The organism is Nitratidesulfovibrio sp. D1 (assembly GCF_051133415.1).
Taxonomy (GTDB): domain Bacteria; phylum Desulfobacterota; class Desulfovibrionia; order Desulfovibrionales; family Desulfovibrionaceae; genus Cupidesulfovibrio.
Window position 1 is genome coordinate 1 of sequence record NZ_JBPGNZ010000009.1, and the last position, 84244, is coordinate 84244.

General features: G+C 68.3%; 70 protein-coding genes, 2 tRNA genes and 2 pseudogenes. 44 read left to right on the plus strand and 30 right to left on the minus strand.

Annotated features, from left to right (window positions below; genetic code table 11):
* Positions 1 to 462 precede the first annotated feature (462 nt).
* From cimA to ACR4XJ_RS15575, 7 genes are all read right to left on the minus strand, one after another.
* A complete protein-coding gene (cimA, locus tag ACR4XJ_RS15545; RefSeq protein ID WP_434756065.1) occupies positions 463 to 2085 on the minus strand; it encodes a citramalate synthase in 1623 nt (540 codons plus the stop codon).
* Positions 2086 to 2095: 10 nt separating this feature from the next.
* The gene (locus ACR4XJ_RS15550; RefSeq protein ID WP_434756066.1) at positions 2096 to 3325 is read right to left on the minus strand and encodes an aspartate kinase; all 1230 of its coding nucleotides are present in this window, start codon (positions 3323 to 3325) and stop codon (positions 2096 to 2098) included.
* Positions 3326 to 3407: 82 nt separating this feature from the next.
* A complete protein-coding gene (gene tsaE, locus ACR4XJ_RS15555) occupies positions 3408 to 3980 on the minus strand; it encodes a tRNA (adenosine(37)-N6)-threonylcarbamoyltransferase complex ATPase subunit type 1 TsaE (protein WP_434756125.1) in 573 nt (190 codons plus the stop codon).
* A gap of 83 nt (positions 3981 to 4063) precedes the next feature.
* Positions 4064 to 4516 carry a CBS domain-containing protein gene (locus ACR4XJ_RS15560; protein ID WP_434756067.1) on the minus strand — a complete coding sequence of 151 codons (453 nt, stop codon included), beginning with the start codon at positions 4514 to 4516 and terminating at the stop codon, positions 4064 to 4066.
* The gene (locus ACR4XJ_RS15565; RefSeq protein WP_434756068.1) at positions 4507 to 6174 is read right to left on the minus strand and encodes an NAD(P)H-hydrate dehydratase; all 1668 of its coding nucleotides are present in this window, start codon (positions 6172 to 6174) and stop codon (positions 4507 to 4509) included. Before ACR4XJ_RS15565 ends, ACR4XJ_RS15560 begins: the two co-directional genes overlap by 10 nt.
* Positions 6175 to 6234: 60 nt before the next feature.
* On the minus strand, positions 6235 to 6606 hold the full coding sequence (locus tag ACR4XJ_RS15570) for a holo-[acyl-carrier-protein] synthase (RefSeq protein WP_434756069.1): 372 nt from the start codon (positions 6604 to 6606) through the stop codon (positions 6235 to 6237).
* Positions 6607 to 6645: 39 nt separating this feature from the next.
* Positions 6646 to 7380: a pyridoxine 5'-phosphate synthase gene (locus ACR4XJ_RS15575; RefSeq protein ID WP_434756070.1), complete on the minus strand. Its 735-nt coding sequence runs from the start codon at positions 7378 to 7380 to the stop codon at positions 6646 to 6648.
* 283 nt (positions 7381 to 7663) lie between these two features.
* Here ACR4XJ_RS15575 and ACR4XJ_RS15580 point away from each other — a divergent pair, with 283 nt between their 5' ends.
* Positions 7664 to 9001: a UDP-glucose dehydrogenase family protein gene (locus ACR4XJ_RS15580; RefSeq protein WP_434756071.1), complete on the plus strand. Its 1338-nt coding sequence runs from the start codon at positions 7664 to 7666 to the stop codon at positions 8999 to 9001.
* Positions 9002 to 9215: 214 nt separating this feature from the next.
* Here the strand turns inward: ACR4XJ_RS15580 and ACR4XJ_RS15585 are convergent, their stop codons facing one another.
* Positions 9216 to 9440 carry a hypothetical protein gene (locus ACR4XJ_RS15585; RefSeq protein WP_012611434.1) on the minus strand — a complete coding sequence of 75 codons (225 nt, stop codon included), beginning with the start codon at positions 9438 to 9440 and terminating at the stop codon, positions 9216 to 9218.
* A gap of 414 nt (positions 9441 to 9854) precedes the next feature.
* Here ACR4XJ_RS15585 and ACR4XJ_RS15590 point away from each other — a divergent pair, with 414 nt between their 5' ends.
* The 10 genes and pseudogenes from ACR4XJ_RS15590 (at position 9855) to rpsT (ending at position 22762) form a co-directional block, all read left to right on the plus strand.
* Complete coding sequence (locus ACR4XJ_RS15590) at positions 9855 to 10331, plus strand: chemotaxis protein CheW (RefSeq protein ID WP_012611435.1); 477 nt, start codon at positions 9855 to 9857, stop codon at positions 10329 to 10331.
* 336 nt (positions 10332 to 10667) lie between these two features.
* The gene (gene mfd / locus ACR4XJ_RS15595) at positions 10668 to 14255 is read left to right on the plus strand and encodes a transcription-repair coupling factor (protein ID WP_434756072.1); all 3588 of its coding nucleotides are present in this window, start codon (positions 10668 to 10670) and stop codon (positions 14253 to 14255) included.
* A 74-nt stretch (positions 14256 to 14329) separates the two neighbouring features.
* A complete protein-coding gene (locus ACR4XJ_RS15600) occupies positions 14330 to 15601 on the plus strand; it encodes a peptidylprolyl isomerase (RefSeq protein WP_434756073.1) in 1272 nt (423 codons plus the stop codon).
* A 235-nt stretch (positions 15602 to 15836) separates the two neighbouring features.
* The gene (locus ACR4XJ_RS15605; protein ID WP_434756074.1) at positions 15837 to 16781 is read left to right on the plus strand and encodes a peptidyl-prolyl cis-trans isomerase; all 945 of its coding nucleotides are present in this window, start codon (positions 15837 to 15839) and stop codon (positions 16779 to 16781) included.
* Positions 16782 to 16859: 78 nt separating this feature from the next.
* Positions 16860 to 17864 carry a RodZ domain-containing protein gene (locus ACR4XJ_RS15610; protein WP_434756075.1) on the plus strand — a complete coding sequence of 335 codons (1005 nt, stop codon included), beginning with the start codon at positions 16860 to 16862 and terminating at the stop codon, positions 17862 to 17864.
* Positions 17865 to 17963: 99 nt separating this feature from the next.
* Positions 17964 to 18596, plus strand: a pseudogene (gene recO / locus ACR4XJ_RS15615) (DNA repair protein RecO); the annotation flags it as partial.
* A gap of 513 nt (positions 18597 to 19109) precedes the next feature.
* A pseudogene (locus tag ACR4XJ_RS15620) lies at positions 19110 to 19196 on the plus strand (DNA repair protein RecO); the annotation flags it as partial.
* Between the two features lie 78 nt (positions 19197 to 19274).
* Positions 19275 to 20147: a glycine--tRNA ligase subunit alpha gene (glyQ, locus tag ACR4XJ_RS15625; protein ID WP_434756076.1), complete on the plus strand. Its 873-nt coding sequence runs from the start codon at positions 19275 to 19277 to the stop codon at positions 20145 to 20147.
* A 16-nt stretch (positions 20148 to 20163) separates the two neighbouring features.
* Positions 20164 to 22278: a glycine--tRNA ligase subunit beta gene (glyS, locus tag ACR4XJ_RS15630; RefSeq protein WP_434756077.1), complete on the plus strand. Its 2115-nt coding sequence runs from the start codon at positions 20164 to 20166 to the stop codon at positions 22276 to 22278.
* Positions 22279 to 22498: 220 nt separating this feature from the next.
* Positions 22499 to 22762, plus strand: coding sequence for a 30S ribosomal protein S20 (rpsT, locus tag ACR4XJ_RS15635; protein ID WP_035064368.1), 264 nt, complete (start codon positions 22499 to 22501; stop codon positions 22760 to 22762).
* A 148-nt stretch (positions 22763 to 22910) separates the two neighbouring features.
* Here rpsT and ACR4XJ_RS15640 read toward each other — a convergent pair whose 3' ends face one another.
* The 6 genes from ACR4XJ_RS15640 to ACR4XJ_RS15665 form a co-directional block, all read right to left on the minus strand.
* Positions 22911 to 23582 (minus strand): adenylate kinase, encoded by a 672-nt coding sequence (locus tag ACR4XJ_RS15640; RefSeq protein WP_434756078.1) that lies wholly within the window; start codon positions 23580 to 23582, stop codon positions 22911 to 22913.
* Positions 23583 to 23770: 188 nt separating this feature from the next.
* The gene (tilS, locus tag ACR4XJ_RS15645) at positions 23771 to 25045 is read right to left on the minus strand and encodes a tRNA lysidine(34) synthetase TilS (RefSeq protein WP_434756079.1); all 1275 of its coding nucleotides are present in this window, start codon (positions 25043 to 25045) and stop codon (positions 23771 to 23773) included.
* Between the two features lie 143 nt (positions 25046 to 25188).
* Positions 25189 to 25524, minus strand: a complete 336-nt coding sequence (locus ACR4XJ_RS15650) for a hypothetical protein (protein ID WP_434756080.1) — start codon at positions 25522 to 25524, stop codon at positions 25189 to 25191.
* 8 nt (positions 25525 to 25532) lie between these two features.
* Positions 25533 to 26846, minus strand: a complete 1314-nt coding sequence (hemA, locus tag ACR4XJ_RS15655; protein WP_434756081.1) for a glutamyl-tRNA reductase — start codon at positions 26844 to 26846, stop codon at positions 25533 to 25535.
* Between the two features lie 102 nt (positions 26847 to 26948).
* The gene (locus tag ACR4XJ_RS15660; protein ID WP_434756082.1) at positions 26949 to 27776 is read right to left on the minus strand and encodes a cytochrome C assembly family protein; all 828 of its coding nucleotides are present in this window, start codon (positions 27774 to 27776) and stop codon (positions 26949 to 26951) included.
* Positions 27763 to 28449, minus strand: a complete 687-nt coding sequence (locus ACR4XJ_RS15665) for a precorrin-2 dehydrogenase/sirohydrochlorin ferrochelatase family protein (RefSeq protein ID WP_434756083.1) — start codon at positions 28447 to 28449, stop codon at positions 27763 to 27765. Before ACR4XJ_RS15665 ends, ACR4XJ_RS15660 begins: the two co-directional genes overlap by 14 nt.
* 144 nt (positions 28450 to 28593) lie before the next feature.
* On the opposite strand from ACR4XJ_RS15665, the gene ACR4XJ_RS15670 reads away from it, so the two are divergent.
* The 3 genes from ACR4XJ_RS15670 to ACR4XJ_RS15680 all read left to right on the plus strand — a co-directional run bounded on the left by ACR4XJ_RS15670 (position 28594) and on the right by ACR4XJ_RS15680 (position 32188).
* A complete protein-coding gene (locus ACR4XJ_RS15670; protein WP_434756084.1) occupies positions 28594 to 29883 on the plus strand; it encodes a glycosyltransferase family 9 protein in 1290 nt (429 codons plus the stop codon).
* Between the two features lie 164 nt (positions 29884 to 30047).
* Positions 30048 to 31310, plus strand: coding sequence for a CgeB family protein (locus ACR4XJ_RS15675; protein ID WP_434756126.1), 1263 nt, complete (start codon positions 30048 to 30050; stop codon positions 31308 to 31310).
* Positions 31311 to 31360: 50 nt separating this feature from the next.
* A complete protein-coding gene (locus ACR4XJ_RS15680; protein WP_434756085.1) occupies positions 31361 to 32188 on the plus strand; it encodes a substrate-binding periplasmic protein in 828 nt (275 codons plus the stop codon).
* A 152-nt stretch (positions 32189 to 32340) separates the two neighbouring features.
* On the opposite strand, the gene ACR4XJ_RS15685 is transcribed toward ACR4XJ_RS15680, so the two are convergent.
* The 5 genes from ACR4XJ_RS15685 to ACR4XJ_RS15705 form a co-directional block, all read right to left on the minus strand.
* Positions 32341 to 33189 (minus strand): split-Soret cytochrome c, encoded by an 849-nt coding sequence (locus ACR4XJ_RS15685; RefSeq protein WP_434756086.1) that lies wholly within the window; start codon positions 33187 to 33189, stop codon positions 32341 to 32343.
* A gap of 345 nt (positions 33190 to 33534) precedes the next feature.
* Positions 33535 to 34500 (minus strand): acetylglutamate kinase, encoded by a 966-nt coding sequence (argB, locus tag ACR4XJ_RS15690; RefSeq protein WP_434756087.1) that lies wholly within the window; start codon positions 34498 to 34500, stop codon positions 33535 to 33537.
* A 50-nt stretch (positions 34501 to 34550) separates the two neighbouring features.
* Positions 34551 to 35999, minus strand: coding sequence for an ATP-dependent protease ATPase subunit HslU (gene hslU, locus ACR4XJ_RS15695; RefSeq protein ID WP_434756088.1), 1449 nt, complete (start codon positions 35997 to 35999; stop codon positions 34551 to 34553).
* Positions 36000 to 36095: 96 nt separating this feature from the next.
* A complete protein-coding gene (locus tag ACR4XJ_RS15700; RefSeq protein ID WP_434756089.1) occupies positions 36096 to 37541 on the minus strand; it encodes a DegQ family serine endoprotease in 1446 nt (481 codons plus the stop codon).
* A gap of 226 nt (positions 37542 to 37767) precedes the next feature.
* Positions 37768 to 39465: a 30S ribosomal protein S1 gene (locus ACR4XJ_RS15705; RefSeq protein WP_434756090.1), complete on the minus strand. Its 1698-nt coding sequence runs from the start codon at positions 39463 to 39465 to the stop codon at positions 37768 to 37770.
* A 152-nt stretch (positions 39466 to 39617) separates the two neighbouring features.
* Between ACR4XJ_RS15705 and ACR4XJ_RS15710 the strand changes: the two genes are divergently transcribed.
* The 6 genes from ACR4XJ_RS15710 to ACR4XJ_RS15735 all read left to right on the plus strand — a co-directional run bounded on the left by ACR4XJ_RS15710 (position 39618) and on the right by ACR4XJ_RS15735 (position 46166).
* On the plus strand, positions 39618 to 39902 hold the full coding sequence (locus ACR4XJ_RS15710; protein ID WP_434756091.1) for a peptidylprolyl isomerase: 285 nt from the start codon (positions 39618 to 39620) through the stop codon (positions 39900 to 39902).
* Between the two features lie 199 nt (positions 39903 to 40101).
* Positions 40102 to 40530, plus strand: coding sequence for an Hsp20/alpha crystallin family protein (locus ACR4XJ_RS15715; protein WP_434756092.1), 429 nt, complete (start codon positions 40102 to 40104; stop codon positions 40528 to 40530).
* A gap of 16 nt (positions 40531 to 40546) precedes the next feature.
* Positions 40547 to 43144 (plus strand): Lon protease family protein, encoded by a 2598-nt coding sequence (locus tag ACR4XJ_RS15720; protein ID WP_434756093.1) that lies wholly within the window; start codon positions 40547 to 40549, stop codon positions 43142 to 43144.
* 444 nt (positions 43145 to 43588) lie between these two features.
* Entirely contained in the window at positions 43589 to 43828 is a 240-nt protein-coding gene (locus ACR4XJ_RS15725) for a hypothetical protein (RefSeq protein ID WP_434756094.1), read from the plus strand.
* A 489-nt stretch (positions 43829 to 44317) separates the two neighbouring features.
* Positions 44318 to 44617 (plus strand): DUF485 domain-containing protein, encoded by a 300-nt coding sequence (locus ACR4XJ_RS15730; protein ID WP_434756127.1) that lies wholly within the window; start codon positions 44318 to 44320, stop codon positions 44615 to 44617.
* On the plus strand, positions 44610 to 46166 hold the full coding sequence (locus ACR4XJ_RS15735; protein WP_434756095.1) for a sodium:solute symporter family transporter: 1557 nt from the start codon (positions 44610 to 44612) through the stop codon (positions 46164 to 46166). Before ACR4XJ_RS15730 ends, ACR4XJ_RS15735 begins: the two co-directional genes overlap by 8 nt.
* Before the next feature lie 75 nt (positions 46167 to 46241).
* On the opposite strand, the gene ACR4XJ_RS15740 is transcribed toward ACR4XJ_RS15735, so the two are convergent.
* Positions 46242 to 47225 carry a GlxA family transcriptional regulator gene (locus ACR4XJ_RS15740; protein ID WP_434756096.1) on the minus strand — a complete coding sequence of 328 codons (984 nt, stop codon included), beginning with the start codon at positions 47223 to 47225 and terminating at the stop codon, positions 46242 to 46244.
* Between the two features lie 259 nt (positions 47226 to 47484).
* Here ACR4XJ_RS15740 and ACR4XJ_RS15745 point away from each other — a divergent pair, with 259 nt between their 5' ends.
* The gene (locus ACR4XJ_RS15745; protein WP_434756097.1) at positions 47485 to 48324 is read left to right on the plus strand and encodes a DJ-1/PfpI family protein; all 840 of its coding nucleotides are present in this window, start codon (positions 47485 to 47487) and stop codon (positions 48322 to 48324) included.
* A gap of 83 nt (positions 48325 to 48407) precedes the next feature.
* Here the strand turns inward: ACR4XJ_RS15745 and ACR4XJ_RS15750 are convergent, their stop codons facing one another.
* Together ACR4XJ_RS15750 and ACR4XJ_RS15755 are read right to left on the minus strand one after the other, a co-directional pair.
* On the minus strand, positions 48408 to 48917 hold the full coding sequence (locus ACR4XJ_RS15750; RefSeq protein ID WP_434756098.1) for a 4Fe-4S dicluster domain-containing protein: 510 nt from the start codon (positions 48915 to 48917) through the stop codon (positions 48408 to 48410).
* Between the two features lie 10 nt (positions 48918 to 48927).
* Entirely contained in the window at positions 48928 to 51075 is a 2148-nt protein-coding gene (locus ACR4XJ_RS15755; RefSeq protein ID WP_434756099.1) for a molybdopterin-dependent oxidoreductase, read from the minus strand.
* Positions 51076 to 51555: 480 nt separating this feature from the next.
* Between ACR4XJ_RS15755 and ACR4XJ_RS15760 the strand changes: the two genes are divergently transcribed.
* The 16 genes from ACR4XJ_RS15760 to ACR4XJ_RS15835 all read left to right on the plus strand — a co-directional run bounded on the left by ACR4XJ_RS15760 (position 51556) and on the right by ACR4XJ_RS15835 (position 69263).
* Positions 51556 to 52737 (plus strand): iron-containing alcohol dehydrogenase, encoded by a 1182-nt coding sequence (locus tag ACR4XJ_RS15760; RefSeq protein WP_434756100.1) that lies wholly within the window; start codon positions 51556 to 51558, stop codon positions 52735 to 52737.
* 273 nt (positions 52738 to 53010) lie between these two features.
* Positions 53011 to 53571 carry a 4Fe-4S dicluster domain-containing protein gene (locus ACR4XJ_RS15765; RefSeq protein WP_434756101.1) on the plus strand — a complete coding sequence of 187 codons (561 nt, stop codon included), beginning with the start codon at positions 53011 to 53013 and terminating at the stop codon, positions 53569 to 53571.
* On the plus strand, positions 53568 to 54557 hold the full coding sequence (locus ACR4XJ_RS15770) for a CoB--CoM heterodisulfide reductase iron-sulfur subunit B family protein (RefSeq protein ID WP_434756102.1): 990 nt from the start codon (positions 53568 to 53570) through the stop codon (positions 54555 to 54557). The genes ACR4XJ_RS15765 and ACR4XJ_RS15770 overlap by 4 nt, the downstream gene beginning before the upstream one ends.
* Positions 54554 to 56512, plus strand: coding sequence for a CoB--CoM heterodisulfide reductase iron-sulfur subunit A family protein (locus tag ACR4XJ_RS15775; RefSeq protein ID WP_333506549.1), 1959 nt, complete (start codon positions 54554 to 54556; stop codon positions 56510 to 56512). The genes ACR4XJ_RS15770 and ACR4XJ_RS15775 overlap by 4 nt, the downstream gene beginning before the upstream one ends.
* Complete coding sequence (locus ACR4XJ_RS15780) at positions 56500 to 57984, plus strand: hydrogenase iron-sulfur subunit (protein WP_434756103.1); 1485 nt, start codon at positions 56500 to 56502, stop codon at positions 57982 to 57984. Before ACR4XJ_RS15775 ends, ACR4XJ_RS15780 begins: the two co-directional genes overlap by 13 nt.
* Positions 57984 to 59078 carry a 4Fe-4S dicluster domain-containing protein gene (locus ACR4XJ_RS15785; protein WP_434756104.1) on the plus strand — a complete coding sequence of 365 codons (1095 nt, stop codon included), beginning with the start codon at positions 57984 to 57986 and terminating at the stop codon, positions 59076 to 59078. Before ACR4XJ_RS15780 ends, ACR4XJ_RS15785 begins: the two co-directional genes overlap by 1 nt.
* Positions 59071 to 59958, plus strand: coding sequence for an FAD/NAD(P)-binding protein (locus ACR4XJ_RS15790; protein ID WP_333506546.1), 888 nt, complete (start codon positions 59071 to 59073; stop codon positions 59956 to 59958). The genes ACR4XJ_RS15785 and ACR4XJ_RS15790 overlap by 8 nt, the downstream gene beginning before the upstream one ends.
* Positions 59959 to 60198: 240 nt before the next feature.
* On the plus strand, positions 60199 to 60687 hold the full coding sequence (locus ACR4XJ_RS15795; protein WP_434756105.1) for a ferritin-like domain-containing protein: 489 nt from the start codon (positions 60199 to 60201) through the stop codon (positions 60685 to 60687).
* Between the two features lie 312 nt (positions 60688 to 60999).
* A complete protein-coding gene (locus tag ACR4XJ_RS15800; protein ID WP_434756106.1) occupies positions 61000 to 61902 on the plus strand; it encodes a hypothetical protein in 903 nt (300 codons plus the stop codon).
* 195 nt (positions 61903 to 62097) lie between these two features.
* Entirely contained in the window at positions 62098 to 63240 is a 1143-nt protein-coding gene (locus tag ACR4XJ_RS15805) for an iron-containing alcohol dehydrogenase (protein WP_434756107.1), read from the plus strand.
* Position 63241: 1 nt separating this feature from the next.
* Complete coding sequence (locus tag ACR4XJ_RS15810; protein ID WP_434756108.1) at positions 63242 to 64456, plus strand: ATP-binding protein; 1215 nt, start codon at positions 63242 to 63244, stop codon at positions 64454 to 64456.
* Between the two features lie 5 nt (positions 64457 to 64461).
* Entirely contained in the window at positions 64462 to 65874 is a 1413-nt protein-coding gene (locus ACR4XJ_RS15815) for a sigma-54-dependent transcriptional regulator (protein ID WP_434756109.1), read from the plus strand.
* 245 nt (positions 65875 to 66119) lie between these two features.
* Positions 66120 to 67187 (plus strand): ADP-ribosylglycohydrolase family protein, encoded by a 1068-nt coding sequence (locus tag ACR4XJ_RS15820; RefSeq protein WP_434756128.1) that lies wholly within the window; start codon positions 66120 to 66122, stop codon positions 67185 to 67187.
* Between the two features lie 47 nt (positions 67188 to 67234).
* Positions 67235 to 67311: transfer RNA gene (locus ACR4XJ_RS15825), tRNA-Arg, on the plus strand.
* A gap of 339 nt (positions 67312 to 67650) precedes the next feature.
* Complete coding sequence (gene gluQRS / locus ACR4XJ_RS15830) at positions 67651 to 68682, plus strand: tRNA glutamyl-Q(34) synthetase GluQRS (protein WP_434756129.1); 1032 nt, start codon at positions 67651 to 67653, stop codon at positions 68680 to 68682.
* A 188-nt stretch (positions 68683 to 68870) separates the two neighbouring features.
* Positions 68871 to 69263: a pancreas/duodenum homeobox protein 1 gene (locus ACR4XJ_RS15835; RefSeq protein ID WP_434756110.1), complete on the plus strand. Its 393-nt coding sequence runs from the start codon at positions 68871 to 68873 to the stop codon at positions 69261 to 69263.
* A gap of 156 nt (positions 69264 to 69419) precedes the next feature.
* Here ACR4XJ_RS15835 and ACR4XJ_RS15840 read toward each other — a convergent pair whose 3' ends face one another.
* From ACR4XJ_RS15840 to ACR4XJ_RS15870, 7 genes are all read right to left on the minus strand, one after another.
* Positions 69420 to 69995, minus strand: a complete 576-nt coding sequence (locus ACR4XJ_RS15840; protein WP_434756111.1) for a TetR/AcrR family transcriptional regulator — start codon at positions 69993 to 69995, stop codon at positions 69420 to 69422.
* A gap of 812 nt (positions 69996 to 70807) precedes the next feature.
* A complete protein-coding gene (locus ACR4XJ_RS15845) occupies positions 70808 to 71635 on the minus strand; it encodes a lysophospholipid acyltransferase family protein (protein WP_434756112.1) in 828 nt (275 codons plus the stop codon).
* Positions 71636 to 71793: 158 nt separating this feature from the next.
* Positions 71794 to 72465: a glycosyl transferase family 2 gene (locus tag ACR4XJ_RS15850; RefSeq protein ID WP_434756113.1), complete on the minus strand. Its 672-nt coding sequence runs from the start codon at positions 72463 to 72465 to the stop codon at positions 71794 to 71796.
* A 53-nt stretch (positions 72466 to 72518) separates the two neighbouring features.
* Complete coding sequence (locus tag ACR4XJ_RS15855) at positions 72519 to 73745, minus strand: replication-associated recombination protein A (protein ID WP_434756114.1); 1227 nt, start codon at positions 73743 to 73745, stop codon at positions 72519 to 72521.
* Positions 73746 to 73906: 161 nt separating this feature from the next.
* Positions 73907 to 74626 (minus strand): 16S rRNA (uracil(1498)-N(3))-methyltransferase, encoded by a 720-nt coding sequence (locus tag ACR4XJ_RS15860; protein WP_434756115.1) that lies wholly within the window; start codon positions 74624 to 74626, stop codon positions 73907 to 73909.
* A gap of 177 nt (positions 74627 to 74803) precedes the next feature.
* Positions 74804 to 75934, minus strand: a complete 1131-nt coding sequence (gcvT, locus tag ACR4XJ_RS15865) for a glycine cleavage system aminomethyltransferase GcvT (protein WP_434756116.1) — start codon at positions 75932 to 75934, stop codon at positions 74804 to 74806.
* Between the two features lie 154 nt (positions 75935 to 76088).
* Positions 76089 to 77807, minus strand: coding sequence for a hypothetical protein (locus tag ACR4XJ_RS15870; protein ID WP_434756117.1), 1719 nt, complete (start codon positions 77805 to 77807; stop codon positions 76089 to 76091).
* 457 nt (positions 77808 to 78264) lie between these two features.
* Between ACR4XJ_RS15870 and ACR4XJ_RS15875 the strand changes: the two genes are divergently transcribed.
* The 3 genes from ACR4XJ_RS15875 to ACR4XJ_RS15885 all read left to right on the plus strand — a co-directional run bounded on the left by ACR4XJ_RS15875 (position 78265) and on the right by ACR4XJ_RS15885 (position 81396).
* On the plus strand, positions 78265 to 79368 hold the full coding sequence (locus ACR4XJ_RS15875) for a GAF domain-containing protein (RefSeq protein WP_434756118.1): 1104 nt from the start codon (positions 78265 to 78267) through the stop codon (positions 79366 to 79368).
* A gap of 50 nt (positions 79369 to 79418) precedes the next feature.
* Complete coding sequence (locus ACR4XJ_RS15880; RefSeq protein ID WP_434756119.1) at positions 79419 to 80441, plus strand: rod shape-determining protein; 1023 nt, start codon at positions 79419 to 79421, stop codon at positions 80439 to 80441.
* Between the two features lie 118 nt (positions 80442 to 80559).
* Positions 80560 to 81396: an inositol monophosphatase family protein gene (locus ACR4XJ_RS15885; RefSeq protein WP_434756120.1), complete on the plus strand. Its 837-nt coding sequence runs from the start codon at positions 80560 to 80562 to the stop codon at positions 81394 to 81396.
* Between the two features lie 5 nt (positions 81397 to 81401).
* Here the strand turns inward: ACR4XJ_RS15885 and ACR4XJ_RS15890 are convergent, their stop codons facing one another.
* Complete coding sequence (locus ACR4XJ_RS15890; RefSeq protein ID WP_434756121.1) at positions 81402 to 82145, minus strand: NUDIX hydrolase; 744 nt, start codon at positions 82143 to 82145, stop codon at positions 81402 to 81404.
* Between ACR4XJ_RS15890 and rimI the strand changes: the two genes are divergently transcribed.
* The 4 genes from rimI (at position 82144) to ACR4XJ_RS15910 (ending at position 84107) form a co-directional block, all read left to right on the plus strand.
* The gene (rimI, locus tag ACR4XJ_RS15895; protein ID WP_434756122.1) at positions 82144 to 82683 is read left to right on the plus strand and encodes a ribosomal protein S18-alanine N-acetyltransferase; all 540 of its coding nucleotides are present in this window, start codon (positions 82144 to 82146) and stop codon (positions 82681 to 82683) included. The two genes, ACR4XJ_RS15890 and rimI, sit on opposite strands and share 2 nt — an antisense overlap.
* A 162-nt stretch (positions 82684 to 82845) precedes the next feature.
* Entirely contained in the window at positions 82846 to 83601 is a 756-nt protein-coding gene (gene tpiA / locus ACR4XJ_RS15900) for a triose-phosphate isomerase (RefSeq protein ID WP_434756123.1), read from the plus strand.
* Positions 83602 to 83639: 38 nt separating this feature from the next.
* Complete coding sequence (gene secG / locus ACR4XJ_RS15905; protein WP_434756124.1) at positions 83640 to 83984, plus strand: preprotein translocase subunit SecG; 345 nt, start codon at positions 83640 to 83642, stop codon at positions 83982 to 83984.
* Positions 83985 to 84020: 36 nt separating this feature from the next.
* Positions 84021 to 84107 (plus strand) — tRNA-Leu (locus tag ACR4XJ_RS15910).
* Positions 84108 to 84244 lie beyond the last annotated feature (137 nt).

Below are 84244 nucleotides of genomic sequence, written 5' to 3' on the forward strand. Positions count from 1 at the left end.
GGTCTTCCATAACAAATCAAAAGGAGTTTTTCTTACACCACCATAGCTGTAAGCATACGAGAACCCCGCGCATAGCGCGGGGTTTTCTACATACAAAAACGCCCCGGCCATGTGGCCGGGGCGTTGCTGGTCGTTGACAACGTCTGTTTTTGGACGCCTCCGGCGGCCAAGGACGGCAGCCGTTATGCGAGTCTTCGAGCATTACGGATGGCGATCGCAGAGCGGCTGTGGCCCCTTGGAACCCCGTGTTTTGCATTCTCATAATGCACGGAGAACACAAATAAGAGTTTTGGGGGGAGGGGGGCCGGGGGAGGAGACCCTTTTCCAAAAGGGTCCCTCCCCCGGAAGAATTTGGGTTTGTCAGCAGTCTGCAACGCCCCGGCCACATGGCCGGGGCGTTGCTGGTCGTGATGCAGCCGGGAGGACGGCGGCGGGGAGGGGCTCCTGCGGGCGTGTTCGACTCTATTCGCCGTCCGTCCCCGCCCTGCGGGCGTGCTCGTCCTTGTACAGCTTGTAGGTGACGGAATCGGCCAGGGCCTGCCAGCTTGCCTCTATGATGTTGAACGAGACGCCCACGGTCACCCAGCGGCTGTCGGAATCGCCCGACTCGATGAGCACCCGTACGGTGGAGGCCGTGCCCCCGCCCGTTTCCGCGCCGGTCAGCACGCGCACCTTGAAGTCGAGCAGGCGCATCTCGCTCAGGCGCGGGTAGAAGCCCATCAGGGCCTTGCGCAGGGCGTTGTCCAGCGCGTTCACCGGGCCGCGCCCGGTGGCGGCGGTGTGTTCGGTCACGCCCTCCACGTCCACCATCACCGAGACTTCGGAAACCGGATCCCCCTCGCTGTCGTGCTTGGTTTCCAGCACCCGGAACTGCAACAGCCGGAAGAACTCGCGCACGCCGCGCCGGGCCAGCTTGCGCAGGATCAGCAGCTCCACCGATGCCTCGGCGGCGGCATAGTCGTAGCCCAGGCTGGCCTTCTTCTTCAGTTCGGTCAGCAGGCCCTTGACCACCGGCTCGTCCTTGTCCAGGTGGAAGCCGAAGCGCCGCGCCAGCGAGACGATGTTGCTGCGTCCGGCCAGTTCGGTGATCAGGATGCGCTGGCGGTTGCCCACCACGTCGGGGCTGATGTGCTCGTACAGCGACGACTTGCGGTTCACCGCGCTGACGTGCACCCCGCCCTTGTGGGCGAAGGCCGAGCGGCCCACGTACGGCTGGCGGCTGAACGGCGGGATGTTGGCCACCTCCGAGACGTAGGCGGCCACCGCCGTGAGCTGTTGCAGCCTCCCCTGGGGCAGGCAGGTGTAGTCGCCGCCGAACTTCAGTTCCAGCGTGGGGATGATGGAGCACAGGTTGGCGTTGCCGCAGCGTTCGCCCACCCCGTTGATGGTGCCCTGGATCTGCGAGGCCCCGGCCTGCACCGCCGCGACGGAGTTGGCCACGGCCAGTTCGCAGTCGTTGTGGGCGTGGATGCCCACGGCCGCGCCGGGCAGCGCTTCGCGCACCTCGGCCACGATGCGCGCCACCTCGTGCGGCAGGGTGCCGCCGTTGGTGTCGCACAGCACCAGCACGTCGGCGCCCGCCTCGTGGGCGCGGCGCAGCGCGCTGAGCGCGTAGGCGGCGTTGTGCTTGTACCCGTCGAAGAAGTGCTCCGCGTCGAAGTACACCTCGGCCAGCTTCCCCTTCAGGAAGGCCACCGAGTCGCCGATGATCTCCAGGTTGCGCGCGGCGTCCAGGCGCAGGGCCTCGGCCGCGTGCACCTCGCACGACTTGCCGAAGATGGAGGCCACCCGCGCCCCGGATTCCGCGATGGCGCGCAGGTTGGGGTCGCTGTCCGCCGTGAAGTTGGGATGATGCGTGCTGCCGAAGGCGCTGATCATCGCATGCTTCAGGTGGTAGTTCGCTATCTCCTTGAAGAAGGCCACGTCCACCGGGTTCGACCCCGGCCACCCGCCCTCGATGCGGTCGATGCCGAGTTCGTCCAGCTTGAGGGCGATCTTCAGCTTGTCGGCCGCGGTGAGGTTGATGTCCTCGGACTGCGAGCCATCGCGCAGGGTGGTGTCGTACAGTTGTATGCGCCGGGTCATGACGGTGGCCCTATGCGTCGCCGAGATCGCGATTCAGGCCGAAGGCGTCGTGCAGGGTGCGCACGGCGAGTTCGGTGTACTTTTCCTCGATGAGGCAGGTAATCTTGATTTCCGACGTGCTGATCATCAGGATGTTGATGTTTTCCGCGTGCAGCGCGGCGAACGCCTTGGCCGCCACGCCGGAATGGTTGCGCATGCCCACGCCGATGGCCGAAACCTTGGCCACCTGGGTGTCGTGCAGCACTTCCTGCGCGCCGGTGCGGCTGCGGATTTCCTCCATCAGCGCCAGGGTCTTCTTCAGGTCCTTGCGGGGCACGGTGAAGGTCATGTCCGTCACGCCGTCGCGGCTGGGGTTCTGGACGATCATGTCCACCAGGATGCCCTGCTGCGACAGCGGGCCGAAGATGGCGGCGGAAACGCCCGGCCTGTCGGGCACGCTGCGCAGGGTCACCCGCGCCTGATCCTTGTCATATGCTATGCCGGAAACGAGTACGGCTTCCATCTCGCAATCCTCCTGGGTGACCATGGTTCCCGGGGTGTCGGTGAAGGTTGAGCGCACGTGGACGGGCACCTTGTACTTCTTGGCGAACTCCACGGACCGGATTTGCAGCACCTTGGCGCCCATGCTGGCCATTTCCAGCATCTCGTCGTACGAGACGCGGTCCAGCTTGCGGGCGGTGGAGCACAGGTTGGGGTCGGTGGTGTAGACGCCGTCCACGTCGGTGTAGATTTCGCATTCCACGGAGCCCAGGGCGGCGGCCAGCGCCACGGCGCTGGTGTCGGACCCGCCGCGCCCCAGGGTGGTGATGCGTCCTTCGGGCGTCACGCCCTGGAACCCGGCCACCACGATGGCGTCGTGGGTTTCCAGTTCCTTGCGCAGGCGCGTGGCGTCGATGTCCATGATCCGCGCCCGCCCGAAGGCGTCGCTGGTGGTGATGGGCACCTGGAACCCGGCCATGGAGCGGGCCTTGATCCCGGAATCCTTGAGCAGCATGGAGAAGAGCGCCACCGAGACCTGTTCGCCGGTGGCGATGAGGGCGTCCACCTCGGCCGGGTCGGGGTCGGCGGACCATTCGTCGGCCAGGGCCAGCAGGCGGTTGGTTTCGCCCGAGCGGGCGGAAAGCACCACCACCGGCTTGTAGCCGTCGCGCAGCGCCCGCCTGACCTTCTCGCGCACCTGCTTCATGCATTCGAGGTTGGCGACGGACGTGCCGCCGAACTTCTGCACCAGAATACGCATACCGCTTCCTTATCGTGCGTTGTGTCGAGCGTTGTGCCCAGCGTTGTGGGGTCGTGCTCCGGGCCGGAGCCCGGTCGCGTCGCTACGTGTTCTCCCGGTCTTTCCGGGCGGCGGCCTGAGTGGCGGGGGCCGCCGCCGTTTCCGGCGCCACGAGGTCCGCGACCTCGCGCGCCGTCGCATCCAGTACGCGGCGTGCCGCCTCTCCCCGGGCAATGGCCGTGATGAGCCTGCCGTGCGCGGCTGGCAGCCAGGTAAGCTCCAGCCTGTCGGGGGGCAGCGCGTCGGCCGGAAGGCGTTCGGCCCATTCGACGATGACCAGCGCCCGGCGGGGGCCTTCCGTCTCCAGAAGGTCCAGCAGGGCGTCGTCCGCCACCGGCAGGGCGGCGCCGGGCGCCTGCTCCAGCCGGTAGAGGTCGTAATGGGCCGTTTCCGGCCGCGTGGGGTACATGTTGCAAATATTGAAGCTGGGGCTGCTGACCTCGGCGTCTTCGCCGCCGGGCAGCGCCTCCACCAGGCCGCGCACCAGGGTGGTCTTGCCCGCGCCGAGCCCGCCCGACAACAGCAGGGTGCGCGCGCCGGGCCGGGCCGCAAGGGCCAGCGCCAGGGCGCGCCCCAGGCGCAGGGTGTCGCCGGGGCCCGGCAGCCGCAGGGTCAGGACCGTGTCATCACGGACGGGCCGAATGGGTCGGTCGGGCCTAACGGGCCGGACGGGATTCGCTGGGGCCATGCGCCCGACGGCTACGCCCCCGCAAGGGTGCGCAGCACGTCCTCCTTGCCGATGACGCCCACCAGCCTGCCCGCGTCCACCACGGGCAGGGTGTGGTACTTGGAGTCCACCATCAGGCTGGCCACTTCGTCGATGGGCGTTTGCGGCCCCACGGTGACCGGGTCCGGCGTCATGGCCTGCCCCACGTTGGTGGCGGAGATCTTGCGCATCTCCTCGTCAAGGTCGCTCATGGAGCGCAGGGGGATGAAGCCGTCGAGCACGGTGAACAGCGTGGGCAGGTTCAGCTTCTTGTGCTGGGCGATGAGGTCGCTCTGGCAGATGACGCCGACGAGGGTTCCCTTTCCGTCCACCACGGGCAGGCCGTTGAACTTGCGCTGGATCATGAGGCGGGCCGCTTCGGCGATGCCGGTTTCCGGGGTGACGGTGACGGGGGCGGCGGTCATGATGTCCTTGGCTAGCAGCATGGGGAGTGCTCCTTTCGCGCGCGGGGGATGGCGTCGGCGATTTCGCGCGGGGTGTTGCCCCGCGCGGGGTAGTCGTGCAGCAGCAGTTGACCGGCCTTGGCGTGCAGGTACACGGCAAGGCAGGCGGCCACCTCGGACGGCGCGCCCTGCGCCAGCAGGGCTCCGGCAAGACCGGAGAGCACGTCGCCCGAACCGGCGACGGCAAGCGTGGGTGCGGCAAGGGGAATGAGGGTGATGGGCCGGTCGCGCCGGGTGACGAGGCTGCCCGCGCCCTTGAGCACGAGCACCCCCGCGCAGTGCGCCGCGAAGGCCCGTGCCGTGGCCGCCCTGCCGCGTTGCACGTCCGCCGTGGTAAGGCCCGCGAGGCGGGCCATTTCGCCGGGGTGGGGGGTAACAATATCCATTTCACGCACCAAATCAAGCGAAACAAGCCCTTCCGCCAGCGGGAACAGGCCGTCGGCGTCGATGACCGCCGGGGGGCGGCCGGGCAGGGCCAGCAGGGCGGAGAGCACCTCGGCCGCCTCGGGCGAGCGGCCCATGCCGGGACCCACCACCAGCGCGTTGCAGCGCCCGGTCTGTGAGGCCAGCGCCAGCAGGCCGGGCAGGGCGGCGGGGTCCCAGGCGCGGCGTTCGCCCAGGGGCAGGGTCATCACGTCGGGGGTGGCGGCCTTGACCTCTGCGGCGAGGCCGCCGGGGCAGGCCACGGTGACCAGCCCCGCGCCGCCGCGCAGCGCGCCAAGCCCCGCCAGCAGCGGCGCGCCGGTGAGCCCTTCCGACCCGCCCACCACCAGCACGTGCCCGGCGGTGCCCTTGTGCATGCAGGGCGCGGGCGCGGGCAGGGCGGCGAGGCAGGCGTCGTCCAGCATGCGGTACGAGGCGGGATGCAGCGCGCGCACCGCCTTCGGGATGCCGATGGGCCGCACGTGCAGGCGGCCCGTGAAGGGGGCGGCCTCGGGCAGGACCAGACCGGGCTTGGCCGCCTCGAAGGTGACGGTGGCGTGGGCGCGCACGGCGTCGGGCCGGGGGCGGCCGGTCAGGCCGCCGAGGCCGGAGGGGATGTCCAGCGCCAGCACCAGGGCCCGGTCGGAAAGCTCGTTGATGGCGGCCACCAGCCCCGCTTCCCGTTCCCGGAGGGTCCCGGTGAAGCCGGTGCCCAGCAGGCCGTCCACGACCACGTGCGGCGTGAGCCAGCGCGGGTCGGGCAGGCTGCGCGGCCATGCTCCGGCCGGGCGGAAGGGCACGCCGCAGCGTTTGGCGAGGCGGGCGTGATAGCCCGCAGCGCCGCGATACCCGCCCAGGGGACGGGTGTGCAGCACCAGCACTTCGGCCCCGGCGTCCAGCAGGTGGCGGGCCAGGGCGGCCGCGTCGCCGCCGTTGTTGCCGCCGCCCATGAACAGCAGCACCCGCAGGCCGGAAAGGGAGAAGGGGGCGGCAGGGGAGGGGGGGGCTGGCGCGCCGGTCTGGCCTGCACGGCCCGCCCTGTCGGCCAGTTCCGCGCGCAACGCGTGCAGCGCCTCGCGGCTGGCGTTTTCCATCAGCAGTTCTTCGCGCAGACCGAAGTCGGCCATGGCGGCGCGGTCCCACCCGGCCATCTCTTCCGGGGCGGGCAGGTCCACGTACTCCAGGCGCCAGCGGTCAGGTCTGTCGTTCGGGGTCATGGAAGGCTCCTGTGCAGCATGGATGGATACCGTCAGCCCCTTGAAGCTGACCGAGCAGGGCTACCGCTCCAGCACCACCACGGCGGCGGCGGTGTCGCGGCCGTGGGTCAGCGAGACGTGGGCGGTGGTGGCGCCCAGCGCGGCGAAGCGGTCGGCGGCCCTGCCGTGCAGCACCAGCCGGGGTTGCCCGGTGGGCAGGGGGCGCACCTCGATGTCGCGCGGGCCGATGCCCTGCGAAAAGCCGGTGCCCAGCGCCTTGACGGCGGCCTCCTTGGCGGCGAAGCGCGCGGCCAGGAACGCCACGGGCGCGGCGGGCAGGCAGGCCAGTTCGGCCGGGTGCAGCACGCGCGCGGCAAAGCGGCGGCCGTGGCGTTCCCAGGCCCTGGCGATGCGGGAAAGCTCCGCGACGTCGATGCCGAGGCCCACGATCATGCGGCGTCCTCCGGTCCCTGCAACATGAAGATACGCCCGTCAGGCCGGAAACCGGGCAATGATGGCGGCCATGTCGGCCACGGCCCGCTCGAACCCGGTCAGCACCGCGCGCGCGACGATGGAATGGCCGATGGAGAACTCGCTGATGCCCGGCACTTCCGCGAAATCGTAGATGTTGTCGTAGTTCAGGCCGTGCCCCAGGTTGACGGAAAGGCCCAGCGACCGGGCAAGGCCGATGGCCCGCATGATCTTGTCCCGCTCGGCCCGTTGGGCGGCGCGGGTGGGGGCGTCGGCGAAGTGGCCGGTGTGCAGTTCGACGTACGGGCAGCCGATGGCGGCGGCGGCGCGCACCTGGGCCTCGTCCGCCTCGATGAACAGGCTGGACAGGATGCCCGCTGCGTGGATGGGGGCGAGGTAGTCCTTCAGGAACGCCTCGCGCCCGGCCACGGCAAGGCCGCCCTCGGTGGTCAACTCCTCGCGCTTTTCGGGCACCAGGCAGACCATGTGCGGCCGGCGGGTCTCGCAGGACAGGGCGATGGACCGCATCTCTTCGGTGGCGGCCATTTCCAGGTGCAGGCGGGTCTTCAGGGTGCGGGCCATCAGTTCCACGTCGTGGTCCTGGATGTGGCGGCGGTCTTCGCGCAGGTGCACGATGATGCCGCGCGCGCCCGCCAGTTCCGCCATGTGGGCGGCGGTGAGCGGGTCCGGCTCCTTGCCGAGGCGTTGCTGGCGCAGGGTGGCGACGTGGTCCACGTTGACGACGAGAACGGGCATGGCGGCTCCTTGGGGTGAACATACCGAATGTGCGGGATTTTCACACCCCTGCGGGCGCGAAGTCAAGGGCGCGCTGTTTGGGGCACGTTGTTCGGGGTCTGCTGGCCGGGGCGCGCAGGGGGATGAGGCCGGGCAGGGAGCGTCACCGGCCTCTCCGTTGACGAACGGCGGGCCACCGATGTAGGGCAGGGTGCGTATATAAGATGACCGCTCGAACAGCGCGCGGCCGCTTCGCCATTTCCCGAACATCCGCATATCCCGCACGAAACATAACGAGGATCGCATGAACGTCTGCATCGTCGGCACCGGCTACGTCGGCCTGGTCAGCGCCGCCTGCTTTGCCGAAATGGGCAACAACGTCTGCTGCGTGGACGTGAACCCCGCCGTGGTGGAAACCCTGACCGCCGGAAAGGTGCACATCTACGAGCCCGGCCTCGAAGACCTGGTGCGCCGCAACCACGCGGAAGGCCGCCTTGTCTTCACCACCAGCCTGGAACAGGGCCTTGCGCGCGCCCAGTTCGTGTTCATCACCGTGGGCACCCCCTCGCGCGACGACGGCTCGTGCGACCTGTCCTACGTGGACCAGGTGGCCCGCGAGATCGGCCGCCTGATGCACCGTCCGCTCATCGTGGTGGACAAGTCCACCGTGCCGGTGGGCACCGCCGACCGGGTGCGCGGGCTGATCCGCGAGGAATTGGCCGCGCGCGGCGCGGACATCGCCTTCGACGTGGTGTCTAACCCCGAATTCCTCAAGGAAGGCGACGCGGTGAACGACTTCATGAAGCCGGACCGCGTGGTCGTCGGCACGGAAGACGAGCGCTCGGCCGAATACCTGCGCCAGTTGTACGCGCCCTTCGCCCGCAGCCGCGACAAACTCATCGTCATGGGCACCCGCAGCGCGGAAATGACCAAGTACGCCGCCAACTGCATGCTGGCCACCAAGATTTCGTTCATCAACGAGATTGCGGGCATCTGCGAAAAGGTGGGGGCCGACGTGCGCGAGGTGCGCATCGGCATCGGCTCGGACCAGCGCATCGGCTACCATTTCATCTACCCCGGCGTGGGCTACGGCGGCTCGTGCTTCCCCAAGGACGTCAAGGCGCTGATCCACACCGCGCGCGAAGCCGGGGCCTTGCCCCAACTGCTGGACGCCGTGGAGGACGTGAACGCCCGCCAGAAGGTCTCCATGGCCCGGCGCATCCGCGATTACTTCGCGCCGCAGGGCGGGGTGGCGGGCAAGACGCTGGCCCTGTGGGGCCTGGCCTTCAAGGCCAACACCGACGACATGCGCGAGGCGGCGGCCCTGTCCATCATCGCCGACCTGACCGCCCACGGCATGCGCGTGCGGGCCTTCGACCCGGTGGCGTCGGAAAACGCGGCCAGGCTCATCGGCGACAACCCGCTGGTGGAGATCGTGCCCGAACAGTACGAAGCCTGCCGGGGCGCGCAGGCGCTGCTGGTGGTCACCGAGTGGAACCAGTTCCGCAACCCCGATTTCGAGCGGGTAAAGGACCTGCTGACCGCGCCGGTGCTGTTCGACGGCCGCAACCTGTACTCGCCCGCGTTTATGGGCGAGCAGGGCTTCGCCTACTTCTGCGTGGGGCGGGCCGCCAGCCTGTAACCCCGCTGCCCGAATGCACCCGGCCCCCCTCCGGAACTTCCGGCGGGGGGCCTTTGCATGCGGTGTGGCGCACCATCGCGGTGTCTGGCGCATGGTGCGCCGCTTGCGGCCACGCGGGCCGCACCATGTGGAAAGGGCCGCACCCTGCGTTGGGGTGCGGCCCTTTCCACGCAGCCGCCGGGGGCGGTGCCGGGCAGCTTCGGCCGTTGCCCGCCTAGGGGCGCCGGTCGAGGCTGCGTCTACAGGAACGCAGTTGCAGTTCCTGCAGGATCAGCCGTTCGTACTCCACGGAGTGCTGCGGCTGCACGTTGAAGTCTTCTTCCAGAAATTTTTCGAGGAACTGGGTCTCCTCCCAGAAGTCGAGCAACTCCTCGTCTCCGAGAGCCTTGATTTGCAGGGCGAGGGGCAGGTCGTCGGGGAAGGGGAACATATGCGCCATGGGCCGCATTCCTCCGCGTCGGTGGACGTTGTGGTGCCGGGGCGGTCGCCGGGCCGGCCGCCTGCCTCTCTCGGGCGTTTCTGGCCAGCGGTGCGGGCGCCCGTGCGGTGCGTTCCTGCCGGGGGGCGTGCGCCAAGGCGCACGGCCACCGCGCGGGTCAACATGACGGTTCACGATGACTGTTCACGCGCCGGTTCACGGGCAGACGGACTGGCATTGGGCTGTGCAGCCACCTTTTACGCCACGGCGTCGTGATTATCAAGCCCCATGGCGGGAATGCGGGCTGCGCGAAGGAATATACCAGCGGCGCGTCACTTGCCTTGACGGGTGATTCCGCATAGAATCATGCGTGCGGTCGCGGCGTTCGTCGCCCGGACTGCCGCAACTGTAGCTACCCGCACCAAGGAGCTGATCATGGATGCAACGCAGAAGAAGCAGGACGATGAACTGCTGCAACTCGTCACGTTCAGCATCGGCGACGAGGAATTCGGGGTGGACATCCTGAAGGTGCAGGAAATCATCCGCACCATGGAGATCACCAAGGTTCCCCGCGCGCCGGAGTTCGTCGAGGGCGTCATCAACCTGCGCGGCAAGGTCATTCCCATCATCGACCTGCGTCGCAGATTCGGTCTCGACTCCAAGAGCCACGACAAGCATACCCGCATCATCGTCATCGAGATCAACAACATGATCGTCGGGTTCGTGGTGGATTCCGTTTCGGAAGTGCTGCGCATTCCCGCGAGCACGGTCGAGCCGCCGCCACCGGTGGTCGCGGGGCTGGAGTCGGAGTACATCAGCGGCGTGGGCAAGCTGCAGGATCGTCTGCTGATTCTGCTGGACCTCGACAAGCTGCTGTCCAACGACGACATGAGCGTCCTCGGCCACATCTAGGCATTTCCCCCGTTTTCGCACGCGCCCCGGCGGCCCAGGCCCCGGGGCGTTGCGCATTGGGGCCTCCGGCATGCCGGGTCCGGGCAATGCGTGCCGGGACCGGACCGGCGCGGGGACATTGCACCGCAAGGCCGAACCGGGTAAGGTCCCGCCCTGCGCGCGGCATGCGCCGCACGCGCCACAACGAAAACATGCCGTCTTCCCCCGCGCCCGCGTCGGCAAAAGGGGCGGAGCGGCCTTTTGCCGTTCACCTGCGCACCCGCGCCCTTGCCGCGCCCGCCTGCCGGGCGTGTCGGGGCGTGCCGGGCACTGGCCGCGCGGGAGCACGGAGGCACCGTGAATTTCGAGCAATTGACATCCCGCCTGGCCGCGTCCGGCCTTGCCGTGCCTGCGTCCGCCGCGAGCCATGCCGGTGGAGCCCACGCCCTTGCGGCGGCCGGGGCCCTGCGGATAGAGGTGGCCCGCAGCGGCATGGGCGGGGCCGCCCGCCTGGCCCTGGCCCTGATGCGCGCCGGGCGCGACGTGGTCATGGTGGTGCGCGACGCCGCCGAACTGGCCGAGGCCCGCGCCCTGACCACCCTGTTCTCGCCCGAGCTTTCCGGCGCGGACCCGTCCGTGACCCAGGCCCGCTGGGACGCGCAGTGGATCGTCTTTCCGCAGCACCCTGCGGGCACGCGCGGCCGCGCGGCCTGGGCCGCGCGCATGGCCAGCCTGTACGCCCTGAGCCGCCGCGAGCACCCGCGCGGGATCATCGTCTCGGTGGACAACCTGCTGCCCAAGCTGCCGCCGGTGGACATCTTCGAGCACCACGAACTGCGCCTGGCCCGTGGCGAAGACATGTCGCCCGAACTGGTGCTGGACCAGGCCATCGACTGGGGCTTCGAGCGCGCCCAGATGGTCAGCCGCCCCGGCGAGGCGGCCCGGCGCGGCGACATCCTGGACATCTTCCCCCCCGGCTACGAAAAGCCGCTGCGCCTGGAATTCTTCGGCGACACGCTGGAGGACATCCGGCTGTTCGACGCCACCAGCCAGCGCTCGCTGGCCAGCCTGGAGGAGTTCCGCCTGCTGCCCGTGGCCCCGGTGGTGGGCAGCCGCGAATACCGCGAAGCCGCCGCCCGCCGCTGGAAGCAGTTGCGCAAGGAGGGCGTCATCGACGGCGAGCAGGCCGCCGCCCTGGCCCGCATGGCCGAGGGCGAGGTCACCGGGCTTCTGCCCGGCGCCTGGTACGAGAACGCCACCTGGATGGAGGACTGGCTGCCCCGCGACGCCGTGTGGCTGCTGCCCGACCGGGCCGACCTGTCCACGGCGCTGGAGGCCGCCCGCACCAACTGGGACGCCTTCCTGGACCGGCAGTACGACGAGCACCGCCTGCGCCAGCCGCGCGCCCTGGTGCTGCGCGACGCCGACGAGGCCGAGACGGCCTGGCGCGGCCGGTCCGTGGCCCATTTCGAGCGGCTGGTCATGGGCGTGGAGCGCACCGGCGTGGACCTGCCGGAACGGCGGCTGCACGCCTTCCGCGACCTGTTTTCCGCGGCTCCCGCGGTGCCTGTGGATGAAGACAGGCCCTGGCAGCGGCTGGTGACCGCCCTGCGCCAGTGGACCTCCGAGCGGCGGCAGGTGGTGCTCAGCTTCGCCAACGACCGCAGCCGCCGCAAGTTCCTGAAGCTGGCCGAGCAGGACGGGGTGCGCCCGGCCCTGCGCTATTCCCCGGCCGACCGGGGCCTGTACGCGCTGGTGGCCCCGTTCCGCGCGGGCATCGACCTGGCGTGGGACAACGTGCTGGTCATCGGCGAGGACGTGCTGCAACCCAAGGCCGACCGCCAGCCCCGCGTGCCCACCGGGGCCTTCCTGGGGCTGGACCGCTACGACGACCTTTCGCCCGGCGACCTGCTGGTGCATCGCGACTACGGCGTGGGGCGCTTTGGCGGGCTGCACCGCATGGATCTTGGCGGGGTGGCCAACGACTTCCTGCTGCTGGAATACGCGGGTGAAGACCGCCTCTACCTTCCCGTGGACCGGCTTTCGCTCATCCAGCGTTTCAAGGGAAGCGGGGGCGCCGACGATTCCGCGCCCGCGCTGGACAAGCTGGGCGGCTCCGGCTGGCGGGCCAGCAAGGACAAGGCCCGCAAGGCCATCGAGAAGATCGCCGCCGACCTCGTGGAGATGTACGCCTACCGCAAGGTGGCCAAGGGCTACCGCTACGGCCCGCTGGGCGAGCTGTACCGCGAGTTCGAGGCGTCCTTCGGCTTCGAGGAGACCCCCGACCAGGCCCGCGCCATCCAGGATGTGCTGGACGACATGGAAAAGCCGGAGCCCATGGACCGGCTGGTGTGCGGCGACGTGGGCTTCGGCAAGACCGAGGTGGCCCTGCGCGCCGCCTTCCGCGCCGCCGCCGAGGGCCGCCAGGTGGCCCTGCTGTGTCCCACCACGGTGCTGGCCGAGCAGCACTACCAGACCTTCCGCAGCCGCCTGGCCGGGTTCCCGGTCAACGTGGGCATGCTGAGCCGCTTCGTGCCGCGCCAGAAGCAGAAGGACGTGCTGACCGCCGCCGCGCGTGGGCAGATCGACATCCTCATCGGCACCCACCGCCTGCTGTCCGACGATGTGCAACTGCCCAACCTGGGCCTGCTGGTGCTGGACGAGGAGCAGCGTTTCGGCGTGCGCCACAAGGAAAAGCTGAAGAAGTTCCGCAAGAACGTGGACGCCCTGACCCTGACCGCCACGCCCATTCCGCGCACCCTGCAACTGTCCATGTCGGGCATCCGCGAACTGTCGGTCATCGAGACCGCGCCGCCGGAACGCAAGCCCGTGGCCACCGCGCTCATCGAGCGCGACCAGAACGCCCTGCGCCAGATACTGGAGCGCGAGATCGCCCGTCAGGGGCAGGTGTTCTGGGTGCACAACCGGGTGCAGGGGCTGGAACGGGTGGCGGAGTTCGTGCGGGGGCTGGCGCCCGAGGCCCGCGTGGGCATGGCCCACGGCCAGATGGGCGAGCGCGAGCTTGAAGACACCATGCACAAGTTCTGGCACGGCGAGTTGGACGTGCTGGTCTGCACGGCCATCGTGGAATCGGGGCTGGACTTTCCGCGCGCCAACACGCTCATCGTGGACCAGGCCCAGATGTTCGGGCTGGGGCAGCTGTACCAGTTGCGCGGCCGGGTGGGTCGCTCCGACCGGCAGGCCTACGCGGTGTTCGTGGTGTCCGACGCCGACCGCCTGCCCGAGCAGGCCCGCCAGCGCATGCGCATCATCCTTGAACTGGACTACCTGGGCGCGGGATTCCAGGTGGCCATGGAAGACCTGCGGTTGCGCGGCGCGGGGAACATCCTGGGCGAGGTGCAGTCCGGCCACATGACCCGCCTGGGCCTCGACCTGTATCTGGAAATGCTGGAAGAGGAAGTGGCCCGCCTGAAGGGCGATCCCCCGCGCGAGGCGGTGGAGCCGGAACTGAACATCGGGCTTGCCGCGCACATCCCCGAAACGTACATTGGCGACGCCCGCGAACGGCTGAAGTTCTACAAGGCCCTGTCGTCCGCGCCGGACGCCGCCACGTTGCAGGACGTGGAAATGGAACTCCGCGACCGCTTCGGCCCCTGCCCGCCGGAATTGCGCAACTTCCTGGCCGTGCTGGTGCTGAAGCGCTTCCTGGCCTCGTTGCAGGTGGTGCGGGCCGACATCCACCCCGAACGGCTGCGGCTGGTCTGGGACGAGCGCCAAACCGCCATCGCGCCGGACCGGCTGGTGGCATGGGTGGCGGCCCGGCAGGGCAGGGCGCGGCTGGTGCCCCCGGCCACGCTGGAGGTGCGCCTGGAGACCGCGCCCGGTTCCGCCGCCGAGGCCCAGGGCGATCTGGGCGCGCGGCTGGACAGGGTGCGCACCGAACTGGCCGCGCTGGCCGCCGCGGCCCCGTCCGCGCAGGCATAGCGCCAGCCGACAGGGCGCGGCCCGGCCGATTTCCGTTCCGGCCCATGCACCGCAACCGGAGAGCACTTCCGCACATGGTCCCTTGCCCGCTCATGCCCTTTCGTGCCCGGTCCGGCCATTCCGTGCAGCCCCGCCACCGCCGTGCGCGGGGCGTGCTGTCGCTGCTGTGCGCGGCGCTGCTGTCTCTGCTGCTGTCCGGCTGCGGCCAGGACCCCCTGCCCGAGGGCGTGGTGGCCACGGTCAACGACCGGCCCATCATGCTGCGCACGCTGGAGGCGGTGCACGACATGAGCAGCATGAGCTGGTCCGGCCACGCCCCCTCGGTGGAGCAGTTGCAGGCCCAGTACGGCAACGTGCTGTCCGACCTCATCGTGCAGGAACTGGTGGCGCAGGCGCTGGCGCGCGAGAACATCGTGGTCACCGACGCCGAAGTGGCCGAGGCCGAGGCCGAGGTGCGCGCCGACTACCCGGCGGGGGAATTCGAAAAATCGCTGGTCGAGGAATACATCGACCTGGAGTTGTGGCGTTCGCGCCTGCGGGCGCGCATCGCCATGCAGAAGTTCATGCGCCAGATCCTGCGCCCCGCCATCAGCATCCCGCTGGAAGAGGTGGAGGGCTACTATGCCGCGCACCGGCAGGACTACCGCCTGCCGCGCCGGGTGCAGTTCCTGGTGGTGGCCGGGCCGGACAAGGCCGCCGTGGACAAGGCCAGGGCCATGGCCGTCAACGGAGCCCGGCCCGCCGACGTGGAAGCCGCCCAGCCCACGGTGACCGTGCGCGAGGTGAAGATGCGCCGCGACCGCCTGCCCGCCCTGTGGAGCAAGGAACTGGCCGGGCTTGCGCCCCGGCAGGCCTCCGCCGTGAAGCAGGGGGAATGGGGGTACCAGTCGTTCCTGCTGGTGGGCGAGATACCCGAGAAGCAACTGGAGCTTTCCCACGCCTATCCGCTGGTGGAACGGGTGCTGCTGGAACGCAAGATGGACGAGGCGTACGCCCGCTGGATAGACGCGGAACTGCGCACCGCGCGGATCAGGGTGTCCACGCACCTGCTGCCCGAGGCGCGCGGCGCCGCAAGGGACTCCGCATCCGCCGACGGCGGCAACGCCACCGGAGCGGCCGGTGCGCCGGGCATGTCTGGGCAGGGCATGCAGCCCCCAGACGGTCCCCCAGACGGCCTCCAGGACGGCCCCGTGGACAGCCCCATGGACAGTCTGGACGAGGCCGGGCCCGGCGATGGCGCGGCCGCCGGAGCCCGGATGGACGCGCCGACCGCCGCCCCCGAGGACGGCAAGGACGCGCGCACGGCCCCGGCAAACGGCAGGCAACCCACGGCAAAGACGAAATAATACGTAGTGTTGCGGCTGATTGCATAAACGGGAAAAAGGTATTACATGCCGGGTTTGCCGAGGCGGTACCAGCCCGGCGTCCCCGTCCGGTCAAGCCCGTTGGGCCGTGCCTGCGCGCCCCGGCACCACGCGTCCCCCGTGGACTCTCGAACCGGAGTGCACCGGCCTTTAGGTACGCAACGCTTCCCGGCGCCGATTCCGGGCCGGTCCCCCAACCACCAAACAGGAGTGCCCCTTGCGTCCGCTGCTCCGCACCCTCTGCCTTGCCGCCCCCGTCCTTTTTGTCTGCCTTGCCGCCGTGGCGGTCCGGGCCGAACAGATCAACAAGATCGCAGCCGTGGTCAACGGCGAAATGATAACGTTCTTCGACGTGCAGGCCCAGGCCACCCCCGACCTGATGCGCCTCGGCCTCGACCGCAACAACCCCGCCCACCAGGAGGCGGTGCGCAAGGTGCACCTGCAGGTGCTCGATTCCATGATCACCGACATCCTGATGAACCAGGAGGCGGAGCGCTGGAAGATCACCGTGCAGGACAGCGAAGTGGACAACGAACTGCGCAAGTTCGTGCAGCGCAGCCAGCTTTCGCAGCAGGAATTCGAGCGCCAGCTGGTGCAGCAGGGCCTGTCCATGGACGTCATGCGCGACCGCGTGCGCAAGGGCATCCTGCGCCACCGCCTGCTCACCCTGATGATCGCCCGCAAGATCGTGATCACCCAGGAAGAGGTCAAGAAATACTACGAGACGCACAAGTCGCAGTTCGTCACCGACCGCACCGTGCGCCTGGGCCTGGTCATCTTCGCCCCCACCGCCGACGCCGAAGGGCTGGCCGACAAGGTACGCACCGGCCAGATGACTTTCGAACAGCTGGCCGCCGCCGAGTCCATCGGCCCCAACCCCGGCGCTGGCGGCAACATCGGCACCCTGAAGTGGACCGACCTCGCCCCTGCCTGGAAGGAGGCCCTGGACGGCCTGAAGGCAGGCGAGGTGAGCAAGGTCATGCTGGTGGAAGGCCGCAAGGCGATGCTCAAGCTGGTGGAGGTTTCGGCTGGCCGTTCCCAGTCGGTGGAGGAAGCCACCCCCGAGATCGAAAACCTGCTGCGCGAGCCCAAGCTGCAGGAGCGCTTCACGGAATACACCAAGCAGTTGCGCGACAAGGCCGTCATCGACATTCGCATCTAGGTTCCGCAACGCTCCCGGCCGGTGCGTGCGGCCCGGCCGGGATGCGTTGCCGCCGGTTGTCCCAGACAAGGAGAGGAGATGGCACTCAAGGAACTCGGCATCGCCCTGCGCGAGGCGCGCGAGGCGAAAGGCCTCGATATCGACGACGTGGCGGTCCGGATCAAGGTTTCCGCCCGCGTTCTGCGCGCCATAGAGGAAGGGGAGCAGGACGAACTGCCGCACGCGGTGTACGCGCGGGGGTTCATCAAGTCCTATGCGTCTCTGCTGGGCGTGGATAACGACCTGGTCATGCGCGCCGTGGACGAGGCCTATCCCTACGAGGTGCCCGAAGACCCGCTGCCGGAAACCGTGGCGGTGCAGCCTCAGGCGCGCGGGCGCAGGGGGATGGCGCCCGTGGTGCTGGCGCTGGCCGTGCTGGTTCTGCTGGCCACCCTGGGCGGCGGCTGGTACTACCGCCAGCAGGCCGCGCGCGAGGCGGACATGCCCAAGGTGGCCCAGCCCGCGCAGCCTGCCGTGCCGCCGGTTTCGCAGCCGCAGCCCGCCGATGCCCAGCCAGCCGATGTCCAGTCCGGCCCGGCGCAGGACGCGGCTCCCGCTCCCGATGGAGTCCCGGCGGCCAATGCCACTGTTCCCGCCGCAAACGGCACGCTTCCGGCGGCCAACGCCACCGTTCCCGCAACGCAGCCCGCCCGCAACGGCACGGCCCCGGCAGCCGCGCCGTCCGCCAGCCCCGCTCCGGCGCCAACTGCCGTGCAGGTCGCTCCGCAGGACGGCGTGTTCGACAGCGAGGCCGCCGCCACGGGCGGGGCCGACACCGAGGGCTCCGTGCTGGCGGGCGGCACGCACCGCATCGTGGTCATCGCCCTTGCCGACTGCTGGGTGCATTCCAGCGCCGACGATTCCGACGTGCGGCAGTTCTCGCTGCACAAAGGGCAGACCTTTGCGCTGACCTTTTCCAAGCGCCTCACGCTCAAGCTCGGCAACGCGGGCGGCGTGCGCATCCGCTACAACGGGCAGGAACAGCCCGCGGCCGGCGAACCGGGCCAGGTGCGCACGCTGGTGTTTCCGCCGCAGGCGCAGTAGCGGCCTTGGTTCCGGCCACGGCGCGGATCCGTGGACCGGGCGGCAGGCCGCATCGCCGCCGTCACGCCGTGGCAACCACGCCCCTCTGGGCAGGACAGCATGGAGTTTTCGGAACAGGTGCTGATCGTCCGCACCGGACGGTTCAGGGAGGCGGACCTTTGGGTCCGCTTCCTGTCTCCGACGCGCGGCCTGCTCACCGCCTTCGCCTTTGGCGGCTGCCGCAGCCGCAAGCGGTTCTGCGGCTGCCTCGACCTGTTCAACCGTGCGCTGTTGCGGGTCAAGTCCACGCGCGGCGGGCAGTACCTGTCCATCCAGGAGGGCACCCTGCTGCGCGGGCCGGACCGGCTGCGCCGCGACTGGCCGCGCTTCGGCGCGGCGGTGAACTGCCTGAAATTTCTCGAAGCCCTGGGCTGCGGCCCGGAAGGCGCGGCGGCCACGCACCAACTGGTCGAGGACGTGCTGGACCTGCTGGAAGGCGGCGGTCCCGTGCCCGACATGCTGCCGGTGCTGTTCCGGCTGCGCCTGGCGGCGGAGCAGGGCTACGCCCCGCGCATGGACAGTTGCGCCACCTGCGGCGCGGACCTGACCCACGCCCCCGGCGCGGCCTTTCTGGTGCAGGAGGGCGCGGCCCAGTGCGACGCCTGCGCGCCCCTGCCCGGGCCGCGCGTGCGGGTGGAGCGCGAAGCGCTTGACGTGTTGCGCTTTGTGCAGGAGAATTCGCCGCTTCTGTGGCCGGGCGTACTGCCCCCGGCGCCGGGGCAGGACGGAGCGACGCCGGACCTGAGCCCCCGCGCCGATTCCACGCGCAACGGTTTCGCGGGCGAGGCGTCTCCACGCTTTCTGGACGGGCGTTTTCCGGGCAGCCTGTCGGGCCTTGCCTTTGGCGACGGCGGACACGGTTCGCTGGACGATTGCCTGTGCCGCCTGCCGGACAGCGCGCTGGCGGAGGATGCCGCGACGCAGGCCGGACCGGCGCAGCCGGGCCGGGGCGACGACTTCGCACCCGCGTCCGCAACGCCTCCAGATCAGCAGCGCCGTCCCCTATGGAACGGCAGCGCGGTGTTCGAGAGCGACCCGTTCGGCCCGGTGTCCGGCAGCGAGGACATGGACAGCGAAGACATGGTTCCGCCCGCGCCACCCGTGGCCCCCGCCGCGCAGACAGCGCAGGCCATACCGGCCGCGCCGGGTCCGTCCGACAGGATCGACACGACCGGCATGTCCGGCGCACGGGGCAGGGCCGCCATGCGGCGGCAGTGCACCCGCGCGGTGGACGGCTTCATACAGTTTCACATCGGCCTTGCGTGGGACAACGGGCGGTTCCGCCGCCTGTAGCGCGGGGCCGCCATTCGGGACCGGCGGCCCGGCCCGCAAGGGAACGACAGGCCAAGCCAGGACAATCAGGGGTACAGCATGCATTTTCAGGACGTCATCCTCACCTTGCAGAATTTCTGGGCCAAGCGCGGCTGCGTGATCATGCAGCCCATCGACGTGGAATGCGGGGCCGGTACCTTCAACCCCTCGACCTTCCTGCGCGTCATCGGGCCGGAACCGTGGAACGTGGCCTACGTGGAGCCCTCGCGCCGCCCCACCGACGGCCGCTACGGCGAAAATCCCAACCGGCTCCAGCACTACTTTCAGTTCCAGGTCATCCTGAAGCCCTCGCCCGACAACGTGCAGGATATCTATCTGGACAGCCTGCGCGCGCTGGGCATCGACCCGGCCGCCCACGACATCCGCTTCGTGGAGGACGACTGGGAATCGCCCACCCTCGGCGCGTGGGGTCTGGGCTGGGAAGTGTGGCTGAACGGCATGGAAGTGACCCAGTTCACCTACTTCCAGCAGGTGGGCGGCATCGACCTTGCCCCCACCAGCGTGGAAATCACCTACGGGCTCGAACGGCTGTGCATGTACCTGCAAGGCAAGGAATCGGTCTACGACCTGTCGTGGAACGACCGGGTGACCTACGGGAACATCTACCACCAGAACGAGGTGGAACAGTCGAAGTACAACTTCGAGGCCAGCAACCCGCAGATGCTGCTGGACTTCTTCAACGCCTGCGAAGCCGAGTGCAGGCGGCTGTGCGACGAAGGGCTGCTGTGGCCCGCCTACGACTATTGCCTGAAGTGCTCGCACACCTTCAACCTGCTTGACGCGCGCGGGGCCATCTCCATCACCGAACGCACCGGCTACATCGGCCGCGTGCGTGCCCTGGCCTCCGCCGTGGCGCGGCTGTACGCCGCCCAGCGCGAGGAACTCGGCTATCCCATGCTGGCCGCCAGCTAAGAAGAGGGACGTGAGCATGTCGCAATTCGTGCTTGAAATCGGCTTCGAGGAATTTCCTTCCCGCTTCCTGCCCGGCCTGGAGCGGGAACTGGCGGAACGCTTCGCCCGCGCGCTGGACGACGACGGGGTGGAGCATGAGTCCATCCGGGTGCTGACCACCCCCCGCCGCGCCGCCGTGCTCATCGAGGGCATCAACCCCGTGCAGCGCGAGGCGGAAGAGGTGGTGCCCGGCCCGCCCGTGCGCGTGGCCTACGACGCGGACGGCAAGCCCACCAAGGCGGCCGAGGGCTTCGCCCGCACCCAGGGCGTGGACATGGCCGACATCTTTACCCTGACCACGGACAAGGGCGAGTACATCGCCGTGCGCAAGCGCACCGGCGGAGCCAGATCAGCGGACCTCATCGCCGCCGCCTGTCCGGCCATCGTGGCCGCGCTGCCGTTCCCCAAGCGCATGCGCTGGGGCAGCGGCGACTTCACCTTCGGCCGCCCGCTGCGTTGGCTGCTGGCCCTGTTCGACGACGGGGTGGTGCCCTTCGAGGTGGGCGGCGTGATCTCCGGCGGGGTCACCTGGGGCCATCGCATCCATGGGGCCGGTCCGCTGGTGGTGAAGGACGCCGAGGACTACCTGAACGTGGTCACCGAGAAGGGCGGCGTCACGCCCGACCCGGCCGAGCGCCGCGCCATGATCCTGGCGGGCGGCAACGCCGCCGCCGAGGCCGTGGGCGGGCGCATCCTGTGGAAGGAAAGCCTGCTGGACGAAGTGCAGGGCCTGGTGGAGCACCCGGTGCCGCTCATGGGCGACATCGACCCCTCGTTCCTGGAACTGCCGCGTCAAGTGCTGCTGACCAGCATGGAAAGCCACCAGAAGAGCTTCGGCGTGGAAGGGCCGGACGGCGCGCTGCTGCCGCACTTCCTCACCGTGCTGAACCTCACCCCGCAGGACGCCGCGCTGGTCAAGAAGGGCTGGGAGCGCGTGCTGCGCGCTCGCCTGGAGGACGGCCGCTTCTTCTGGAAGACCGACCTCGCCTCCAGTTTCGACGCCTGGCTGGCCGAATTGGACAACGTGATCTTCCTGGGGCCGCTGGGGTCCATGGGCGACAAGACCCGCCGCCTGGAAGCGCTGTGCGCCTGGCTGGCGAAAGCCTCGGGCACGCCCGATGGGGTGGACGAGGCGTCCTGCGCCCGCGCCGGGCGTCTGTCCAAGGCCGACCTGGTGTCCGAGATGGTGGGCGAGTTCGACACGTTGCAGGGCATCATGGGGTCCATCTACGCCCGCCGCATGGGTGAGACGGAAACCGTGGCCGCCGCCCTGGCCGAGCAGTACCTGCCCGCCGGGCCGGACAGCCCGGTGCCCGCCACCCTGGCCGGTGCGCTGCTGTCCATCGCCGACAAGGCGGACACCATGGCCGGGTGCTTCGGCCTGGGCATGATTCCCACCGGCGCGGCCGACCCGTACGCCCTGCGCCGTTGCGCCCTGGGCATCGCCCGCATCGTGCTGGAGCACGGCCTGCGCATCGACGTGCGCGAACTGTTCCGCACGGCGCTCGCCCTGTACGGCGAGCGCGCCTGGAAGCTGGCCCCGGCGGACGCGCAGGCGAAGCTGGAAGAGTTCTTCATGGCCCGGCTCAAGAACCACTTCATGGCCGCCGGGTACGAAACGCTGCTGGTGGAGGCGGCCCTGGCCGCCGACACGCCCGAGGGCGCGGGCATCGACGTGCGCGCCGCCGGGGCGCGCCTTGCGGCGCTGGCCGATTTCAGCCGCCGCGAGGACTTCGGCGGCGCGGTGCTGACCTTCAAGCGCGCGGCCAACATCATTCGCAAGCAGGGACAGGAAGGGGGCGCGGTGCTCGACGGCGCGTACAGCCATGCCCTGCTGGCCGAGGACGCGGAAAAGGCCCTGGCCGCCCGGTTGGAAGAGGTGGCCCCCCGCTTCGACGCCCTGTGGGCGGCGGACGATTTCGCCAGCCTGTTCGGCCTGCTGGGCGAACTGCGCCCGGCGGTGGACGCCTTCTTCGACGGGGTGATGGTCATGTGCGACGACGCCCCGCTGCGCGCCAACCGGCTGAACCTGCTGAAGGCGCTGGTGCTGCGGCTGGGCCGCCTGGCCGACTTCGGCGCGTTGCAGATGTAGTTTGCCCCGGAACGGGGGCAGGGGACATGGGGCAGCCGCCCCGGTCCCCGGCGACGGTGCCGTGCCGGGTGGCGAAATCCCGCGGGATTGCGCGACATCGGCGCGGAATGCGGCGGCGCGGGCTTGACAAGCCCCTGCCATGCGGGTATTGACTGGTTCCCCGTGTTCCAGCCCAGAATTCAATTGACCATATATTGCGAAGCCATTCGGAGGAGTTACCTTGGCTAACCACAAGTCTGCCATCAAGCGGCACAAGCAGAGCCTGAAGCGCGCCGCGCGCAACCGCGCCGCCAAGACCAGAATCAAGAACGTGGTGAAGGCCGTGCGCGCCGCCGTCCTGCAGAAGGACAAGGACACCGCCGCCCAGGCCCTGACCGCGGCCATGTCGGTGCTCGACAAGGCCGCCGGCAAGGGCGTCATCCACTGGAAGAAGGCGGCCCGCAAGATTTCCCGCCTGACCAAGGCCGTGGGCTCCGTCGAGTAGTCCCACCTTTACCGTTTGCGCGTCGGCCCGCCGGATTCGTCCGGCGGGCTTTTCGCGTTTGCGCGCGCGATGGCGGCCACTGCTGCAACGAAAAGCGCCCCGGCCATGCGGCCGGGGCGCTGTGCGTCCGGACTGGGAGGAATCCCGCCTAGGCCAGTTGGGCCAGCAGGGTTTCCTTGATGGAGTCGATGGAGCCTTCGCCGTCGAGCTCGATGTACTTGGTCACGCCCTTGGCGGCGAGATCCTTGTAGAAGTAGGCGGCGGCCAGGGTGCCGTCCTCGGTGTTGTAGTAGATGTCGTGGCGCTTGCCGATGGCGCCTTCATCCTGGTCGTCGGCACGGGCGGACAGGCTGCCGCCACACACCCGGCACACGTCGCCGTTGGGCTTGATGGCGTCGATGAAGATGTTGTTCGGGTGGTTGTTGTCGTTCTTGCAGAGGCGGCGGCCCATGATGCGATTCTTGGCCACTTCGCGGGGCAGCAGGATTTCGATGACGTAATCCAGCTTCAGACCTTCGGCCTTCAGCGCGTCCCACAGCTTCTGGGCCTGCACCATGTTGCGCGGGAAGCCGTCGAGCAGCCAGCCGTTGGGGCCGGCGCCCTTCAGGGTTTCCAGCACCATGGGGATGGTGATGTCGTCGGGCACCAGGTCGCCGCGGTCGATGAATTCCTTGGCCTTCTTGCCGAGTTCGGTGCCGCCGCCGATGTGCTGGCGGAAGATGGCGCCCGATTCGATGTGGGCAAGATCGTACTTCTTCTTGACGAGCGCCCCCTGGGTGCCCTTGCCGCTACCGTTGGGACCGAAGATGAGGATATTCACCCCGAACCTCCTTGTAATAATTTTCACGAGGGCATACCGCGAAGGCAGCCCCCTGTCAATCGAAGACCCCGCAAGCTCGTGAGAAATGCGCGAAATGCGGGGGCATTGCGCGGGGCGGGAATGGACGGCGGAAGATCGCTCGTGGCCCTTGTGAAAAAAGACGGAATGGCGAGGAAGGATGGTCCGGGCTATTCCGGTTCCGGCAAAGACACGGGGCTGGCGGGCGCGCGGAATTCGATGCCCCCGGCCCCGTCAGCGCCATTGCCGTCCGTGGCGGATGCGGATATGGGCACCACCAAGGGCACCACCCGCGCCGTCTTGCCGCCCGGAAACTGCACGCAGGCCCCGCCATGCCCGGCGCGCCACGCCGTATCCAGGGCCATCAGCCCGGTGGCCAGCGGCTGGCCGGGACCAAGCCTGTCCAGCAGGCGCTTGTACAGGCGCAGGCGCGCCGCGCGGTGCAGGCCGCGCAGGGTGCGGGCGGGCAGGACGATGCATTGGGGCGGGGCGGTGCCCGCCGTGGGGGGCGAATCTTCAGGTACCGCTTCAGGTGCCGTTTCGGGGTCCAGCCCGCCGAGTCGGCGCGTCCAGTAGTCCGCATCGCAGCGGGCCAGTTCCCACAGCGAGCGCAGCGCATCGCCCAGGGCCGGGTTTTCCGCGCGCAGCAGGGGCAGCACCTGATGGCGCAGCCGGTTGCGGCGATAGGCCGGGTCGGCGTTGGAGGGGTCGCGTACGGGCTGCACACCAAGGTCCGCCAGAAAGGCGTCGATGTCGGTGCGTTCGGTCATCAGCAGCGGGCGCAGGATGCACCGGGCAGGGTCCAGGGCGGACATGCCCCCCAGGCCGGGCCAGCCGGTGCCGCGCACCAGCCGCAGCAGCATGTCCTCGCACAGGTCGTCCGCTTGGTGGGCGGTGCAGATCCAGTCCGCGTTCGTGCGTTGCCGTTCCGCCTCGAAGAAGGCATAGCGGGCGCGACGCCCGGCGTCTTCCAGGCCGCACCGCTGGCACGCCGCCAGCGCGTCCACGTCGGCCCGCTCCACGCGGCAGGGTACGCCCAGACGGCGGCACAGCGCGGCCACGGCGCGGCCTTCCGCCGCAGATTCCGGACGCAATCCGTGGTCCAGCACGGCGGCGTGCAGGCGCAGCCTCAGCCGGGGAGCCAGCCAGCGCAGGGCCAGCAGCAGGGCCAGCGAGTCGGCCCCGCCAGAGACGCCCACCAGCAGCGTTGTGCCGCTTGGGGCGTCCGGCTCGGGGACCGTGGCGCCGCCGGGAGGAGAAGTGGGGGATGGTTCCCCGCCCGACGCCGCGAAACGCCGGAACTCCGCCGTCAGAAAGTCCGCCACGCGCAGGCAGAACCGCGCCGCGCGCGGCGGCAGATCCTGCAAGCGCAGGGGTAGCCGTTCGGGCAGCCGGGGATGCGCCGTGAGGGCAGGGGGGGCTTGCAAGGCGGAGAAATGGGGCATGGCTGGCCTGCGGACGGGAGGGGCGCGCCCGGCCGAAAGGCCGGGAACGGCAAGGCAGGACGGTGCAGGGAAACAGCGGAGGCCAACGGAACGGGCAACGGGGACAACGCCCCTCGCGTCACGGCGCGGTTCGCCACGGGACGCTACACGGCTATGCCAAGGTCCGCCAGCAGGCCGTCCAGATAGTCGATCATGTGCGCCCGCAGTTCGGGCGAGGCGTAGGCGATGCATTCGCAGCGCAGCATGCCGCGCGCCCGCACCAGCAGTTCCATGCGCAGGGCGTCCTCGTCGGCTTCCAGGGCCAGGCAGAACGGGCCGCAGCTGTCGCTGTGGGCCACCTGCACGGGGTTGAGCATGTGCTGGGGCACGGGCAGCCAGTACAGGCCATCCATGCCCGCGCCAAGGTCCATGTCGTGCAGCCGCGCGCGCACGGCGGCGATGTCGGCGGAGGTCAGGTCGTCGATGCGGTAGGTGCGCATGGGATCTCTTATGCGTGGTGCTTGCGGTCGCTGTGGGCGTCTTCGGGCACGTCGTCACAGTCCAGGTTGAACATGCGGCGGGTGATGTCGATGTACCGGGTGCCGGCCTCTTCCTCGTGGAAGCGGCGTTTCAGGAAGGTGATGGGCTCGTGGTTCACCTTCTTGACGATGGCGCACAGCATGGCCTGCAACGCCTCGCGGGTGGCGTCGTCCACCGGGCCGATGCGTTTCATGGTGCGGGCCAGTTCGTCCTGGGCAATGCGTTCGCTGCGCCGCAGCAGATCCACGATGGTGGGTTGCAGGTCGAGCGATTTCAGCCACCTGGCGAAGGTCTCGGCCTCCTCCTCCACGATGGCGCGGGCCTTGGCCGCCTCTTCGCGGCGCTGGGCCATGTTTTCCTCGACCACCTCTTTCAGGTCGTCGATGTCGTACAGATAGACGTTGTCCAGGTTGTTGACGTCGGGGTCGATGTCGCGCGGCACGGCGATGTCGATGAAGAACATGGGCCGGTTCTTGCGGCGCTTCAGCACGTCCTTGATGTCGCGCGCCCGGATGATGGGCTCGTGCGCGCCGGTGGAACTGATGATGATGTCCGCCTCGGCCAGCCGCACGAACAGATCCTGGAACAGCACCGCCTCGCCCTTGAACTGCCGGGCCAGTTGCAGGCCGCGCTCGAAGGTGCGGTTGGCCACCATGATCTCGCGGATGCCGGAGTTCAACAGGTGGGTGGCCGCCAGTTCCGCCATTTCGCCCGCGCCGACGAGCATGGCCTTGTACTGCGACATCTCGCCGAAGATGCGCTTGGCCAGTTCCACCGCCGCGTAGCTGATGGACACGGCGCTGGAGGCCACGGCGGTTTCGGTGCGCACCCGCTTGGCCACGGAAAATGCCTTGTGCAGCAGGCGGTTCAGCACCACGCGGGTGGCGTTGCGGCCCACGGCCTTGCGGTAGGCGTCCTTGAGCTGGCCGAGGATTTGCGGTTCGCCCACCACCATGGAATCGAGGCTGGAGGCCACGCTGAACAGGTGGCGCACCGCGTCGATGCCCTTGTGCACGTAGACGAAGGGTTCCAGGTCGCGGTGCTTCTGGCCGCGCGCGGCGGCCCAGCAGTCCAGCACGCGCGCGGGCACGCCGGGGCCGTTGCCCACAGCCATGATTTCCACGCGGTTGCAGGTGGACAGGATGACCACTTCGGAAATGCCGTCGCCGGTGGGCACCACCCCTTGTTCAAGGACGGTACAGTCGGTGAGGGCGAACCGTTCGCGCACTTCGACGCTGGCGGTGCGGTGGTTGAGGCCGATGAGATAGATTTCCTGGTCCATGTGAACTCTGTGCTTCGCGGGGTGCGTCTTGTGGTCCGCTGGGCGGGCGGCGCGCGGCGCCTGTTCCGGGTTGCGGGTCATGGTTCCTGCGGGGCGCGGCCGTTATTGCGGGTTGAAGCTGTGGTGCGTGGTCATCAGGAAGTTGACCCCCAGCAGCGAGAACACGCACACCGCGAAGATCCAGATGGCCATGACGGCGGTCTTGCGGCCCCGCCAGCCCAGCGCCAGGCGCTGGTGGAACAGCACGGCGAACATGCACCACACCACCAGCGAGATGATTTCCTTGGGATCCCACGACAGCACCTTGCCCCAGGCGATGCGCGCCCACACGAAGCCGGAGACCATGCCCAGCGTGAACAGCGGAAAGCCCGCCATCACAGCGAGATGGTTCACCTTGTCGAAGGCGGAGAGCGCGGGCAGGTCGCGGTCGAAGCCGGAAAGGCGCGTCTTGTGCTTCAGCTTGCGGTCCATGTACAGGAACAGCATCCCGGCCCCGCAGGCCATGGTCATCAGGCTGAAGCTGAGGAACAGCGTGCCGATGTGCAGCCCGAAGAACAGGCCGGACATGGCGGGCGGCAGCTTGCTCTGCACGTCGGCCAGCATGAACGACGAGACGTAGAACACCAGGGCCACCGGCGAGGCGGTAAGCCCCAGGAATTCCAGCCGCAGCCGCCACCAGACGAAAAAGTAAATCAGCAGCAGGCTCCACGAGAGCATGCGGAAATAGTAGGCTTTTTCCAGAATCTGCCAGGTCTGCCCCTGCATGGACAGGCCCAGCATGACGGTGTGCAGGGCGAAACCTGCCAGGGTCAGCCACTGCGAAAGGCGCTTCAGCCTGTCGCGCCGGGCCAGCAGCCCCACGGCGATGCACACCGTGCCGAGCACGTAGAGCATGATGATGGCGATGGAAAGCAGCTCAAGCGAGCTCATGCAGCAACTCCACGATGCGCGGATGCAGTTCCGCGGGCAGCAGTTCGGTCAGGATGCGTTCGGCCCCGGCGCGGTCGCGCGCGGCCAGTGCGTCGATGAGCGGCGATTCCACGATGGCGCGGAATAGCGCTGTATTCTGCCCTGTCTCGTGCCCAAGCGCAAGGACGAGCGGCCGCAGGCGGCCCAGCAGCACGGTGATGCCGTCGTACCGCGCGCCGAACCACTGTTGCAGGTCCATGCGGATGCGCCGGGCAAGGGCGGGGCTGTGCCCCCCGGTGGACAGGGCCACCGTCAGGTCGCCGCAGGCGAAGTGGGCGGGCACGATGAACGCGCCCTCGTCCGGGGCGTCGGCCACGTTGCAGGGCACGTTGCGCTGGCGGCAGGCATCGGCCACGGCGGCGTTGACGGCGCGGCTGCCCGTGGCCGCGAAGACCAGGGCGCAGCCCTCCGCGTCGGCCGGGACGAAGGGACGCGCCGCGAAGCGCACGGCCGGGTGGTCCAGCAGGGGGGCCAGTTCCGGGTCGGCCGGGGCCTCGGGGTTGGCGTCCAGCACCAGCACGCGGGCCGGATCGCAGGCCAGCAGCGCGGCCAGCTTGCGGCGTCCCACGCCCCCCGCGCCCACCACCAGGCAGGCGCGGCCGTGCAGGTCGAGCAGCAGGGGATAGTAACGCATTGGGGTCGTATACACGAGGGGCGGGCAAAGTAAAACCGGCCCGCCTTGCCGCCGCGCCGCACTTGGGCTAGTCTGCCCAAAACGGCCCAAATCCCCTAACGACGCCAACCCCTTGCGCCATCCCATCATCCGGCAGGCACCCGCATGGCCAAACACCTCGTCATCCAACTGGCCCGTTTCGGCGACCTCGTGCAGACCAAGCGCCTGATACTGTCCCTACTGGATGGCGACGGGCAAGGGGAACGCGCGGAGGAAGTTCATCTGGCGGTGGACGCCTCGCTGGCGGAACTGGCCCGGCTGGTCCATCCCGGCGTCACCGTGCATGCGGTGCGCGCCCATGGCGGGGTGCCGCAAGCCGACGTGCTGGCGCACAACGCCCGCGCCTTCGCGGCGCTGGCGGCGGAACGCTTCGACACGGTCTACAACCTGAACAATTCCGGGTTGAACACGGCCCTTGCCGCGCTGTTCCCCCCCGATGCGGTGCGCGGCTACCGCACCCTGAACGGCCAGCCCCTGCGCGACCGCTGGATGCGTATGGCCTTTCGCTGGGTGGCCCACCGCCGTCTGTCGCCGGTGAATCTGGTGGACTTCTGGGCGGCGCTGGCCCCCCGGCCCGTGGCCCCGGCGCGGGTGAACCCCATCGCCCTGCGCGGCGGGCGGGGCATCGGGGTGGTGCTGGCCGGGCGCATGTCGCGCCGTTCGCTGCCGCCGGACGTGCTGGCTGCCTGTCTGCGCGCCGTATTCGAGGGGATGGGCGGTCCGCGTGTGACCTTTTTCGGGACCAAGGCGGAACGGCCGCTGCTGCGCAAGGTGCTGGACCACCTGCCCGCGTCCGTGGCCGGAAACTACGACGACCTCGTGGGCCGCACCGGCTGGACCGACCTTGCGGATGCGCTCACCGGCCTGGATACGCTGCTCACGCCCGATACCGGCACCATGCACCTTGCCGCGCACCTGGGCGTGCCGGTGCAGGGCTTTTTCCTGTCTTCGGCATGGTGTCACGAGACCGGTCCCTACGGCCCCGGCCACCGGGTATGGCAGGCCACCTTGGACTGCCTGCCCTGCCTGGAAGCACGGCCGTGCCCCATCGACGTGAAATGCCTCGACGCCTTCCGGTCGCGCGAGTTTTTGTCCTTTCTGGCCGGACGCCCCGGCGACCGCCACCCCCCGGACATACTGGGCATGGTCTCCACCCTCGACGACGTGGGCTCCACCTGGCTCACCGTGTTCGGGGAGGACCCGTCCGCGCCGCGCCGGGTGGAACTGCGGGCGCTGGTGGGCGAGTACCTTGGCCTGTTCGCGGGCGAGGAATTGGCCGACCACGAACTGGCCCGCCTGCTGTACCACGAGGCGGACTGGATGCTGCCCGGCCCGGAGGGCGCGGCGTTCGCCGCGTTCGACCCCTTTGCCGACGAGCCGCCGCGTCGTGCATGAAGAGGGGTGCAGGTTGAAGGTTGATGTTCAACTTTAAGGTTTCCGTCTCCACGCCCGCCGGTTCACCGGTATGAGGTTCACGCATGACCCAGTCCATCGACACCGCTCCGGCCTCCCGCACCGTTGACTCTCCCGCGCCCGGCGCCAGCCCCGCCGCCTCCGGCATGCCCCGCCTGCGCGTGCTGGTGGTGCTGCCCATGTACGGCGGCTCGCTGCCCATCGGGCGCTACTGCGTGGATGCCCTGCGCGACCTGGGCCACGCGGTGGAAACCTTCGAGGCTCCGTCGTTCCTCGGCGCGTTCACGGCGCTGAAGGAACTGAAGGTCACGGCGGACCGGCTGGAGTACCTGGAGAACTCGTTTCTTCAAGTTGTCTCGCAGGCGGTGCTGGCCAAGGTGGAAACCTTCGGGCCGGACCTGGTGCTGTGTCTGGCGCAGGCCCCGCTGAACCACCAGGCCCTCAAGCGTCTGCGGCGCGACAACGTGGCCACGGCCATGTGGTTCGTGGAGGACCACCGGGTATTCACCTACTGGCGGGCCTTCGCGCCGTTCTACGACGTGTTCGCGGTGATCCAGCGCCAGCCGTTGCTGGACGAACTGGCCGCCATCGGCGTGCGCGACGCGCTGTACCTGCCCATGGCCGCGCTGCCGTCCTTTCACAAACCACTTGAACTTTCGCCGGTGGACCAGCGCCGCTACGGGGCCGACGTGGCCTTCCTGGGCGCGGGCTACCCCAACCGGCGCGTGGCCTTCCGGCAACTGGTGCATCTGGACTTCAGGATATGGGGCACGGAATGGGACGGCGAACCCCTGCTGGCGCGCCACGTGCAGCAGGGCGGGGCGCGGGTGTCCGCCGAGGATTCGGTGAAGATCTACAACGCCAGCCGCATCAACCTGAACCTGCATTCCAGCATCCAGTCCCGCACCTTGGTCAGCGGCGGCGACTTCGTGAACCCGCGCACCTTCGAATTGGCCAGCATCGGAGCCTTCCAACTGGTGGACCGGCGCACCCTGATGGACGAACTGTTCGCCGAGGATGAACTGGCCACCTTCGATTCCATGGACGGGCTGACCACGGCCATCGCCCACTACCTGGCCCACCCCGGGGAACGGCAGGCCATGGCGGCCCGCGCTCGCGCCCGGGTGCTGGCCGAGCATACCTACCAGCACCGCATGCGCACGCTGCTGGAGTTCATCGCGCAGCGCCGCTCCGGCTGGCCCGCCCCGCGCCTGGCCGATGCCGGGCTGCCCGCCGACCTGCCTGATGACATGCGCCGCGACCTTGCCGCGCTGCTGGACCGGCTGGGCCTGCCCGCCGACGCCGCCTTCGCCGACGTGATCACGGCCCTTCGCCAGCGCAGCGGGCAATTGACCCCGCTGGAAACGTCGCTGCTGTTCCTGGACGAGTGGCGCAGGCAGTACGCCTGATAAGCATGTGTCACTTGCCAACGCTTACGGGATGGGCTATGCGCCGGGGCATGATCGTTCGCACAACCTACCTGATCCGGCCCGCCATGCGTGCCGTGTGCGCCATGGCGGCGTGCGCGGCGGTCCTGGCGCTTGCGGTCCGTCCTGCGTTGGCGGGCGGTCCGTCCCCGCAGACACTGGTGGCCGTTTCCGACGAGTGGGCGCCGCGCATCATGGCCGGGCCGGACGGTTCCGCCGAGGGCATCTGCCCCATGGTGCTGCGCCAGGTGGCCGAAGACCTGGGTCTGGGGGTGGAGTTCGGCTTCATGCCCAAGCCGCGCCGCCAGATGGCCTTTCGCCGGGGCGAGATCAACGTGGTGCCGTGCGTTTCCCCCCTGTGGGAAGAGACACTTTCCGACGTGGCCGTGCATTCCGAGCCGTTCATGATGTCCACGGAGATGGTGCTGATGCCCGCCGGGGCCAAGGGCGTGTTCCGTTCCGTACGCGATTTCGCCGGGCTGCGCGTGGGCACCATCGGCGGGTACGTCTACCACGACGGCTTCGACGAGGCCTTCGAGACGGGGCTGCTGCGCCGCGAGGACGCCTACACCGTGCCCCAGAACCTGCAGAAGCTGCGGGCCGGGCGCATCGATGCCATGATCGTGGACGACTACGAGGCCGCCTACTGGATGCACGAGGCCGGGTGGTCCGAGGGCGACGTTCGCGTGGCCTACGTGTTCGCCGACCCGGCGCCCATCACGGTGATGCTGCATGCCTCGTTGCGCGAGTTTTTGCCCAAGGTCAACGCCTCGCTGGCGCGCATGCGGAGCAACGGCACCCTGCGCGCCCTGTTCGCGGAATACGGGCCGCGGAAACTGGCCGCGCACCTGACCCGCTGACGCCGGCCGCCGTTCAGGTTTCCATCGCCCGTCAGCCGCCCATCAGTCAATGATGCGCCGCGCCGTCCACCGGAGAGGAATCCGGCGGGGGCGCGGCGCCATGGCGAGGGGGGCAGGGCGGGGCCGGGGTGGTCCTGTGTGGCCCGGCGTGGTTAGGGGTGGTTCTTGAACTTGTCCGCCGTGTGCGGGCTGCCGGAATGGCAGGGGGTACAGTCCATCTTGCCCTTGAGCAGGGGCGACTCCTTGCCGGGGCCGTGACATTTGCCACAGTAGGTGACCGAGGCCGGGTCGCCGTGGGCCACGGCAAAGGTGCCCGCCTGCTTGGCGTTCATGATGGCGATGGCCTTCACGGCCACGTCGGCGGTGATGCGCGCGCAACGCTCGCCGCGTTCCTTGCTCTTTTCCGCAAAGCCCGATGCCTGGCACCACCGGCCCACGGACACGTGACACAGGGGCGAATTGCTCACGCTGGTGGGCAGCGCCCCCGGCACCCCCCTGGCGTCCGTGCCCGGATCGTACACGGGGAAGGGGGTCTGCTCGTACCAGCGGAACAGTTCCGTCACCATGGGGTCACGGTCCTTGCGGCCCCAGAACAGCGCGAAGGCGCTGGCCGCGCCCAGCAGCGCGCCGCAGATGGTGCCCCAGTCGGAAATGCCGCTCTTGCCCACCTCCAGCATCGTGAAGGGGAACTGGTTGTACGGGGCGCCGTGCTGTTCGCCCATCACGCCCACGATGGCGTAGAAGACACCGTAGCCGCAGCCGTAGCCCTGGTGCCAGTAGCCGTCATAGGCCACCGGGGCGGAGACCTTGGCGTCCAGCACGTGCGGCTTCCACGAGAAGGGGGCGTCCTTCTGGGCAAATCGCCCGGCCGTGACGGCCATGGCCGTTTCCGGCCCGGAGAACGGAGCCGCGCCCGCCATCAGGCCCCCGGCAAGGCAGCCCGTCGCGCATCCCAGAAAACCCATGGTCTTCAATGCCGATCTTCTGCTTATCCGTTCCATGCCGTACCTCCGGTGAAATGGGAGCGACCACTCGCGCTCGATAGTAACGGCGCATCAGCAAGAGATGTTCCATGCTTGTTCTGTTTTGAAACAGCAGGGAACTGCGGCATGTTGCGTTGAACGGTAGGTGGAGAAAGGTGCAAAGCGGGCTTTCCGCCTGCCAACCGTGCGTGCCCTGCTGCCAACCGGACATTGCAGAGGCGTGCGGAGAGGAAGTCGCGGAACGGAAACGGCCGGAAGGGGTACCTTCCGACCGTTCATGGGGGCAATTTCAGATGGCGGTCCACTGCCCGGGAATGGCCCGGCGCGACGGCACACCGACAGGATTCGCCGGGGCGGAATCCGCTAGCGGCGGCAGCCGCAGCTGGCGGCGGCGCGCATGCCGCGCTCGCCCACGATTTCGGTGCTGATGCCCTTGTCGGTGAACAGTTCCAGCAGGATGCAGTTCTCCACCCGGCCGTCCACGATCATGGCCTTTTCCACGCCTTCCTCCAGCGCTTCCAGGCAGCACTTCACCTTGGGGATCATGCCGCCGGTGAGCGTGCCGTCGGTGAACAGTTCCACGGCCTCGCGGGTGGTCAGCGAGCGGATCAGTTCCTTCTGCTTGTCCAGGATGCCCGCCACGTCGGTGAGCAGCAGCAGGCGCTTGGCGCGCAGCGCCCCGGCCACGGCCCCGGCCACTGCGTCGGCGTTGATGTTGTACGTCTCGCCGTTTTCGTCCACGCCCACGGGCGCGATGACCGGCACGAAGTTGTCGCGTTCCAGCGAGCGCAGCAGGGCGGTTTCCACCCCCATCACCTCGCCCACCTTGCCGAGGTCGATGATCTCGGGCGCGTGAGTGGCGCTGTTGACCACCATCTCCATCCTGCGGGCGCGGATGAGCTGGCCGTCCTTGCCGGACAGACCCACGGCCTTGAGCCCGCTGAGGTTCAGCAGGTTCACGATCTCCTTGTTGACCTTGCCCACCAGCACCATTTCCACCACGTCCATGGTGGCGTCGTCGGTGACGCGCAACCCTTCGCGGAACTGCGACTGGATGTGCAGTTGCTCCAGCATGCGGCCGATCTGCGGCCCGCCGCCGTGCACCACCACCGGGTTGATGCCCACCTGCTTGAGCAGGGCGATGTTCAGGGCGAAGGCGCGTTTCAGCGCTTCGTCCTTCATGGCGTGGCCGCCGTACTTGATGACCACGGTCTGCCCGTGGAACTGGCGCATGTAGGGCAGGCACTCGATGAGCACCTTGGACTGGAGCTTGGCGTAGGCGACGGGGTCTGCGCAGCAGGACGCGGCCTCGTGTTCGGTCTGGCTCATGGCACTCTCTGCGGGCGGTGCGCTGCGCGGGGCAGCGGCTGGGGTTCCTGCTACAGTATGTAGCGGCTCAGATCCTTGTTGGCGCGCACGTCGGCCAGGTGCGCGCGCACGTAGTCGCTGTCCACGGTCACCCGGTCGCCGGAGCGGTCCGGGGCCTCGAACGAAAGGTCGGCCAGGATTTTTTCGAGAATGGTGTACAGCCGCCGCGCGCCGATGTTCTCGGTCTGGGCGTTGGTTTCCTCCGCAAAGGCGGCGATTTCGCGCAGGGCGTCGCCGGTGAATTCGATGTGCACGCCCTCTGTTTCCAGCAGGGCGGTGTACTGCCGGGTGAGCGCGTTGTGCGGCTCGGTGAGGATGCGCAGGAAGTCGTCCTTTCCCAGCGCGGACAACTCCGCCCGCAGGGGAAAGCGGCCCTGCAACTCGGGAATCAGGTCCGATGGCTTGCTGAAATGGAACGCCCCGGCCGCGATGAACAGGATGTGGTCGGTGCGCACCATGCCGTACTTGGTGTTGACCACGCTGCCTTCCACGATGGGCAGCAGGTCGCGCTGCACGCCCTCGCGCGAGACGTCGGAGCTTTTCTGGGCGGCGCCGCTGGCGATCTTGTCGATTTCGTCGATGAAGATGATGCCGGTCTGCTCCACGCGCTCGCGGGCAAGGTCGGACACGCGGTCGTGGTCGATGAGCCGGTCGGCCTCTTCCTGCGTCAGCAGGTTGAAGGCGTCGCGCACCTTCATGCGGCGGCGCTTGCGGCGCGAGGGAAAGACCTTGCTGAACATGTCGCGCACCTGCGAGCCCACGTCCTCCAGCCCCGGCATGGACAGCATGCCCACCTGCGGCCCGCCGGATTCCTCCACCTCCATGTCCACCTCGCGCTCGTCCAGATGGCCGCCGTGCCACAGGGTGCGCAGCTTTTCGCGCGTGGAGGAACGGCTGTCCGAAGCCGGGGCGGAGCCCGTGGTGTAGGACGCATCGCCCCGTGCCGGGGGCTGGGGAATGGCCTGGCCGCCGGAAAGGTCGAAGGTCAGGCCGCCCATGCCCTGCCCGGACTGGGGAGCGGATTGGGGCGCGGGCTGCGGTGAGCCGCCGGGCAGCAGCAGGTCCAGCAGGCGTTCTTCGGCGCGGGCCTCGGCCTTCACGCGCACCTTCTCGTTCTCCTCGGCGCGCACCAGGGCGATGCCGATTTCCATCAGGTCGCGCACCATGGATTCCACGTCGCGGCCCACGTAGCCCACCTCGGTGAACTTGGTGGCCTCCACCTTGATGAACGGCGAGGCGGAAAGCCTGGCCAGCCGCCGGGCGATTTCGGTCTTGCCGACGCCGGTGGGGCCCATCATGATGATGTTCTTGGGGGCTATCTCGTCGCGCAGGGCCGGGTCCAGCTGCTGGCGGCGCCAGCGGTTGCGCATGGCCACCGCCACCATGCGCTTGGCGGCGTTCTGGCCCACGATGTACTTGTCCAGTTCTGAAACGATTTCACGGGGGGTGAGGTTGCTCATGTCCGGTATGCGCGAAGGCGGGTTGTTCGTGCGGAAGGGGAGGGGGCGCGTGCGCGCCTCCTCCCCGGTCTTGTGGTCACGATGCGCGCGGGCGCGTTATTCCAGGGGCACGGTGCGGAAGAAGGTCTGGCCGCGCCGCATCAGTTGCAGCATCACCGCGCCGCGCTTCTTGCCGTCCTGCTCGATGACCTTGGTGAGGTCGGCGGCGGTGTTCACCGGCTTGAGGTTGGCCAGCAGGATGATGTCCCCGGCGCGGATGTCCGCCTCGGCCGCGGGCTTGCCGCCCTCGACGGCGACCACCAGCAGGCCGCGCGCCTCTTCTAGCTTAAGGTTGCGGGCGTCTTCGGCGCTCACCGGGCGCACGCTCATGCCAAGGCTGGCCGCGGCCTGTTCCTTGCCGCTCTTTTCCGGGCCCGGTTCGCCGCGCTGGGCGGTAAGGTGTTCCGCCGTGCGTTCGCCCAGGGTAAGGTTGACGGTCTTGGTCTGGCCGCTGCGCCACAGGATCAGTTTGGTGGTGTCGCCGGGTTTCAGCGCGGCGATGCGGCGCAGCAGCTGGCTGGAATCGGCCACGTCGTCGCCGTCCACCTTCAGCACGATGTCGCCGGGCTTCAGGCCCGCCTTGTCGGCCGGTTCGCCGGGCATGACCGAGCCCACCAGCGCGCCGCGCGGTTCGCCAAGGCCCAGGGCGCGGGCCGTGGCCTCGTCCACGTCCTGGATGGTCACGCCGATCCAGCCGCGCCGCACCTTGCCCTCGGCGCGCAGCTGGGCGATGACCCGCTCGGCCATGGTGCTGGGAATGGCGAAGCCGATGCCCTGGCCGGAGGCGATGATGGCGGTGTTGATGCCGATGACCTGGCCGTCCATGTTCAGCAGCGGGCCGCCGCTGTTGCCGGGGTTGATGGAGGCGTCGGTCTGCAGGAAGTTGTCGAACGGGCCGGAGCGGATGTCGCGCCCCTTGGCGCTCAGGATGCCCGCGGTCACCGAATGGTCGAGGCCGAAGGGGTTGCCGATGGCCAGCAGCCATTCGCCCACTTCCAGCTTGTCGGAATCGCCGAAGCGCAGCACCGGCAGCGAGTTGCCCGCGTTGATCTTGAGCAGGGCGAGGTCGGTCTCCTCGTCGGTGCCGATGACGTTGGCCACGTACGAGTTGGACTTGCCGCTGGCGCCTTGCAGGTTCACGCGGATCACGTCCGCCTCGGCCACCACGTGGTTGTTGGTGACGATGTAGCCGTCGGTGGAGATGATGAAGCCGGACCCCAGCGAACGCTGCTTCTGCGGGCGCTGCTGGCGGCCGTGGAATTTTTCGAACTGGTCGAAGAACTTGTCGAAGGGGGTGCCGGGCGGCATGTTGCGGAACAGTTCGTTGAACGGATTTTCCGCGGCCTGCACGGTTTTTTCGGTGCTGATGTTGACCACGGCATTGCCCGACTGCTTCGCCAGTTCGCGAAAGTCCGGCAGCATGGGCGCGGCCTGCGCGGCGGCTGCAAGCACAAGGCACAGCGCCAGCGCGGCGGCGAGGGTGCGGGAAAGTGAACGTGCCATGTAGGGCTCCTTGGCAGGGGCGGTTTGCGGGCGGCGACGTGCCCGCGGCCACGGCCCCCCGTGATCGCGGGGCCGGCTGGGTGAGATAATAGGGCATACCGGTACGATGTAAACACCGTAACGTCATTTTTTGTCCGTGCGGCGCACGGGCACGGCCGGGCGCGGGCACGAAAAAAACGGGGGAACGCGCATGCGCCCCCCCGTCCGGTTGGTATCTGCCGTACGGCTACTTCTTGCGCTTTTCCAGGGCGGCCTGCAAGGCGCTGCCCAGGCTGCCGAAGCCGCCGGAATCGCCCGACACCACGGTGGCCGGGGCGGAAGAGCGCGAACCGCGCCCGCCGTCACGCCCGCCTTCGCGGCCGCCCGGGCGTCCTTCGTGATGCTCGCGCTTCTGGGGCTGGGCGTACTTGCGCCATTCGCCGTCGTCCTCGCCGGTGGCGTCGGCCGGGGCCAGCGAGATGCGGCGGGCCTTCACGTCCAGGTCGCGCACCACCAGCGAGACTTCCGCGCCGGGGTTCAGCCCGGCGTAGGTCCTGGACTGGGGCGAGGTGGCGGCCACGGCGTTGGGCAGCAGCCCGGTGACGCCGGGGGCCAGGTTCACGAACAGCCCGAAGGGCGCGCGCTTCTCCACGGTGCCGGTGACGGTGGACCCGGCGGGGAAGCGTTCCTCCACCGTGGACCACGGGTCGCCCTCGGCGTCGCGCAGGCTCAGCGACAGCCGCTTGCGGGCGGGGTCCAGTTCCTTGATCTTCACGGACACGGTCTCGCCGGGGGTCACGGCCTCTTCGGGCTTGTTGATGCGGCGGGTCCAGGACATTTCGGAAAGATGCACCAGACCTTCCACGCCGGGCAGCACTTCGATGAAGGCGCCGAACGGGGCGAGGCGGGTGACCTTGCCGGTGATGATCTGGTCGGGGTCGAGCCGTTCGGCCACGTCCTGCCACGGGTCGCCGGACACCTGGCGGATGGACAGCGAGATGCGCGGGCCCTTGCGGGACTCCCTGCCGCCCTTGCCTTCTTCCGCACCGGCGATGGACAGCACCTTCACGCGCACCTTGTCGCCCACGCTCACGGCCTCGTCGGCCTGCTGCACGCGCGACCACGACAGCTCGGAAACGTGCACCATGCCTTCCAGGCCGGGCGCTATTTCCACGAAGGCGCCGAACGGGGCAAGGCGGGCCACGGTGCCTTCCAGCACGTCGCCTTCCTTCACGTTTTCCATGAGGGCGCTCAGCGATTCGGCCTGCTCGCGTTCCAGCAGCATGCGGCGCGAAACCACGATGTTGCGGCCGTTCTGCTCCAGGCGGGTGATCAGGAACTGGAAGGTCTGGCCGGTGAACGATTCCGGCTCGGCGCCGGGGCGCAGGTCCATCTGGCTGGCCGGGCAGAAGGCGCGGCGCTTCATGACCTCGACGTTGAAGCCGCCCTTGCAGGGGCCCGTGACGCGGCCTTCCACGGGGATGCCGGCCTCGCGGGCGTCCTCCAGCTGGGCCAGGCCCACCTGGCCGCCCATGGCGCGCGACAGCTTGATTTCGTTGGCGTTGGCCGAAACCACGTACAGTTCCAGCACGTCGCCCACGGCCACGGGCAGGTTGCCTTCGGCGTCCTCCAGCTCCTTGCGGTCCACAAGACCGTCCACCTTGGCCCCGGTGGCGACGAAGACGGTGTCCTCGCCGATGGCCACCACGGTGGCCTTCACCCGTTCGCCGGTGCGCACGGTTTCCGCCGTGCCGGAATGCGCCTCCAGCAGGTCCGCGAAGCTGGCGTTCTCGTCGAATGCGTCTTCTTCGCTCATTTCGACGGGGGCCGCCTCCTGCGGGGCAGGGGCAACGGTGGCTTCGGGGGCGGTGGCTTCCGCCTGTCCGGTTTCGGTGGCGGCCTCCGGGGTTTCCAGCCCGGTGGCTTCGGTGCGTTCACCAGTCATCAGTCCGATCTCCTTGAAAAGTGGCGTGCGCCGCGTGGCGTTCACCCGCAATATCAGCGCCGAAGGTCAAGGGCAAGTGCGACGGCGTGGTTGCGTCGCCGTCCACGGCATGCGATAATGGGGTGAAATCGCCATTTCCGTAAGGAGGTTTCATGCTCAAAGCCAAGGCACGCCACATTCTCGTCGATACCGAGGATGCCTGCAACGAATTGAAGGCCCGCATCCAGGCGGGCGAAGACTTCGCCGAGGTGGCGCGCGCCCACTCCAAGTGCCCGTCGGGCCGCCGTGGCGGCGACCTGGGGGAATTCCCCCGTGGCGCCATGGTGCCCGAATTCGACGAAGCCGTGTTCACCGGCGAAGTGGGAACCGTGCTCGGCCCGGTGCGCACCCAGTTCGGCCATCATCTGATCGAAGTCACGTCGCGCTCCGGCGACTAGGCCAACCTCCGCAAGGGAAACGCCTTTTCGCCTCCGTCCACTGGACGGGGCAGCGCCGCCGCCTTATTCCGATATGCAGAGAACCGCAACCCGGCCGGGGCGGCTGCCCCGCAAGGCACCGCCCCGGCCGTCCGTTTTTCCGCCGGTCGTCGTCCGGCCACCGTTCGCACCTTGTGCCCCATTTCCGGAGGTCACCCGCATGGCCAACTTCAAATTGTGGAAAAGCGAGGAGTTGCAGCGCCTGAGAAGCGAAAGCGACCGGATGTTCGACCGGTTGTGCTCGGAACTGGGCCTGCCCTCGGTCTGCCAGCCGTTGATGGAACCGGCGCTGCGCATGATCGACACCCCCGATGCGGTGGTGGTCGAGGCGCAGTTGCCGGGCGTCACCGCCGAAGACCTCGACATCGTCATCACCGGCAGCGTGCTCATCGTGCGCTGCGCCCAAAGCGCCAGCTGCGCCATCGGCGAATCCAGCAGCCGGTACGAAAGCCGCTTCATGCTGCCGTGCAAGATCCGCACGGAAGACGTGGAGGCGGAACTGGACGAGGGCGTCCTGCGCATCACCATGCCCAAGTGCCGCAGGCCCGAGGCGCGCCGCGTTCCCGTCAGGACCGGCCGGGCCGGTTGAGAAACAAGGAGGCACCATGACCACCACCAAGAAGGCGACCAAACGCACCGCTGCCTCTTCGGCGTCCCCGTCCCTGCCCGCATCCCCGCCCGCGCCCTCATCCGTGCCGGGCGGCGGGGGGCTTCCCGCTCCGCTCGCGCCCGAACAGCTGCGCTGGACGCTCGACCCCGCAACGCTGTCCTTCGCCCACACCGGCGAAGTGGAGGAACAGGCCGACATCATCGGCCAGCGGCGGGGGGTGGATGCCTTTCGTTTCGGCATGGGCATGCAGGGCAAGGGCTATAACATCTTCGTCACCGGGGCCGTGGGCATCGGCAAGCTGTCCATGGTCAAGCGGCTGCTGGGCAACGGCGCGCGCGGCGAGGCCACGCCCGACGACCTGTGCTTCGTGAACAACTTCAAGACGCCCGAGGAGCCCATCCTGCTGCGCTTTCCGGCGGGCAAGGGGCGCGCCTTCAAGGCCGACGTGCAGGCGTTCCTGGATACGGTGAAGCGCGACATTCCCCAGCTGTTCGAAAGCCAGGAATACATCGCCAGCAAGAACGAGATCATCGAGGCGCACGACAGGAAGACCCGCGAGTTCTTCAAGAACCTGGAAACCAAGGTGCGCGATTCCGGCTTCGTGCTGGTGAACATGCAGATGGGCCAGATCCAGCGGCCGGACATCGTGCCCATCGTGGACGGCGAGCCGGTGCACCTGCTGAAGCTGGAGGAAATGGCCGCCAAGGGGCGCTTTCCGCGCGAGGAACTGGAAAAGCTTCAGGAAACCTACAAGACGCTGAAGGAAGAAATCGACGCGATTTTCCTCGACGTGCGTGAACTGCAAAAGGAAGTGAAGCGCAAGACCGAAGAGGTGGACCGGCTCATGTTCATGAGTTCGGCGCGCGACCTCGCCCGGCCGCTGCTGGAAGGGTACGAGGACCCCAAGGTGCAGAAGCACATCGAGGCGGTGCTGGCCGACATGGCCGAAAACCTCGACGGGCTCAAGGTCATGGGCCAGCAGGTGCAGGGGCCCATGGGCATGTTCGTGCCCGCCCCGGCGGAAGCGGTGCTGCATCCCTACCAGGTCAACCTGCTGGTGGACAACGCGGAACTGGAAGGCCCGCCGGTGATCGTGGAATCGTTCCCCAACTACCGCAACGTGTTCGGCTCCATCGAGCGGGTCATGGACCGGTCCGGCCTGTGGCGCACCGACTTCACCAAGATCAACGCCGGGTCGTTCGTCAAGGCCAACGGCGGCTACCTGGTGCTGAACCTGATGGACGCCATCATGGAGCCGGGGGTGTGGCAGACCCTGAAGCGCGCCCTGAAGACCTCGGAAATGGAGATCCAGACCTTCGACCCCTACTACTTCATCACGGCCACGGGCATAAAGCCCGAGTCCATCAGGATGGAGGTCAAGGTAGTGGTCATGGCCACGCCCCAGCTGTACCACATGCTGCGTCACTACGACCCGGACGTGCAGAAGATCTTCAAGGTGTGGGCCGACTTCGATTCGTCCATGCCGCTGGACGAGGTGTGCGTCACCGACGTGGCCAAGCTGATGAAGACCTTCGTGGCGGCGCGCAGCCTGCGCCAGTTCGACGCCACGGCCGTGGCCGCCCTGCTGGAGCACGGCGTGCGCATGACCGGACGGCGCGAAAAGCTGACCACCTCGTTCCCGGTGTTGCGCGACATCATGGAAGAGGCCGACTACCTCGCCCGCGAGGCCGGGGCGGACATGGTGTCCGCCGCGCACGTGACGCAGGCGGTGGAAGGGCGGCAGTACCGCGCCGGGCTCATCGAGGAGAAGGTGCAGGAGATGATCGACCGGGGCAGCGTGTTCATCGATACCGACGGCGAGGTCGTCGGGCAGGTGAACGGGCTGGCCGTGTACGCCATGGGCGACCACATGTTCGGCAAGCCCTCGCGCATCACCGCCACCACCTCCATGGGGCGCGAGGGCATCATCAACATCGAGCGCGAATCGGACCTGTCCGGGGCCATCCACAACAAGGGCATGCTCATTCTTTCCGGCTACCTGCGCCGCGCCTTCGCCCAGGACAAGCCGCTGACCCTGGCGGCCTCCATCGCCTTCGAGCAGTCCTACGGCGGGGTGGACGGCGACTCGGCCTCGTCTACCGAACTGTACGCGCTGCTCTCCAGCCTGTCGGGCGTGCCCATCAGGCAGGGCATCGCGGTCACCGGCTCGGTCAACCAGAAGGGCGAGGTGCAGCCCATCGGCGGCGTGAACGAGAAGATCGAAGGCTTCCACGAAGTGTGCAAGCGCAAGGGGCTGACCGGCGGGCAGGGCGTGCTGATTCCCGCCGCCAACATCAACGACCTGATGCTGAAGCCCGAGGTGCTGGATTCCGTCCGCACGGGCGCCTTCCGCATCTGGGCCGTGCGCACCGTGGACGAGGGCATCGAACTGCTCACCGGCGTGCCCGCCGGGGTGCGCGGACCGGACGGGGCCTACCCCGAGGGCACCGTGTACGCCAAGGTGGACGCGCGGCTGCGCGAACTGGCCGAAGGGCTGCGCAACTTCGGCGAGAAGAAGGACGAGAACGGCAACGGAAAAAGCAAGGGCAAGCGCGCCAAGAGCCCCAAGGAGCCGGGGGACAAGACGGAGTAGCCCCGCCCTGCCGGGTGGGAACCCGGTCACGGCCGTCGCACGCCATGCCGGAATGACCGGCCGGAACGAGACGGCCAACGAGCACACCGGGCGGCCCCCTCCTGCGGGAAGGGGCCGCCCTTTGCGCGCGGCCCGAAATGCAACGCGCGGGAGAAAGGGACGCCGCCACGGCCGTGGCCGATGCACTGGCCGGGATCGCAGCGGTGGCTGATTGTTCAACCACTGCGCACGTCAGTAATTATTTATTTCACAATGACGCCGTCTTTGCGCGCCATGCGCGTGCATCACGGAAAAAAGACAATGAGGTGTCACGTAGTGTGGCGAAGAAACAGCTAGTCCCGCAAATGCACAATGTCCGTCCGTTCCGCGCGCCGCATCTTGAAAGGGGGAGACCATGTGATAAGAGGTGGTGACCTCTCTCCCGTAACGGCCAAAGGAGGACGCATGGACCGCGAAGAATATCCGTACGATCTGGTGCAGGTCGTGCTTGTGACACGCGACGGCAAACGAACGGAAATAGAGGCGCGGGTGGGGTCGCTGCTGTTCGTGGACGTGGAGCGGGACAACTGTTGCGTCAATTGCGATGCGCAGTGGTGGGACGAGGTGCCGGGCATGCGCCGCCGTGCCGTCCGCACCCTGATGGACGCGCTGCACGAGACGGTGCCGCTGCTGGCCGGGCGCTGAAGTCCGGCGCAGGCCGTGAGTGTCGCCCTCCGGTGGTTCCGGACGGGTGTTGCAGGGGATGTCGCCTGACGCGGCATCCCTTTTCCGTTGCCGCGCTCCGGCGCCAGCGGCACGGGGCTTGCGGCGTGCGGTATCCCATGGCCGGTGAACGGTCCGCGGCGGCGTTGCGCGCCGCGCCGTTCCGTGAACGGCGAACGGCGGCGCGAGCGGCGGAGGGCCGGGCATTTTCCCGCCCTGTCCTGTTCGCGGCCACGGAAGGGCCATTCACCGAAAGTGACGTGGCGCTCTCTTCGGGGGGCTGTACAAGGGGCCATGGACATCGGCGGCCCCGTGACGGCACGGGAGCCCGCCGGGGGAAACAGGCCGTCACGCGGGTGAAGCCCGCATGACAGGCCACACGCAAGGAGGCACGACATGGCCACGATCACCGAGACGGCGGAACACCTGGACATGACCATGGACGTCCTTCCGGAAGCGCCGCATTCCTTCATGGACGACGACGAGCGGTTCACGGAACTGGTCCGCTCGCACCGGGGCGTCTCGCTTGCCCTTACGGCCGCCATGCTGGCCGTCTATTTCGGGTTCATCATGGTGTTGGCCTTCCGGCGCGACCTGCTGCACGCGGCGGCGGGCGGCATGCCGCTGGGCATTCCCGTGGGGTTCGGCATCATCATGGCCGCCACCACCCTGACCGGCGTGTACGTGTGGTGGGCCAACCGGCGCTACGACGGCGCGGTGCGCCGCATCGTGGCCACGCTGAAACCGCAGGGGAGGGGCCGTCATGCCTGAGTTCACCTCCACCATCGGGCAGCCCAACGCGCTGTCCATCGGCTTCTTCTTCCTGTTCGTGGCGTTCACGCTGGGCGTCACGTGGTGGGCGGCCCGGCGCAGCCGGTCGGCGGCGGAATTCTACGCGGCCGGGCGCAGCGTCACCGGGTTCCAGAACGGGCTGGCCCTGGCGGGCGACTACATGAGCGCGGCCTCGTTCCTGGGCATCGCCGGGCTGGTGGCCCTGACGGGGTATGACGGGCTCATCTATTCCATCGGGTTCCTGGTGGGCTGGCCGGTGATGATGTTCCTCGTGGCCGAACCGCTGCGCAACCTCGGCAAGTACACCTTCGCCGACGTGGTGGCCTATCGTCTGCGGCAGCGGCCCGTCCGCGTGGCGGCCTCGTGCGGGTCGCTGATGACCGTGGCGTTCTACCTCATCGCGCAGATGGTGGGCTCCGGATCGCTGGTGCACCTGATGTTCGGCCTGCCGTACGAAACGGCGGTGCTGGTGGTGGGCGTGGTGATGATCGCCTATGTGCTCTTCGGCGGCATGCTGGCCACCACCTGGGTGCAGATCATCAAGGCCGTGCTGCTGCTGGGCGGTGCCAGCGTGATGGTGTTCCTGGTGTTGCAGCGCTTCGGCTTCAGCCCGGCGGAACTCTTCCGCGCCTCGGCCGAACGGTACGGCGACAAGGTGCTGTCCCCCGGCGGGCTGGTCTCCAACCCGTGGGACGCCCTGTCCCTGGGCATGGCGCTGATGTTCGGCACGGCCGGGCTGCCGCACATCCTGATGCGCTTCTACACCGTGCCCGACGCCAAGGCCGCCCGCAGTTCGGTGTTCTACGCCACCGGCTTCATCTCGTACTTCTACGTGCTCACCTTCATCATCGGCTTCGGGGCCATGGCGCTGGTGGGGCAGGACGTCATCGCCCGGTTCGACAGGGGCGGCAACATGGCCGCGCCCCTGCTGGCGGAAGTGACCGGCGGCACCATGTTCCTGGGCTTCATCGCCGCCGTGGCCTTCGCCACCATCCTGGCCGTGGTGGCCGGGCTGACCCTGGCCGGGGCCACCACCTACGCGCACGACCTCTACGCCAACGTGTTCCGGCGCGGCCGGTCCACCGAGGAGGACGAGGTGCGCATGGCCAAGCGGGCCACCGTGGCGCTGGGCGTGCTGGCCGTGGGCCTCGGCATCGCCTTCAAGGGGCAGAACGTGGCCTTCATGGTGGGGCTGGCCTTCGCCATCGCCGCCAGCGCCAACTTCCCCGCGCTGCTGATGTCCATCTTGTGGAAGCGCTTCTCCACCTTCGGGGCGGTGTGCGCCATCGCCACCGGGGCCACGATGGCCGTGGGGTGCATCGTGCTCAGCCCCACCGTGTGGGTGGACGTGCTGCATTCGCCGTGGGGCATGGCCGCGCCGTTCGCGCTCAAGAATCCGGCCCTGTTTTCCATGCCCGCCGCCTTCGCGGCCGGGTGGCTGGGCTCTGTGCTGCGCCCCGAACCCGACGCCGAGGCGCGCTTCGCCGCCCAGAAGGTCCGCAACTACCTTGGGGTGGGCGCGGAATAGCCCCGCAGGATACGGCCACAAAGGACGCAACGACCGGGACCGCTCCGCAAGGGGCGGTCCCTTGCGCTGTCGGTGTTACCGGCTGCCCCCGTAGGTCTTGCGCCATGCGGCGGGGCTCATGCCCGTGACGCGCCGGAAGCTCTCGCGCAGGGCGGCGGCGGTGCCCAGCCCCGTCAGTTCCGCTATGCGCTCCACCGAAAGGCCGCCCGATTCCAGCAGCGACTGGGCGCGCAGCACGCGGGCCCTCGCCAGCCATGCCATGGGGGGCATGCCCGTCTGCTGCTGGAACTTCCGGTTCAGGGTGCGCGCGCTCATGCAGGCATGCCCGGCCATGTCGGCCAGCGAAAGGCGGCCGTGCAGGTTTTCCAGCAGCCACGCCTGCAAGGCGGCAATGTTGTCCCTGTCCTGCGGGGGCACCCGCCGGATGACCTGCCGGTGGCTGCCGTCGCGCTCCACCGGCACCACGAACAGCTTGGCCGTGGCGTCGGCGGCCAGCGCGCCGTGGTCCTTCCTGATCATGTGCAGGCACAGGTCCATGCCCGCGGCAAGCCCGGCGGAGGTGAGTATGTGGCCGTTGTCGCAGTAGAGCACCTCGCGCTCCACGCGGATCATGGGGTGGTCTGCGGCAAGCCTGTCCACCAGCGCCCAGTGGGTGGTGGCCGTCAGCCCGTCCAGCAGGCCGCAGGCGGCCAGTACGCACGCCCCGGAACATATGGACGCCAGCCGCACGCCGCACCGCGCCGCCTCGCGCAGCGCCGCGAACACCTGTTCGTCGCGGTAGCCGAAGGGGGTGACGAGGCCGGGGACGACGATGGTGTGCATGTCCGGCATGGCCTGCGGCGGCAGGCACCCCGTGATGTGAATGTGGCCGCTGCGGGCCGTTTCCGCTGGCCCGATGAAGCACACGTCGTAGGGGGCCTGCCCGTCCGGCAGGGTGACGCCGGTGAATATCTCGTGGGGGACGCACAGGTCGTACGGCACGAAGCCGTCGAGCGCCAGAATGGCAAGCCTGTGGCGGGGTGCGGGCAGGGCAGGGGGGAGGGTGCCGGGTTCTTGCATGTGGGGTTGTTGCATGGGGGCGTGGGGGCAAGGGGTTCTGCCGGGGCGCTGGCGCGGCGGGGCGTGCATGTGCCTGCACCCTACGTCAAAAGGGATGCCGTGGGGGAAAGGGTTGGCGAAAACGCGCCGAATGGCAAGATTCTTTCGCCCCATGGCAAGCTTGCCGGTTTCGCGGTTCCGGCAGGGTGATACCTGTGGGATGGATACGGAACCATCCCAACCGGGTGTCCCACGGCGGGCGCCCACCAAAGGATATCGCATGAACCGCAGGGAATTCACGCTGTCGTGCCTTGGAGCACTGGCCGTTGCGGGCGCGTCGGGCGCGGGGCTGCTGCCGGACAGTGCCGCCGCGCAGCAAGCGCAACCGCAGCCCGCGCCCGCACGCACGGGCGAAACGCCGCACATCGCCTTTCTGCTGTTCGACGGCATGACCGCGCTGGACATGATCGGCCCGGCCACCGTGCTGGCCAATTCGGGCTTCACGGTGGACTACGTGTGGCGCAACGCGGATCCGGTGTATGCGGAAACCACGTCGGACAAGCGGCTGGGGCTGCTGCCCACGGCAACCTTCGGCGATGTGGGCGCGGCGGACATCCTGTGCGTGCCGGGCACCAGCAACCCGTACGCGCAGATCGTGCAGCCGGACATCATCGAATGGGTGGCCCACGTGGGGCAGCGCGCGACATGGGTCACCAGCGTCTGCACCGGGTCGTTCCTGTTGGGGGCGGCGGGGCTGCTGAAAGGCTACCGCGCCACGGCCCACTGGACCATGGTGGACGAGCTTGCCTACTTCGGGGCCACGCCCGTGCGCGAACGGGTGGTGCGCGACCGCAACCGGGTCATCGGGGCGGGCGTCAGTTCGGGCATCGACTTCGGGCTGGTGCTGCTTGCGCTCATCCACGGCGAGCAGACGGCCCGGATGTGGCAGCTGATCATGGAATACGACCCGCACCCCCCGTTCGACAGCGGTTCGCCGCACACGGCGGACCCGCAACTGGTGGAGGCGGTGCGGTCCAACAGCACCGGCAACAGGGTGCCTTACGCCCGCAAGAGCCTTGAGGACGCGGCAAAGCGCCTTGGCGTGACGGTGGCGGGATAGCCGGGCAGGGACGGACAACGTGAAGCCCCCCGGAAGGACATGCGTGTCCTTCCGGGGGGCGCGTATTTGGCGATACGGCTATCTTATCTCTCCGCCACCGGTCGCTGCGGGGCGCGCTGGCGCTGTTCGGCGTAGCGCGGGTCGTCCTGGCCCACCAGCGAGAGCGCATGGGTGGTGCAGCCGGTGACGCAGGCGGGCTTCAGCCCGGCGTCGATGCGGTCCATGCACAGGTCGCACTTCACGGCCTTGTCGCCGTCCTCGTTCCATTGGGGGATGTGCCAGGGGCAGGCTTCCAGACACGCGCCGCAGCCGATGCAGTCGTCGGCCTCCACGTACACGATGCCGTCGGCCTCGCGCTTGGTCATGGCCCCGGTGGGACACACGTCCACGCATTCCGGCTCCTCGCAGTGGAAGCAGGGCATGTACAGGGTGCGGTAGGCGGGCGCGCCTCCGGGACCGGCCACGGGGCCTTCGGTGAAGTGCACGCCCAGCTTGATGCCCACGGGCATGGCGTTCTTGACCTTGCAATGTACTTCACACGCCTTGCAACTGATGCAGCGGCGCTCGTCGGTGACGATGCAGTAGGTGCTCATGTGCTGTCCCCTATGCCCTGGCCGCGGCCTTGCGCACGGCCACGAAGTGTTCCTGCATGGATATGCCGCCCCCGGCCCGGTCGTAGCGCTCCAGCCCGCCGGGCATCAGGTCCTGGTCGGCCACGCCCTTGCCCCGCGCCCGCGATTCCACCGGCAGCCGGTGGCCGAACCCGTGCACCATGAACAGCGCCTCGGGGTGCACGAAGTCGGTGACGAAGGCGCGCAGCCGCCCGGCGGCGGCGCCCCGTGCGTCCAGCACTTCCAGCAGGTCGCCGTCGGCGATGCCCAGTTCGGCGGCCCGGCCGGTGTTGATCCAGGCCACGTTGGTGGGCATCTGCTCGGCCAGCAGGGGGTTGTTCACGGTATGCCCCTGGGTGTGCAGGGCCGTGCGCCCGAAGGCGATGCGGAACATGCCCTGCGGCGGCGCGGGCGGCGCGGCGTAGGCGCGCAGGCTGGGTTCCCCGGCCTTGGTCCACTTGGGGCTGATCATTTCCAGCCTGCCGGACGAGGTGGGGAACTTCAGTTCGGCGTCATCGCGGTACTTGGGCGCGTCGCACAGTTCCACGAAGCCCTTGGCGTCGAAGTCGGCCATGGTCACGCCCGTGGGCTGCAACTGGTATTCCCAGATGTCCTCGATGCGCTCGAAGGCCAGCTTGTCCATGCCGAGGCGCTTGGCCAGCCCGCACAGGATTTCCCAGTCGGCCCTGGTGTCCAGCGTGGACTGCATGGCCCGCTTGCGCACGAAGAACTGCGGCTTCAGCCCGCCCTTGGAGGCGATGATGCTCTCGCGCGAAAGGTAGGTGGACAGGGGCAGCACCACGTCGGAATGCCACGCCGTGTCCGACCACGAGAAGGTCACGCTGACCAGCAGGTCCAGCCCTTCCCACTTGCGCTTCATGGCGTCGGCGTCGGGCATGGCCATCAGCGGGTCGTGCCGGTAGCAGATGTACGCCTTGACCGGGTACGGATCACCGGTGACGATGGCGTCGTAGGCCAGGTTGATCAGGCCGGGGCCGCCGTCGAACTGGGTGTGCCGCCAGCCCACGCCGTCGGCGCGCTTCTCTTCGGGGGCGGGGTACAGGTCCACCAGCTTCTTCAGGCCCTTGCGGCCCACGTCGCCGGGCTTGTTGGCGATGGGCAGGCCGCCCTTGGCCCCGATGGAGCCGAGCAGGGCGTTGATGATGTACGCGGTGCGACAGACGTGGAACGAATCGTCGTAGCGGGCCACCATCCAGCCGGGATGCCAGATGACGTGGGGCGCGGCCTCGGCCAGTTGGCGGGCCAGCGCGGTGATGGCGGCGGCGGGCACGCCGGTCTCGCCTTCGGCCCACTGCGGGGTGCACGCGGCCACGTGCTCGGCCAGCGCGTCGAAGTCCTGCACGTGCGCTTCCACATAGGGCTTGTTGTACAACCCCTCGTTGATCAGCACATGGATCACGGCCATGTTGAAGGCCAGGTCGCTGCCGGGGCGAACCATGTAGAAATTGTCGGCCTTGCCCGCGGTGTAGGTGGCGCGGATGTCCACCACGCTGAGCTTGCAGCCCTTTTCCATGCCGTCGAGCACGGCGTTGGCCTCGGCCACGTTGATGGCTTCAAGGATGTTGCGGGTTTGCAGCACCAGATGCTTGCAGTTGCGGTAGTCGTAGACCACTTCCTTGCGGCCGATGCCCATCACCGACTTGGCGGCGTGCTGCACGTTGCGCGCGCAGGCGCTGTCGTGGTTGCAGTAGTTGGGCGACCCGATGCCGCGCATGAACGCCTGGTGCAGGTCCACGAAGGGGCCGCCCCGGTCGGAGAACAGCACGCTGCGCCCGCCGTGGGCGGCGGTGATGTCCTTCAGCCGTGCGGCCACATGGTCCAGCGCCTCGTCCCACGAGGCTTCGCGCCATTTGCCCTCGCCGCGTTCACCCACGCGGATCAGGGGGCGCTGCGGACGCTCCGTGTCCATTTCCAGCGCGATGCCCGCCGCGCCCCTGGGACACAGCGCACCCTTCAGGGGCGACTTGGGGTTGCCCTCGATGCGGACGGCCTTGCCGTCCTCCACTTCCACCACGATGGGACAGCGCACGCTGCACATGCCGCACACGCTGTACACCTGTTGCCTGCCTGCCATGGCTGCCTCCGGTGTTTGCCTGCCGTTGGATATGTCGTTGAGCATGACCCGCCTACCAGCGCCCGTCCGCACCGCGCAAGCAAAGCCGTGCATGTGTCGTTTGTAACAGGGACACGCATTCCGTTACACGCGTGACCCGGAAAAATCGAGAGTGTTTCGTGAAAACAATCACGATTTCCATCTATGGCGTGCTTATTGTGCTTTTTCTAGCACATGTAGCGTTTCGACCCAATCGGCATCGCCAGGTGGCCCATTCTGTCCCCCGGCCCGCCAGCCCGCGCCCCGCCTTGCCTTGCGGGACCCCACAGACACGAAAAGAGGATGTACCGTGCCCGGCGGGCGGGCATGGCCGCGCCTGTCCGGGCCAGTTGTCGCCAGCCGTGCAGGCGGGGAATCATGCAGTATAACGGAATATAAGGAAAAGAGACTTTGGCCCCGTCCTTGCTGAATGGGGGCAGGAGTGTTCGCGGAGATTACGGGCTCCGCAATGACGTCGCTAACCCCAACTCAGCGAGGTAGGCAGACATGGCAGTGCAGGAACAGGTCTACGGATTCTTCATTCCCAGCGTTACCCTGATCGGCATCGGCGCATCCAGGGCCATTCCCGAAAAGATCAAGGCGCTCGGCGGGTCCAAGCCGCTCATCGTCACCGACATGGGCATAGTCAAGGCGGGCATCCTGAAGCAGATCACCGATCTGCTGGACGCCGCCAAGATGGCCTACTTTGTGTACGACGAGACCATCCCCAACCCCACCGACGACAACGTCCACAAGGGCGTGGAAGTCTACAAGAAGAACAAGTGCGACAGCCTGATCACCCTGGGCGGCGGCAGCTCGCACGACTGCGGCAAGGGCATCGGCCTGGTCATCGCCAACGGCGGCAAGATCCATGACTTCGAGGGCGTGGACAAGTCCACCAAGCCCATGCCGCCCTACGTGGCCGTGAACACCACGGCGGGCACGGCCTCGGAAATGACCCGCTTCTGCATCATCACCGACACCAGCCGCAAGGTGAAGATGGCCATCGTGGACTGGCGCGTGACCCCCAGCATCGCCCTGGACGACCCGCTGCTGATGATGGGCATGCCCCCGGCGCTGACCGCCGCCACCGGCATGGACGCCCTGACCCACGCCGTGGAAGCCTACGTTTCCACCATCGCCACCCCCATGACCGACGCCTGCGCCGAACAGGCCATCACGCTCATCGCCACCTTCCTGCGCCGCGCCGTGGCCAACGGGCGCGACATCGAGGCCCGCGAGCGCATGTGCTTCGCCCAGTACCTGGCGGGCATGGCCTTCAACAACGCCAGCCTCGGCCACGTGCACGCCATGGCCCACCAGCTGGGCGGCTTCTACGACCTGCCGCACGGCGAATGCAACGCCATCCTGCTGCCGCACGTCTCGCAGTTCAACCTCATCGCCAAGCTGGACCGCTTTGCCCGCATCGCCGAACTGATGGGCGAGAACATCAGCGGCCTTTCGGTGCGCGACGCGGCGGAAAAGGCCATCTGCGCCATCAAGCGCCTGTCGGCCGACGTGGGCATCCCCGCCGGTCTGGTGGCCCTTGGCAAGCGCTACGGCAAGGACGTGAAGCCCAAGGACATCGCCATCATGACCAAGAACGCCCAGAAGGACGCCTGCGGCCTGACCAATCCGCGCTGTCCCACCGATGCCGATGTCGCGGCCATTTACGAAGCGGCCATGTAAGGGGTACAGACAAAGCCGGGCGTGGTCCTTTTCAGGGTGACGGCGGGCAACCCCACCTGCAGACGGCCCGCGCGGAGGATGCACCAACATCCTCGCGCGGGCGCGTGAAGGGCCCCCAAAGATGGTCCCTCCCTTCCCGGAGCGGACCGGATAGGCCCCGACCGGTTTTGGCAATGTCCCCACTTGCGCTTTCGGCCGCCGCGGGAAGGCGGGCTCCTTCCCTTCCCGCGGCGGCATCCGCGAGCGCGCAACCGCAACGTGCCGGGAAACGACATGGACGTGACCAACCTTGAATCTGTCCGCGACGAAGACTTCATCCATGCGGTCATGGAGGAGAGCGGGCAGGATCTTACGCACTGTTACCAGTGCGGCAACTGTACGGCGGGGTGTCCGTGCGGGTTCGCCTACGACATCCAGGTCAGCCAGATCATGCGCAACCTGCAGGCGGGCCGGAAGGACAAGATACTGAACAGCCGGTCCATCTGGCTGTGCCTGTCCTGCTCCAGTTGCACCACCCGCTGCCCCAACAACATCGACGTGGCGCGGGTGATGGACGTGCTGCGCCACATCGCCCGGCGAGAGGGCCGGGTGGCCGAGAAGGGCGTGACCACCTTCTGGGACGCCTTTCTGGCGTCGGTGCGCAAGCACGGCCGGGTCTACGAACTGGGCGTGGTGGCCAACTACGTGGCCCGCACCGGCAGGGTGTGGACGGACATCGACCTGCTGCCGCGCATAGCGCCCAAGGGCAAACTTTCCCCCATGCCGCACGGCATCCGGGGCCGGGACGAAATCGCCCGCATCTTCCAGCGCTACGAGGAGGAAAGGACGCGATGAATCTCGCCTACTACCCCGGCTGTTCGGGGCTCGGCACCTCGCGCGAGTACGAACGCTCCACCCGGGCCGCCTGCGCGGCGCTGGGCGTGAAGCTGACGGACATTCCGGACTGGAGCTGTTGCGGCTCCACCCCGGCCCACGCGCTGGAACACGCGCTGTCGGGCGCGCTTTCGGCCCGCAATCTGGTGGGCGCGGCCCGCGCGGGCTGCGACGCCGTGGCCACCCCCTGTCCGAGCTGCCTTTCCAACCTCAAGACCGCCCGCCACCGCATGACCGACACGGCGTTCCGCGCCAAGGTCGGCCGTCTGCTGGACCAGCCCGCCGATGAACTGGCCGCGCTGCCCGACGTCCAGTCGGTGCTGGAAACGCTGGTGACCCGCGTGGGGCTGGACGCCATCCGCGCCAGGGTGCGCCAGCCTCTGGCCGGACTGCGCGTGGCCCCCTATTACGGCTGCATCATGACCCGCCCGGCGGATGTCATGCGCTTCGACGATCCGGAAAACCCCACCTCCATGGACGACCTGCTCACGGCGCTGGGCGCCGAGGTGGTTCCCTTCCCCTACAAGGTGGAATGCTGCGGGGCCTCGTACGGCGTCACGCGGCGGGACATCGTGGCCCGGCTTTCCGGGCGGCTGCTGGGCGCGGCGCGCGACGCCGGGGCCCACGCGGTGGTGGTGGCCTGTCCGCTGTGCCAGATGAACCTGGACCTGCGCCAGTCGCAGGTGGAATGGCCCGGCGGCAAGGCCGTGGACATGCCGGTGTTCTACTTCACCCAGTTGCTGGGGCGCGCCCTGGGCGTGCCCGACGCGGAACTGGGGCTGGAACAGCTGTGCGTTGACCCGGCCATCGCCTTCCGCCGCGCGGCGCAGGTTGTCGCGGCACGGCAGGCCGAAGAGGCCGCGCAGGCCGCCAAGGCCGCCGCCCAGGCCGCCAAGGCGGCGCAGGCCAAGCAGGCCGCCGCAGCGAATGAAGGGGGCAGGGCATGAGAATAGGTGTTTTCGTCTGCCACTGCGGCAGCAACATCGGCGGCACCGTGGACGTGCCCAGCGTGGCGGAAACGGCCCGCGCCTATCCCGACGTGGTCTTTTCCTCCGACACCATGTACGCGTGCTCCGAGCCGGGGCAGGCGGCCATCGTGGACGCCATCAGGGAACATGCGCTGGACGGCGTGGTGGTTGCCTCGTGCACCCCGCGCATGCACGAGCCCACCTTCCGCCGCACGGTGGAGCGGGCCGGGCTGAACCGCTACATGTTCGAAATGGCCAACATCCGTGAACATGTTTCATGGATCGGCAAGGACCGCGAGGCCAACAGCAACAAGGCGGCGGAACTGGTCCGCATGGCCGTGGAAAAGCTGCGCCTGAACGCGCCGCTGTACCCCAAGTCGTTCGACGTGACCAAGCGCGTGCTGGTCATCGGCGGCGGGGTGGCGGGCATCCAGGCCGCGCTGGACTGCGCCGACGGCGGCATCGAAGTGGTGCTGGTGGAGCGCGAATCGACCATCGGCGGCAAGATGGCCAAGCTGGACAAGACCTTCCCCACCGTTGACTGTTCAAGCTGCATCCTGGGGCCCAAAATGGTGGACGTGTCCCAGCACCCCAACATCCGCCTGTACGCCCATGCCGAGGTCGAGAAGATCGGCGGCTACGTGGGCAACTTCAAGGTGGACGTGCGGCGCAGGGCCACCTACGTGGACTGGGAACTGTGCACCGGCTGCGGCCTGTGCATGGAAAAGTGCCCCAGCAAGAAGTCGCCCGACGCGTTCAACGAGCACGTGGGCGTCACCACCTCCATCAACATCCCGTTCCCGCAGGCCATCCCCAAGAAGGCCATCATCGACCCGACCTCGTGCCGCCAGTTCGTCAAGGGCAAGTGCGGCGTGTGCGCCAAGGTGTGCCCCACCGGGGCCATCCGCTACGACATGGAAGACGAGGTGGTCACCGAGGAAGTGGGGGCCATCATCGCGGCCACGGGCTACGACCTGTTCGACTACACACGGTACACGGAATACGGCGGCGGGCGCTACCCGGACGTGATCACCTCGCTCCAGTACGAACGGCTGCTGTCGGCCTCCGGCCCCACGGGCGGGCACGTCAAGCGCCCGTCCGACGGCAAGGAGCCCAAGACGGTGGTGTTCATCCAGTGCGTGGGCTCGCGCGACCGTTCCGTGGACCGGCCGTACTGCAGCGGCTTCTGCTGCATGTACACCGCCAAGCAGGCGGTGCTGACCAAGGACCACATCCCCGATTCGCGCAGCTACGTGTTCTACATGGACATCCGCGCCAACGGGAAGATGTACGAGGAGTTCACCCGCCGGGCCATGGAGGAATACGGCGTGCAGTACGTGCGCGGCCGGGTGTCCATGATCGTCCCGCAGGGCGACACCTACCTCGTGCGCGGGGTGGACACCCTGCTCGGCGAACAGGTGGAGGTGGCCGCAGACCTGGTGGTGCTGGCCGTGGGGGCGGAATCCTCGCGCGGGGCTCCGCAACTGGCGGAAAAACTGCGCATTTCCTACGACAACTACGGCTTCTTCATGGAAAGCCACTGCAAGCTGCGTCCGGTGGAAACCAATACCGCGGGGGTCTACCTTGCCGGTGCGTGCCAGGGTCCCAAGGACATCCCGTCCTCGGTGGGGCAGGGCAGCGCGGCGGCGGCCAAGGTGCTGGGCCTCTTCTCGCGCGGCAGGCTGGAAAGCGACCCGCAGATCTCGCAGGTGGACGTGCGCCGCTGCGTGGGCTGCGGCAAGTGCATCACCACCTGCCCCTACGGGGCCATCGAATGGATGGAACTGCGCGGCGAGATGAAGGCCCGCGTCATTGAAACGGTGTGCCAGGGCTGCGGCATCTGCACGGTCACCTGCCCGCAGGGGGCCATCCAGTTGCAGCACTTCACCGACAATCAGATCCTCGCGGAGGTCAACGCACTATGCCTGTCCTGAAGGGGAAGGAACTCCGCGTCGTAGGGTTCCTGTGCAACTGGTGCTCGTACGGCGGTGCCGACACCGCCGGGGTCGGGCGTTTCTCGCAGCCCACGGACCTGCGCATCATCCGCGTGCCCTGTTCGGGCCGCGTGGACCCCATGTTCGTGGTGAAAGCGCTGCTCAGCGGCGCGGACGGGGTGCTGGTCTCCGGCTGCCACCCGCGCGACTGTCACTACAGCCAGGGCAACTTCTATGCCCGGCGACGGCTTGAAACCCTGAAGGAATTCCTGCCCGCCCTGGGCATCGACCCGGACCGCTTCCAGTACACCTGGGTTTCGGCGTCGGAAGGGCAGCGCTGGAAGACCGTCGTATCGTCCTTCGTCGAGAAGGTGCACCAGTTGGGGCACGCCCCGCGCATCGAGGAAGCCGCACCCTACCTGCCGCTGGTGGAAAAGGGCGACACCCCGCGCGCGCCGCTACGTCCGCTGGCGTATCCTGCGGCGGGCACGCTGGCCGCCTCGCTGGAGCAGTTGCGCGAGAAGATCCGCGCGGCCCTGCCGGAACTGGACTGCGTCATCGGCTGGCAGCAGGGCTTCGACGCGCTGCACGCCACGCCGCTGTTCATGCGCAAGCCCGAGGACGTGGACAAGCTGACCTGGGGACCGCTGAACGTGCACAACCTGGCCACCTACCTGCCGCAGTTCAAGAACCGCAAGGTGGGCGTGGTGGTGAAGGGATGCGACAGCCGTTCGGTCATCGAACTGTTGCAGGAACAGCTCATCGAGCCCGACAACGTGCGGGTGTTCGGCATGGCCTGCGAGGGCGTGGTGGACGTGACCCGCGTGCAGAAGGCGCTGGACGGCGCGGGTGACGCGGCCTGCACCGACACGGCTCCCGCAGCGGTGGGCGTTGACGGCGACGGCCTGTCCATTGAAGGCGAAGTCCCGGCCCGCCTCAGGCTGGCGGACGTGGTGGCCGAAAAGTGCCGCACCTGCGACACTCCCGTGCCCCTGCTGGGCGACGTGGTGGAGGGCAACGCCTCCGCCCCGGCTGGTCCCGCGCCCGACGCGCCACCCAGTCTCGAAGCCCTGGACGCCATGACCCCGGAACAGCGGCGTGGCTTCTGGCGCGCCCAGATGGACCGCTGCTTGCGCTGCTACGCCTGCCGCAACGCCTGTCCCATGTGCGTGTGCCGCGACCATTGCATCGCCGAAACCCGCGACCCGCACTGGACCACCCAGGAAGGCAACATCCGCGAGAAGTTGCAGTTCCAGGTCATCCACGCCCTGCACCTGGCCGGGCGCTGCACCGAATGCGGCGAATGCCAGCGGGCCTGCCCGGTGAACATCCCGGTGCTGGCCCTCAAGCAGTGGATGAACCGCTCGGTGCGCACCCTGTTCGACTACCGCGCCGGGGTGGACGTGAACGCGGTGCCGCCGCTGCTGTGCTTTGCCGTGGAAGAAAAGAACATTAAGGAGCATGGGCTGTGATGAGCTTCGCACGATACATCGCGCGCGGCGAGCTTGCCCGCGCCCTCGACCTCATGGCGCGGGGCCGCGTGACGTACGCGCCCCGCAGGGAAGGCGACGCCGTGGTCTTCCGCCCCCGCGCGGAAGGCGAGGAACCGCTGCTGGCCCGCGCCACGGTGCCGCCCAAGGGCGTCATCTTTCCGCAGAGCGAGCGGCTGTTCGCCTTCATCCGCGAAAAGGACCCCAACGACCCCGGCCGCACCACCGTGCGCCTGGATTCCACCGTGGACATCGAACCGGCGCTGATCTTCGGCGGCCGTCCGTGCGACGCGCGCGGCTTCCACATCTTCGACCGGGTGTACCTGAACGGCCCCCACCGCGACCCGTACTACGCGGCGCGGCGCGAGGCCACCGTGGTGGTCACCCTGGCCTGCACGAAGGCCGGGTCCACCTGCTTCTGTCACTGGACCGGCTGCGGCCCGGCGGACACCACCGGCTCGGACATCCTGCTGACGCCCGTCGGCAGTGGCGATGCCAGCGGCTTCGTGGCCGTGGCCGTCACCGAACGCGGCGGGGCCGTGCTGGAGCAGGCCGGCCTGCCCGAGGCCGACGCCGCCCGCTCGGATGCGGCCCAGGCCGCGCACGCCGCCACCCTGGCGGCCCTGAACGCGCAGAGCCCGGCCCCGGACCTGTCCACCACCCCGGACCGCCTGCTGGAATGCTTCGGCGACGCGGACTTCTGGCGCGACATGTCCGACAAGTGCCTGTCCTGCGGGGCCTGCACCTACCTGTGCCCCACCTGCTACTGCTTCAACATCACCGACGAGAACGACGGCGGCGACGGCATGCGCGGCAGGCGGCTGCGCAGCTGGGACAACTGCATGTCCTCGCTGTTCACCCGCGAGGCCAGCGGCCACAACCCGCGCATGGGCAAGGCCCTGCGCCTGCGCAACCGCGTGGGCCACAAGTTCTCGTACTACCCCCGGCTGCACGAGGGCGTGGTGTCGTGCAACGGCTGCGGCCGCTGCATCACCGGCTGCCCGGTGTCCGTGGACATCCGCGAGATGGTGGTGCGCGCCACCGAACCCGACGCGAAGGAGACCCCCAATGCCTGACGCCATCACTCCGCAAGCGGGCGCGCACGCCACTACCCTGGGCACGGGGTTCACCGACAACCCCTACCTGCCCGACGTGGCCACCGTGCTGGAAACCGTGCAGGAAACCCCGGCCATCAAGACCCTGCGCGTGCGCATCGACGATCCGGCGCGCATGGAAGCCTTCCGCTTCAATCCCGGCCAGGTGGGCCAGCTTTCGCTGTTCGGCGTGGGCGAATCCACCTTTGTCATCAACTCGCCGCCCACCCGCATGGACTACCTGCAATTCAGCATCATGCGCGCGGGCGAGGTGACCGCCGCCCTGCACGGCCTGAAGCCCGGCGACAAGGTGGGCGTGCGCGCCCCGCTGGGCAACTGGTTCCCGTTCGAGGCCATGCGCGGCAAGGACATCGTGTTCGTGGGCGGGGGCATCGGCATGGCCCCGCTGCGCACTCTGTTGCTGTACATGCTGGACAACCGCGCCGACTACGGCAACATCACGCTGCTGTACGGCGCGCGCACCCCCAACGACATGGCCTTCCGCGACGACGTGCAGGACTGGCTGGCCCGCACCGACATGAATACCACCCTGACGGTGGACCAGGCCCCCGAGGACTGGCCGCACCGCGCCGGGCTGATTCCCCACGTGCTGCTGGACCTGGCCCCGCCCAACGCCAACAGCGTGGCCGTGCTGTGCGGCCCGCCTATCATGATCAAGTTCACGGTGGAGGCGTTGAAGAAACTGCACTTCGCCGACGAGCAGATCATTACCACGCTGGAACGGCGCATGAAGTGCGGCATCGGCATCTGCGGGCGCTGCAACATCGGCACCAAGTACGTCTGCGTGGACGGGCCGGTGTTCACGTATGCCGAGCTGCGCGATTTGCCCAACGAACTCTAGCCGCAAGTTGGCTTTTGCCCGCTGGCTGCGTCAACCGGCGCCCGCCATGCGGTCGAATACGAGAAGAGTATGCTCCCGCCTGGCGGGCTTGGTTTCCTTGCCAGCGAACAAAATCCTGCCTTGAGGGCGGGAGCGTTGGCGGAGGGGATAACCGTTCTCCGCCAGCCCCGAGAATACGTTCGTAAAGTCCACAAGCCCCCGGCGCGGGACCGTCGCGCCGGGGGGACACAGGGAGAACATATGGCCGAGTTCTTCAACGCCGCCGACGTCACCGCCGCCGCCATCCGCATCGAGCAGCGCGGCCAGGACGTGTACAGCCAGGCCGTGGCCATGGCCACCAAGCCCGAGGTCAAGGCGCTGTTCGAGCACCTTGCCGCCGAAGAGGCCAGGCACGAGGCGATCTTCCGCGCCATGGCCGACCGCGTCGGCCCCGTGGAACTGCCCGCGTGGAGCATCGCCTCCGAATACGTGGAATATCTGCACGCGCTGCTCGATTCGCACGCGCTGTTCACCCAGTCCGGCACCCTGACCTCGCTCAAGGGGGCCGCCGACGACCACGCCACCGCCCTGCGCATGGCCATCCAGTTCGAGAAGGACACCCTGCTGTTCTTCACCGAAATGCGCGAACTGGTGCCCGCCCGTGAAAAGGCGGCCGTGGATGCCTGCATCGCGGAAGAACGCGCCCACCTGCGCGCCCTTACCGCCATGCTGGCGCAAGTGCACGCCTAGCCCTTTGCGCACCGGCGGCCGCCGGTGCGTGCACGTTCCGCGCGCGACGACTGACGCAACGGCGCGCGCGGAGCCGGTCCGCACCGGGTGCGGTCCGGCGCAATGGAGGGGCGGACGGCCGGAAAGAGGCACCCGGCCGTCCGTCATCTCCAGGGTCCGGCGTCCCATGCCCGTCCCGCGCAGCCTCCCGCGGGGCGAAGGACACAGGCAGGCCGCCAGCGGCGGGCACGCAACGCCCGTGCCGCAGGCCGGTCCGCCGACAGCCGATCCGCCGGGTGCGCGCCGCGTCCCCGGTCGGCACGGGAGGCGTTCGTGTTTCTTCCATCCCCCTTCGAATCTTCTCCCCTTGGCGATCCGGACGCCGCCCTTCTGGCGTCCGTCGGCCGTCCCGTCGCATCCGTCGGCGTGCCCGCCTGGAGCATCGCCGACGAGCGCGCCTTTCTCGGCCACATCCCCTCCCTGTTCCTGGCTTCGGACCTGTTCGCCGCCACCTATCTGCGCGCCGGGCGGCATTGCCTGCGCCCGGTGACGCCGCTGGTCCTGTCTGCCGTGGTCACCTGCGAAGGGCCATGGCTGGACCAGGGAGACCTGGACGTCTATCTGGCCTGCGCGCTGCTGGCCTTGCGCCAGGGCGGACGCGTGCCCCGGCTGCGCTGCCCGGCCGACGAGCCCGCCCGCCTGGCCGGGGTGACGGGCAGGGCAGGGGCGGCGCGCTTCGCCGCGCGGCTGCACCGCCTGCACGAGGCGCGCATGACCTGCGGCGATGGCCGGTTTACGGCGCGGATGCAACTGCTGTCCGCCGTGGTGCGCGACGAGGCGTCCGGCTCCCTGCGCATAGAGTTCGGGCCGGAGCCGTTCGAGGCGCTGCGCGACGCGCCGGGCACGGCCCGCTTCATCGCCGACCGGGCCGCGCTGGGCCGCGACGGACTTGGCAAATGGCTGCTGGGGGTGGCCTGGACCCTGCGCGAAACCTGCCTGATCGACCCGCAACGCCTGCGGGCCATGGCTCCCAGGGGAAAGGACCGGGATATCCTGCCGCTGTTGCAGGAATTCGTCCGGCGTGGTTATATCCGCGATATGGTCACCCGTTCCGACGGGCTCGTGATTGTTCATCCGGTCCACGGGTCCAGCGGCGCGCATGCCGCCGGTGCGGGCCTCGCCCTGCACGGTCAGGGCGGCTCGGACGCCGCGCCGGTGTGCAGGCTGCTGACGTAGCCTGCCGGACGCGGCGATGTTGCCGTGCCGCCCTTGTGGGAGGGCGCACGGAAACCCCGCGTGGCGTTGTGGGACGCCGCGCGGAGGGATGCGGGCGGGCCGCCGTTCCGGTCGGCCGGGCCGCCCGGCAGGGCACGACACACAGGGCAGGCGCCGCTCCGTGGCACGGTGCGGCGCTTCGGGAGCAGGGACATCATGCGGATCACCAAGTTCGCCATCCCGGAGATCATCTTCGGGCATGGCAGCCTTGACCACCTCGCGCCGTGCGCCCGCAGGCTGGGCGCTTCCCGCGTGCTGCTGGTCAGCGACAAGGGGCTGGAATCCAGCGGCTGGGTGGAGCGGGTCATGGACATCCTGGGAGGCAACGGCCTCGAATGGGTGTACTTTTCCGATTGCAACTCCAACCCGCGCGACCATCAGGTGCACCACGGCGCGCAGATCTACCGCGACGAGCGGACCGACGTGGTCATCGCCCTGGGCGGCGGCAGCCCCATGGACACGGCCAAGGGCATCGGCACCATCGTGGGCAACGGCGGGCGCATCAGCGACTACGAGGGGGCCAACAAGATCATGCGGCCTCTGCCGCCCATGATCTTTCTGCCCACCACGGCGGGCAGCGGGTCGGACATCTCGCAGTTCTGCATCATCACCGACGTGGAGCGCCGCCTGAAGATGTCCATCATCAGCCGGTCGCTGATTCCCAACGTGTCGATCATCGACCCGCAGGTGCTGCTGACCAAGAGCGAGGAATTGATCATCGCCTCGGCCATCGACGCCTTCGCGCACGCCGTGGAATCGTACCTTTCGCTGCTGGCCTCGCCGTTCACCGACCACCAGGCGCTGCGCGCCATGGAACTGATCATGGCCAACCTGATGCCCGCCGTGGAACGGCGCGATCCGGAGGCGCTGGAACAGCTCAGCATCGCCAGCACGGCGGCGGGCATGTCGTTCAGCAACGCGGGGCTCGGCATCGGCCATTCGCTGGCCCATTCGCTGGGCGGCATGTTCGACGTGCTGCACGGGCTGGTGCACCCGGTGCTGCTGCCGCACGTGATGCGCTACAACCTGCCGGTGAGCGTGGACCGGCTGGCGGCCATCGGGCGCATCGTGGTGGGGCCGCGCGTGGCCAGCGCGGAAAGCATCGCCCGCGCGGGCATAGAACGGCTGCACGAATTCTTCGCCGGGCTGGGCGTGCCGGTGCGGCTGGGGCAGTTGCTGCCCGACCGGTCCGCGCTGGAAACCATCGCCCGCACGGCGGTCAACGACGCCTGCACCCTGACCAACCCGCGCTCGGTCACCTGGCAGGACCTGCTGGCCATCTGCGAAGAGGCGTGGTGACATGCCCCAATCCACCAGCCTCGACGACCTCATCGGCATAGAGCACAGCAAGCTGGGCTTCTTTCAGGAACTGCGCCAGACCATCGTGCAACTGAAGGCCGCCCACCGCGAATCGGAGCGCAGCCGCCTGGAGATAGAGGCCATCCTGGACGGCATCACCGACCTGATGATGGTGCTTTCCAAGGACCTGCGCATCATCGCCGTGAACCACGTGTTCTACGATATCCTGGGGGTGCGCGCGCCGGAGGGCCGCTACTGCTACGAAATCTTCCGTCAGCAGGACCACCCCTGTCCGGAATGTCCGGCGCACCGTTCGTTCGTCACCGACGAGGTGTGCCGCGAAACGTCCATCTTCCGCATCAACGGCCGCAAGTTGCAGTTCGAGATGGTGGCCTCGCCCATCAAGGACCCGGCCACCCAGGACCGCCAGATTCTTATCTTCAAGCGCGACGTGACCCTGGAAAAGGAGTTCCAGGCCAAGTTCCACCAGGCCGAGAAGATGGCCACCGTGGGCATGCTGGCCGCCGGGGTGGCGCACGAGGTGAACAACCCGCTCACGGCCATCCACGGCTTCGCGGAGGGCATCCTGCGCCGGGTGGAGCGGTTGCGCGGCGCGGTGGACCCGGAAATGCACGCCGACCTCGCGGACTACGCGGGGACCATCCTTGGCGAATGCCGCCGCTGCCAGGAGATCGTGCATTCGCTGCTCACCTTCAGCAGGCCGCATTCCTCGGAGTTCTCGCCCGTGAATCTCAACGGCGTGGTGGGCGACACCCTGAAGCTGCTGCACAACCACCTGAAGCAGCCCAAGTACCACCACGTGCGCATCGACGCCCGGCCGTGTCCCACGGCCCCGGTGGTGCTGGGGTGCGAGGCGCAGCTGAAGCAGGTGATGCTGAACCTGCTGGTGAACGCGCTGGATGCGTTTGACGCGCTGGGCGGGCAGGGCGGCGCGGCGGTCATCACCGTCACCCCGTTCCGCCAGGGGCGCCACGCGGGATTTTCCGTGCGCGACACGGGCAGCGGCATCCCGCCGGAGCATCTCGACTCGCTGTTCGAGCCGTTCTTCACCACCAAGCCGGTGGGCCGGGGCATCGGCATCGGACTGTCCACCTGCTACACCATCGTCACGGAACACGGCGGCGACATCCGCGTGGAAAGCCGGGTCGGCGAGGGCTCCACGTTCACCGTCACGCTGCCGCTTCCGCCGGAGTAACCGACGTGCGCACCGCCTACACCGTGCTGGCCGTGGACGACGAGCCGTCCATCGGCAAGCTGCTGGAAAAGGAGCTTTCCACCCCCATCCGGGCCGTGCACGTGGCCACCAGCGCCCGCCAGGCGCGCGAACGGCTGCGCCGGGCCACCTACGAGGTGGTGGTGCTGGACATCCGCCTGCCGGATGCCGACGGCATTGAGTTCATGGTGGAACTGCGCCAGCGCTACCCGGATACCGAAGTCATCCTGATCACCGGGCACGGCAACATCGACAACGCCGTGGAGGCCATGAAGCTGGGCGCCTACGACTACATCACCAAGCCGTTCAACCTGACCGAACTGGAAGTGGTGGTGGAGCGGGCCTACCAGCGGGCCTTTCTGCGCAACGAGAACCGCGCCCTGCGCCACGCGCGCGACGGGGCGCGCCCGGCGGTGACCCTGATCGGCAATTCGCAGAGCATCAAGGAGGTGCGCTACCTGATCGAAAAGGTGGCCCCCACCGACGTGCCCGTGTTGATCACCGGCGAGAGCGGGGCGGGCAAGGAGGTGGCCGCCCACGCCATCCAGTCGCTGGGCAGCCGGGCGGACAAGCCGTTCATCATCAAGAACTGCGCCACGTTGCAGAAGGAACTGGCCCGCAGCGAACTGTTCGGCCACGTGCGCGGATCGTTCACCGGCGCGCTAGAAAGCCGCGACGGGCTGATGGCCTTCGCCAACAAGGGCACGCTGTTCCTGGACGAGATAGGCGAACTGCCGGTGGAGGTGCAGGCATCGCTGCTGCGCGTGCTGGAGAACAAGACCTACCGCCGGGTGGGGGAGAAGGACCACCGCAGCTGCGACATCCGGCTCATCTTCGCCACCAACCGGGCGCTGGCCGGAGAGGTGGAGGCCGGGCGCTTTCACGAGGCGTTGTACCACCGCATCAACGTGTTCAACATCGAAATGCCCCCCCTGCGCGAACGCAAGGAGGACATTCCCCTGCTGGCCGAATTCTTTCTGGCCCGCCTCGGCAACGGGCGCGACGACCTGCGCATCTCGGACCGGGCCATGGCCTGCCTGATGCAGTACGCCTGGCCGGGCAACGTGCGCGAACTGCGCAACGTGCTGGAACGCAGCATCATCCTGGCGGAAAACAACCTGATCACCGAACATGCCTTGCCGCGCGAACTGGCCGGGCTGGCGGGCGGGACGGGCGGCGCGGGAGGCGGGCAGGCAGGTGGGATGGCCGGGGGCGGCGCGCCGGGGCAGCACGGCGCAACAGGGGAGTCGCAAGGCCCGCTGACGCTGGAGGCCATGGAGCGCGAGCACATCGCCAGGATTCTGGAATTCTACGACAACAACCGCTCGCTGGCCGCCACCGCGCTGGGCATCAGCCGCAAGACGCTCTACAGGAAAATGCGGGAGTACGACATCGGGTAGGGGAGAGGGGCGGCGGCGTCATTGGCAGGTGCCCCAAGTGGTTGCGCGCGGCTGCGGTATATCCGTGGCCGCCTTGTCGTTCGGGCTGCATTGCCGCGTGCGGGGTGTCGCTTGTTCCGGAACGTGGTATGTTCGGGCAGATTCAAGCAATGGTTGAAGGTGGGACGCCTTGAGTGCGCGTGCCGCAACCTCCCTTGTTCTTTCATCCGTGCAGGAGTGCAGCCATGACGACAACACCTGATTCCATGCTCGACCGCGCCGCCGGGGCGCTCATGGGCGCGTGGATAGGCGACGGGCTGGGCCTCGGCCCGCACTGGTACTACGACCTTGCCGAACTGCGGCGCGACTACGGCGAGTGGATCAGCGGGTACACCGATCCGAAACCGGGCCGCTACCACGACGGCATGAAGGCCGGACAGCTTTCGCAGGCGGGGTTCATCCTGAAACTGACGGTACGCTCGCTGGTGGAGCGCGGGGACTACGACCAGGCCGACTTCTGCCGCCGCATGGACGAGGACTTGTTCCCGCTGCTCAACGGGCAGCCGGTGAGCGGGCCGGGCAACTACACCAGCCAGTCCATCCGCGAGGCGTGGCGGCGCAGGGTGGAGCAGGGGCTGGAGTGGGGGCAGGTCGCCGGGCATGCGGACACCACCGAGGCCATCGAGCGTACCCTGGCCATCGCGGTGCGCTACGCCACGCAGCCCGCGCGACTGGCCGCCGCCGTCAGCGCCAACGCGGCGCTCACCCAGGCGGACGATGTGGTGCTGTCGCTCACCGTGGCCTACGGCGCGGTGCTGGCCATGCTGGTGCAGGGCCATCGGCTGGATCCGGCCATTTCCGGAAAACTGATGCAACTGGTGAAGGACGGCGCGCTGCCGTTTCATGCCGTGACGCGCGACGGATTGCAGGCCCCGCGCCCCGGCGACCCGGACCCGCCGCGCGCGGGCCGCTTCGCCTCGCCGGATGCGCTGCTGTCGCCCGGCTACATGGCGGCGGCAGCGGCGGACCCGGGCATCCGCATCGAACCGGCGTGGAAGGTCTCGCTGGTGTACGGCATGCCCTGCGCCATCTACCACATGCTTCCGGCGGCCTACTATCTTGCGGCGCGCTTTTGCGACGACTTCGAGTCCGCCGTGCTGCACGCGGTGAACGGCGGCGGGCAGAACCAGGTGCGGGCCATCCTCACCGGGGCGCTGGTGGGGGCGCAGGTGGGATTGTCCGGCATTCCGCAACGGTTCATCGACGGCCTTGAAGAGGGCAGGGAACTGCGCGCCCTGGCCGTGCGGCTGGCCGGGCAGGTGACGGAGGGATAGTGACCTTGACAATGCGTAGCGGCATCGTCTAGACACCATCGATTCCTGCGCCCGTAGCTCAGTCGGATAGAGCGATAGCCTCCTAAGCTGTAGGCCACAGGTTCGATTCCTGTCGGGCGCACCAGAGAGCAAGAGGATACGAGATGACGTCTCGTATCCTCTTTGTCGTTCTGGTGACCGTGGAGAAATGTTGTCTGTTTGTCGTTTGTTTGTTGTTGTATGCATAATTATTTGAAAATATGTGATTACTTGGTGTGCTCGTCAATGCGGACGGTCGCGTCCCGTTTCTTGTTCAGCCCCGTCCTTGACATTCCGAGCGGAAGGTGATGCCGGTACGGGCATGCCGTTTCAGGATTCTCCCATCATCACGCGGGGGACGGGCGCACCGTCTGCGCACGCCGCTCCCCGTTCCGGTTCCCAGGCCGACGCACCGGCGGACCGCCAGCGCCCCGTTCGCGGGCGGCTGGCCCCCAGCCCTACGGGGCACATCCACCTCGGCAATGCCGGAGCCTTCCTGATGGCGTGGCTGTGCGCCCGTGCCGCCGGGGGGCAGGTGGTGCTGCGCATGGAGGACATCGACCCGGACCGTTCGCGCCCGGAATTCGTGGCGGGCATGGCCCGCGATCTGCTGTGGCTGGGGCTGGACTGGGACGAGGGGCCGGAATTTCCGGATTTGCCCGACCTGCGGTCCGATCTGCCGGCTGTCCCGGCCGATGTACCCGGCCCCGCTCGCATGCCCGCGCGCGGCGGCCCCTGTGGCCCGTATTCCCAGAGCGAACGCCTTGCCCTTTACGCCGATGCGCTGGCCCGATTGGAACGGGAAGGGCACGTCTATCCCTGTTTCTGCACCCGCAAGGAACTGCGCTCGCTGGCCTCCGCCCCGCACGCCGGAGAATGCGGCCCCGCCTACCCCGGCACCTGCCGCGCTCTGGGCCCGGACGACCGCGCCCGGCGCCTGGCCCAAGGGCGACGTCCGGCCATGCGGGTACGTTGCGGCGAGACGACGGTCACCTTCATCGACCGCATTGCCGGGCCGCAGCGCATGTCGCTGGCCGACTGCGGCGGTGACTTCGCGGTGCGCCGCTCCGACGGGGTGTTCGCCTACCAGTTGGCGGTAGTGGTGGACGACATCGCCATGGGCATCACCCAGGTGGTGCGCGGTGACGACATCCTGTCCAGCACGCCGCGCCAGATATGGTTGTACCGCCTGCTGGGCGCGCCGGTGCCGGACTACGTGCACGTGCCGTTGCTGCTGGACCACGAGGGCGAACGGCTGGCCAAGCGGCACGGCTCGCTGACCGTGGCCGCCCTGCGCGAGGCGGGCGTGTCGCCCAGGGCGATCACGGGCTATCTTGCCTGGCGGCTTGGGCTGCGCGATGCGCCGGGGCCTGCCGTGCCGCGCGAACTGGGGGCCGGGTTCGACCTTGCCCGCGTGGTGCGCCAGCCGGTGATCCTGCCCGCCGACGTGGCCGACGTGCTGCGCCGCATGGGCTAGGACGCAGGGCGGAGCACCGGGGGGCGCATCCGGTTTCCGCCCTGTAAGGGGGTTGCCTCGCCGCCCCGCGCGTGCTAGCCAGATTTTCCGCGAACTCCGGCAATGGCAAGGGGTTTCGCCGCTCCGGCCCTCCGTGCCGATCCGCTTCCCACCGCCGCCAGCCACTGCCGCGAAAAGGGAGATCACCGATGCCCACCACCAGCAGCGAAAGCATCTTCACCCCGCAACGGCTTGCCGCCATGTTTCCGTCCGACCGCGCCGACGCCTTCTTCGACGCCCTGTACGGTGACGCGGAAGACGGCGCCTACGATATCGCCCTGGCCTTCGAGGGCGAGGGCGAGAACGGCATGGAGTTCTCGTTCCGGCTCACCCAGCGGCCCGGGCACTGTCTGGCCTGCAACCTCACCTACGGCCTGCCGCAGGTCTTCGAACGGCACCCGGTCATCGACCTGCCCGGCGTGGTGGCAAAGATCGCCAGCGCCATGGACCGGGCCGAAGGTTCGCTGCGCTGGCGTCTGCTGCCTACCCGCGAGATGTCGCGCACGCTGCACGTCATTCCGCTGCTGGTGACCTTCGCCTGAACCGCTCCCGCTGATCCCCCCAGCCCCGCCTGCATCCCGCAACACGCCACGGGCCGAAACCGTACAGGTTCCGGCCCGTTTTCGCGCACAAAAGAAAACCGCCCCCTGAGAGGCGGTTGTGAGGGGCGGTTGCTGTTCCGATCCGCGTGCGGCGCCCTATGGGGCGATGCTGCGCGAGATGAAGCGGATGGCTTCCTCGTACAGGTTCGGCGGGGCATACGGGGTCAGCAGGCGGGTACGGTTGGCGCCGACCATCATGGAAATGATGACCTGGGACGTTTCGTGCACCGGCAACTGGCGGATGGAGCCGTCCTCGATGCCCCGGCGCAACTGGGCTTCCAGTTCGCGCGGGACCTGGTTGAACTTTTCGTACATCAGGTCGCGGTCGGTTTTGGTCTTCATGTCGCTGTACGGCGAGCACCGCACCAGCACCAGCCAGTTGGAGGTCTTGTCGATGGAGAAGTCGAGGTAGGCGGTGCAGAAGTTGATGACCGACTCGTACCCGTTCTTGCCCTTGGCGGAGGCGTCGCGCAACACGCCAAGGAACTGTTCGAGCACGTCGATGCCCGCGGCAAGGAACAGCTTTTCCTTGTTGCCGTAATGGTGCGTGAGCAGCCCAAGGGCCACTCCGGCACGTTCGGAAATCTTCTTGAAGGTGGTGTCGGCATAGCCGTATTCACCAAAAAGCTCTTTTGCCGCCTGAAGCAACGCTTCCTTCTTCGAGATGCTCATGTCAACGGCCCGTGGTAGTGCTTGAGGTGTATATACAGGGGCTCCGCATCCGGCTGGCCGGATGCTCGTCGTGGAGCCGCAGAAGAACCGTCGGACCCGCACCCGACGGAACACCGGGAACACTTGTGCCTTCGCTGTCGGCCCGGCGAGGGGTTGCGAAGGGCTGCATCTGTGTAGCTTAACATGCATGTGGCAGTCAACGCCGCCTGTGCGCACAGTGAAAAGGTTGGCGCGGGTTTTGTCAACTAGATTCCTCGGAAATGTTGTATTGGCGGTACGCATGCGAAAGACATGTTGCTGAATGGTTGACCAATCCAATGTGAATTATTCACTCCGGCTACCGGATGCTGCAAAAACGAAGACGGCCCCACAATGGGGCCGTCTCGTGAGGAGTGTTCCGTTGCTCACCTTGCGCACCGAGGGAACCGACGTACCTGTCCAGGAAAGCGTGAAGGAGGCAGGCGGAGTGCGTCGGGCCGGTTTGTTTGGCCAAGCAAACAAAAACTAGCATCGCGGGTGCGGCGCGTCAAGGGCGGTGGGGTATGCCGCCAGGCGACTGGCGTGGTACCATGACAGGGGGCAGCAGTGCTTGTACGGTGAGCCGGCCGCTTTTAGGCTGGCTCATCAAACAAGACGGCTCCCGTAAAAGGGAGCCGCCTCGGAGAGGAGTGTACTGATGCCAGGAGAGCTTGACCGGTAGGTGCATACCGGAGGGTGGATGGTGCAGATCACGCCCTAAGCTGACTGGGTAATCAATCAGTGCAAGGAGACAATAGTACCACCCCGGCCAGGTGTCAACACTTCAATCCCTGTCAGGACGAAATGGCGCGAATTTCGTTCCGCCACTCGGCAAGGCACCCTTCTATGAAGGCGTACACGGCCGCCTGTTGGTCCTTGCCGCTGCCGGTGACGGCAAGCGGGGCGGCAAAGCGGAAGTGCACCGTGCGCTGGGGGCGGATGGGGCCGAAGTCCTTGATGGGCCAGCCGGTGCCCCAGGCATCGGTTTTCAGGGCCAGCGGCACCACCGGCACGCCAGCGCGGCGCGCCAGCTTGACGCCGATGGAGTTGAAGGTCTTGGGATCCAGGGCGTCGCTGCGGGTGGCCTGCGGAAAGATGATGATGGAGATGCCCCGCCTCAGCCGTTCCTCGCCGCCTTCCAGCACGGCGGCAAGGTCGTCGCGCGGGTTCACGCGGCCCACGGTGATGGGGTCGCGCGTGCGCAGCACGTGCTTGAAGACGGGGTAGTCGGCCAGGCTCTGCTTGACCACGAAGGTCACGTCCTTGTGCGGCTGGATGATGGAGGGCAGCACGAAGGTTTCCAGCGTGCTCATGTGGTTGCCCACGAACACGCACGGCCCCTCCAGCCGCGTGAAGTGGTCCATGCCTTCGATGCGCAGGCGCACGCCGGTGCGTTCCAGCGCCCGGACCACCTCCAGGCTGCTGCCCACCCATGCCGCCGGGGGATAGTCGCCCCGCAGCGCCGAAGCCGCCGCGCGGCGTACGATGCCCGCCATCACGGGGTAATAGGCCAGCGTCGGGAACAGCCGGGCTATGGGGCCCGCCGCGTCGGCCGGGGTGGTATATGCGTCGCCGGTGAACGGCACGGGCATGTCGGGCGCGGGAACGATGGCGTCGGTCATGTGGCGTATCCCTTGCGGTCTTGCTGGTCGTGTGGTGCGTGCGCGGTGCCCGGCGGAGCGGGCGTGCGCTGCAACGCCGTATATCCCGGCGGTAAAGAAAGGGAAATACCTTTGTGCAGGCTGCGCGGGCGGCGGGAGCGGGCAGGGCCCGTCCGCCGTCAGGAGGCGGCGTTCTCCTGTTCCTTCTTCACCTGCCGGAAGTTCAGGCCGCCCTCGTCCAGACCCCGTCCGGAATCGTAGATGCCCACGGTGCGGTCGGTGAACTGCACGCTGCGGGCGCGGCGGTAGTAACGCAGCATGTTGCGGTAGTCCGCCTCGTAGCTGCGGCCCTGCCAGCCGTCGCAGCGCACCACCGCCAGTTCGCGGGTCAGGCACAGGCACAGCGGGTCGATGTTGCTCTGCCACACCGGGTCGCGGCCTTCCTCGATAACCGGCAGGTAGGGAGCCTTGTGCGCCCGGCTCACGTCAATGCGGGCGATGAGCAGGTCCGCGTCCGGGTATGCTTCGTATATGAGGAAGGCGTCCGGCGTCAGCGAGTTGTCGTCGTCCAGGAACAGGATGCGGCGGCCGCGCGCGGCGCGCATCAGGCCGTTGCGGATGGCGTTGCCGTAGTCCTTGTCGGGCCGGAAGTCGTACCAGCGCACGAAGGCGTCCGGCCGCACCCGTTCGCCCTTCACGCCGTCGAAGCCCACCAGCATTTCCACGTCGGCCGGGGACAGCCCGGCCTGTTCCATGGCCGTGCGCACGCTGTCGATGGCAAGGCCCAGGGCTACCGGGCGGTCGCCCCGGCTGGGGGTGACGATGGAGTAGCATGGCATGGTTTCGGGCATGGGTGGTTCCGGTGGTTCGTGTTGCCGCAGCCTTGGCGGCAGGCGTGGCGGTGCTATTCCGGACGCGGCTTGCGCTGGCGGGCCAGCCTGCGCCACCAGTTGGTCAACCGCTGCTCGTCCCCGTGTTCCCTGGGCTGGTAGAAACGGCGCTCCGTCAGGCCGTCGGGCAGGTAGTCCTGTTCGATCCAGCCGTCGGGGTAGTTGTGGGGGTACTTGTAGCCCTTGCCGTAGCCCCAGTCCTTTTGCAGCTTGGTGGCGGCGTTGCGCAGGTGCATGGGCACCGGCTGCGGGCCGTTCAACTTCACCTCGCGCAGGGCGTTGATATAGGCGGCGTAGCTGGAATTGCTCTTGCGGGCCAGGGCCAGGTACACCACGGTTTCCGCCATGGGGATGAACCCTTCCGGCATGCCCGTGAACTCCACGGCCTGCTGGCAGGCCACGGCCAGCGGCAGGGCCTGCGGGTCGGCCAGGCCCACGTCCTCGGACGCGGAAAGGATGAGCCTGCGGCAGACGAAGCGCGGGTCCTCGCCGCCTTCCAGCAGGCAGGCCAGGTAGTACAGCGCCGCGTCCGGGTCGCTGCCGCGAATGGACTTGATGAGCGCCGAGGCAAGTTCGTAGTGGCTGTCGCCGTCCTTGTCGTGGCGGCTGACGATCTCGGGCATGGCCGCGCGCACGGCGTCGAGGCCCCGGTTGTCGGCGGGCAGCCCGGCCACATACTCCACCAGGTTCAGCATGGCGCGGGCGTCGCCGTGGGCCATGCCGGACAGGAAGTCCAGCACGTCCTCGTCCAGCGGAGCTTCTTGCGCCGCGCCGCCGCGCCGCCCCAGTTCCATCAGTTCTTCGCGGCCCAGCGGGCGCAGGCGCATGACGTGCAGCCGCGAGAGCAGCTGGCGGGTCACGCTGAACGACGGATTCTCGGTGGTGGTGGCGATCATGGTGATTTCGCCGCTTTCCAGGATGGGCAGGAAAAAGTCCTGCTGAGCCTTGGAAAACCGGTGCAACTCGTCCAGCACCAGCACATCCACCCCGGACAGCGAGCGGCGCAACTGCTGCAACCCGGCCTCGGGCGCGCTGAGGCGCAGCACCTTGGTGCCGTGGGCGTTGGCCAGCAGCAGGGCCAGCGTGGACTTGCCGCACCCCGGCGGACCGAACAGCAGCAGGCTGGGCAGCCGTTCGGCGCGCAGCAATGCGGCAATGCGCGGCGTAAGGTGGGTCTGGCCCACGAAGCCGTCGAGGGTGCTGGGCCGGATGCGTTCCGGCAGGGGCTGCTTCAGGGTCACGTCATGGTCTCCGGAAATGTGGCCGGGCAAGAAGACGAAAGGATGAGCCTGCGGCTGGAGTCCTGTGTATCAGGCCCGCCGCGTGAGGAAAAGGCGGGTGCGCGGCTCGGGACAGGGGTGTGCAGGCTGTCGTCCGGGCCCGCCGGAAAGAAACGCCGGGCCTATCGCCCCTGCCGGGCCCACCAGTGCAGCCCCAGGCAGAGCATGGCCGCCGTTTCCCAGCGCAGCACGCGGTCGCCAAGGCTGACCGCCTGCATGCCGGATTCCAGCAGGGTGGCCACCTCGCGGTCGGAAAAGCCGCCCTCCGGCCCCACCACGAACAGGGTGCGCCCCGGCTGGCCGAGGTCTTCGGGGCCCAGCAGCACGCCGCCGGTGTCGCCTTCCCACAGGATGAACCGTTTGGCGAAATCGCGGCTGGCTTCGGCCAGTTCGGCCACGCCGCCGGGCAGGGTGCGCAGTTCCGGCAGCCACGGGTTGCGGCTCTGCTTGGCCCCGGCCTCCATCTGGGCGCGCCACGATTCGCGGGTTTCCCCGGGCACGCGCGACTGGCTGCGCTCGGCCTGCCACAGCCAGACGCCGCCCGCCTCCAGTTCCACCGCCTTTTCCATCAGCCAGCCGCGCCGCACCTCCTTGCCCCAGCCCATGGCCAGCACCGCCTGCGATGCCGGGGCCGGATGCTCGGTGACGGACAGCGGTTCAAGACGCACCAGGGCCTTTTCCGTGGCCGTGATCCGGAATTCGCCCTCGCGTCCCCGGCCGTCCAGCAGGCGCACCGTGTCGCCCTCGCGCACCCGCACCACCTTGACCAGATGGCGGGCCTCCTGCCCGTCGAGCAGGTACGGTTCGGCCCAGCGTTCGGGCGGCAGGAAAAAGGTGCGCATGGTGTGGCTCCGGGGAAGTGGGAAGGATTGGCGAGGTTCCGGCACAACGTGGCGCGCGGCAGGATTTTTTCTGCTGGCAAGGAAAACGCGCCTGCCAGAAGGGAGCGTACTTTTTGCGTACGTGACCGAACTGGCAGGCAGCGTTTGACGAAGCCAGCAGGAAAAAGACGCCGCGCGCTAGATCAGCTTCGCGCGCGCAGTTCCCTGCGTATAGAACGGCAGCCCCGCGCGGGTGGCTTCCAGTTCCACCCTGGCGGCCTTGACCACGAAGGCCGGGGCCTCGGCATGGGCGGCGGCCACGCGGGCCAGGGCCACGGCATAGCCCAGCGACGGCGCGAACGACCCGCTGGTCACCACGCCCACCTCGGTGCCGTCGGGCAGGGCCACCACGTCGCCGTGGCGGGCGCTGCGGCGGCCGGGAATGGACAGCGCCACCAACGGCTCGCGCACGTCGCGGTCCGCGCCCTTGCCCACGTAGTCGGCGGGGTTGGTCAGCATGGCGGCGTAGCCCGCTTCCGCCGGGGTGTGGGTGTCGTCCAGGTCGTGGCCGTACAGGGGCAGCCCCACTTCCAGGCGCAGGGTGTCGCGCGCGCCGAGACCCGCGGGCTTCACGCGCTCGTCGGCCAGCAGGGCGGTCCACAGGGCTTCGGCCTTGTCCCAGGGCAGGTACAGTTCCACGCCCAGTTCGCCGGTGTAGCCGGTGCGGCTGACCAGCAGCGGCGCGCCGCCGAAGGTCACGGAGCGGAAGCCGAAGTAGGGCAGGTCGCGGAAGCTTTCGCCCAGCACCGCTTCCAGCACGTCGAACGATTTCGGCCCTTGCAGGTCGAGCTTGGCGGTGCGGGCGGAAATGTCCTCGAAGACCAGCGCGTCGGGCAGGCGGGAGCGCAGGGCGGCGAAGTCGCCTTCCGTGCAGGCGCCGTTGACCACCAGCATATAGTCGTCCTCCGCCAGGCAGTAGACGATGAGGTCGTCCAGGATGCCGCCCTTGTCGTTCAGCAGGAAGCCGTAGCGGCAGCGGCCGGGCTTCAGCGTTTCCAGGTTGTGGCTGACGGCGCGGGACAGCGCCTCGCGCGCGCCGGGGCCGCGCAAGGTGAATTCACCCATGTGGCAGATGTCGAACAGGGCGGCGGATTCACGCGTCTGCACGTGCTCGGCGATGATGCCGGTGGGGTACTGGATGGGCATGTCCCACCCGGCGAAGGGGGCCATCTTGGCCCCGGCGGCCCGGTGCCACGCGGAAAGCGGGGTTTGCAGCAGGTCCGGCAAGGTGTGCTCCTTCGTGTCTCCGTTGGGGGTTGGCGCGGTCATGTGGTATGGAGGCGCGCTGCGCCGGGGCAAGGCGGTCTTGCGTCCGGGGCGGAAATTCGGGTGCGCCGTGCGGCGCGCGACAGGAATAGCGCGAGAAGGGATTTGCGGCAACCGGCTGGCGCCATGGCGGGGAGGGCAGTCGCGCGGCGGCGCGCTACGCGGCGGTCTTGCGGGTGCGCTGGATGGCCCGGAACTCGTCCACCAGCGCCACCAGCTTGCCGTAGTTGCGCTTGATCTCCAGGCCCCCGGGGGTCAGTTCGTCGTCGCGCTTTTCGATGTAGGTGCGCAGCAGGTAGCGGTCGTTCAGCATGTTTTCGCCGATGGCGATGACGCTGGAAACCAGCGTGTCGAAATAGCTGACGATCTCGAACTTCAGCCCGTGCAGCAACTGCACCGCCTCGGCCAGCATGCGCCGGTAGCCGATGCGCTCGCCCCGGTACTCGCGGTCCTGGATGTCCTCGAGGTAGCGCACCTTGCGGGCCTGCTGGATGTAGCTGTATTTGGCCCAGACCTCCTGGTAGAGGTCGTGCAGGTGCCCGAAGGCCTCGTAGTTGTCCGGCGAGAGCAGGTAGTTGTCCAGCACCTTGATGACGTTGGCGAAGAATTCGTCGCTGTAGCCGATGATGCGGCGCTGGTGCTTGGACAGCCAGGCGTACAGGAACTTCAGGCGCTTCTCGTCCGTATCGGTGTTTTCGACGATCTCGTTGCGCTTGTAGATGATCCTGCCCGTGTATTCGCCCCGGGTTATGTCGTTCAGGCGCAGGAACATGTTGGTGGCGTCCTTGATGATGTTCAGGTCGCCCAGCACCTGCCCTGTTACCGGATGGATCACTTCCTGCGATTCCACGGACAAGGCGCGGTCCTGCCGCACGTTGTCGGGGTTGAACTTGTGCTGCCGGTAGGTCACCCGCAGGATGACCACCCGCCGCTCGCGGTCCAGGAAATAGCCCGCCTCGTCGATGGCGCGCAGGGCTTCTTCCTGGTCGGCGTCCACGCGCACCAGGGCCAGCTTTTCCACGCGGGGGTAGGGGCGCGAATCGCCCTCGCCCATCATGGTGGTGATGGTGCGGTCCGACTGGCCCAGCACGCGGATCATGAACCGCTCGCCCATCTTGTGCAGCCGCCGCGCGAACAGCGCGCCGGAGGTGCGCCGCTCGGACACGATGGGAAAGCCGTACAGTTCCATCAGATACTGGTACACAAACAGGCGGTTGCGCTCGTACATCTCGTTGTCGCCCACCTCGAACTTGCCGATGCGCATGCCGAAGCGCTTGATCTCGCTGTCGAGGTCGGACGGGAACGAGGCGTACACCCCGCCCAGGTGGAAATGGCCGAAGCTGTCCAGCGCGAAGACCTGCGCCCGGTCCATGGCCAGCAGAAAGGGCATCAGCGCCGGGTAGTAGTCGAGCACCGAGGTGTCGAACCGTCCGAAGCGCTGGCGGAAGGATTCCTGGAACGCCTTGGGCAGGCGGGTCTGCATGGCCTGCACGTTGCGGGCGATGACCTGCGATTCCAGCGGGCACGAGGCGCCGTCGGCCACGCTGGCCGTATCCAGCACCGGGTGCAGGATGTCGAACTGGAAGACTTCCTGGAAGTAGTTGACCGGCCGCTCGAAGGCCACGATGCTGAAGCCGGGCAACTGCTTGTATTCCCACAGGTCCGCCTCGAACGAGGGCAGCAGCTCGCGCGATTCCACCAGCGGGTAGTCGGCCTGCTCGAAAAAGGGGCGCAACAGGCACTGCTTGACGTGCACCACGTCGAGAAAGCGCTTCAGCCGGGCAAGCGACGTAAGCTCCACCGGTTCGGACAGCAGCCCGTCCTCGCGGTAGACGAATTCGCCCTTGCTGAAGGCGTTTTTCAGGGTGATCTTCATGCGCTGTCCCGATGCACGCGGCGTTCCGCCATTCCCCTCCGGTATGGCGGGACGGATTGCAGTTGCCCCTTTGCGATACCCGAGCCTATTTTTTTTTCTAAAAAAATTCTACCATAATGTGACGGGCAAGGGCTCGCGCACAAGGGTTTTGCGGTGTCCGCGCACCCCGGACGCCGCGCCACGCGGGGCTGTGGCGGGCGTGCGGCTGTTGCGGGAACCTGCCAGGCTTTGTTAAGGCACCGGTTGAAACGGGCAACCGGGCCGCAATGCCGTACTGCGGTACGCCGCCGCACGCTGGTGCATGACCGTCCGCCCCCTTGCGGGCGGCACCGTGCGGGGATAGGCTGACACCCGCCCCCGCTTCGCCCAACGCATGCGCCCCCGCCGGATTCCGGCCGGGCCGCACGCCATACGCCATGAACTCCGGCCGCCGCACGGGGCCGGAGAGGAACCGGATATGAACAGCCAACGTTGCCACGAACGCATCCTTGCCATCATTTGCAGCGTGTTCGACGCGTATTCCGCCGTGCTCTTCCTGCCCGACGCCGGAGGCGCCGAAGGCGCGGACGACCTTTCAGCCGGCGCCGCCACGGCGGCGGCCGCCGCCGCGCTGGACCGCGACAACCAGTTGCACCGCCTTGCCGCCAGCTTCAGCCTGGGCGACATGGTGGACACGGGCACGTCCATTGCGCCGGGGCGCGGCCTGGTGGGCTGGATCATCCGCAACCGCGAACCGCTGCTGGTCAACAACTTCGACCAGCGCCAGAGCCACCTCGGCTACTACCGCAGCAACGAGGAGGCTACCATCAAGGCCTTCATGGGCTGCCCGGTGCCGGGCGGCGGCGCGCTGTGCATCGACAGCAAGCGGCAGTACTCCTTTTCCGACAAGGACCAGAAGATCCTGCAACTGTTCGCCGAACTCATCTCCGGCGTCGAGGGCGTGGTCTGCCGGGGGGCCGGCCAGGCCAGCCTGACCCGCTACTACGCGGCGTTGCAGGTGATCAGCGAACTGCGCGGCCGCATCAGCCGCTGGCCGCAGTTCCTGGCCGAATTCCTGCGCCTGATGGCCGAGGCCACCGGCTTCGACCACGCGCTGTTCGCCGCCCGCGACGGCGACGGGCAGAACTACATCCTGGAAGGCGAAAGCCACCCGCTGCTGCTGGGCAAGGGCGACGCGCCCATGTACCCCATCGGCAACGGCATCGTGGGCTGGGTGTTCCGCAACGACGCCCCGGTGTTCACCGAAGGCACCGACGGCGCGCCCATGGCCCCGCTGTTCGGCAAGGGGGCGCACATGCCCGCCTTCAGTTCGGTGATGTGCCTGCCGCTGATGATCAACAAGGTCACGCGCGGGGTGCTGTGCCTGGGCCACGGCGAGCCGCGCGTCATCCCCGACGACCTGCGCGCCTTCACCCGCATGTCGGTGGACCACCTGGCCCTGTTCCTGGAAAACCTGTACCTGAAGAGCAGGCTGCGCGAACTGCTGCCCAAGGCCCGGCTGGAACGCCGCGTGCCCGCGCCCGTCCCGCACGACCGCCCCGAATCGGACACCGACGACTGATCCGGACGACGGGCATCGACGACCGACACCGCAACCGCGAGAGCGACCAGATGCTGCGCAGACTGTTCGGCTTCCTGGGCAAGGACCTGGCCATGGACCTGGGTACGGCCAACACGCTGCTGTACACCCGGGCCGAAGGCATCGTGCTGAACGAACCTTCGGTGGTCGCCCTGGAAACCGACCGCAACACCGTGCTCGCGGTGGGGCGCGAGGCCAAGGAATTCCTGGGCCGCACGCCCAAGCGCATCCGCGCCATCCGCCCCATGAAGGACGGCGTCATCGCCGACTTCGAGGTGACGCGGCAGATGATCGCCTTCTTCATCCGCAAGGTCATCAGCGGCTTTTCCCTGGTCAAGCCGGGCATCGTCATCTGCGTGCCCACGGGCATCACCCAGGTGGAGAAGCGCGCGGTCATCGAATCGGCCCACCAGGCCGGCGCGCGCGACGTGCGCCTGGTGGAGGAGCCCATGGCCGCAGCCATCGGGGCCAACCTGCCCATCCACGAACCGCTGGGCAACATGGTGGTGGACATCGGCGGCGGCACCACGGAAGTGGCGGTGATCACCCTGTCCGCCGTGGCCTACGCCGAATCGGTGCGCGTGGCGGGCGACGCCATGAACCAGGCGGTGCAGCGCTACTTCAAGGAAGAATTCCAACTGCTCATCGGCGAGAACACCGCCGAGCGCATCAAGATGGCCATCGGCTCGGCCTTTCCGCTGCCGGAACAGCTGATGGTCGAGGTGTCCGGCAAGGACATGGTGAGCGGCACCCCCAAGGTGGTGCGCGTCACCGACGGCCACATGCGCGAGGCCCTGCAGGAGCCGGTGCGCGTCATCGTCATGGCCATCCGCAAAGCGCTGGAAAAGACCCCGCCCGAACTTTCCGCCGACATCGCCAGCAACGGCATGCTGCTGGCGGGCGGGGGCGCGCTGCTGAAGGGCCTGGGCGCGCTGGTCTCGCGCGAGACGCGCCTGAAGGTCATCATCGACGACGACCCGCTGACCACCGTGGTGCGCGGCACCGGCCGCACCCTGGACGACCGCAGGTTCTACGGCCGCGTATACATCAACTAGGCGCAGGGCATGGCGGACCGCCGGGCCGGGCCGGGCCCGGCGCATCGCCGCGCCCGCCTGTCCGCCGTCCGCGCCGCAGCACCGGGCGTCGGCCACATGCCGCCCGCAGCGAGCCACCATGTCCGTACAGTCTTTTGGCCAGCCTTCCGTCACCCCCTCCGGCTCCGGCGCTTCCGCTTCCCCTTTCGCGGCGCACCTGCCCCGCATCCTCGACATCGTGCGCGAAAGCGGCGTTCTGGTCATGGACCACTGGCGCAAGCCGCGCGCCATACGCTTCAAGGCGCGCGCCGACCTCGTGACCGAAACCGACCTGGCCGTGGAGGTCTTTCTCAAGGACCGCTTGAAGGACGTGGCGCCCGGCGCCACCTTTCTGGCCGAGGAAAGCGCCACCTCGCGCGAGCCGCGCGGCACCTGCTGGATCATCGACCCCATCGACGGCACCACCAACTTCGCCCACGCGCTGCCCTTCGTGGGCACCTCGGTGGGGCTGTGGCACGAGGGGCGGGTGGAACTCGGCATCGTCAACGTCCCGGCCCTGGGCGAATGCTTCTGGGCGGTGCGGGGCGGCGGGGCCTTTCTCGACGGCGCGCCGCTGCACGTTTCCGCCAGCGAAGACCTGGAGCAGGTGCTGGTGGCCACCGGCTTCCCCTATACCATCGAGGAGAAGGTGGACACGGTGATGGCCCGGTTGCGCAAGGCGATGCTGGCCACGCGCGGCGTGCGCCGCTGCGGGGCCGCCGCCGTGGATCTGGCCTTCCTGGCGGCCGGACGGTTCGACGCCTTCTACGAGGCGGACCTGAAGCCGTGGGACACGGCGGCGGGCTGGCTGCTGGTGGAGGAGGCGGGCGGGCGCGTCACCGGGTTCGACGGCGCGCCCTACGATTTCGCCAACGAGGGCATCCTGGCCAGCAACGGCCGGGTGCACGAGGCCATGCGCGAAATCCTGCGGCTGTAGCCCTGTCAGGGCAGGGCATGCCGGTCCGGTTCCGGACCGTCCGCGGCGTCCTCCGGCACGGGCAGAGAGGGCATGTCCCGGAACACGTCGCCGCGTTCCGTGGCCCAGATCAGCGCGGGCGTCAGCATGTCCCGGAAATGTTCAAGCAGCGCACCAAGTTCGTCGGCATCCACGAACATGCCATCGGCCACCTCGTCCGGATTGGGACGGGGCGTTTCTCCGGCGGGCCCGGCCGCGAACAGGGTGATGTGGGCGAATCCGGTTTCTTCCGTGGCCGGTATCTCGGCCCGGCGGATCAGGCGCACGGCGGCGATGTCCAGTTCCTCGCGCAGTTCGCGCAGGGCCGCGTCCTCGCGCGATTCCCCGGCCCGCACGTGCCCGGTGGCCGAAAGGTCCCACCGGCCGGGGTACAGGTGCTTGTTCGCGCCGCGTTTCTGCAGGTAGACACGGCCTTCGGCGTCATGCAGCATGACCAGCACCACCCGGTGGCGCAACGTCTGGCGGCGCGCCTCGGCGATGGGCATAACCATCAGCGGCCGGTCGCGCTCGTCGGTGATTTCCAGGTATTCGACCCCGTCGGCGGGGAACGCGTCGTCCGGGTGCCCCGGCCTGTCGCCGGGGGTGCGGCGCAGGCCCGCGCGGCCGCGCGATTTTCCCCGCGCCGCCCTGGGGCCGCGTGCGGCGGCGGCGCCAGCGCGGCGCATTCCGGCGGGTTCGTCCGCCATACGCGAAGGAGGGCGCTTGCCCATGCAGTCTCCTGTCCGTTCCGGTTGCGGCGAGAGCCCGCGCGTGGCGCGGCCGGAATTCTTTCGCCTGGGCCCCGGCGACATCGCCGAGGTGGCCGAACTGGAACGCCAGTGCTTCTCCACGCCGTGGAACGAGGAGCAGTTCCGGCTGGCCTTCGACCGCCAGGTGTTTTCGGTGTTCGGCCTGCGCGACGCGGGCCGCCTTGTGGCGTACGTGGCCGTGTACCACCTGGCGGGGGAACTGGAAATACTGAACGTGGCCGTGCACCCCGGCCACCGGCGGCGCGGGCTGGGCCGCCGCCTGCTGGCCATCCTGTTGCAAGTGGGCGCCAAAATGGGCATACATAGGGCCGTGCTTGAGGTCCGCACCGGCAATGTCCCGGCCATCGGCCTGTACGAGGGGTTGGGGTTCACCCGCGCGGGCGTGCGGCCGCACTACTACGGCGACACCGGCGAAGACGCCATCATCTACGAATGCGACCTGGCGGACTGGGCCAGCCGCGAACCCGGCTGCACCGGGTCCGAACCCGGCGCGCGGTGAGCCTGCGCGCCGTCCCATCCGCCCGGCAGGGCGCAGGGCGGACCACGCCGCCGCGCGCGCCATCCGGCCTGCCGCAGCCATTGCAGGCATGATTTTTTTCGGACGGGGCGCATCCCCGTCCTGCAATGTCCACCCTTCACGCAACACCGTCCGGAGACCCGCATGAAGAAGCTCATGGCCGCCAACTGGAAGATGTACAAGACCGCCGGAGAAGCGCGGACCACCGCCGCCTCGCTGGTGGCGCTGACGGCGGACACGCTGCCGGACGACCGCGAGGTGGTGATCTTTCCGCAGTTCACGGCGCTGTCGCCCGTGGCCGACGCCCTGCGCCACGCCGACGGCTACTCCGTGGGCGGGCAGGACGTGTACCCGGCGGCCGAAGGGGCCTTTACCGGCGAGGTTTCTCCGGCCATGCTCATGGACTGCGGGTGTGCCTGGGTGCTCACCGGCCACTCCGAGCGCCGCCACATCATCGGTGAAAGCGACGAACTGGTGGGGGCCAAGACCGCGTTCAGCATCGGCGCCGGGCTCAAGGTGGTGCTGTGCATCGGCGAGACCATCGACGAGCGCGAGGCGGGCCGCCTGGCCGAAGTGCTGGAGCGCCAACTGGCCACCGGGCTTGCCGGGGTGAAGGGGGACGCGGTGCCCGGCGCCATCGCCGTGGCCTACGAGCCGGTGTGGGCCATCGGAACCGGCAAGGTGGCCGGGCCGCCGGAAATCGTCGAGGCCCATGCCCTGGTGCGCCAGTTGCTGGTGGCCCGCTTCGGCGAGGCGGGCAGGGCGGTGCGCATCCTGTACGGCGGCAGCGTCAAGCCCGACAACGCCCGTGAAATCATTGCCCTTGACAATGTGGACGGTGTCTTGGTAGGAGGCGCTTCTTTGCAGGCTGACTCGTTCAGCCGCATCATTTTGGCGTAAGCCGTGCCGCGGCGCGGAGTTTTCACAAGGAGAGTACGGTGCAGACCCTGATCCTGACCCTGCATGTGGTCGCGTGTCTTGCCCTGATCGTGCTGGTGCTGCTTCAGTCCGGCAAGGAAGGCATGGGCGTGATCTTCGGCGGCGGCAACACCTCGCTGTTCGGCAGCACTGGCGCCGGCGGCATGCTTGCCAAGCTGACCGCCTTCCTGGCGGTCCTGTTCATCATCACGTCGCTGTCGTACAACGTGCTCACCAGCAGCCGCAAATCCGACGATTCGACCATCCTGGACGTGAAGCTGGAAGACGTGCAGTCCGCCCCCGCTGCGCCAGTCGCGCCTGCCGCTCCCGCTCCCGCCGCCCCGGCCGAGCAGAAGTCCAACTAGCATCGCAAGTTTCGGCGCGCCTCGCGCCAACCCCGTGCCGAGGTGGTGGAATTGGTAGACACGCTATCTTGAGGGGGTAGTGGGAGAAATCCTGTAAGGGTTCGAGTCCCTTCCTCGGCACCATCGGACATGAAGCCGTAACCAGTACTGCTGGTTACGGCTTTTTGTATGTAGAAAACCCCGCGCTATGCGCGGGGTTCTCGTATGCTTACAGCTATGGTGGTGTAAGAAAAACTCCTTTTGATTTGTTATGGAAGACC

Coding starts and splice junctions, on each gene's coding strand:
- ACR4XJ_RS15885 (WP_434756120.1), top strand. CDS start 80,560: ATGTCCGTACAGTCTTTTGGCCAGCCTTCCGTCACCCCCTCCGGCTCC.
- ACR4XJ_RS15850 (WP_434756113.1), bottom strand. CDS start 72,465: ATGCCCGAAACCATGCCATGCTACTCCATCGTCACCCCCAGCCGGGGC.
- ACR4XJ_RS15845 (WP_434756112.1), bottom strand. CDS start 71,635: ATGACCGACGCCATCGTTCCCGCGCCCGACATGCCCGTGCCGTTCACC.
- ACR4XJ_RS15785 (WP_434756104.1), top strand. CDS start 57,984: ATGAGCTTCGCACGATACATCGCGCGCGGCGAGCTTGCCCGCGCCCTC.
- ACR4XJ_RS15805 (WP_434756107.1), top strand. CDS start 62,098: ATGCGGATCACCAAGTTCGCCATCCCGGAGATCATCTTCGGGCATGGC.
- argB (WP_434756087.1), bottom strand. CDS start 34,500: ATGAGCCAGACCGAACACGAGGCCGCGTCCTGCTGCGCAGACCCCGTC.
- ACR4XJ_RS15890 (WP_434756121.1), bottom strand. CDS start 82,145: ATGGGCAAGCGCCCTCCTTCGCGTATGGCGGACGAACCCGCCGGAATG.
- ACR4XJ_RS15590 (WP_012611435.1), top strand. CDS start 9,855: ATGGATGCAACGCAGAAGAAGCAGGACGATGAACTGCTGCAACTCGTC.
- ACR4XJ_RS15760 (WP_434756100.1), top strand. CDS start 51,556: ATGGCAGTGCAGGAACAGGTCTACGGATTCTTCATTCCCAGCGTTACC.
- ACR4XJ_RS15660 (WP_434756082.1), bottom strand. CDS start 27,776: ATGAGCTCGCTTGAGCTGCTTTCCATCGCCATCATCATGCTCTACGTG.
- rimI (WP_434756122.1), top strand. CDS start 82,144: ATGCAGTCTCCTGTCCGTTCCGGTTGCGGCGAGAGCCCGCGCGTGGCG.
- ACR4XJ_RS15680 (WP_434756085.1), top strand. CDS start 31,361: ATGATCGTTCGCACAACCTACCTGATCCGGCCCGCCATGCGTGCCGTG.
- ACR4XJ_RS15880 (WP_434756119.1), top strand. CDS start 79,419: ATGCTGCGCAGACTGTTCGGCTTCCTGGGCAAGGACCTGGCCATGGAC.
- ACR4XJ_RS15860 (WP_434756115.1), bottom strand. CDS start 74,626: ATGCGCACCTTTTTCCTGCCGCCCGAACGCTGGGCCGAACCGTACCTG.
- hemA (WP_434756081.1), bottom strand. CDS start 26,846: ATGGACCAGGAAATCTATCTCATCGGCCTCAACCACCGCACCGCCAGC.
- cimA (WP_434756065.1), bottom strand. CDS start 2,085: ATGACCCGGCGCATACAACTGTACGACACCACCCTGCGCGATGGCTCG.
- ACR4XJ_RS15775 (WP_333506549.1), top strand. CDS start 54,554: ATGAGAATAGGTGTTTTCGTCTGCCACTGCGGCAGCAACATCGGCGGC.
- tpiA (WP_434756123.1), top strand. CDS start 82,846: ATGAAGAAGCTCATGGCCGCCAACTGGAAGATGTACAAGACCGCCGGA.
- ACR4XJ_RS15665 (WP_434756083.1), bottom strand. CDS start 28,449: ATGCGTTACTATCCCCTGCTGCTCGACCTGCACGGCCGCGCCTGCCTG.
- ACR4XJ_RS15715 (WP_434756092.1), top strand. CDS start 40,102: ATGGCCAACTTCAAATTGTGGAAAAGCGAGGAGTTGCAGCGCCTGAGA.
- ACR4XJ_RS15820 (WP_434756128.1), top strand. CDS start 66,120: ATGCTCGACCGCGCCGCCGGGGCGCTCATGGGCGCGTGGATAGGCGAC.
- ACR4XJ_RS15585 (WP_012611434.1), bottom strand. CDS start 9,440: ATGGCGCATATGTTCCCCTTCCCCGACGACCTGCCCCTCGCCCTGCAA.
- ACR4XJ_RS15720 (WP_434756093.1), top strand. CDS start 40,547: ATGACCACCACCAAGAAGGCGACCAAACGCACCGCTGCCTCTTCGGCG.
- ACR4XJ_RS15550 (WP_434756066.1), bottom strand. CDS start 3,325: ATGCGTATTCTGGTGCAGAAGTTCGGCGGCACGTCCGTCGCCAACCTC.
- ACR4XJ_RS15795 (WP_434756105.1), top strand. CDS start 60,199: ATGGCCGAGTTCTTCAACGCCGCCGACGTCACCGCCGCCGCCATCCGC.
- ACR4XJ_RS15610 (WP_434756075.1), top strand. CDS start 16,860: ATGGCACTCAAGGAACTCGGCATCGCCCTGCGCGAGGCGCGCGAGGCG.
- ACR4XJ_RS15790 (WP_333506546.1), top strand. CDS start 59,071: ATGCCTGACGCCATCACTCCGCAAGCGGGCGCGCACGCCACTACCCTG.
- ACR4XJ_RS15670 (WP_434756084.1), top strand. CDS start 28,594: ATGGCCAAACACCTCGTCATCCAACTGGCCCGTTTCGGCGACCTCGTG.
- ACR4XJ_RS15675 (WP_434756126.1), top strand. CDS start 30,048: ATGCCCCGCCTGCGCGTGCTGGTGGTGCTGCCCATGTACGGCGGCTCG.
- hslU (WP_434756088.1), bottom strand. CDS start 35,999: ATGAGCAACCTCACCCCCCGTGAAATCGTTTCAGAACTGGACAAGTAC.
- ACR4XJ_RS15745 (WP_434756097.1), top strand. CDS start 47,485: ATGAACCGCAGGGAATTCACGCTGTCGTGCCTTGGAGCACTGGCCGTT.
- ACR4XJ_RS15755 (WP_434756099.1), bottom strand. CDS start 51,075: ATGCTCAACGACATATCCAACGGCAGGCAAACACCGGAGGCAGCCATG.
- ACR4XJ_RS15780 (WP_434756103.1), top strand. CDS start 56,500: ATGCCTGTCCTGAAGGGGAAGGAACTCCGCGTCGTAGGGTTCCTGTGC.
- gcvT (WP_434756116.1), bottom strand. CDS start 75,934: ATGACCGCGCCAACCCCCAACGGAGACACGAAGGAGCACACCTTGCCG.
- ACR4XJ_RS15740 (WP_434756096.1), bottom strand. CDS start 47,225: ATGCAAGAACCCGGCACCCTCCCCCCTGCCCTGCCCGCACCCCGCCAC.
- ACR4XJ_RS15735 (WP_434756095.1), top strand. CDS start 44,610: ATGCCTGAGTTCACCTCCACCATCGGGCAGCCCAACGCGCTGTCCATC.
- ACR4XJ_RS15700 (WP_434756089.1), bottom strand. CDS start 37,541: ATGGCACGTTCACTTTCCCGCACCCTCGCCGCCGCGCTGGCGCTGTGC.
- ACR4XJ_RS15810 (WP_434756108.1), top strand. CDS start 63,242: ATGCCCCAATCCACCAGCCTCGACGACCTCATCGGCATAGAGCACAGC.
- ACR4XJ_RS15685 (WP_434756086.1), bottom strand. CDS start 33,189: ATGGAACGGATAAGCAGAAGATCGGCATTGAAGACCATGGGTTTTCTG.
- glyQ (WP_434756076.1), top strand. CDS start 19,275: ATGCATTTTCAGGACGTCATCCTCACCTTGCAGAATTTCTGGGCCAAG.
- ACR4XJ_RS15725 (WP_434756094.1), top strand. CDS start 43,589: ATGGACCGCGAAGAATATCCGTACGATCTGGTGCAGGTCGTGCTTGTG.
- ACR4XJ_RS15575 (WP_434756070.1), bottom strand. CDS start 7,380: ATGCCCGTTCTCGTCGTCAACGTGGACCACGTCGCCACCCTGCGCCAG.
- ACR4XJ_RS15565 (WP_434756068.1), bottom strand. CDS start 6,174: ATGACCCCGAACGACAGACCTGACCGCTGGCGCCTGGAGTACGTGGAC.
- ACR4XJ_RS15730 (WP_434756127.1), top strand. CDS start 44,318: ATGGACGACGACGAGCGGTTCACGGAACTGGTCCGCTCGCACCGGGGC.
- ACR4XJ_RS15560 (WP_434756067.1), bottom strand. CDS start 4,516: ATGCTGCTAGCCAAGGACATCATGACCGCCGCCCCCGTCACCGTCACC.
- ACR4XJ_RS15580 (WP_434756071.1), top strand. CDS start 7,664: ATGAACGTCTGCATCGTCGGCACCGGCTACGTCGGCCTGGTCAGCGCC.
- ACR4XJ_RS15710 (WP_434756091.1), top strand. CDS start 39,618: ATGCTCAAAGCCAAGGCACGCCACATTCTCGTCGATACCGAGGATGCC.
- ACR4XJ_RS15840 (WP_434756111.1), bottom strand. CDS start 69,995: ATGAGCATCTCGAAGAAGGAAGCGTTGCTTCAGGCGGCAAAAGAGCTT.
- ACR4XJ_RS15835 (WP_434756110.1), top strand. CDS start 68,871: ATGCCCACCACCAGCAGCGAAAGCATCTTCACCCCGCAACGGCTTGCC.
- ACR4XJ_RS15875 (WP_434756118.1), top strand. CDS start 78,265: ATGAACAGCCAACGTTGCCACGAACGCATCCTTGCCATCATTTGCAGC.
- ACR4XJ_RS15870 (WP_434756117.1), bottom strand. CDS start 77,807: ATGAAGATCACCCTGAAAAACGCCTTCAGCAAGGGCGAATTCGTCTAC.
- glyS (WP_434756077.1), top strand. CDS start 20,164: ATGTCGCAATTCGTGCTTGAAATCGGCTTCGAGGAATTTCCTTCCCGC.
- ACR4XJ_RS15600 (WP_434756073.1), top strand. CDS start 14,330: ATGGTCCCTTGCCCGCTCATGCCCTTTCGTGCCCGGTCCGGCCATTCC.
- ACR4XJ_RS15750 (WP_434756098.1), bottom strand. CDS start 48,917: ATGAGCACCTACTGCATCGTCACCGACGAGCGCCGCTGCATCAGTTGC.
- ACR4XJ_RS15650 (WP_434756080.1), bottom strand. CDS start 25,524: ATGCGCACCTACCGCATCGACGACCTGACCTCCGCCGACATCGCCGCC.
- tilS (WP_434756079.1), bottom strand. CDS start 25,045: ATGCCCCATTTCTCCGCCTTGCAAGCCCCCCCTGCCCTCACGGCGCAT.
- ACR4XJ_RS15770 (WP_434756102.1), top strand. CDS start 53,568: ATGAATCTCGCCTACTACCCCGGCTGTTCGGGGCTCGGCACCTCGCGC.
- ACR4XJ_RS15705 (WP_434756090.1), bottom strand. CDS start 39,465: ATGACTGGTGAACGCACCGAAGCCACCGGGCTGGAAACCCCGGAGGCC.
- ACR4XJ_RS15570 (WP_434756069.1), bottom strand. CDS start 6,606: ATGATCGTGGGCCTCGGCATCGACGTCGCGGAGCTTTCCCGCATCGCC.
- ACR4XJ_RS15765 (WP_434756101.1), top strand. CDS start 53,011: ATGGACGTGACCAACCTTGAATCTGTCCGCGACGAAGACTTCATCCAT.